General features: G+C 70.9%; 107 protein-coding genes (1 of these 107 only partly in view). 67 read left to right on the top strand and 40 right to left on the bottom strand.

Features of this window, described 5'->3' with window-relative positions; genetic code table 11:
- Positions 1-148 precede the first annotated feature (148 nt).
- On the bottom strand, positions 149-841 hold the full coding sequence (gene fomD / locus IE269_RS01315; protein ID WP_189821335.1) for a cytidylyl-2-hydroxypropylphosphonate hydrolase: 693 nt from the start codon (positions 839-841) through the stop codon (positions 149-151).
- A 132-nt stretch (positions 842-973) separates the two neighbouring features.
- Here fomD and IE269_RS01310 point away from each other — a divergent pair, with 132 nt between their 5' ends.
- The 3 genes from IE269_RS01310 to IE269_RS01300 all read left to right on the top strand — a co-directional run bounded on the left by IE269_RS01310 (position 974) and on the right by IE269_RS01300 (position 2,925).
- Complete coding sequence (locus IE269_RS01310) at positions 974-1,132, top strand: hypothetical protein (protein ID WP_189820787.1); 159 nt, start codon at positions 974-976, stop codon at positions 1,130-1,132.
- 4 nt (positions 1,133-1,136) lie between these two features.
- Entirely contained in the window at positions 1,137-2,465 is a 1,329-nt protein-coding gene (locus tag IE269_RS01305; protein WP_189820786.1) for a hypothetical protein, read from the top strand.
- Between the two features lie 109 nt (positions 2,466-2,574).
- On the top strand, positions 2,575-2,925 hold the full coding sequence (locus tag IE269_RS01300; RefSeq protein ID WP_189820785.1) for a winged helix-turn-helix transcriptional regulator: 351 nt from the start codon (positions 2,575-2,577) through the stop codon (positions 2,923-2,925).
- 75 nt (positions 2,926-3,000) lie between these two features.
- Here the strand turns inward: IE269_RS01300 and IE269_RS01295 are convergent, their stop codons facing one another.
- Both IE269_RS01295 and IE269_RS01290 read right to left on the bottom strand, forming a co-directional pair.
- The gene (locus IE269_RS01295) at positions 3,001-3,900 is read right to left on the bottom strand and encodes a trypsin-like serine peptidase (RefSeq protein ID WP_189820784.1); all 900 of its coding nucleotides are present in this window, start codon (positions 3,898-3,900) and stop codon (positions 3,001-3,003) included.
- Positions 3,901-3,916: 16 nt separating this feature from the next.
- On the bottom strand, positions 3,917-5,470 hold the full coding sequence (locus IE269_RS01290) for a ricin-type beta-trefoil lectin domain protein (protein WP_189820783.1): 1,554 nt from the start codon (positions 5,468-5,470) through the stop codon (positions 3,917-3,919).
- Between the two features lie 106 nt (positions 5,471-5,576).
- On the opposite strand from IE269_RS01290, the gene IE269_RS01285 reads away from it, so the two are divergent.
- On the top strand, positions 5,577-7,001 hold the full coding sequence (locus IE269_RS01285) for a class II fumarate hydratase (RefSeq protein ID WP_189820782.1): 1,425 nt from the start codon (positions 5,577-5,579) through the stop codon (positions 6,999-7,001).
- Between the two features lie 250 nt (positions 7,002-7,251).
- Here the strand turns inward: IE269_RS01285 and IE269_RS01280 are convergent, their stop codons facing one another.
- Entirely contained in the window at positions 7,252-8,922 is a 1,671-nt protein-coding gene (locus IE269_RS01280) for a fumarate hydratase (RefSeq protein WP_189820781.1), read from the bottom strand.
- Positions 8,923-9,097: 175 nt separating this feature from the next.
- Between IE269_RS01280 and IE269_RS01275 the strand changes: the two genes are divergently transcribed.
- Together IE269_RS01275 and IE269_RS01270 are read left to right on the top strand one after the other, a co-directional pair.
- Positions 9,098-9,793, top strand: coding sequence for a DUF1707 SHOCT-like domain-containing protein (locus IE269_RS01275; RefSeq protein WP_189820780.1), 696 nt, complete (start codon positions 9,098-9,100; stop codon positions 9,791-9,793).
- A 149-nt stretch (positions 9,794-9,942) separates the two neighbouring features.
- Positions 9,943-10,326, top strand: coding sequence for a WhiB family transcriptional regulator (locus tag IE269_RS01270; protein WP_189820779.1), 384 nt, complete (start codon positions 9,943-9,945; stop codon positions 10,324-10,326).
- 167 nt (positions 10,327-10,493) lie between these two features.
- Here IE269_RS01270 and glpX read toward each other — a convergent pair whose 3' ends face one another.
- Positions 10,494-11,525: a class II fructose-bisphosphatase gene (gene glpX, locus IE269_RS01265; RefSeq protein ID WP_189820778.1), complete on the bottom strand. Its 1,032-nt coding sequence runs from the start codon at positions 11,523-11,525 to the stop codon at positions 10,494-10,496.
- A 175-nt stretch (positions 11,526-11,700) separates the two neighbouring features.
- Here glpX and IE269_RS01260 point away from each other — a divergent pair, with 175 nt between their 5' ends.
- On the top strand, positions 11,701-12,291 hold the full coding sequence (locus IE269_RS01260) for a DUF4245 domain-containing protein (RefSeq protein WP_189820777.1): 591 nt from the start codon (positions 11,701-11,703) through the stop codon (positions 12,289-12,291).
- Between the two features lie 124 nt (positions 12,292-12,415).
- Here the strand turns inward: IE269_RS01260 and IE269_RS01255 are convergent, their stop codons facing one another.
- Entirely contained in the window at positions 12,416-13,006 is a 591-nt protein-coding gene (locus tag IE269_RS01255) for a malonic semialdehyde reductase (protein ID WP_189820776.1), read from the bottom strand.
- A 236-nt stretch (positions 13,007-13,242) separates the two neighbouring features.
- On the opposite strand from IE269_RS01255, the gene IE269_RS01250 reads away from it, so the two are divergent.
- Complete coding sequence (locus tag IE269_RS01250) at positions 13,243-14,178, top strand: GT-D fold domain-containing glycosyltransferase (RefSeq protein ID WP_189820775.1); 936 nt, start codon at positions 13,243-13,245, stop codon at positions 14,176-14,178.
- Positions 14,179-14,273: 95 nt separating this feature from the next.
- On the opposite strand, the gene IE269_RS01245 is transcribed toward IE269_RS01250, so the two are convergent.
- A complete protein-coding gene (locus IE269_RS01245; protein WP_189820774.1) occupies positions 14,274-15,188 on the bottom strand; it encodes a LysR family transcriptional regulator in 915 nt (304 codons plus the stop codon).
- 172 nt (positions 15,189-15,360) lie between these two features.
- Here IE269_RS01245 and IE269_RS01240 point away from each other — a divergent pair, with 172 nt between their 5' ends.
- Together IE269_RS01240 and IE269_RS01235 are read left to right on the top strand one after the other, a co-directional pair.
- A complete protein-coding gene (locus tag IE269_RS01240; RefSeq protein WP_189820773.1) occupies positions 15,361-17,166 on the top strand; it encodes an amidohydrolase family protein in 1,806 nt (601 codons plus the stop codon).
- 18 nt (positions 17,167-17,184) lie between these two features.
- Positions 17,185-17,877: a YczE/YyaS/YitT family protein gene (locus IE269_RS01235; RefSeq protein WP_229897383.1), complete on the top strand. Its 693-nt coding sequence runs from the start codon at positions 17,185-17,187 to the stop codon at positions 17,875-17,877.
- A gap of 67 nt (positions 17,878-17,944) precedes the next feature.
- Here IE269_RS01235 and ychF read toward each other — a convergent pair whose 3' ends face one another.
- The gene (gene ychF, locus IE269_RS01230; protein WP_189820772.1) at positions 17,945-19,033 is read right to left on the bottom strand and encodes a redox-regulated ATPase YchF; all 1,089 of its coding nucleotides are present in this window, start codon (positions 19,031-19,033) and stop codon (positions 17,945-17,947) included.
- Between the two features lie 373 nt (positions 19,034-19,406).
- On the opposite strand from ychF, the gene IE269_RS01225 reads away from it, so the two are divergent.
- On the top strand, positions 19,407-19,910 hold the full coding sequence (locus IE269_RS01225; protein WP_189820771.1) for a DUF6542 domain-containing protein: 504 nt from the start codon (positions 19,407-19,409) through the stop codon (positions 19,908-19,910).
- Positions 19,911-19,973: 63 nt separating this feature from the next.
- Here the strand turns inward: IE269_RS01225 and ppgK are convergent, their stop codons facing one another.
- Entirely contained in the window at positions 19,974-20,711 is a 738-nt protein-coding gene (gene ppgK, locus IE269_RS01220) for a polyphosphate--glucose phosphotransferase (RefSeq protein ID WP_189820770.1), read from the bottom strand.
- 54 nt (positions 20,712-20,765) lie between these two features.
- Entirely contained in the window at positions 20,766-21,755 is a 990-nt protein-coding gene (locus IE269_RS01215; protein ID WP_189820769.1) for a 4-hydroxy-3-methylbut-2-enyl diphosphate reductase, read from the bottom strand.
- Positions 21,756-21,842: 87 nt separating this feature from the next.
- On the opposite strand from IE269_RS01215, the gene IE269_RS01210 reads away from it, so the two are divergent.
- The 4 genes from IE269_RS01210 to IE269_RS01195 all read left to right on the top strand — a co-directional run bounded on the left by IE269_RS01210 (position 21,843) and on the right by IE269_RS01195 (position 27,156).
- Complete coding sequence (locus IE269_RS01210) at positions 21,843-23,282, top strand: APC family permease (protein ID WP_189821333.1); 1,440 nt, start codon at positions 21,843-21,845, stop codon at positions 23,280-23,282.
- Positions 23,283-23,310: 28 nt separating this feature from the next.
- Complete coding sequence (gene xseA, locus IE269_RS01205) at positions 23,311-24,528, top strand: exodeoxyribonuclease VII large subunit (RefSeq protein WP_189820768.1); 1,218 nt, start codon at positions 23,311-23,313, stop codon at positions 24,526-24,528.
- Positions 24,529-24,570: 42 nt separating this feature from the next.
- Positions 24,571-24,798, top strand: a complete 228-nt coding sequence (locus tag IE269_RS01200; protein ID WP_189820767.1) for an exodeoxyribonuclease VII small subunit — start codon at positions 24,571-24,573, stop codon at positions 24,796-24,798.
- 681 nt (positions 24,799-25,479) lie between these two features.
- Positions 25,480-27,156, top strand: a complete 1,677-nt coding sequence (locus IE269_RS01195) for a sigma-70 family RNA polymerase sigma factor (protein ID WP_189820766.1) — start codon at positions 25,480-25,482, stop codon at positions 27,154-27,156.
- A gap of 17 nt (positions 27,157-27,173) precedes the next feature.
- Here the strand turns inward: IE269_RS01195 and IE269_RS01190 are convergent, their stop codons facing one another.
- Positions 27,174-27,989: an isocitrate lyase/PEP mutase family protein gene (locus IE269_RS01190; RefSeq protein WP_189820765.1), complete on the bottom strand. Its 816-nt coding sequence runs from the start codon at positions 27,987-27,989 to the stop codon at positions 27,174-27,176.
- A 210-nt stretch (positions 27,990-28,199) separates the two neighbouring features.
- Between IE269_RS01190 and IE269_RS01185 the strand changes: the two genes are divergently transcribed.
- The 6 genes from IE269_RS01185 (at position 28,200) to IE269_RS01160 (ending at position 35,035) form a co-directional block, all read left to right on the top strand.
- Entirely contained in the window at positions 28,200-29,129 is a 930-nt protein-coding gene (locus IE269_RS01185) for a DUF4190 domain-containing protein (protein WP_189820764.1), read from the top strand.
- A gap of 139 nt (positions 29,130-29,268) precedes the next feature.
- A complete protein-coding gene (locus tag IE269_RS01180; RefSeq protein WP_189820763.1) occupies positions 29,269-30,021 on the top strand; it encodes a GntR family transcriptional regulator in 753 nt (250 codons plus the stop codon).
- A gap of 237 nt (positions 30,022-30,258) precedes the next feature.
- Positions 30,259-30,438, top strand: a complete 180-nt coding sequence (locus tag IE269_RS01175; protein WP_189820762.1) for an SPOR domain-containing protein — start codon at positions 30,259-30,261, stop codon at positions 30,436-30,438.
- A 169-nt stretch (positions 30,439-30,607) separates the two neighbouring features.
- Positions 30,608-31,015, top strand: a complete 408-nt coding sequence (locus tag IE269_RS01170) for a (deoxy)nucleoside triphosphate pyrophosphohydrolase (protein ID WP_189820761.1) — start codon at positions 30,608-30,610, stop codon at positions 31,013-31,015.
- A 248-nt stretch (positions 31,016-31,263) separates the two neighbouring features.
- Positions 31,264-31,701: an ATP-binding protein gene (locus IE269_RS01165; RefSeq protein ID WP_189821332.1), complete on the top strand. Its 438-nt coding sequence runs from the start codon at positions 31,264-31,266 to the stop codon at positions 31,699-31,701.
- A gap of 802 nt (positions 31,702-32,503) precedes the next feature.
- Positions 32,504-35,035, top strand: coding sequence for a SpoIIE family protein phosphatase (locus IE269_RS01160; RefSeq protein ID WP_189820760.1), 2,532 nt, complete (start codon positions 32,504-32,506; stop codon positions 35,033-35,035).
- An 18-nt stretch (positions 35,036-35,053) separates the two neighbouring features.
- Here IE269_RS01160 and IE269_RS01155 read toward each other — a convergent pair whose 3' ends face one another.
- The 8 genes from IE269_RS01155 to IE269_RS01120 all read right to left on the bottom strand — a co-directional run bounded on the left by IE269_RS01155 (position 35,054) and on the right by IE269_RS01120 (position 44,631).
- Entirely contained in the window at positions 35,054-35,764 is a 711-nt protein-coding gene (locus IE269_RS01155; RefSeq protein ID WP_189820759.1) for a PspA/IM30 family protein, read from the bottom strand.
- 78 nt (positions 35,765-35,842) lie between these two features.
- Entirely contained in the window at positions 35,843-37,990 is a 2,148-nt protein-coding gene (locus IE269_RS01150) for a TPM domain-containing protein (RefSeq protein WP_438817515.1), read from the bottom strand.
- Between the two features lie 102 nt (positions 37,991-38,092).
- Positions 38,093-39,157: a LacI family DNA-binding transcriptional regulator gene (locus IE269_RS01145; protein WP_189821330.1), complete on the bottom strand. Its 1,065-nt coding sequence runs from the start codon at positions 39,155-39,157 to the stop codon at positions 38,093-38,095.
- A gap of 105 nt (positions 39,158-39,262) precedes the next feature.
- Positions 39,263-40,153, bottom strand: coding sequence for an arylamine N-acetyltransferase family protein (locus IE269_RS01140; protein WP_189820758.1), 891 nt, complete (start codon positions 40,151-40,153; stop codon positions 39,263-39,265).
- 29 nt (positions 40,154-40,182) lie between these two features.
- Entirely contained in the window at positions 40,183-40,983 is an 801-nt protein-coding gene (locus IE269_RS01135) for a succinate dehydrogenase/fumarate reductase iron-sulfur subunit (protein WP_189820757.1), read from the bottom strand.
- A complete protein-coding gene (locus IE269_RS01130; RefSeq protein WP_189820756.1) occupies positions 40,980-42,929 on the bottom strand; it encodes a fumarate reductase/succinate dehydrogenase flavoprotein subunit in 1,950 nt (649 codons plus the stop codon). Before IE269_RS01130 ends, IE269_RS01135 begins: the two co-directional genes overlap by 4 nt.
- Positions 42,930-42,931: 2 nt before the next feature.
- Positions 42,932-43,765: a hypothetical protein gene (locus tag IE269_RS01125; RefSeq protein WP_189820755.1), complete on the bottom strand. Its 834-nt coding sequence runs from the start codon at positions 43,763-43,765 to the stop codon at positions 42,932-42,934.
- A gap of 557 nt (positions 43,766-44,322) precedes the next feature.
- Positions 44,323-44,631: a hypothetical protein gene (locus IE269_RS01120; RefSeq protein WP_189820754.1), complete on the bottom strand. Its 309-nt coding sequence runs from the start codon at positions 44,629-44,631 to the stop codon at positions 44,323-44,325.
- A 315-nt stretch (positions 44,632-44,946) separates the two neighbouring features.
- On the opposite strand from IE269_RS01120, the gene IE269_RS01115 reads away from it, so the two are divergent.
- The 23 genes from IE269_RS01115 (at position 44,947) to IE269_RS01005 (ending at position 71,984) form a co-directional block, all read left to right on the top strand.
- Positions 44,947-47,256 (top strand): ABC transporter family substrate-binding protein, encoded by a 2,310-nt coding sequence (locus IE269_RS01115; RefSeq protein WP_189820753.1) that lies wholly within the window; start codon positions 44,947-44,949, stop codon positions 47,254-47,256.
- Positions 47,257-47,581: 325 nt separating this feature from the next.
- Positions 47,582-49,486 carry a translational GTPase TypA gene (gene typA, locus IE269_RS01110; RefSeq protein WP_189820752.1) on the top strand — a complete coding sequence of 635 codons (1,905 nt, stop codon included), beginning with the start codon at positions 47,582-47,584 and terminating at the stop codon, positions 49,484-49,486.
- 458 nt (positions 49,487-49,944) lie between these two features.
- Complete coding sequence (locus IE269_RS01105) at positions 49,945-51,588, top strand: peptide ABC transporter substrate-binding protein (protein ID WP_189820751.1); 1,644 nt, start codon at positions 49,945-49,947, stop codon at positions 51,586-51,588.
- A 143-nt stretch (positions 51,589-51,731) separates the two neighbouring features.
- The gene (locus tag IE269_RS01100; RefSeq protein WP_189821329.1) at positions 51,732-52,658 is read left to right on the top strand and encodes an ABC transporter permease; all 927 of its coding nucleotides are present in this window, start codon (positions 51,732-51,734) and stop codon (positions 52,656-52,658) included.
- Positions 52,651-53,619: an ABC transporter permease gene (locus tag IE269_RS01095; RefSeq protein WP_189820750.1), complete on the top strand. Its 969-nt coding sequence runs from the start codon at positions 52,651-52,653 to the stop codon at positions 53,617-53,619. The genes IE269_RS01100 and IE269_RS01095 overlap by 8 nt, the downstream gene beginning before the upstream one ends.
- Before the next feature lie 9 nt (positions 53,620-53,628).
- Positions 53,629-54,687: an ABC transporter ATP-binding protein gene (locus IE269_RS01090; RefSeq protein WP_189820749.1), complete on the top strand. Its 1,059-nt coding sequence runs from the start codon at positions 53,629-53,631 to the stop codon at positions 54,685-54,687.
- Positions 54,680-55,828, top strand: a complete 1,149-nt coding sequence (locus IE269_RS01085; RefSeq protein WP_189820748.1) for an ABC transporter ATP-binding protein — start codon at positions 54,680-54,682, stop codon at positions 55,826-55,828. The genes IE269_RS01090 and IE269_RS01085 overlap by 8 nt, the downstream gene beginning before the upstream one ends.
- Before the next feature lie 111 nt (positions 55,829-55,939).
- Positions 55,940-56,524: a GNAT family N-acetyltransferase gene (locus IE269_RS01080; protein WP_189820747.1), complete on the top strand. Its 585-nt coding sequence runs from the start codon at positions 55,940-55,942 to the stop codon at positions 56,522-56,524.
- Positions 56,525-56,613: 89 nt separating this feature from the next.
- Positions 56,614-58,236, top strand: a complete 1,623-nt coding sequence (locus IE269_RS01075; protein ID WP_189820746.1) for a peptide ABC transporter substrate-binding protein — start codon at positions 56,614-56,616, stop codon at positions 58,234-58,236.
- A 51-nt stretch (positions 58,237-58,287) separates the two neighbouring features.
- Positions 58,288-59,211 (top strand): ABC transporter permease, encoded by a 924-nt coding sequence (locus tag IE269_RS01070; protein ID WP_189820745.1) that lies wholly within the window; start codon positions 58,288-58,290, stop codon positions 59,209-59,211.
- Complete coding sequence (locus tag IE269_RS01065) at positions 59,204-60,175, top strand: ABC transporter permease (RefSeq protein ID WP_189820744.1); 972 nt, start codon at positions 59,204-59,206, stop codon at positions 60,173-60,175. The genes IE269_RS01070 and IE269_RS01065 overlap by 8 nt, the downstream gene beginning before the upstream one ends.
- 13 nt (positions 60,176-60,188) lie before the next feature.
- Positions 60,189-61,163: an ABC transporter ATP-binding protein gene (locus IE269_RS01060; RefSeq protein ID WP_189820743.1), complete on the top strand. Its 975-nt coding sequence runs from the start codon at positions 60,189-60,191 to the stop codon at positions 61,161-61,163.
- On the top strand, positions 61,156-62,271 hold the full coding sequence (locus IE269_RS01055) for an ABC transporter ATP-binding protein (protein ID WP_229897382.1): 1,116 nt from the start codon (positions 61,156-61,158) through the stop codon (positions 62,269-62,271). Before IE269_RS01060 ends, IE269_RS01055 begins: the two co-directional genes overlap by 8 nt.
- A 206-nt stretch (positions 62,272-62,477) precedes the next feature.
- The gene (locus IE269_RS01050; RefSeq protein ID WP_189820742.1) at positions 62,478-63,551 is read left to right on the top strand and encodes a hypothetical protein; all 1,074 of its coding nucleotides are present in this window, start codon (positions 62,478-62,480) and stop codon (positions 63,549-63,551) included.
- 235 nt (positions 63,552-63,786) lie between these two features.
- Positions 63,787-63,981 (top strand): hypothetical protein, encoded by a 195-nt coding sequence (locus tag IE269_RS01045; protein ID WP_189820741.1) that lies wholly within the window; start codon positions 63,787-63,789, stop codon positions 63,979-63,981.
- A gap of 40 nt (positions 63,982-64,021) precedes the next feature.
- A complete protein-coding gene (mshB, locus tag IE269_RS01040; RefSeq protein WP_189820740.1) occupies positions 64,022-64,912 on the top strand; it encodes an N-acetyl-1-D-myo-inositol-2-amino-2-deoxy-alpha-D-glucopyranoside deacetylase in 891 nt (296 codons plus the stop codon).
- Positions 64,909-65,385 (top strand): DUF6113 family protein, encoded by a 477-nt coding sequence (locus IE269_RS01035; RefSeq protein ID WP_229897381.1) that lies wholly within the window; start codon positions 64,909-64,911, stop codon positions 65,383-65,385. The genes mshB and IE269_RS01035 overlap by 4 nt, the downstream gene beginning before the upstream one ends.
- Before the next feature lie 239 nt (positions 65,386-65,624).
- A complete protein-coding gene (locus IE269_RS01030) occupies positions 65,625-67,814 on the top strand; it encodes a hypothetical protein (protein WP_189820739.1) in 2,190 nt (729 codons plus the stop codon).
- Between the two features lie 131 nt (positions 67,815-67,945).
- Positions 67,946-68,866 carry an ABC transporter ATP-binding protein gene (locus tag IE269_RS01025; protein ID WP_189820738.1) on the top strand — a complete coding sequence of 307 codons (921 nt, stop codon included), beginning with the start codon at positions 67,946-67,948 and terminating at the stop codon, positions 68,864-68,866.
- On the top strand, positions 68,863-69,600 hold the full coding sequence (locus IE269_RS01020; protein WP_189820737.1) for an ABC transporter permease: 738 nt from the start codon (positions 68,863-68,865) through the stop codon (positions 69,598-69,600). The genes IE269_RS01025 and IE269_RS01020 overlap by 4 nt, the downstream gene beginning before the upstream one ends.
- Positions 69,597-70,781, top strand: coding sequence for a sensor histidine kinase (locus IE269_RS01015; protein WP_438817514.1), 1,185 nt, complete (start codon positions 69,597-69,599; stop codon positions 70,779-70,781). The genes IE269_RS01020 and IE269_RS01015 overlap by 4 nt, the downstream gene beginning before the upstream one ends.
- A gap of 10 nt (positions 70,782-70,791) precedes the next feature.
- Entirely contained in the window at positions 70,792-71,412 is a 621-nt protein-coding gene (locus tag IE269_RS01010; protein WP_189820736.1) for a response regulator transcription factor, read from the top strand.
- A 116-nt stretch (positions 71,413-71,528) separates the two neighbouring features.
- Positions 71,529-71,984, top strand: coding sequence for a carboxymuconolactone decarboxylase family protein (locus IE269_RS01005; protein WP_189820735.1), 456 nt, complete (start codon positions 71,529-71,531; stop codon positions 71,982-71,984).
- Between the two features lie 10 nt (positions 71,985-71,994).
- Here the strand turns inward: IE269_RS01005 and IE269_RS01000 are convergent, their stop codons facing one another.
- Entirely contained in the window at positions 71,995-72,849 is an 855-nt protein-coding gene (locus IE269_RS01000) for a transglutaminase-like and tetratricopeptide repeat-containing protein (RefSeq protein ID WP_189820734.1), read from the bottom strand.
- A 40-nt stretch (positions 72,850-72,889) separates the two neighbouring features.
- Positions 72,890-73,894, bottom strand: a complete 1,005-nt coding sequence (locus tag IE269_RS00995; protein ID WP_189820733.1) for a GNAT family N-acetyltransferase — start codon at positions 73,892-73,894, stop codon at positions 72,890-72,892.
- A gap of 144 nt (positions 73,895-74,038) precedes the next feature.
- On the opposite strand from IE269_RS00995, the gene fdxA reads away from it, so the two are divergent.
- On the top strand, positions 74,039-74,359 hold the full coding sequence (gene fdxA / locus IE269_RS00990; protein ID WP_014154250.1) for a ferredoxin: 321 nt from the start codon (positions 74,039-74,041) through the stop codon (positions 74,357-74,359).
- Positions 74,360-74,471: 112 nt separating this feature from the next.
- Positions 74,472-75,572 (top strand): succinyldiaminopimelate transaminase, encoded by a 1,101-nt coding sequence (dapC, locus tag IE269_RS00985; protein ID WP_189820732.1) that lies wholly within the window; start codon positions 74,472-74,474, stop codon positions 75,570-75,572.
- A 101-nt stretch (positions 75,573-75,673) separates the two neighbouring features.
- On the opposite strand, the gene IE269_RS00980 is transcribed toward dapC, so the two are convergent.
- Together IE269_RS00980 and IE269_RS00975 are read right to left on the bottom strand one after the other, a co-directional pair.
- On the bottom strand, positions 75,674-76,123 hold the full coding sequence (locus tag IE269_RS00980; RefSeq protein ID WP_189820731.1) for an ATP-binding protein: 450 nt from the start codon (positions 76,121-76,123) through the stop codon (positions 75,674-75,676).
- Positions 76,124-76,543: 420 nt separating this feature from the next.
- A complete protein-coding gene (locus IE269_RS00975; protein WP_229897380.1) occupies positions 76,544-77,503 on the bottom strand; it encodes a hypothetical protein in 960 nt (319 codons plus the stop codon).
- A 423-nt stretch (positions 77,504-77,926) separates the two neighbouring features.
- On the opposite strand from IE269_RS00975, the gene dapE reads away from it, so the two are divergent.
- Entirely contained in the window at positions 77,927-79,006 is a 1,080-nt protein-coding gene (gene dapE, locus IE269_RS00970) for a succinyl-diaminopimelate desuccinylase (protein ID WP_189820729.1), read from the top strand.
- Positions 79,007-79,075: 69 nt separating this feature from the next.
- On the top strand, positions 79,076-79,825 hold the full coding sequence (locus IE269_RS00965) for an LOG family protein (protein WP_189820728.1): 750 nt from the start codon (positions 79,076-79,078) through the stop codon (positions 79,823-79,825).
- A gap of 70 nt (positions 79,826-79,895) precedes the next feature.
- On the opposite strand, the gene folP is transcribed toward IE269_RS00965, so the two are convergent.
- Positions 79,896-80,756, bottom strand: coding sequence for a dihydropteroate synthase (folP, locus tag IE269_RS00960; RefSeq protein WP_189821325.1), 861 nt, complete (start codon positions 80,754-80,756; stop codon positions 79,896-79,898).
- 135 nt (positions 80,757-80,891) lie between these two features.
- On the opposite strand from folP, the gene IE269_RS43685 reads away from it, so the two are divergent.
- Both IE269_RS43685 and IE269_RS00950 read left to right on the top strand, forming a co-directional pair.
- Positions 80,892-81,455, top strand: coding sequence for a DivIVA domain-containing protein (locus IE269_RS43685; protein WP_189820727.1), 564 nt, complete (start codon positions 80,892-80,894; stop codon positions 81,453-81,455).
- On the top strand, positions 81,452-82,066 hold the full coding sequence (locus tag IE269_RS00950) for a DNA-3-methyladenine glycosylase I (RefSeq protein ID WP_189820726.1): 615 nt from the start codon (positions 81,452-81,454) through the stop codon (positions 82,064-82,066). The genes IE269_RS43685 and IE269_RS00950 overlap by 4 nt, the downstream gene beginning before the upstream one ends.
- Positions 82,067-82,091: 25 nt before the next feature.
- Here the strand turns inward: IE269_RS00950 and chcB are convergent, their stop codons facing one another.
- On the bottom strand, positions 82,092-82,892 hold the full coding sequence (chcB, locus tag IE269_RS00945; RefSeq protein WP_189820725.1) for a 2-cyclohexenylcarbonyl CoA isomerase: 801 nt from the start codon (positions 82,890-82,892) through the stop codon (positions 82,092-82,094).
- 333 nt (positions 82,893-83,225) lie between these two features.
- Between chcB and IE269_RS00940 the strand changes: the two genes are divergently transcribed.
- Positions 83,226-83,393, top strand: coding sequence for a DUF3117 domain-containing protein (locus IE269_RS00940; RefSeq protein WP_003966491.1), 168 nt, complete (start codon positions 83,226-83,228; stop codon positions 83,391-83,393).
- Between the two features lie 130 nt (positions 83,394-83,523).
- On the opposite strand, the gene IE269_RS00935 is transcribed toward IE269_RS00940, so the two are convergent.
- Positions 83,524-84,189 (bottom strand): O-methyltransferase, encoded by a 666-nt coding sequence (locus IE269_RS00935; protein WP_189820724.1) that lies wholly within the window; start codon positions 84,187-84,189, stop codon positions 83,524-83,526.
- A 152-nt stretch (positions 84,190-84,341) separates the two neighbouring features.
- On the opposite strand from IE269_RS00935, the gene sigE reads away from it, so the two are divergent.
- From sigE to IE269_RS00910, 5 genes are all read left to right on the top strand, one after another.
- Positions 84,342-85,133: an RNA polymerase sigma factor SigE gene (gene sigE / locus IE269_RS00930; RefSeq protein WP_189820723.1), complete on the top strand. Its 792-nt coding sequence runs from the start codon at positions 84,342-84,344 to the stop codon at positions 85,131-85,133.
- The gene (locus tag IE269_RS00925; RefSeq protein WP_189820722.1) at positions 85,130-86,110 is read left to right on the top strand and encodes an anti-sigma factor family protein; all 981 of its coding nucleotides are present in this window, start codon (positions 85,130-85,132) and stop codon (positions 86,108-86,110) included. The genes sigE and IE269_RS00925 overlap by 4 nt, the downstream gene beginning before the upstream one ends.
- A 120-nt stretch (positions 86,111-86,230) precedes the next feature.
- On the top strand, positions 86,231-88,207 hold the full coding sequence (locus IE269_RS00920) for a S1C family serine protease (protein ID WP_189820721.1): 1,977 nt from the start codon (positions 86,231-86,233) through the stop codon (positions 88,205-88,207).
- 149 nt (positions 88,208-88,356) lie between these two features.
- Positions 88,357-88,854, top strand: a complete 498-nt coding sequence (locus IE269_RS00915; RefSeq protein ID WP_189820720.1) for a sec-independent translocase — start codon at positions 88,357-88,359, stop codon at positions 88,852-88,854.
- A gap of 242 nt (positions 88,855-89,096) precedes the next feature.
- Positions 89,097-89,774, top strand: coding sequence for a hypothetical protein (locus tag IE269_RS00910; RefSeq protein WP_189820719.1), 678 nt, complete (start codon positions 89,097-89,099; stop codon positions 89,772-89,774).
- Positions 89,775-89,834: 60 nt separating this feature from the next.
- Here the strand turns inward: IE269_RS00910 and IE269_RS00905 are convergent, their stop codons facing one another.
- The 4 genes from IE269_RS00905 to IE269_RS00890 form a co-directional block, all read right to left on the bottom strand.
- Entirely contained in the window at positions 89,835-90,023 is a 189-nt protein-coding gene (locus IE269_RS00905) for a hypothetical protein (protein WP_189820718.1), read from the bottom strand.
- Positions 90,024-90,294: 271 nt separating this feature from the next.
- Positions 90,295-91,428, bottom strand: coding sequence for an Mrp/NBP35 family ATP-binding protein (locus IE269_RS00900; RefSeq protein ID WP_189820717.1), 1,134 nt, complete (start codon positions 91,426-91,428; stop codon positions 90,295-90,297).
- 43 nt (positions 91,429-91,471) lie between these two features.
- On the bottom strand, positions 91,472-91,996 hold the full coding sequence (locus IE269_RS00895) for a DUF1003 domain-containing protein (protein ID WP_438817523.1): 525 nt from the start codon (positions 91,994-91,996) through the stop codon (positions 91,472-91,474).
- A 76-nt stretch (positions 91,997-92,072) separates the two neighbouring features.
- Complete coding sequence (locus IE269_RS00890; protein ID WP_189821324.1) at positions 92,073-93,344, bottom strand: magnesium transporter MgtE N-terminal domain-containing protein; 1,272 nt, start codon at positions 93,342-93,344, stop codon at positions 92,073-92,075.
- A 206-nt stretch (positions 93,345-93,550) separates the two neighbouring features.
- Between IE269_RS00890 and IE269_RS00885 the strand changes: the two genes are divergently transcribed.
- The gene (locus IE269_RS00885) at positions 93,551-94,318 is read left to right on the top strand and encodes a hypothetical protein (RefSeq protein WP_189820715.1); all 768 of its coding nucleotides are present in this window, start codon (positions 93,551-93,553) and stop codon (positions 94,316-94,318) included.
- A 141-nt stretch (positions 94,319-94,459) separates the two neighbouring features.
- Here the strand turns inward: IE269_RS00885 and IE269_RS00880 are convergent, their stop codons facing one another.
- Together IE269_RS00880 and IE269_RS00875 are read right to left on the bottom strand one after the other, a co-directional pair.
- Complete coding sequence (locus IE269_RS00880) at positions 94,460-94,978, bottom strand: hypothetical protein (protein WP_189820714.1); 519 nt, start codon at positions 94,976-94,978, stop codon at positions 94,460-94,462.
- A 36-nt stretch (positions 94,979-95,014) separates the two neighbouring features.
- A complete protein-coding gene (locus tag IE269_RS00875) occupies positions 95,015-96,124 on the bottom strand; it encodes a magnesium and cobalt transport protein CorA (RefSeq protein WP_189820713.1) in 1,110 nt (369 codons plus the stop codon).
- 531 nt (positions 96,125-96,655) lie between these two features.
- Between IE269_RS00875 and IE269_RS00870 the strand changes: the two genes are divergently transcribed.
- Positions 96,656-97,240, top strand: a complete 585-nt coding sequence (locus IE269_RS00870; RefSeq protein ID WP_189820712.1) for a suppressor of fused domain protein — start codon at positions 96,656-96,658, stop codon at positions 97,238-97,240.
- A gap of 127 nt (positions 97,241-97,367) precedes the next feature.
- Here the strand turns inward: IE269_RS00870 and IE269_RS00865 are convergent, their stop codons facing one another.
- Together IE269_RS00865 and IE269_RS00860 are read right to left on the bottom strand one after the other, a co-directional pair.
- Positions 97,368-97,721: a peptidoglycan-binding domain-containing protein gene (locus IE269_RS00865; RefSeq protein ID WP_189820711.1), complete on the bottom strand. Its 354-nt coding sequence runs from the start codon at positions 97,719-97,721 to the stop codon at positions 97,368-97,370.
- Between the two features lie 219 nt (positions 97,722-97,940).
- Positions 97,941-99,188 carry an MFS transporter gene (locus IE269_RS00860; protein ID WP_189820710.1) on the bottom strand — a complete coding sequence of 416 codons (1,248 nt, stop codon included), beginning with the start codon at positions 99,186-99,188 and terminating at the stop codon, positions 97,941-97,943.
- A 191-nt stretch (positions 99,189-99,379) separates the two neighbouring features.
- On the opposite strand from IE269_RS00860, the gene IE269_RS00855 reads away from it, so the two are divergent.
- The 3 genes from IE269_RS00855 (at position 99,380) to IE269_RS00845 (ending at position 101,813) form a co-directional block, all read left to right on the top strand.
- Positions 99,380-100,024 (top strand): DUF6758 family protein, encoded by a 645-nt coding sequence (locus tag IE269_RS00855; protein WP_189820709.1) that lies wholly within the window; start codon positions 99,380-99,382, stop codon positions 100,022-100,024.
- A 103-nt stretch (positions 100,025-100,127) separates the two neighbouring features.
- Positions 100,128-100,994, top strand: a complete 867-nt coding sequence (locus IE269_RS00850) for a PHP domain-containing protein (RefSeq protein ID WP_189820708.1) — start codon at positions 100,128-100,130, stop codon at positions 100,992-100,994.
- 213 nt (positions 100,995-101,207) lie between these two features.
- Positions 101,208-101,813 carry a MarC family protein gene (locus IE269_RS00845; protein WP_189820707.1) on the top strand — a complete coding sequence of 202 codons (606 nt, stop codon included), beginning with the start codon at positions 101,208-101,210 and terminating at the stop codon, positions 101,811-101,813.
- A gap of 113 nt (positions 101,814-101,926) precedes the next feature.
- Here IE269_RS00845 and IE269_RS00840 read toward each other — a convergent pair whose 3' ends face one another.
- A complete protein-coding gene (locus IE269_RS00840; protein WP_093692475.1) occupies positions 101,927-102,079 on the bottom strand; it encodes a hypothetical protein in 153 nt (50 codons plus the stop codon).
- Between the two features lie 224 nt (positions 102,080-102,303).
- Here IE269_RS00840 and IE269_RS00835 point away from each other — a divergent pair, with 224 nt between their 5' ends.
- Together IE269_RS00835 and IE269_RS00830 are read left to right on the top strand one after the other, a co-directional pair.
- A complete protein-coding gene (locus IE269_RS00835; RefSeq protein ID WP_229897379.1) occupies positions 102,304-103,266 on the top strand; it encodes an NYN domain-containing protein in 963 nt (320 codons plus the stop codon).
- Between the two features lie 88 nt (positions 103,267-103,354).
- Positions 103,355-104,239, top strand: a complete 885-nt coding sequence (locus IE269_RS00830; RefSeq protein ID WP_189820706.1) for an alpha/beta fold hydrolase — start codon at positions 103,355-103,357, stop codon at positions 104,237-104,239.
- Between the two features lie 76 nt (positions 104,240-104,315).
- On the opposite strand, the gene IE269_RS00825 is transcribed toward IE269_RS00830, so the two are convergent.
- On the bottom strand, positions 104,316-106,502 hold the full coding sequence (locus tag IE269_RS00825; RefSeq protein ID WP_189820705.1) for a DEAD/DEAH box helicase: 2,187 nt from the start codon (positions 106,500-106,502) through the stop codon (positions 104,316-104,318).
- A gap of 295 nt (positions 106,503-106,797) precedes the next feature.
- On the opposite strand from IE269_RS00825, the gene IE269_RS00820 reads away from it, so the two are divergent.
- Positions 106,798-107,556: a ferritin-like fold-containing protein gene (locus IE269_RS00820; RefSeq protein WP_438817513.1), complete on the top strand. Its 759-nt coding sequence runs from the start codon at positions 106,798-106,800 to the stop codon at positions 107,554-107,556.
- Between the two features lie 89 nt (positions 107,557-107,645).
- Here the strand turns inward: IE269_RS00820 and IE269_RS00815 are convergent, their stop codons facing one another.
- The 4 genes from IE269_RS00815 to IE269_RS00800 form a co-directional block, all read right to left on the bottom strand.
- The gene (locus IE269_RS00815) at positions 107,646-107,915 is read right to left on the bottom strand and encodes a hypothetical protein (RefSeq protein WP_189820703.1); all 270 of its coding nucleotides are present in this window, start codon (positions 107,913-107,915) and stop codon (positions 107,646-107,648) included.
- Positions 107,916-108,140: 225 nt separating this feature from the next.
- Positions 108,141-108,368 carry a DUF3107 domain-containing protein gene (locus IE269_RS00810; RefSeq protein WP_189820702.1) on the bottom strand — a complete coding sequence of 76 codons (228 nt, stop codon included), beginning with the start codon at positions 108,366-108,368 and terminating at the stop codon, positions 108,141-108,143.
- A 133-nt stretch (positions 108,369-108,501) separates the two neighbouring features.
- Positions 108,502-109,143, bottom strand: coding sequence for a TetR/AcrR family transcriptional regulator (locus IE269_RS00805; protein ID WP_189820701.1), 642 nt, complete (start codon positions 109,141-109,143; stop codon positions 108,502-108,504).
- Positions 109,144-109,370: 227 nt separating this feature from the next.
- The gene (locus IE269_RS00800) at positions 109,371-109,592 is read right to left on the bottom strand and encodes a hypothetical protein (protein ID WP_189820700.1); all 222 of its coding nucleotides are present in this window, start codon (positions 109,590-109,592) and stop codon (positions 109,371-109,373) included.
- 211 nt (positions 109,593-109,803) lie between these two features.
- On the opposite strand from IE269_RS00800, the gene IE269_RS00795 reads away from it, so the two are divergent.
- The 3 genes from IE269_RS00795 to IE269_RS00785 all read left to right on the top strand — a co-directional run.
- A complete protein-coding gene (locus tag IE269_RS00795; protein ID WP_189820699.1) occupies positions 109,804-110,856 on the top strand; it encodes an alpha/beta fold hydrolase in 1,053 nt (350 codons plus the stop codon).
- A 155-nt stretch (positions 110,857-111,011) separates the two neighbouring features.
- Positions 111,012-112,388: a DUF3152 domain-containing protein gene (locus IE269_RS00790; RefSeq protein WP_229897378.1), complete on the top strand. Its 1,377-nt coding sequence runs from the start codon at positions 111,012-111,014 to the stop codon at positions 112,386-112,388.
- Between the two features lie 234 nt (positions 112,389-112,622).
- On the top strand, positions 112,623-113,709 hold the 5' portion of the coding sequence (locus tag IE269_RS00785; protein WP_189821322.1) for a DUF3492 domain-containing protein. Its footprint extends 689 nt past the window's final position; the window shows 1,087 of its 1,776 coding nt (coding positions 1-1,087); the start codon lies at positions 112,623-112,625; its stop codon lies beyond the right edge, outside the window.

Here is a 113,709-nt window from a genome sequence, read left to right as displayed (position 1 = left end):
TCTTCACAGATCCACCCCCCTGCGGTGACATACGGTCAGGTCCAGCTCCGCGCCCGGTAGTTACCGCATTCTGCTCTGAGTGATCACGGGGTGCGCAGCCTTCCGGAGGACGATCCTACGTTTGGACCCAGGGGGCGCATCAAGAGTCTCACGTCGTCATGTGCGCCGGGGTGCGGTCCCAGTCATCCGGCAGCTCCGGCACACCCCAGCGCGGGTCCGGACGCCAGTTCTCCCACCCGTCGGCGAACGGGGCGGCCCACGCCTCGACCTCCCGCACCGCCGCGAGCCCGGCCTCGCGGACCCGCTCCGCCTGCTCCTCGCCCAGCAGACCGACCCGGCGGGCCTCGGCGAACTCGTCCTCGTCCAGCCACTGCCAGTGCCGGTCGGGGGCCACCGCGATGTCCAGGAAGTGGTCCCGGGAGTCCACGCCGTGCTCCCAACGGGCCCTGGGCTCCTCCAGGTTCACGTACCAGTTCTTGAACCGCCAGCCGCGCTCCCAGAACAGCCACACCGACCAGGGGTCGCCCGGCCGGGCCAGCTTCAGCACGCCCGTCCCGAACCACTGCGAGGTGGTCGTCGTACGGGGCTTCGTGTACCGGGTCGCCAGGGGCTCCTGGTGCACGGAAGTCCCGTCCGCCAGCACCGGCTTGACGCACTGCGTGCCCGGGGCCATCCACACGGCGAGAAGCTCGTCCGTGTCCTGCACGACGGTGACGGGCCGGCAGATGTGGAAGCTCTCCGAGGCGTTGTCCCGATACCGCCAGAGAATGTGCTCCCCGGGCGTCCATCTGCCCCCGCGGCTCCCGTCGTCCCCGCGACTCCCACCGGCCCCATTGGTCATCTGCTCTGTCATATCCAGATTTTAGGAGTACGTTCCGGGCCGCCCCGGCGGCTTCCCCCCCCCTACGGCATTCGGGGGCACCCCCCGCGCCGCCTCACCGCCGCGCGCCACCGGGTGACCGAGTGTGGGCGGATGACCTCACGCCTGCCCTTCCTCGCCGCCGCGCTCCTCGCCGGGGCCTTCGCCCTGGCGCTCGCCCCGGCGGCGTACGTCCAGGCCGACACCCCGGGCGGCGACGGCCCCTTCACCGAGCACGAGCCGGACGAGCTCCGTGCCCCGATCTTGGGCTGACCGCATGGCGACGTCCGCTCCCCGCTGGGCCCGTGCCGCCGCCCGGGCGACGTACGCCCTGCTAGGACTGTCGCTCCTCGCCACGGCGCTCTGCGCGTACCTCTACTTCCACCGTGACCGGCCCCACCCCGGCCACACCGAGCGCTCCGGCTGGGCGCCGTTGCTCCTGGCCTGCTGCGCGACCGCGCTCTTCGCCGCCGCCGTGGTGTTCAAGCCGTATCTGCTGACCGTTCGCCGCTGTGCCCTGATGGCGACCGCGGCGACGCTGATCTTCGCCGCCGGCATCGGCGTGACCTGGCAGATCGTCACCCACGACCGCATCACGGACACCATCGTCGGCACCCCGTTGCTCACCCAGCGCGACGCGAGCGCGTTCCTGGCGAAGACCCTCCCGGGCGTCGCGCTGCGGCAGATCCCCACCGGGGTCTTCGTCCAGAGCTCGAAGTTCACCTCTCCCGAGGAGGTGGAGATCAGCGGCTACGTGTGGCAGCGGTACGGCAAGGACGTTCCCGAGTCCAGCATGGGCGTCGTCTTCCCCGAGGCCACCGAGGGGTACGACGAGGTCAAGGAGGCGTACGACACCAGGAGCACCGACGGCCGCCGGCTCAAGGGGTGGCACTTCAAGGTGACCCTGCGCCAGGACTTCAACTACAAGCACTACCCGCTCGACAAGCAGAACGTCTGGCTGCGGATGTGGTCCAGGGCCACCTTCACCAATGACGTCCTGGTGCCCGACTTCGCCGCCTACCCGCCCTGGGAGTACGGCCGCATCGGCCTCGACCAGGACACCGTGACCTCTGGCTGGAACCCGTACTACACGGGCTGGAGCTTTGGCATGCACGAGTACACGATGACGCAGGGGCTGACCGACTGGGACAAACCCTTCAAGTCCGCGCCCGAGCTGTACTTCAACGTCGGCATGGAGCGGGAGTGGGCGGGCCCGATGATGGGGCGGCTGATCCAGTCCTTCTTCATCTCCGCCGTGCTGTTCCTGGCCCTGTTCGTCTACACCAAGGACGACAGCAAGAACCCTCGCTTCGGCTTCTCGACGTGGACGGCGATCTCGTTCGCCGTGACGCTGCTGCTCGTGATCGTCGTCGACCAGCAGCAGATCCGGCAGATCGCGGGGGACACCTCGCTGACGTACCTCGAATACCTGGCGATCTCGCAGTACATCGTCATCATGGGCATCTTCGCGAACGCCATCCTGCTGGGCACGGACACCAATCGCCGCCTGCTGGAGTGGCGCGACAACATGCTGGCGACGCTGCTGTACTGGCCGGTGCTGGTGGGGCTCTTCTTCTGCTTCACGGTGGCGGTCTTCGCGGCTTGATCCGTACGAGGAGGGGGCGCGGGCGGGAAGCGGTGGTGTCGGTGGGGGAGGTCATGATGGACTCCAGGCGGGATGAAGGCATGCGGAAACGAGGGGCGGGTGTGCTGAGTTGAGGAACGTGCCGTACCAGTGCGGGCTCGACGCGGCCGTCGACGTCATCGACGGCAAGTGGAAGGTGCTGATCCTGTGGGCGCTGCACGAGCGCCCGCGCCGCTTCGGGGCGACGAGGCGGGAGCTGCCCGGGATCAGCGAGAAGGTCCTCGCGCAGCAACTGCGCGAAATGGAGGCCGACCTGATCGTGCACCGCGAGGTGTACGAGGACACGGCGGTGCCCCGCGTCGAGTACTCACTGACGGAACTGGGCCGCGAGCTGCACGACGCACTGGGCCCGCTGGGGGCATGGGGGAACCGGCGGATACGGATGCTTCAGGAGCTGGAGGAGTCCTCTCTGGCCGGGTAGGGGGGAGCGGTTCGGGACGGCTCCAGCCTCCACCCGGCGAGAGGGGCGATCAAGTACCCACTATTTGGTGGGTGGTTACTTCTCGGTCAGTGCTTCCTGGCTCTGGAACAGGCCCTTCGCGGTCCTGTTGAACACCGCCCCCCAGGCCACGTCCTTGAACGCCTCGCCCCGGGGCCGGGCGCTGGTGACCGCGACCTGGACGTCCTCGCCGCCGGGCAGCGGGGCGTACCAGGGGCCGCCGCTGGCGCCGTTGGTCATCCGGCAGGGCTTGAGCTGGGACCCGCCGGCCAGGCGGTCGTCCTTGACGGGACTGGCGTTGCCCGCGCAGAACTGGAGCGTTTTCCCGTCGTACGGCGGCATGAACGGGTAGCCGAGCGCGGTGCGCGTCCCGCCGGGCTTCGCGTCGAACACGGCCCGGCTGGAGCCGACCACGTCCTGGACGTGCCGCCCCCAGTCGTCGGTGTCCAGGGCGACGAAGGCGAAGTCGGCGGCGTGGTCCTCGCGCTCGGTCCAGGCGCGGTCCACGGCCACCGAGCGGGCCGGATAGCTGCCGTACGGGGTGGCCCCGTCGTCGTACCCGGGGACGAAGAGCAGCGACTTCATCGCGCCGCCCGCCGCCTCCAGGTGGACGCAGTGCCCGGCGGTGGCGACGACGTCGCGGTTGGCGGCGGTGACGACGGCGGCGGTGCAGGTGGCCTTCTGCCCGCCGGGCAGCACCATGAAGAGCCGCCCGATGTGCGAGACGCTCTCGGCGCTGCCCCGCCAGGGGACCCCGGCGGGCGGCCCGTCGTCGCGGGAGTCCAGGGCCCGCTCGCGGACCTCCCGGGCGTCGGTCGCGGCGACCGCCTCCCGCATCCGCTCGGCGGTCCAGTAGGCGCGTACGGCATCGGCGTCCTCTCCCATGGGGGAAGGAGAGGACGCCGGCGCCAGGGTCGCGGCGAGTGCCGCGACGGTGACGGAGAGTGCTGTGATCATGCTCCGAACGTAAGGGCTACGCGAACTGCTGGCTCGCCGAGCCGTCGCACGCCCGCAGCTTCAGCGGGTCCTTGGCCGCCGACAGGGTGACGCACAGCCCGGCCGCGGCGGCCGGACGCAGGGTGCCGCCCTGACGTACGAACTGCTGGTTGGCCGCACCCGAGCAGTTCCACAGCACGAGCCCGGCCCCCGGCTCGTACTTCGCACCGGGCACGTCCAGGCACCGGTCGTGGCTCAGCTCGGTCCGGAGGGACTTCTGCGTGGAGTCGTACCACCAGCCCTGGTTGCGGCCGCCGTGGCAGTCCCAGCCGCCGACGGCGGTCCCGTTGCGGGTGACGGACCCCGGGGCGTCCACGCACGTACCGGTCCCGCTGTTCTTGAGCGGCTTGTACGCGTCGTCCCAGGCACCCGGCGTCAGGACGGGCTTGCCGGTCGAGGCGGGATCGGCGCAACTGGCCTCCCTCAGACCGGAGTTGTAGATCTGGGTCAGGCAGGAGGCGAAGGCGCGGTGGCCCTGGATGTTCGGGTGGAAGGACTGCCGGACGGAGTTCTCGTCGGGGGTGCCCGGCTTGCTCAGGTCGATGTAGAGACCGCGCGCCCAGGTGTCCTCCGAGCAGACCTCGTGCCCGTGGAAGAGCCGGGAATTGTCGAGGTACGTGGCCCCGGTGGAGGCCGCGGCCTTGCGCATCCCGCGCTCGAAGGCGGGCACGGCGACGTTGCGCCCCCAGGCGGTGTCGGAGTCGTAGCCGAGGCCGCCGCAGGCGAGCTTGCCGGGGAAGTTCGGGTTGTCCTTGAAGTCGGGCCCGATCGGGCTCGGGTACCCCATCACCACGAGCTTGTAGTCGGAGTCGGCGTACCCGGCCCCGGTCATCGTCGTCCGCAGATCCCGGACGGTCTGTTCGACCTTCGGCACCAGCCCATCCACCCGGGCCTGCCACCCGCCCGCGTACTTCGACTCGCACGGCCCCTGAAGCGTCAGATACCTGGTCACACAGTCCGTCATGACCGGCCCGAACTGGAGGTCGTCATTGGCCCCGGCGACCAGCACCACCATCTTGATCTTCGTGTTCCGGGCCTTGATCGCCAGGCTGTCGCTCTGCACCAGCTCGTCGGCGTACTGCTTGCTGCCGCCGATCCTGATGTTTCCGGTGTAACCGCCCGAGCAGGAGACGTTGTACGTCACGTCCGCGCCGATGGAGGTCTTGTGGATCGCGGCATCCGGCGACCGGTGACACCAGTTCGTGGGCCCGTTGGTCGGGGCCTCGTACGTCCCCGTCCCTTCCCCCGAGATCTCACTGTCCCCGAGCGAGATCAGCCCGGTCTTGCGCTGCGCCATGGGCCGCTCCTCGGGCGACCCGTACAGCTTGGTCGCCTCGGCGGCGCGGATCGCCTCCAGCTCGGGCGGCAGCGGGGCGGACGCGGCGGGAGCCGCTGCCTCGGGGGCCGCTGCTTCGGGGGCCGCCGCCGATGCGGTGGCGGTCATGCCGCCGACGGTCGTCGTGAGGACGGCGGTCAGGGCGAGGGTGCTGCGCCGGAAATTGCTGCGGAATCTGTGCCTGGTGCGCGTCATTGCGCCTCCCCGGTTGGTTGTTACCCGAGGTATTTACTGGCCGGTAGCGCACTTGGGAATAGCCAGAACCAGACAACTGCTCAACTTTCACAGGAGGTACGTGACGATGACCGAGAAGACCGAGCAGACCGGCAACGACGCCCCCGAGGGCTACCGGATCGAACACGACTCGATGGGAGAGGTACGGGTCCCGGCGGACGCCAAGTGGCGCGCGCAGACGCAACGGGCCGTGGAGAACTTCCCGATCTCCGGCCAGCACCTGGAGCGCGCCCACATCGAGGCCCTCGCCCGCATCAAGGCGGCCGCCGCGAAGGTCAACGCCGAACTGGGCGTGCTGGACAAGGACATCGCGGCTGCGATCACGGCCGCCGCCGACGAGGTGGCCGACGGCGACTGGGACGCCCACTTCCCGGTCGACGTCTTCCAGACCGGCTCCGGCACGTCCTCCAACATGAACATGAACGAGGTCGTCGCGACCCTGGCCTCGGAGCGCCTCCCCGGCTCCCCGGTCCACCCGAACGACCACGTCAACGCCTCGCAATCCTCCAACGACGTCTTCCCCTCCTCGATCCACATCGCCGCGACGGCAGCCGTCACCCACGACCTGATCCCGTCCCTGGACCACCTGGCCGCCTCCCTCGACCGCAAGTCCTCCGAGTTCGCGTCCGTCGTCAAGTCGGGCCGCACCCACCTCATGGACGCGACCCCGGTCACCCTGGGCCAGGAACTCGGCGGTTACGCCGCCCAGATCCGCTACGGCGTCGAACGCCTCCGCGCGTCCCTCCCCCGCCTGGCCGAACTCCCCCTCGGCGGCACGGCGGTGGGCACGGGCATCAACACCCCGCCGGGCTTCTCCGCCGCCGTCATCGCGGAGGTCGCCCGCACGACGGGCCTCCCCCTGACCGAGGCCCGCGACCACTTCGAGGCCCAGGGCGCCCGCGACGGCCTGGTCGAGACCTCCGGCCAGCTCCGCACCATCGCGGTCTCCCTCACGAAGATCGCCAACGACCTGCGCTGGATGTCCAGCGGCCCCCGCACGGGCCTGGCCGAAATCAACCTCCCCGACCTCCAGCCGGGCTCCTCGATCATGCCGGGCAAGGTCAACCCGGTCGTCCCGGAAGCGGTGCTGATGGTCGCCGCCCAAGTCACGGGCAACGACACGACGGTCGCCGTCGCGGGCGCAGCGGGCAACTTCGAGCTGAACGTCATGCTCCCCGTCATCGCGAAAAACCTCCTCGAATCCATCCGCCTCCTCTCCACCTCCACCCGCCTCCTCGCGGACCGCACGATCGACGGCATCACGGCGAACGTCGAACGCGCCCTGGAGTACGCGGAGTCGTCCCCGTCGGTGGTAACGCCTCTGAACAAGTACATCGGCTACGAGGAGGCCGCGAAGGTCGCCAAGAAGGCCATCGCCGAACGCAAGACGGTCCGCGAGGTCGTGATCGAGGGGGGTTACGTGGACCGGGGCGACCTCACGGAGTCCCAACTGGACGCCGCGCTGGACGTCCTGAGCATGACGCGGCCGTAAGGGCGGGCAACGGTGTGGGGCGGCGCCCCGAGGGCCCTGCGGCTCCGAGTACCCGGCGCCCGAGGTGCAGGCGGGGGCGGCACCTTGGGGCCCCCGCCGCCCAAGGGGATGGCTGCGGAGAGGGGGGCACCGCCCAAGGGGGCTGCGGGAAGTGGGATGGCGGCCCCGCCGCCCGAGGTGGCTCTGCGGGAGAGGGGGGGCAGGCCCCCGGACAAGCGCGTCCCTGCCCCCGCCCCCCGGAGGGAATCCCTCAGCCCAGTCCCGGGCCCCGGACCGGAATGTTCGTGACCAGCGGCGGTGCCGCAGGAGCCGTGAAGAAGTCGTTGCCCTTGTCGTCGACGACGACGAACGCCGGGAAGTCCTCGACCTCGATCTTCCAGACCGCCTCCATCCCCAGCTCCTCGTACTCGACGACCTCGACCTTCTTGATGCAGTCCTGCGCGAGCCGGGCCGCCGGCCCACCGATGGAGCCGAGGTAGAAGCCCCCGTGTGCGGCACACGCATCCGTGACCTGCTTCGAGCGGTTGCCCTTGGCCAGCATGACCTTGGACCCGCCCGCCGCCTGGAACTGCTCCACGTAGGAGTCCATCCGCCCGGCCGTGGTCGGCCCGAAGGACCCGGACGCGTACCCCTCGGGGGTCTTGGCCGGGCCGGCGTAGTACACCGGGTGGTCCTTCAGGTACTGCGGCATCTCCTCGCCCGCGTCCAGCCGCTCCTTGATCTTCGCGTGCGCGATGTCACGGGCGACGACCAGCGGGCCCGTGAGGGAGAGGCGGGTCTTGACCGGGTACTTGGTCAGCTCGGCCAGCACCTCGTCCATCGGCCGGTTGAGGTCGATCCGTACGACGTCCTCGTCGGAGGACGAGAGGTGTTCGTCGGTCGTGTCCGGCAGGAACCGCGCCGGGTCCTTCTCCAGCTCCTCCAGGAAGACGCCCTCGGCGGTGATCTTGGCGGTGGCCTGGCGGTCGGCGGAGCAGGAGACCGCGATGGCGACCGGCAGGGATGCGCCGTGGCGAGGCAGTCGCACCACCCGCACGTCGTGGCAGAAGTACTTGCCGCCGAACTGCGCCCCGATCCCGATCTTCTGGGTCAGCTCGAAGACCTTCTGCTCCAGCTCCTGGTCGCGGAAGCCGTGGCCGGTGGGGGAGCCCTCGGACGGCAGCTCGTCCAGGTAGTGCGCGGAGGCGTACTTGGCCGTCTTCAGGGCGAACTCGGCGCTCGTACCGCCGACCACGATCGCCAGGTGGTACGGCGGGCAGGCGGCCGTGCCCAGCGAGCGGATCTTCTCCTCCAGGAACTTCATCATGGAGGCCTCGTTGAGCACCGCCTTCGTCTCCTGGAAGAGGAAGGACTTGTTCGCCGAGCCGCCGCCCTTCGCCATGAAGAGGAACTTGTACGCGCCCCCGTCCGTCGCGTACAGCTCGATCTGGGCGGGGAGGTTCGACCCGGTGTTCTTCTCGTCCCACATGTTCAGGGGGGCCATCTGCGAGTAGCGCAGGTTGAGCTTGGTGTAGGCGTCGAAGATGCCGTGCGAGAGGGCCTTCTCGTCCTCGCCGGAGGTGAGCACGTTCTGGCCGCGCTTGCCCATCACGATCGCCGTGCCCGTGTCCTGGCACATAGGCAGCACGCCCGCCGCCGCGATGTTCGCGTTCTTCAGGAGGTCCAGGGCGACGAACTTGTCGTTGCCGGACGCCTCCGGGTCGTCGATGATGCGCCGCAGCTGCGCCAGGTGCGCGGGGCGCAGGTAGTGCGAGATGTCGTGCATGGCCTCGGCGGCCAGCTTGCGCAGCGCCTCGGGCTCGACCTTGAGGAACGTACGCCCGTCGGCCTCGAAGGTGGAGACACCCTCGGCGGTCACCAGCCGGTACGGCGTGGTGTCCTCTCCCAGCGGCAGCAGATCGGAGTACGCAAACTCTGGCATTTCGGCCATTCCTCACTAGGCAGGCAGACGGCGACGCATGCCTCCATTGGCAGCGCGCCTCTCAGCGTATGACGCGACGGGACCGGCCCGCGGGTGAGGTCTGCCTCACCTGAAGCCCCGAGAGACCGCTTCCCGCCCCCTGTCGCGATCTATCGCGTTTCGGTACGGTGTCGGGGTGGACCTCGAAAAGAAGCCCCAGCAGTCGCCGCAGCCCCTCCCGTACGCGGAGCCCGCGGACGCGGCCCCCGCCCTGCGCGCCTCCGACGCCGACCGTGACCGCGTCGCGGACATCCTGCGCGAGGCGCTGGCCGAGGGGCGGCTCGACGCCGAGGAGCACGGCGAGCGCATCGATGCCGTCTACCGCGCCAAGACCGTCGCCGAACTGGAGCCGCTGGTACGGGACTTGCCCGCGCCCGGTGGCCCCGCCCCCGCCCCGGGGCCGCAGGCCGCCCCGTACGCGTACGACGCGAGCCGGTCGAGCGAGCCCACCGAGAGCCTGGTGGCCGTCCTCAGCAGCACCACCCGCAAGGGCCGCTGGCGCATCGGGGCCCGTACGAACGCCTTCGCGCTGTTCGGCAACATCGAGATCGACCTGACCGAGGCCCTCTTCTCGCAGCGCCTCACCACCATCAACGCGACCTCCGTCTTCGGCAACGTCGAGATCACCGTCCCCGAGAACATCACCCTGCGCGGCAACGGGAACGGCATCCTCGGCAATTTCGAGATCCGCACCCTGGAGGCCGCCGATCCCGAGGCGCCGGTCGTCGTCATCAACGGCATGGCGGTGCTCGGCAACATCGAGGCGAAGCCCAAGCGCGGCAAGCTCATCGCCGACCTGCACGATCGCCTGCGCAAACACCTCGGGCACTGAGCCGCGCAGGAAGCACGGGGGACACACGGAGGGACACGCCGGGGGCACGCGTACTGGACATGGTTCGAAACCCTGTGCATAGGCGTCGGCACAGCGGGTAGGGACTGCGCATCGTCGCTCGCTCGCGAAGCCGTCGTCAGGAGTAGACCGTGCTGCAACCGCCGCATCAGTCCTTGCAGGTCGCGTCCGTGCCCGCGCAACGTGTTCCGGCACCGGTCCGTGATCAGCGGGACCAGGCCGGCCCCTGGCACACGGAGGCGGTGTGCCGCCGGGACGAAGCCGGGCTGTTCTTCGCCCCGTCGAAGGAGCCGACCGCATCGAGGCTGGCCCGCGAGGAGGCCGCGAAGCGGGTCTGTGCCCGCTGTCCGGTGATGATCGCGTGCCGCGAGCACGCCCTCCTCCAGCCCGAGCCGTACGGCGTCTGGGGCGGCCTGACCGCCGCCGAGCGCCGGGTGGTGCTGGCCAGGCGCCGCCGCCGCGAGATGGAGCTGAAGTCGGCACCGGGGGCGGGGGACCACCGGATCGCGGGCTGAGAGGGCTGAACGGGCTGAGAGGGCTGAACGGGCCGGCAGGCCGGACGGGCCCGACGGGCCGCATGCGTACGCGTACGCCGCCGAAGGACTCGGCACCGTACGCCGAAGGGGCGGCCACCTTCCGCGAGGTGGCCGCCCCTTCGGCGTACGTACGAGACCCGCCGCGCCTACTTCGCGCGGTCGAAGTCGATCGCGCTGTACGCGCGCAGCTTCGACAGACGGTGGGTCGAGTCGATCTGGCGGATCGTGCCCGACTTCGAGCGCATCACGAGGGACTGCGTGGTCGCCGTCGCCGAGCGGTAGCGGACGCCGCGGAGCAGCTCGCCGTCGGTGATGCCGGTGGCGACGAAGAACACGTTCTCGCCGCTGACCAGGTCGTTCGTGTGCAGGACGCGGTCCAGGTCGTGGCCGGCGTCGATGGCGCGCTGCCGCTCGGCGTCGTCCTTGGGCCAGAGCTTGCCCTGGATGGTGCCGCCGAGGCACTTGATCGCGCAGGCGCTGATGATGCCCTCGGGGGTGCCGCCGACGCCCATCAGCAGGTCGACGCCGGTCCCTTCGCGCACCGCCATGATCGAACCGGCGACGTCGCCGTCCGAGATGAACTTGATGCGCGCGCCGGTCTCCCGGATCTCCTTGACTATCCCCTCGTGGCGGGGGCGGTCGAGGATGACGACGGTGACGTCCTCGGGGGTGGAGTTCTTGGCCTTGGCGACGCGGCGGATGTTCACCGCGACGGGGGCGTTGATGTCGACGAAGTCGGCCGCCTCCGGGCCCGTGACCAGCTTGTCCATGTAGAAGACGGCCGACGGGTCGAACATCGTCCCCCGGTCGGCCGCGGCCAGCACGGCGATGGCGTTGGGCATGCCCTTGGCGTTGAGCGTGGTGCCGTCGATCGGGTCGACGGCGATGTCGACCTCGGCGCCGGTGCCGTCGCCGATGTGCTCCCCGTTGTAGAGCATCGGGGCTTCGTCCTTCTCGCCCTCGCCGATGACGACGACGCCGTTCATCGACACGGTCGACACCAGGGTGCGCATGGCGTTGACCGCCGCGCCGTCCGCACCGTTCTTGTCGCCGCGGCCCACCCAGCGCCCGGCGGCCATGGCGGCGGCCTCCGTGACACGTACGAGCTCAAGGGCGAGGTTGCGGTCGGGAGCCTCGGCGGGGACTTCGAGCTGCGACGGAAGCTGGTGCTCGGTCATCGGTGAGCAACCCTTTCTGTTCTGCCTGTGTGGCTGCACGGGTGCGGCGGCGGTAGTGCGACTCTATCCGTACATCGACAAAATGAGCAGAGGGGGTGCACGTATGAGCGGCATATCGGTTACGTCCCCGGGCGGGACGGGGTCGCGGCCGACCCGCTGAACCCCATGGGGGACCATGGAGGGCGTGGCAGCGAAGCGTGGCAATCAGAAGATCCGGGACATGGTGCTCTCGATGGTGGTCATCGGGGCCGTGGTCGCCCTCGTGTACACCGTCATCCCGCACGACGAGGACGCGGACCCGATCAAGCCGGTCGACTACCGGGTCGAACTCAGTACGGCCCAGCGGTCCGCCCCCTACCCGGTGCTGGCCCCCGAGGGCCTGCCGAAGGAGTGGCGCGCGACCTCGGTGACGTACCGGGGGAACCAGGGCAAGGCCTGGCACCTGGGCTTCCTCGACCCCGAGAAGGAGTACGTGGCGGTCGAGCAGTCGACCAAGGACCCGGCGAAGTACGTCCCGGAGGTCACCCTCTCCGCGAAGAACTCCGGCAGGACGGAGCAGATCGGCGACGCCGCCTGGCAGGTGTGGAAGGGCGAGAAGTACGACGCCCTGGTGCGCACCGACAAGGGCGCGACGACGGTCGTCCTCGGGACGGCGAAGGACGAGCGCCTGGTGGAGATGGCGAAGGCGCTGAAGCCGAAGGCGGCGGAGCCGGCCGGCTCGCCCGCGGCTCCGTCCGCGCCTGCTTCGCCCTCCGCTCCGAAGTAACCCCCGGAGACGAGGCGATCCCCGGAGACGAAGCAGCCCCCGGAGACGAAGCAACCCCCGGACATACGGAAGGGGCCGCCGCACCTGCTCGGTGCGACGGCCCCTTCTGCTGTGTCCTTCGGACTCAGACGGTCGTGATGACCTCGTCCTGCTCCAGACGCGGGGAGCGCGGGAACCAGGCGTCCTCGCCCGGCTTGCCGATGTTGATGACCATCAGCGGGGTGTGGTCGTCGTCCAGGAACTCCTTCTGGACGGCGGCGAAGTCGAAGCCCGTCATCGGACCGGCGGCCAGACCGGCGGCGCGGACGCCGACGATGAAGTAACCGGCCTGGAGGGTGGCGTTGACCAGCGCGGCCTGCTCGCGGACCGGACGCTCCGAGAAGAACATGTCCTTGGCCTGCGGGAAGTGCGGGAGCAGCGCCGGGAGCTCGTTGTGGAACTCGTTGTCGGCGGAGAGGATCGCGACCAGCGGGGCGGTGCGGGTCTTGGCCTGGTTGCCCTCGGCCATCAGGCCGACGAGGCGCTCGCGGGCCTCCTCGGAGCGGACCAGCGTGATGCGCAGCGGCGACTGGTTGAACGCGGTCGGGCCGTACTTGACCAGGTCGTAGATCGCCTGGACCTGCTCCTCGGTCACCGGCTCGTCGGTGAACGTGTTGGCGGTGCGGGCCTCGCGGAAGAGGAGGTCCTGGGCGGCGGGGTCAAGAACGAGGGACATGCGTCGTGCCTTCCAAACGTGCGGAGGATCAAGCGATGTCGCCACCGTAGAACAGCTTTAGGTTAAGTTTCAACTAAACCGGGGTGATCGTGGCAGGGCTCACATCCTCCCACCGGGGTGAAAGGCGTGGTGCGCGAGGGTGCGGAGGGGCCGCACGGCAGGCCCGAGGGCCGTGTTCACCGCCGATGTACCGTTCATCCACCGATTCCACCCACACGTGAGTCCGAGGAACCTGTATGGCATCGATCCGCCGCTCCGTCGGAAAGGCCCGCAAGGGCATGGGGGAGCTCGTGAGGTCCGCCCGGACCTTGAACGCCACCCGCGCACGCCAAATGGAACTGATGGAGCAGACCCACAAGGAGCTGGTGTCCATCCGCCGCGAGCTCTTCTACCAGCGCGAGTACCTGAACGTACTGCGCTACGAGGCCTTCTCCCCGACGGGCCGACAGGTCAAGGCCCTCACCGACAGCGTCCAGTACGACCTGCGGCAGACGCTGGAGCTGGTGGCGGAACGCAAGCTGAGCTTCGCGCGCTTCGGGGACGGCGAGTTCCGGACCATGTTCCGGTACGACTACAACCTGGCGTTCCAGCCGAACTCGCCCGAGCTGCGGGCCGCGCTCCGCAAGGTCCTCTCCTACGACGGGTACGACGCGGAGCGGCTGCTGATCGGCCTGCCGCACCCCTACCTCCAGAACCTGCACTGGCAGTCGGTGTGGCTGGACATGTGGGAGGACTTCCGCGAGGTCGTCGACCCGGAGCAGAAGTACGGCGACGCCCACGTCACCCGCCCTGTCTTCTTCGAGCAGCTCCCCGACGACGGGGTGGACCTGTGGCGCCGGCTCTGGGACGGCAAGCGGGTCTGCGTGGTCACCGGCCGCAACTCGCGCTTCGAGCTGCTGGACGAGTTCTTCGGCAACGTACGGGACGCGGAATTCATCCACTCCGTGCCCACGAACGCGTTCGAGGACGTCCCGCGCCTGGTCGACGAGGTCAAGAAGACCGACGCCGACCTCTTCCTCATAGCCCTCGGCCCGGCCGGCACCGTGCTCGCCGCCGAGGCCAGCAACGCGGGCAAGTGGGCGGTGGACACCGGTCACCTCTCCAACAGCTGGCAGCACCAGGTGCAGAAGGCGCCGCTGCCGGAGAAGCTGCCGCGCATCATCGGTGCCTGACGGGTCTTGTCCCCCTGTTCTGTCCCGTTGTCCTGTGTCGCCCCGCCGGTCTCGTACGACTCCCGTACGACTCTCATGCGATTCCCGTACGACTCTCATGCGACCGGCGGGGCGACGACGCCCTCCAGGGTGCGCAGGACCTCTTCGGCGAAGAGCCGGCCGGCCGGGCCGTGGCCGTGCTTCTCGCGGCGGACCAGGGAGAGGATGTTGTTGCTGAACGCCCGGTCGCTCACCGGCCGGAAAGCGAGCGTTCCGCTCTGCCGCTCCTCGGCGATGTCGAATTTGCTGAGAAAGGCGATGGCGTCCCCCGAAACGGCGAGCCGCTTCATCGTCTCGATGGAATTGGTGTGAAACGCCGGTTCGACCTTGATCCCGGCCTCGACGAACGTGTCCGCGATGATTCCGTGAATCACCATCGACCGGTCCGCGAATACGAGCGGATGGGCCGCGCAATGCGCCAGCGGAATGGACTCCATGGCAGCCAGCGGATGCGCCGGCGCGAGCACCGCACCGAGCCGGGTGGCCAATTGCCAGCAGATTTCCAGCTGCATGGAGGGCGGCACGTTGAATCCCAGCCCGAGATCGGCCTCGCCGTCCAGTACGGCCCGCAGAATGTCGTGCCCCGACATCGCCCGGATCGAAATCCGTACCTCGGGATAACGGGCGTAGAAATCCGCCGTCGCGGCGGCGACGACACCACTGGCCAGACCGGTCATGGTTGCGATCACCACCTCCCCGCTCGGCTGCGCGTGCAGGTCGCGCATCGCGGCCACGGCCTCGCGGTAGTCCAGCAGGGTCCGGCGCGCATGCGCCAGCAGGACCTCACCCGCGGGCGTCAGCCGCATACCGCGCGGCATGCGCTCGAACAACGCCTCGCCCAGTTCCTTCTCCAGCAGCAGGAGTTGCCTGTTGATGGCCGACGGAGCGACGTGCAGCCGCGCCCCCGCAGCCCGGATGGACCCGCAGCGGGCCACCTCGTCGATGTAGTGCAGCACGCGTGAATGCAGCATGACGGCCTCCCCGGCGGGACCGTACCGGACCGTACGCAAAATGAGTACGGTCCGTGCGAAAACGGCTGCTTGTCAGCAACGGTCTCCTGCAATTCCATGTTCTCGACGCACCGGGCCGACGGACTCCCCCGAAACGGCAGTCGCGTCGTACGAGCGAGGGAGCGAGGAATTCATGGTCCAGGTGGAGAACCCGAGCCGCATGGGTGGAACCGGCGGAACGGACGCCGTCTCGGTGCACGACGAACACGTACGTACGATCTTCAACATCCTGCAGGGTGAGGAAACCGCCGATCTCCTGCTGCGGAATCTGCACGTTCTCGACGTCCACAGCGAGACCGTCTTCCAGGGATCGATCCTCGTCCACGGGCAGCGCATCATCGCCCTCAACCCCGACGAATCCATAGTCCGGACCCGCGAGACATTCGACGGCCAGGGCCTGTACGCGATTCCCGGACTCATCGACGCACACCTGCATTTCGACGCCCAACTGGCCCACCCCGCCGCATTCGGCGAAGCGATCGTCCCCAGCGGCACGACGACGATATTCGCCGAGACCCTCGATTTCGCGAGCGCGGCCGGCGACGAGGCTATCGAGGCGGTCCGGGCCCTCTTCAAGGACCACGAGAAACTCCCGTACCGCATCTACGCCTTCGCCCCCGGCAAGAAGACCTCGGTCGAGGTGACCGAGGCCATGCTCGCGATGGACCCGGTGATCGGCCTCGGCGAGCTGGCCCACCTCTCGTACATGACGGGCAACGACGACGACTTCCGCAGGTCCGCCCTCGGCCGCGCCAACGGCGGCTGGGTCAACAGCCATTGGGGCGTAACGGCCCTCTCCGACATGCTCCTCAACTACATGCCCGCCATCGGCGCCCACAACAACCACGACGTCTGGAACGAGGAGGACATCGAGAAGAGCGTCCGCTACGGCCTGAACACCCAGATCAAGTTCGGCGTGGGCAGCCCCGAAGTCATCCGGACCATGCTGCGCGCCATCGTCAAGCGCCGCTGGCCGGCCGAGAACTTCCAGCTCTGCGCGGACAACATCTCCGTCGACCGGGTCCTCAAGCAGGGCCACATCGACTGGGTGATCTCCCTGGCCGTCGAGATGGGCATGAACCCCATCCACGCCATCAAGATGGGCACGCTCTACGCCGCCCGGTCCTTCGGCATGGACAACGAGTTCGGCTCCCTGGCCCCCGGCCGCTTCGCCGACATCGTCCTGACCGACAGCCTCTCGCGCATCAACCCCCGCTACGTCTTCAAGGGCGGCACCCTCGTCGCCCAGGACCGCAAGCTCCTCACCTCCACCGACCTCTCCGGTCTCGACTACTCCGGCATGGCGAAGACACCTCGCCCCGGCCTGACCGACCTGACCCCCGACGAACTGGACCTCACCCCGATCGAGGTGTCCGCCGACGGCACCCGCGCCAAGGTCCTCCTCTTCGACGTGTACGGCCGTGGCCACCTCAAGTTCGCCCAGGAGGTCTGGGTCCCCTACCGGGACGGCCAGGTCGTCCCCGAACTCGACGGCACCCCCCTCAACCGCATCTCGGTCGTCCAGCGCTACACGGACGGCTCTCAGGGCCCGGACGGCTCGGGCCGTGAACGCCACGTGGTCAACGGCCTGTTCAAGGGCGTCTCCATCTCCCGCGGCGCCGTCTCGACCTTCTGGCCGGCCCCCTACCCGTACTTCGTCTCGGTCGGCTCCGACAGCACCGAGATGCACGCCAACCTGACCCTCCTGGACACCCGCGTCGGCGGCTGCCTGGTCACCGAGGACGGCCTGCCCCAGGCCGAACTCGACCTGCCCCTCTACGGAGTCATGGCCGACACGGACCTCTCCGGCCTGCTCGCCGCGACCCGCTCCATCGACGCGGCACTGGAGGAACTGGGCCACCACAACGAGGGCGAGCCGGTCGTCAACAAGCTCCTGACCCTCTTCATCTCCCTCGACCGCTTCGGCTTCATGCACTGACGAACGAGGAGCAGCCCCGTGTTGCAGAACGAAGAGGAAATCGGCGTCGTCGACACCGGAAGCCTGACGCGGCGGTGGATCACCTACGCCGTCGGCATCTACCTGCTGACGTTCGGCGTCAGCCTGGCCATCCGGGCGGGCATCGGAATCTCACCGCAGAGCAGCCTCACCCGCACCATGACCCTGGTCTTCCCGTCCATGAGCCAGGGGACGTTCAACTTCATCCTCGAACTCCTCATGCTCCTGCTGACCTACCTGGTCATGCCGAAGGCCTTCAAGCTCCGCAACTTCCTCTCCCTGATCCCCGCCCTCGCCCTGGCCTCGTTCCTGGACCTGAACCTCAAACTGACCCAGTGGATCGTCCTGGACGCCTACGCGGCCAAGTTCACGCTCCTGGTCCTCGCGGACGCGACGCTCGCCTTCGGCCTGTTCCTGATGATCCGCGCCAACCTCGTCCTCATGCCGGTCGACATGTTCGTCAACACCGTCTTCCAGCGGACGGGCTGGAAATGGGGCAACCTCAAAACGTCCTTCGACTGCACCCTGCTGGTCATCTCGGCCGCCGTCGGCCTGATCTGCCTGGGCTCACCGCACTTCATCCGCGAGGGCACGATCATCAACGGCATCCTCGTCGGCCAGTACATCCGCCTCTACTTCATCCTCTTCCACCGCTTCTCCCCGAAACCGGCCCAGGCCCCGGACCCGGCCTGACCCCACCACGCAAAAAGCCCCCGGGCCCCGTGCGTTCACCGCACGGGGCCCGGGGGCACTTCAGGAATCAGACGTTGAAGCGGAACTCCACCACGTCGCCGTCCTGCATGACGTACTCCTTGCCCTCCATGCGGGCCTTGCCCTTGGCGCGGGCCTCGGCGACGGAGCCGGTTTCGACCAGGTCGGCGAAGGAGATGATCTCGGCCTTGATGAAGCCCTTCTGGAAGTCGGTGTGGATCACACCGGCCGCCTCGGGGGCCGTGGCGCCCTTGGGGATGGTCCAGGCGCGGGTTTCCTTGGGGCCTGCGGTCAGGTAGGTCTGCAGGCCGAGGGTGTCGAAGCCGACGCGGCCCAGGGTGGCGAGGCCCGGCTCTTCCTGGCCCATGGACTGGAGGAGTTCGAGGGCCTCGTCGTCGTCGAGCTCGATGAGCTCGGACTCGATCTTGGCGTTGAGGAAGATGGCCTCGGCGGGGGCGACCAGGGCGCGCTGCTCGTTCTTGAAGTCCTCGTCGACCAGCTCGTCCTCGTCCACGTTGAAGACGTAGAGGAAGGGCTTGGTGGTGAGGAGGTGCAGCTCGTGGAGCAGGTCGCCCTGCTCGGTGCCCTTGGTGATGCCCGCGGAGAAGAGGGTCTCGCCCGATTCGAGGATCTTCTGGGCCTTCTCGACCGCCGCGAGGACGGCGACCTTCTCCTTCTGGAGGCGGGACTCCTTCGTGAGGCGGGGCACCGCCTTCTCGACGGACTGGAGGTCGGCGAGGATCAGCTCGGTGTTGATCGTCTCGATGTCGTCCTTGGGGGACACCTTGCCGTCGACGTGGACGACGTTCTCGTCCTTGAAGGCGCGGATGACCTGGCAGATCGCGTCGGACTCGCGGATGTTCGCGAGGAACTTGTTGCCCAGGCCCTCACCCTCCGAGGCACCGCGGACGATGCCCGCGATGTCCACGAAGTCGACGGTGGCGGGGAGGATCTTCTGCGAGCCGAAGATGCCCGCGAGGACGTTCAGGCGCGGGTCCGGGACGCCGACGACGCCGACGTTCGGCTCGATGGTGGCGAACGGGTAGTTGGCCGCCAGCACGTCGTTCTTGGTCAGGGCGTTGAACAGGGTCGACTTGCCGACATTCGGCAGACCGACGATTCCGATCGTGAGCGACACGTTGGCGACTTCCCGTAGCGGAGAGAGGAGAGCTGGTTGCGGCCCGGGACGGGCCGACCGATCTCCCAGTTTACGGGCGGGTGGGTGGGGGTGTCGTACGGGGAGGAGCGGGGGCGGAGGGTAGGAGCGGGGTGCCCGCCGGGTGGGCGCGGTGTGTGGATGTGTCGAACTCAGTGCCAAGGTCGGCCAAAGGGCGTGTCCAAGCCCGGAATACGCCAGTCCGGCGACCTACGTTGGTCCGGTGGAGCATCCCAGGACCCGACCCCGCCCCCCGCAGCGCAGGCCGCACGTCGCCGCGCAGGGGGTCACTGCCGAAGCCTCGGCCGTCTACCGGAGCTCCGGGGGAGGAAGGACCGCGCGGCCCGTACCGCCCGTGGTACTCGCGTTGCGGAGGCTGCCCAATCCACGGCTGACGGGGCTCGGCGGCGGGCTCTTCGCGGTGGCGGTCATGGTGGTGGTGGGGCTCGTCGACCAGTGGCTCGTGGACGGGTCGCCGGTTGTGTACGGGGTGCTGTTTCTGCCGGTCAGCCTGCTGACTGCCCTGTGGGTTCGGCCCGCGGACCTGGTGACCGCGCCGATCAGCGTGCCGATCGCCTTCGCATGCGGGCTGGTGCCCATCGCCGGGGGCACGGACGGTTTCGGGAGCCGGCTGATGGCCGTCGTCACCGCGCTCGCCGTCCACGCCGGATGGCTGTACGGAGGCACTCTCGTCGCCGGTCTGGTCGCCAGCGTCCGCAAGGTGCGCCGGATGGCGCGCAGGCAGGCCGAGCGGGCCGCCGCGGCCGCACCGCAGGCCGCCGTGGCCCCCGCCGCCGTACGACCGCAGGCACCGGCGCGGGCGGGCGGCGTACGACGGCCGCGGCCGCGGGTCGAATAGACGCGCGGGCAGACGGAGCGGGGCCGCCGCAGCCGCGGATCGAACGGGCGCGCGGGCGCGTGCTCAGCGTTTGGCGGCGGCCATGGCGGCTCCGACGATTCCCGCGTTGTTCTGGAGCTGGGCGGGGACGATCTCCGCGCGGATGCCCTCGATCAGGGGGAGGAACTTCTCGGCCTTGCGGCTGACGCCCCCGCCGATGATGAAGAGCGACGGGGAGAAGAGCATCTCGACGTGCGCGAGGTACTTCGTGACGCGCTTGGCCCAGTGCTCCCAGCTCAGGTCCTCGTCCTCCTTGGCCTTCGTGGAGGCGTTCTTCTCGGCGTCGTGGCCGTGCAGCTCCAGGTGGCCCAGCTCGGTGTTGGGGACCAGCCTGCCGTCGAGGAAGAGGGCCGAGCCGATGCCCGTACCGAAGGTGAGGAGCAGAACCGTGCCCTTGCGGCCGGCGCCCGCGCCGAAGGTCATCTCGGCGACGCCCGCCGCGTCCGCGTCGTTCAGCACGGTCACCGGCATGCCCAGGCGTTCGCCGAGCACCTTCTGCGCGTCCAGGTCCACCCAGCCCTTGTCGACGTTGGCGGCCGTGCGGGTGATGCCGTCCGTGACGACGCCGGGGAAGGTGATGCCGACCGGGCCCGACCAGCCGAAGTGGTCGACGACCTCCTTGACGCCGTCGATCACGCTGTCGGGCGTCGCCGGGTGCGGGGTCAGCACCTTGTGCCGCGGCTCGGCAAGGTCGCCCCGCTCCAGGTCCACGGGAGCGCCCTTGATGCCCGAACCGCCGATGTCCACTCCGAACACGTTCATGGACACCACGTTACGACGCAGCACTGACAGGGGCCCCGGAAAGCCCCCCGGCGCCTACTTGCTGCCCAGTGCGGCGGCCTCCGCGCGCAGGTCGCGGCGCAGCTCCTTCGGGAGCGAGAAGGTGATCGACTCGTCGGCCGTCTTCACCGTCTCGACGTCGCCGTAACCGCGCTCGGCCAGCCACTCCAGCACGCCGTCGACCAGGACGTCCGGCACGGAGGCGCCCGAGGTCAGGCCGACCGTGGTGACGCCCTGAAGCCAGGCCTCGTCGATCTCCGAGGCGAAGTCGACCAGGTGCGCGGCGGGGGCGCCGGCGTCCAGGGCGACCTCGACCATGCGGATCGAGTTCGAGGAGTTCTTGGAGCCCACGACGATGACGAGCTCGGCGTCCTCGGCAAGCTTCTTCACCGCGATCTGGCGGTTCTGGGTGGCGTAGCAGATGTCGTCGCTGGGCGGCGAGAGCAGGTTCGGGAACTTGCTCTTCAGGGCGTCGACCGTCTCCATCGTCTCGTCGACGGAGAGCGTGGTCTGGGAGAGCCAGACGACCTTCGACTCGTCGCGCACGGTGACGTTCGCGACGTCCTCGGGGCCGTCGACCAGGGTGATGTGGTCGGGGGCCTCGCCGGAGGTGCCGATGACCTCCTCGTGGCCCTCGTGGCCGATCAGGAGGATGTCGTAGTCGTCCTTGGCGTACCGGACGGCCTCCTTGTGCACCTTGGTGACCAGGGGGCAGGTGGCGTCGATCGTCGCGAGGTTGCGCTCGGCGGCCTCGGCGTGGACGGTCGGGGCGACGCCGTGCGCGGAGAACATCACGATGGAGCCCTCGGGGACCTCCGCCGTCTGCTCGACGAAGATCGCGCCCTTCTTCTCCAGGGTCTGCACGACGTACTTGTTGTGGACGATCTCGTGCCGGACGTAGATCGGCGCACCGTACTGCTCAAGGGCCTTCTCGACGGCGATGACGGCGCGGTCCACGCCCGCGCAGTAGCCACGGGGGGCGGCAAGCAGGACACGGCGGGCAGAGGAGGAAGTCATGTCTCCCATCGTAAGGCCGTGCTCAAGAGGCTAAAGATCGCGCCCGGGGCAACACTGGAGTGGTTGATCGACAGACGTACGGCGGAGCGAGGAACGATGGCGGGGAGTCCTGACGGGGCGGCAGGTACGGCAGGGGCCGAGGGTGCGGGGCTGAAAAGGAGCCTCGGGTTCCGGGACCTGGTCGTGTACGGGCTGCTGTTCATCGCGCCCATGGCCCCGGTCGGCGTCTTCGGCACCCTCGACGCCAAGTCGCACGGCTCCGTCGCCCTCGTCTACCTCGTCGCGACGGTGGCCATGGGGTTCACCGCATTCAGTTACGCGCAGATGGTGCGGGTCGTCCCCCGCGCGGGCTCCGTCTTCGCGTACGCACGTGCGGCGCTGGGGGAGGGGCCGGGGTTCGTCGCCGGGTGGATGGCGATGCTGGACTACCTGCTGATCCCGGCGGTGGCGTACCTGTTCTCCGGAATCGCGCTGCATGCCCTGGTGCCCTCGGTGTCGCAGTGGGTGTGGACGGCGCTGGCGGTCGTCGTGACGACCGCGCTCAACATGTGGGGCGTGCGCGCTGCCGCCAGGGTCGGCTTCGCGGTGCTCGCGCTGGAGATCGCCGTGCTGGTGGTGTTCGTGGTGGCCGCCGTGGTGGTGCTCGTACGGGACGGGGCGCACCGGGACTGGCTGTCGCCGCTCACCGGTGACGGGTCGATGGGCGCGTTCTCTCTCGCGGCGGTGCTGGGGGCGGTGTCGGTGGCCGTGCTGTCGTACCTGGGCTTCGACGCGATCGCCTCCTTCGCGGAGGAGGTGACGGGGGGTTCCGCGCGGGTGGCCAGGGCGGTGCTGCTGTGCCTGGCGATGGTGGGTGTGCTCTTCGTCGTACAGACGTATCTGGTGGCGCTTCTGTCACCGGTGACGGCGGCGGATTTGGCGGCCGATCCGTCGAAACAGGGGACTGCTTTCTACAGTGCTGTCGATGATTCGGTCGGGCAGTGGCTGCATGATCTGGTCGCTGTGAGCAAGGCGATCGGGGCGGCCTTCGCGGCGCTCGCCGGGCAGGCGGCGGCGGGGCGGCTGCTGTTCGCGATGGCGCGGGAGCGGCGGCTGCCGACGCTGCTGGCACGGGTGGACGAGAAGTCCGGGGTGCCGAGGGTGGCGCTGGGGCTCGCGGCCACGGTGACGCTGGTGGCGGCCGTGTGGGCGGCGTCGCGGGGCGACGGGATGGACCACCTGGTGTCGGTTGTCGACATTGGTGCTCTGACCGCGTTCGTGCTGCTGCACGCGTCGGTGGTGGGCTGGTTCGCCGTACGGAGGATGGACGGGCCGCCGGTGTGGTGGAAGCACGTGGCGGTGCCGGTGCTGGGAGCGGCCATCGCGGTGGCGGTCATCGTGGAGGCCAGCCGGACGGCGCAGGTGGTGGGCGTGGTGTGGCTGCTGGTGGGACTGGTGGTGCTGGTCGCCCAGCGGGGGCGGCGGGCGGGGGGCGGTGCTGGTGTCGTGGCCGGTGGCGATGCCGGTGGCGATGCCGGTGGCGATGCCCGTGCCTGATGTCAGTGCCGCCCGTTAGCCTCGGTCCATGGCTCTCAATACGTCAGCGGACGCGCCTTTGCCGGTCGGGCAGGTCTCCCGGTTGATCGGGGGATGGATCGACCGGCTCGGCGCCGTGTGGGTCGAGGGACAGATCACGCAGTTGTCGCGGCGGCCGGGGGCGGGGGTCGTCTTCCTGACGCTGCGCGATCCGTCGAATGACATTTCGGTGGCTGTGACCTGTTATCGGCAGGTTTTTGATGCCGTCGCGGACGTCGTGTCGGAGGGGGCGCGGGTCGTCGTCCACGCGAAGCCGGAGTGGTACGCACCGCGCGGGCAGTTGTCGCTGCGGGCGAGCGAGATCAAGCCGGTGGGCATCGGGGAACTGCTGGCCAGGCTGGAGCAGTTGAAGAAGTCGCTCGCGGCGGAGGGGCTCTTCGCGCTGGACCGGAAGCGGAGCCTGCCCTTCCTGCCGCAGCTGATCGGGCTGGTGACCGGACGGGCGAGCGCCGCCGAACGGGACGTGCTGGAGAACGCGCGGCGGCGGTGGCCGGCCGTCCGCTTCGAGGTGCGCAACGTCGCCGTGCAGGGGGTGCACGCGGTGCCGCAGGTGGTGCAGGCCGTCAAGGAGCTGGACGCGCTGCCCGAGGTGGACGTGATCATCGTGGCGCGGGGCGGGGGCAGCGTGGAGGACCTGCTGCCGTTCTCGGACGAATTGCTGGTGAGGGCGGTGGGGGAGGCGCGGACGCCGGTCGTCTCGGCCATTGGGCATGAGCCGGATTCGCCGTTGCTGGACCTGGTAGCTGACGTCAGGGCGTCGACGCCGACGGATGCGGCGAAGAAGGTCGTGCCCGACGTGGGGGAGGAACTCGACCGGGTGCAGGGACTGCGGGACCGTGCACTGCGGACCGTACGGGGACTGCTCGACCGGGAGGAGCGGGGACTGGCGCACGCGCTGGCCCGGCCGGTGATGGAGCGGCCGCAGCGGATGGTCGAGGACCGGGAGGACGAGGTCGACGCGCTCCTGGCGCGGAGCCGGCGGACGGTCCGGCACCTGCTGGACCGGGCGGACTCCGAGCTGTCGCACACCCTGGCGCGCGTGGTGTCCCTGTCGCCTGCGGCCACGCTGGAGCGGGGGTACGCGGTGCTCCAGCGGGAGGACGGGGCGGTGGTGCGGTCGGCGCAGGACGTCGGGGTGGGGGATGTGCTGCGGGCGAGGGTCGCGGAGGGGGAGTTCGGGGTGCGGGTGGACGGTGTCGAACGGTGAGCTGGGGTGGTGTTGTCGGACCTCGTACGTAGGGTGGAGCGCATGGCCAAGACGGATGAAGCTGCGGCGGCGACGGGTGCCGAGGTCGGGTACGAGCAGGCTCGGGACGAGCTGATCGAAGTGGTGCGGAGGCTGGAGGCGGGGGGGACGTCGCTGGAGGAGTCGCTGGCGTTGTGGGAGCGGGGGGAGGCGTTGGCGAAGGTGTGCAGGGGGTGGCTGGAGGGGGCTCGGGCTCGGCTCAACGCTGCGCTGGAGGCTGAGGAGGGGTAGCGCCTTCTGGGGCGGGGGGTTGGCCCGGGCGGGGCCATTTGGGGGGCCCGCACTTTGCTCTGCCGAGGTCCTTTGGTGCCGGGGCCGCCGGCTCTTCGGGCGAGTCCCCTTGGGTGGCACCCTCTTTCCGCCGAGCCCCCTTGGGTAGCGGAGCCTCCCCCTCCCCTCCCTAGCCCCTTTGGGAGGCAGGACCGCCCCACCCCTCCCTTTTCCCTCAGCCCCCTTGGGCGGCGGGGCCGCCCCCCGGGGGCGGCCCGCCCGATCCGGGCCCGCCCCGATCCCGGCCCCTGCCCGCACCTTGCACGCAGGGTGCACGCGCCCCGGGGCCCTCGGGGCGCCTCCCCGTGCCGGGCACGTGAAGCCCCGGCCCGCTGGGCCAAAGGGTCCCCAGCCCCGCCCCTTCACCTAAACCCGCGGGGCAATTGCACGGTTCCGTGCGGGTGCGTCGTGGCTGAGCGCGCAGTTCCCCGCGCCCCTGACGGGGCGCGGGCAAGCAGCCCGGTCGCGCCCGTGCAGCGGTAGGGCTCCGTGTTCGGGAGGGGGGGAAGTTGGGGGTGCGGTTTTTGTTATGGCGGGGGGTGAGGGGGGTCTCCCAGTCGTGGAGCAAGATGCGTGTGCGTGCGCCGAGCGCGCGTACGCAGGCGCGTATCGGGCAATCCGGCGGAGAAGGGGCGGGGAACCGTGAACAGGGAACACGGAGTCGCGAGGGTTCTTGCCGCGCAGAGCGGGGACCCGCAGGCGCAGGACGCCCTCGTCGCCGCCTATTTGCCGCTCGTGTACAACATCGTGGGGCGGGCCCTGCACGGGCATGCGGATGTTGATGATGTCGTGCAGGAGACCATGCTGCGGGCCCTGGACGGGCTGCATGCCCTGCGGATCCCGGAGGGCTTCCGGTCCTGGCTTGTCGCCATTGCCATGAACGAGGTGCGGCGGCATTGGCAGGGCGGGCAGGTGGAGGCCGGGCCTGTGCCGGTGGAGGTCGCTGATCCCTCGGCGGATTTCGTCGGGCTGACCCTGGTGCGGATGGGGCTGTCGGGGCAGCGGAAGGAGACGGTCGAGGCGACGCGGTGGCTCGATGCGGATGATCGGGCTCTGTTGTCGTTGTGGTGGTTGGAGGCGGCCGGGGAGCTGACCCGGGCCGAGGTCGCCACCGCGCTGGAGTTGCCGCCCGACCACACCGCCGTACGCGTGCAGCGCATGAAGGCGCAGCTGGAGACGTCCCGGGTGGTGGTGCGGGCGCTGGCCGCCGTGCCGCTGTGCGGGCAGCTGCGGGACGTGCTCGGGCCCTGGGACGGCGTGCCCTCCGCACTGTGGCGCAAGCGGATCGCCCGGCACGCCAAGGAGTGCGTGGACTGTTCCGGGCACCGGGCCGGGCTGGTGCCCGCGGAGGGGCTGCTCGCCGGGTTCGGCCTCGTTCCGGTGGGGGCGGCGCTCGCGGCGGCCGTGAGTGCCGCCGTGCAGCGCGGCGGCGGCCAGTTCGTACCCGCGGCGCACACGCTCCACGAGACACGGACAGCACAGACAGCACAGACAGCAGACCCAGCAGAGACAGCACAGGCCCCGATGTCCGGGGCGTACGCATCAGAGCAGGAGCACGACGTGCAGCACAACACCCTCCACGGACCCTCCCGGTCCCAACGGCGGCAGCAGCGTACTCGCAGGAAGCGGCAAGCGGTGGGTGCGGCTGTTCTGTTGGGGGTCATAGGCGGGGGGTTCGGCGCGTTCCGGATGTTCTCGGGCGGGGAGGAGGGCGGGGGCAGTACGAGCGTCGCCGATGCCGTGCGGACCGGCGCGCCGGTCGTGCCGAGCGACCCCGCCACGAGTCCCGCCGCGCCGACCCCCTCGCCCACCGCCTCGGCCAGTGCCACCACCAAGCCGAAGCCCACGAAGACCGCCGCCAAGCCGCCCCGGCCCAGCAAGAGCGCGTCGAAGCCCGCGCCGCCGCCGAAGCCGCCCCGTACCACCAATCCCGCCCCGCCCGCGCCGCCCGCCGGGCCCGCGCAGGAGGTCGTGCGGCTCCTCAACGAGGAGCGGGCCAAGGCCGGTTGCTCGGCGCTGACCACCAACTCCCTGCTCCGTACGGCCGCCCAGCGGCACTCCGCGGACATGGTCGCCCGCGGCTTCTTCGACCACACCAACCCTGACGGCGACGGCCCCGGCGAGCGCGTCACCGCCGCCGGGTACAAGTGGTCGACGTACGGGGAGAACATCGCGGCCGGCCAGCAGACCCCCGCCGCCGTCATGGAGGCCTGGATGAACAGCTCCGGGCACCGCGCCAACATCCTCAACTGCTCGTTCAAGGAGGTCGGCATCGGCCTCGCGAACAACCACTGGACCCAGGTGTTCGGGGCGCGGTAGGCCCGGTAGCGCGAGGATCAGCGGGGGAGCAGGCCGTTCAGGTCGCCGTAGGGGATGGCGTCGGAGACGGAGTCGTACGTTCCCTGCTCCAGCAGTTCGCGGGTCGCGCGGCGGGCCACCGCGTACGCCGCTGCCGCCACGTCCGAGCCCAGGCTGATCCGGGCCACGCCCAGCTCCGCCAGCTCGGCGACGCTCGGGGCGCCCGGGCCCACCAGGACGTTCAGCGGGGCGTCGACGGCGGCGACCAGCGCGGCGATCGTCTCCTGGTCGGTCACTCCGGGCACGAAGACGCCGGACGCGCCCGCGTCCACGTACGCCCGCATCCGCGCGATCGTCTCCTGGAGGCGGCCGGACTCCTCGCCGAGCCCGAAGAGGTACGTGTCGATGCGGGCGTTGAGGTAGAGCGGGATGCCGGCCTTGTCGGCGGCGGCCCGCGCGGCGGCGATCCGGCCGGTCTGCTCGGCGGGGGCGCGGTTGCCGTCCTCCAGGTTGATGCCGACCGCGCCCGCCTCGATCACCTTCGCGACGGTCTCGCCGACGCCCTCCGCGGTCTCGGCGAACCCGCCCTCGATGTCGGCCGTCACGGGTGCCTTCACGGCCGCCGCGACCCGGCGGACCAGCTCCAGCGCACGGTCCCGGTCGAGTACGTCGCCGTCCGGCGAGCCCAGGCTCCAGGCGACACCGGCGCTGGTGGTCGCGACGGCGGGCGAACCGGCGTCCTCGACCACCAGGGCGCTGGCGACGTCCCAGGCGTTGGCGAGCAGGAGAGGGGTGCCGGGGCGGCGGTGGAGGGACTGGAGGAGGGTGGCCTTGTCGTGCTGCGTCGTCGTCATGGGGACAGTGCATCAGGTCGGGGCGGTGGGGGCTGGCGGATTTCCGACATGGCCGTTCAGTGCCCTTGCGGCGTGACCGTCGGCGCCCGGAGCCCCTTTCCCGTCCTGTGCCCGGCTTGTCCGCGGAGTGCCGTCGCCGACCGCCCGGCACGTACGATGCGCCGGGGCACCCCCACACCCCCCGCACCCCCGACGAGGAGCACCGTACCGATGGCGATACCGCCGCCGCCCGAGCACCCCTGGAACCCGCCCCAGGAGCCGAGCCCGCAGGGTCCCCCGCCGCACCAGGCGTACGGGCAGTCCCCGTACGGGCAGGCGCCGGGACCGTACGGGCAGCCCGGGCAGTCCCCGTACGGAACCCAGCCCTACGGCGTCGGCCCCTACGGCATGCCGCCCGCGCCGCCCACCACCAACGGGCTCGCCATCGCCTCGCTGGTCACCGGCATCGTCTGCTGCCTGCCCCCGCTGGGCCTGGTCCTCGGCCTCGTCGGGCTGTCGCAGATCAAGAAGCGCGGCGACAGCGGCAAGGGGCTGGCGGTCGCGGGCATCGTGCTGTCCTCGCTCAGCGTCGTGCTCACCCTGGTGATGCTCTTCACCGGTGGCTTCAGCGCGTTCCTGCGCGGCATGGAGCGGGAGGCGAACGGAACCAGCCGCTCCGTCACCGATCTCCGGGTCGGGCAGTGCTTCGACTCCGTCGACGGCTCGCTGGAGGGCACCACGTACGACGTGGACGTCGTGGACTGCGAGGAGGAGCACGACGCCGAGGTGTTCGGCACCTTCGACCTGGCCGACTCGCGCACCTACCCCGGCGACGAGAAGATCAGCGCCATCGCCGACCGGCGCTGCACCACCGCGCAGGAGACCTACACCGGCGGCTCCGAGGTCGACACGGACTTCTACTACCTGATGCCCGATCAGCGCGGCTGGCGGCTCGGCGACCGGGGCGTCACCTGCGTCTTCGGCAACGAGTCCGGGGAGAAGCTCACCGGCTCGCTGCGCAACGGGGGAGACGGCGGGACGGGTGGGACGGGCGGTACCGGCGGGACCGGTGGTACGGCCGGGACTGGCGGCGGGGAAGGGGACACCGGGGGCACCGGGGACGGCGGGAGTGCCGGTTCGGGTGCGAAGGAAGAGGTGTAACGCCCCTCGCCCCTTACCCATGGGAACATGCCTGCGTAAAGCCAAATCATCACTTCGAGTGAAACCCTGGCCTTTGCTTGTGTTCAGCGACCCACGGTTGCCAGGCTGTAGCTGTCTGTCAACCTGATGGGAGTGGCCAGTGACATTCGGTGAGCAGCCGGCCTATCTGCGCGTGGCGAGGGACCTGCGGCAGCAGATCGCCGACGGGAAGCTGCCGCCGCACACCCGGCTCCCCTCGCAGGCCCGCATCCGCGAGGTCTACGGCGTCTCGGACACCGTCGCGCTGGAGGCGCGCAAGGTGCTGATGGCGGAGGGCCTGGTCGAGGGCAGATCCGGCTCGGGGACGTACGTCCGCGAGCGCCCGGTGCCGCGCAGCGTCGCCCGCTCCGCCTACCGGGGGACGGGTTCGACCACACCGTTCCGGCAGGAGCAGGCGGCCGAAGGCACGCGCGGCACCTGGGAGTCGCGCAGCGAGCAGGTCGAGGCGGCGGCGGGGGTGGCCGCCAGGCTGGGCGTCGAGCCGGGCGAGCGGGTGATGCGCACGAAGTACGTCTTCCGGGACGCGGGGGAGCCGATGATGCTCTCCACCTCCTACGAACCTCTGTCCATCACCGGGCGCACCCCGGTGATGCTGCCCGAGGAGGGGCCGCTCGGGGGGTGCGGGGTGGTCGAGCGGATGGCCGCCATCGACGTCGTCGTGGACAACGTGGCGGAGGAGGTGGGCGCCCGGCCCGGACTCGCCGACGAACTGGCGGAGTTGGGCGGGGTGCCGGGGCATGTGGTGCTGGTCATCGAGCGGACGTACTACGCCTCGGGGAGGGCCGTGGAGACCGCCGATCTGGTGGTCCCGGCGGACCGCTACCGGGTGTCGTACCACCTGCCGGTGCGGTAGGCGGGCGGTACGAGGGGCGGCAACTCCCCTCGTACAGCGGTAGATTGACGTACCCGAGGGGGGCGCATCCAGTCGGATGCGCCCCCTCTTCGTCTCCTGGTCGGCGTCAACTCCCCAGTCTTTCTTGGCCAGATCGGTGCCTCTTTGTGAAAACGCATATCCGGTGCGTAAAGGTCAGGCGTAAGGTCGGGCATATGCGTACTGAGGTTTCCTGGGGACCCCTGACGGAGGCGCGCGATGAATGACGGTGGCGACCGGCTTCCGTGGTTGGTGGTGCGGCAGGACGACAACGGCAACCGCTATCGCGTGGGGGCGTACGCCACGCGCGCGGAGGCCGAGCAGAAGGCCGACCAGCTCGACGCCCACGGACACAAGCAGCTCTATCTGATCGAACAGGCTGCGGCGAAGCAGCAGTGAGGGGGAGGAGCGCGGCAGACGCGCGGCGGTGAACCCGATCAATTCCCCGACGCCCGTTCCGCGCCCGTGATCCACATCCGGGACCCGTGCCCGGGACCCGTGCCCGTGACCCGGCCGGACCGTGATCCGGCCGGGTGGGCACACCCGTAACACCCGTAGGCTCCGCACCATGACCGAAACACTTGTCGTGGGCGGAGCCCTGTGCCGTGACGGGCGGCTGCTGGCGGCGCGCCGCAGCGCCCCGCCGGAGCTGGCCGGCCGCTGGGAGCTGCCCGGCGGGAAACTCGAACCGGGCGAGACGCCCGAGCAGGCCCTGGTGCGCGAGCTGCGCGAGGAACTGGGCGTCGAGGCCGAGCCCGTCGAGCGGATTCCGGGCGAGTGGCCGCTCAAGCCGGGGTACGTGCTCCAGGTGTGGACGGCCCGGCTGCTCTCCGGCGAGCCCCGCCCGCTGGAGGACCACGACGAGCTGCGCTGGCTCGGCCCCGACGAGAGCGAATCGGTGGACTGGCTCGACCAGGACCGCCCGGCGGTCGCGGAGGCGGTGCGCAGGCTGCGCGTCTCCCGCGGGGAGGGCTGACGGGGGGTCACGTCGGCCGGCTCCGCATTCGTACGACCGCGTGCGGAGCCTTTTCGTACGGGCTAACGCTGCCGGTCCGCGCGGGTCCGAACGGGGCAAGGGGACCCAGCGCACGGGCGACCTCGTACGCCGTTCGTGCCACAGTGCGCCTATTCCCGGGATAGCCGGAGTCCGATATCGGGTATGTGCTGATTAACCCCCCGAAAAAGGACGCTCCTCTTTGGGGTCCGCTGCGGCTGTTCTGGGATGTGGTCGGCGTGCTGGACATCGAAGGCGCCTGCGCCGAGTGGACCTTCCCTGCCGAGCCCAACGCGGTCCGCACCGCACGGCACGCGGTGCGTGACGCGCTGCGCGACTGGGGCCTGGAGGAGCTGAGCGACGTCAGTGTCCTGCTGGTCAGTGAGCTGGTGACCAATTCCCTGCGGTACGCGTCCGGGCCCATCGGTGTTCGGTTGGTGAGGCTCGCCACCCCCGGGCCCCTGGCCGGAACCGCCGCCGCCGCGTCCGCCGTCCTGCGGGTGGAGGTCTCCGATCCGCTTCCGGATCCGCCGCGCGAGCGGGCCGCGGGACCCGACGACGAAGGGGGGCGCGGAATCCAGCTGGTCGCGTGCTCCGCGCAGCGCTGGGGGACGCGGCGCGGAAAGAGCGGCAAGACGGTGTGGTTCGAGCTGGCTCTGCCCGGTTAGAAGTGTGAAGGGACTTTCGATCACGACGGCATCCGGAAAGCCTCGGCCGCTTGGTGCATTACGGCCGAAAAAGGGCCGGGGAAAGCCCGGGAGGACGTCGCGATCGTGAACGCCGTGCCGACTGGGGCCGCAGTGCTGAATACTGCGGGCAAGGCCGGTTCCGGTGAGGTGAGCTGGAGGGGACGGTCGTGTGAACGAGATACCAGCGAAGGCGCAGACGCCCGGCGAGGCAGCGGGCGGTACTCGCGGCGCTTCCGGTGCGGCCGGCGGCGCTGGCGGTGCCGGTGGTGCGGCCGGTGCCGGAGGAGCGGCCGGTGCCGGAGGAGCGGCCGGGGTCCCCGCACTGCCGGGCCCCGCCGACGCGGACCGGCCGGCCGGAGTGCCGGGGCTTCCCGGGACGCGGGAGGACGCGGCGGCAATGCCCGGGCCTTCCGGGGCGTGGGAGGAAGCGTCTCGGCTTCCCCGCACGCGGGAAGGCGCTGCGCGCACGGACGAGGGACCGCGCGCGGGCACATCGTCCGCATCGTCCGCGTCCGCACGCGCGGACGGGCCCCGGTCCGAGTCCGGTGCCGGTGACGGGTCCGGTGCAGGTCAGGACGTTCCGTACGGTACGAGTACGCATCCGACCGGCGCAGCCCCCGGCAGCGACACGCCCGGCACGGCGAAGGCCGCCCGTGCGGGCGGCACCGACGGGAGCGGTACGGGCCCTGGCGTCGGCGGGTCCACCCCCGACCCCACCAGCGATGCCCCCGCCCACGGCGCGTCCGGCGCGAAGGCGGCCGGAGCCGGAGCCGGGGGCCCGTTGTGGCAGTCCAGTCCGCCCGGGTCGATCTACGACTACATCAAGGTCGCGTCCTTCTCGCTCGGCGCCGACGGGCTCGTCGAGCAGTGGAGCAGGCGGGCCGAGGAGCTCTTCGGGGTGCTGGCGCGGGAGGTCGTGGGGCGGGACCCGGTCGAGGTGTTCATGCCCGAGGAGTACCGGGGGCGCGGGCACCGAGAGGTGGCCGAGATCCTCGACGGCAAGGAGTGGACGGGCCTCGTCCCGTTCCGGATGCCCGACGGTTCCGACGGCGTGGCCGGGGCGGGCGGTGCGGAGGGGGTCGCCGAGATCTATGTGATGCCCAGCGAGACGCAGGAGGGGGAGCGCGGTGCGCTCTGTCTGGTCGTCGACGTGAGGGCACTGCGGCGGATCGAAACCGACCTCGCCGCGTCACAGGCCATTTTCGGTCAATCTCCCTTCGGCTTCCTGCTGTTCGGCACGGACCTCACCGTGCAGCGCACCAACCGCCGCTTCGCCGAGGTGTTCGGCGGCGACGCCGACGCCCACCGGGGCCGTACGGTGCACGACTACCTCGCCGCCCCCGAGGCCGAGCGGGTCGCGGCCGCCCTGCGCCGGGTCCTGGACACCGGCGAGGCGATGACCGACATCCAGATCACCGGCACCGAGCCGGGCAGCGCCGAGCGCCGCCACTGGTCGGTCAACCTCTACCGGGTGCACAGCGGTTCCGGCCGCCCGGTCGGCGTCGCGGGCCTGGCCACCGACGTCACCCGCCGCCACCGGGCCGCCCGCGAGGCCGCCGACGCCCGGCGCAACCTCGCCCTCCTCAACGAGGCGGGCGCCCGGATAGGGAACTCGCTGGATCTGGAGACCACCGCCCGGGAGCTGCTCGGCGTGGCCGTCCCCGGCTTCTGCGACGTCGCCTCCGTCGACCTCTACCAGGGGCTGCTGACCGGTGACGAGGCCCCGCCCGGGGTCACCGACGGCAGTGCCGAGCTGCGCCGGGTCGCGTTCGCCTCGGCCGTCTCGGACGCGCCGCTGGCCGCGCCCGGCTGCGTGGGCCCGGGGGAGGACCCCGCCGACATCCAGGTCGGCTCGGTCCACCGCTACCCCTTCGGCACCCCGTGCGCGAAGGCGCTGCGCACCGGCCGCGCCCGGGTCGTCGCCGGTGAGGAGGGCGACCTGGTGCACTCCACGCTGGCCGTGCCGATGGTCGCCCACGACACGGTGATCGGGCTCGTCCAGTTCTCCCGTACGAAGGGCAGTGAGGCCTTCGGCGAGCGGGACCGGGCGCTGGCCACCGAGCTGGCCTCCCGGGCCGCCGTCTGCATGGACAACGCACGGCTCTACCGGAGGGAGCACGAGCGCGCGCTGATCCTCCAGCGCAGCCTGCTCCCGCCCGGCGACCCCGAGGCCGCCGGGCTCGACATCGCCTGCCGCTATCTGCCGGGCAACACGGCCACCGAGGTGGGCGGCGACTGGTTCGACGTCATCGAACTCCCCGGCCACCGCACCGCGTTGGTCGTCGGGGACGTGATGGGACGCGGGCTGCGGGCGGCCGTGGCGATGGGTGAACTCCGTACGGCGGTGCGGACCTTGGCGCTGCTCGACCTCGAACCCGCCGAAGTGCTCAGCGCACTGGACGAGATCGCCCGCGGACTCGGCACCCCCAGCGGCGCCCAGCAGGCCTCCCGCGCCGCCCACAAGTCCCGCGAGGCGGACCTCTCCGAGGTGTACCTGGCGACCTGTGTGTACGCGGTGTACGACCCGGTCACCCGCCGATGTACGTTCGCCAACGCCGGCCACCTGCCGCCCATGGTGGTCGAGCCCGGCGAGGAGCCGCTGCTGCTCGACGTACCGCCGGGAATGCCCCTCGGTGTCGGCGGCGAACCCTTCGAGGAGGTCGAGGTCGAGCTGCCCGAGGGCTCCCTGCTCGCCCTCTACACCGACGGCCTGGTCGAGTCCCGCGACCACCCCCTGGAGGAGGGCCTGCGCGACTTCCGTACGGCGCTGAGCGGGCCTGACCGCCCCCTCGAAGACGTCTGCGACCACGTCCTGAACACCCTCGACACCCGCCACGGCGAGGACGACATCGCCCTCCTCATGGCCCGCATCCAGGGCCTCCCGGCCGCCTCGGTCGGCGACTGGCGGCTGCCGCGCGAACCCCGCTCGGTGGGCCGGGCCCGCGAACTGGCCCGCGCCCAGCTCGTCTCCTGGGACCTCGAAGACCTCGTGGACACCACGGAGCTGCTGGTCAGCGAGCTGGTCACGAATGCCCTGCGGTACGGCGAGGGCGAGGTGCGCCTGCGCCTGCTCCTCGACCGCACGCTGGTGTGCGAGGTCTGGGACGCGGGCCTCGTCCAGCCGAGGCGCAGGCGCGCCCGCGACACCGACGAGGGCGGCCGCGGCCTCCAGCTCGTCGGGCTGCTCAGCGCCGCGTGGGGAGCGAGGCGCACACCGCGCGGCAAGACGGTCTGGTTCGAACTGGCCCTGCCGGACGGCGAGTCGACGGAGCCCGCCGAACTGACGGTGGATCAACTCCTCAGCATGTACTGATCCCCACTGGTTCTTGCCTCACTTGTTCTTGAGGGCGGCCAGCCTGGCTTCGATCTCCGCGTCGTCGCCCAGGCTGTCCAACTGCTCGAACTGGGCGTCCAGCGAGGAGGCGGCCAGCTCCTGCTTGCCCAGTGCCCGTGCCTCCTCGCGCCGCACCTTGTCCTCGAAGCGGCTCAGCTCGCTCGTCGGGTCGAGGACGTTGATGTTCTTGACGGCGTCCATCATGGAGTTCTGCGCCTGCGCCGACTTCGCGCGCGCCACCAACTCGTCGCGCTTGGAAGTGAGTTCGGCGAGCTTCGCCTTCATCTTCGTCAGGCCGTCCTTGAGGCCGTTCACCACCTCGGTCTGCGCGGCGATCGTCGGCTCGGCGGTCTTGGCCTCCTTCTCCGACTGGAGCTGCCGCTGCAGGGCCACCTTCGCCAGACCGTCGAACTTGTCCGCCTCCGCCGCCGAACCGCCCGCCCGCATCTCGTCCGCCTTCCTGCTGGCGGCCAGCGCCTTCCCGCCCCACTCGCGGGCGGCGTCGACGTCCTCGCGGTGGTCCTGCTCCAGCAGCCGCAGGTTGCCGATGGTGGCGGCGACGGCCTCCTCCGCCTCGGCGATGTTGCCGGTGTAGTCGCGGATCAGCTGGTCGAGCATCTTCTGCGGGTCCTCGGCCTGGTCGAGCAGGGCGTTGATGTTGGCCTTGGCGAGCTGGGTGACACGGCCGAGGATGGACTGCTTGGACATGGTCTGCTCCCTGTCGTGGATGGGGGTGTACGTGTTGCCGGTGAGCCGTTACGAGGCCGTCGCGGCCCGGGTCGGGGCCTAGAACCGCCCCCCGCCTCCCCGGCGGCCCCGGGTGTCGCCGCCGCCGAAGCTGCCGGGGCCCGCGCCGCCTCCGAAGCCGCCGCCGCCCCCTCCTCCGAAGCCGCCCCCGTAACCCCCGCCGCCACGGCTGCCGTTGAGGATTCCGCCCAGGATGATGCCGCCGAGCACGGCCCCGTTCAGGCCGCCTCCGCCGCCGCTTCCGGTGCCGGAGTACGGGCCGCCGAAGCCCCGTACGTCCTGCTCGGCCAGGCTCTGCGCCTCCCGGGCGAGGGCGTCCGCCCGCTGGGCCTCGGCGAGGGCGGCCGGGGCGTCGTCGGCCTCCAGCGCGGCCGACTGCTCCAGGTGGCGCTGGGCCTCGGCGAGGCGGGTGCGGGCTTGGCTGCCGACGGCGCCGCGGTGGGTGGTGATGTAGTCGGCGGCCGCCCCGATCGCGGCGCGGGCGGTGAGGGTGGCCTGCCCGAGGAGGTCCCGGGCCCTGCGTCCGGCGCTCTCCCGCTCGCGGGCCCCGGCGAGGGCCTCGTCGAGCGCGGCGTCCGCCTCCTCGATCCGGCGCAGGGCGTCGATCGGGTCGTACCCCCCGCCCGCCCGCATCTCCTCCCGTACGTCCCGCACGACGGCCTCCGCGCGGGCGATGCGGCCTTGCAGGTCGGCGGTGCTGGTGCCCGGCGTCGTACCGCCGAGGAGCCCGCGGGCATCGGCGAGATCGGTGTCGGTCTCGGTCAACGCCCCCTCCAACTCGCTCTCTGCGTCGGCGAGTTCACGTGCGCGCCGCTCGACGGCGTCCACGAGGGTGCCGGCCTGGTCGACGGCCCCCTCGGCGGCCCGTACGAAGACGGCGGCCTGGCTGTTGTCCCCGGCGACCAGGGCCTGGCGGGCCTGGTTGAGGTTGGTGGTGGCGAAGACGAGCCGGTCCTTGGCCTGCTCGACATGCCCGGCCACGGGGGCGGCGGCGGACGCCGCATACCGCTCGCGCATGGCCGCCAGGGCGGCCTCGGCCGTACTCGTACGACCCGTCAGGCTCCTGAACGCGGCCTCGGCGGTGTCGAGGGCGGCGGGGGCGTTGCGCTCCAGCTCGCGGAGGTGGTCGAAGGAGTCGGCCTCGGAGTCGAGCCGGCGGTTGGCCTCGTCGCAGCGGGCGAGGATCTCGTCCAGCATCCTCCGCTTCGTCGGATCGTCCTCGGGAAAAGCGTCATCGAGCTGCTGCCGCACCTTGAACGCAGCCGTCAGCTCCCCCTTCGCATACGCCAGCGCCTTTGCGAACGGCCGCGCCGCCTCCTCCCCGAACTGGGCGGTGGCGAAACCGAGTTCCTCCTCGCTCGTCCGAATCGCGTCGTCCGTCTCGACCAGGGCCTGCTTGGCGCGGCCGTCGAGCTCGGGCAGCGGGGTGAGAGCGGGGGCGGCCCTCTCGGCGGGCACCGGGGCGTGCTTCCGCTTCTTGCGGCGGCTGTAGACGTACGCGGCCAACGCGCCCGCGCCGCCGACGGCGACGACGGGAAGCACGAGGTCACCGGCGGTGCCGTCCTCGGAGCCGGGGTTGTGGACGCCGGGGGTGATGTTCGGGGTGGGCACGGGGGAGCCGGCGAGCACGGCGGCGTACCCGTCGGCGGCGCCGATGGCGGCCCCGGCCCAGTCGTTCTCGCGCAGGGCGGGCTTGATCGCGGTGCCGGAGACCTCGGCGAGCTGCGCGTCACTGAGCCGGGAGTCGTTGTCCACGGAGTACGCGAACTGCCGGTCCTTCGTCGCGACGGCCAGCAGCACGTCGTCCCGGCCGAGCCCGTTGCGGGTGGCGGTGGTGTCGGCCCAGCTCTGGGCGGAGCGGCCGGAGAAGTCACGGACGTACACGACGAAGAGCTGGAGGCGGTGGTCGGCGTACAGCCTGTTGAGAGCCTTGGCGACCTCGCCGCGCTTGGTGCCGAGGGCGCCGGCCTTGTCGGTGATCTGCCCGTCGGACGACAGCCGTACGGGATCCTCGGCGACCGCCGCTGCCGGGGGCGCGGGCTGCGGGGCTGCCGGGACTGCCGGGACTGCGGGACGCGACGCTGCGGGCTGCGGCACCGCGGCGAGGGCCCCGCCGCCCAGCCCGAGGAGGACGGCCAGCAGGGCGGCGGGCCGGGCGATCCGGGCACGACTCTCGGGAGACGTCACATTTGGGAGGCTATGTCCCCCTCGTCGCCCTCGCGACCGGGCCGGGGCGCGGGCCCCCGCAGGGATGCGGGGTGGTCCCGCATCCCCGCAGGGTCCGCGGGCTCAAGCCCCCGCAGGTCCGCACCCGCAGCTGCCCCGGCGGACCACCGTCACCGGCAGCATCAGGGAAGCGGGCTCCAGGGTGCGGTCGCCCAGGCGGCGGACCAGGAGTTCCACGGCCTCCTCCCCGAGGCGTCGCATCGGCTGGCGGACCGTGGTGAGGGACGGGCGCACCACCCGTCCCAGCGGTATCCCGTCGAAGCCGGTGACCGCGATGTCCTCCGGCACCCGCACCCCCCGCCGCTCCAGCGCGTGCAGTGCGCCCACCGCCATCTGGTCGTTGGCGAAGAGCATGGCCTCGGGGGCCGGGCCCTCCCGGTCCAGCAGGGCTTCCGCCGCCCGCGAGCCCTCCGCCTGGGTCATCGGCTCGGCCCGCAGGTCCGGTGCGGAGGGGACGGGCAGGCCGGTCTCCCGGCAGGCCTCCTGGAAGCCCCGGAAGCGGGCCCTGGCGTCCGGCGACGACTCCTGGCCGCCCACGAAGGCGAGCCGCCGCAGCCCGTGGTCCTCGACGAGGTGCCGGGTCAGCTCCCGTACGCCGTCGGCGTTGGCGACCTCGATGTGGTCGAGGTGGTCGATCTCGCGGGGCCCGGCCAGCATCACGATCGGCAGCCGCTGCGCGATGACCTCCAGGTCGGAGGTCGGCACGGTCTGGGAGAGCACGGCGAACCCGTCCACCCGCCCCGCCACCTGCGCGACCAGGCTCTCCGGGCCGCCCTCCAGGGAGGCGGCGATCAGCAGCGCGTACCCGTGCCGCCGGGCGGCCCGCTCCATGCCCCGGATGATCTGGTCGGAGTAGAGCATGACGACCGCGCCGTCGTCGTCGCCGTCGCCGTCCGGGCCCGCCCCCTCCGCGTCCACGTCCGGGTCCGCGTAGTCCGGGAAGCACAGCCCGAGCACCCCGGTCGTACGGCTGGCCAGGCCGCGTGCGTTGCCGCTCGGCACGTAGCCGAGGCTGCGCGCGGCCTCCAGGACCCGGTCGCGGGTGGGTTCCCGTACGGACTGGGGACTGCGGTAGACCCGCGAGACCGTTGCGATGGAGACGCCCGCCTTGTCCGCGACGTCGTACACCGTGGGCGCAGCACTCACCCGGAACCGTCCGATCCATCAGGCCCGCGCCCACCCATGTAAGCGCATTCAGAGCGCCGTCATAGTAGCGCGCGCCCGCCCGGCCCCTCAGACGCTCGCGCGGGACGCCTCCGCGTTGGCGGCCAGTCGCGCCACCAATAGCTCGGCCTCCTCCTCACTCTGCTGGATGCCGAAGGTCTCCGCCAGCACCTTGGGCACTTCGGCCGGTTCCAAGTCCCGTGTGAGAGGAGGCAGTTCGCCGCCGCTGTGGGTGGTCGTCCACTTCAGTTCGTCCAGGATGTGCAGTGTGCCCGGCAGGATGCGCTGCACGAACAGGCGGTGGCTGAAGGGGGAGTGCCTGCTGGTCGCCACGAAGTGGTTCGACATCCGGAAGTCGACCGGATACTGCGGGGTGAGGGTGAAGTTGTGCCGCACCATCCAGCCGTCGCCGTCCCGGTCGGTCTCCGGCCCGAACGCGGGCTGCTGCAGCTCCCAGCCGGCCGCCCCCGGGGTGATCTCGGCCCGCTCGCGCAGCCGGTAGCGCCAGCCGTCCTGCTCGACCTCGCTGCCCTCCTCGCCCGGGACCAGCTCGATCGGCTCCAGCATGGCCGCCCCGAAGCCGACGTCGCACAGCCACCGCCGTCCGTCCAGCTCCACGACCAGCAGCGCGTGCGTGGTGGGCAGGATCTTCTCGCCGCCCATCACGACCCGCCCCTGCACGGCGAAGAACTCGAAACCGAGCGCTTCGAGCACGGCCGCGAACAACGGCACGTGCTCGAAGCAGTACCCGGCCCGCCCGCCGGTCACCAGCTTGGCCTGGAGCGACTCCAGATCGAGCGGCACGTCGTGGTGGAGCATCGCGTCGATGGTGCTCCACCGCAGCCCGAGCACATGCCCCCGGTGCAGTGCGCGCAGGGTGTCCAGCGAGGGGGCGGGCTCCCCCTCGTAACCGATCTTCTTCAGATATGCGTCAAGATCAAGCGCTTCGCTGTTCCACATGTCTGATTCCAGCGCACGCCGCCCCGAAGCTATTCCGGCCGCCGCCGGATCTTGTTGCCGAGCCAGACCAGCGGATCGTACTTGCGGTCAACCGCCCTTTCCTTCAAGGGAATCAGGGCATTGTCGGTGATCTTGATGTGCTCGGGGCAGACCTCCGTGCAGCACTTGGTGATGTTGCAGTACCCGAGCCCGTGCTCCTCCTGCGCGGTCCTCTTCCGGTCGAGGCCGGACTCCGCCGCCGCGTCCAGCGGATGCATGTCCAGCTCGGCGACGCGCATCAGGAAGCGCGGCCCGGCGAAGGCGGTCTTGTTCTCCTCGTGGTCGCGCACCACATGGCACGTGTCCTGGCACAGGAAGCACTCGATGCACTTGCGGAACTCCTGCGACCGCTCCACGTCCACCTGCTGCATCCGGTACTCGCCGGGCGCGACCCCCTCCGGCGGCACGAACGCGGGCACCTCGCGTGCCTTCTGGTAGTTGAAGGACACGTCCGTCACCAGATCGCGTACGACGGGGAACGCGCGCAGCGGCGTCACGGTGATCGTGTCCGACGGGGTGAAGGTCGACATGCGGGTCATGCACATCAGCCGGGGCCGCCCGTTGACCTCCGCACTGCACGAACCGCACTTGCCCGCCTTGCAGTTCCAGCGCACAGCGAGGTCGGGGGCCTGGGTGGCCTGGAGCCGGTGGATGATGTCGAGGACGACCTCGCCCTCGTTCACCGCCACCTTGAAGTCCTCCAGCTCACCCCCCTCCGAACTCCCGCGCCACACCCGGAAGTTGGCGACGTACTTGGCAGACTGTTGCTGTCCCGCGGCGGCGTTGGTCACTCGTACAGCTCCTCTTCGGCGAGGTACTTGACCAGCTCCTCCTTCTCGAAGAGGGCGAGCAGGTCCGGGCGGATGGGCTCGGTCGTGGTGGTGACGAGTTCGATCTGACCGCGTACGGGATCGGTGGCGGCCAGCCCGCCGGTCGGGTCGGCGGGGCGGCACAGCAGGTTCACCGGCCGCCAGGCGCGGTCCATCGCGGGGAAGTCCTCCCGGGTGTGCCCGCCCCGGCTCTCGGTGCGCTCCAGGGCGGCACGCGCGATGCACTCGCTGACCAGCAGCATGTTCCGCAGGTCGAGCGCGAGGTGCCAGCCCGGATTGAACTGCCGGTGCCCCTCCACACCGGCCCGCCGCGCCCGTACCCGCAGCTCGGCCAGCTTCTCCAGCGCCTGCTCCATCTCGCCCTCCCGCCGGATGATCCCGACGAGGTCGTTCATGGTCTGCTGGAGCTCCTGGTGGAGTGTGTACGGATTCTCCGGCGGCCGCCCCGGCTCCTGGGCCCCCGGCTCGGAACCCTCCGCGCTGAACGGGCGCAGGGCCTCGGCCGCTGCCGCGTCGATCTGCGTCTCGTCGATCACCGGACGCGACACGCCCAGGTGCTCGGCGGCGTGCTGGGACGCGTGCAGCCCGGCCCGCCGCCCGAAGACCAGCAGGTCGGACAGCGAATTGCCGCCCAGCCGGTTCGACCCGTGCATGCCCCCGGCGACCTCACCGGCCGCGAACAGTCCCGGCACGCCGCGGGTGGCAGCGGTGTCGGAGTCCACGGCGATGCCGCCCATCACGTAATGACAGGTGGGCCCGACCTCCATGGCCTCGGCGGTGATGTCGACATCGGCCAGCTCCTTGAACTGGTGGTACATCGACGGCAGCCGCCGCCGGATGGTCTCGGCGGGCATGCGCGTCGACACATCCAGATACACCCCGCCGTGCGGGGAGCCGCGCCCCGCCTTCACCTCGGAGTTGATGGCGCGGGCGACCTCGTCGCGGGGGAGCAGCTCGGGCGGACGCCGGTTGTGGTCGGGGTCCTCGTACCAGCGGTCCCCCTCCTCCTCCGACTCCGCGTACTTCTCCTTGAAGACGTCGGGCACGTAGTCGAACATGAACCGCTTGCCGTCGGAATTGCGCAGTACGCCGCCGTCCCCGCGCACGGACTCCGTCACCAGAATCCCCTTCACGGACGGCGGCCAGACCATCCCCGTCGGATGGAACTGCACGAACTCCATGTTCAGCAGCGGCGCCCCCGCGAGCAGCGCCAGCGCGTGCCCGTCCCCGGTGTACTCCCACGAATTCGACGTCACCTTGAACGACTTGCCGATGCCGCCCGTGGCCAGCACCACACTCGGTGCCTCCAGCACGAAGAAGCGGCCGGACTCCCGCTCGTAGCAGAAGGTCCCGGCGACGCGCTCCCCGTCCTTCAGCACCCGTGTGACCGTGCACTCCTGAAAGACCTTCAGCCGGGACTCGTAGTCCCCCGACTGCTTGAAGTCCTCCTGCTGCAACTGCACGATCTTCTGCTGCAAGGTCCGGATCAGCTCAAGCCCCGTCCGGTCCCCGACATGCGCCAGCCTCGGATACTCGTGCCCGCCGAAGTTGCGCTGCGAGATCCGCCCGTCGGCGGTCCGGTCGAAGAGCGCGCCCCAGGTCTCCAACTCCCAGACCCGGTCCGGGGCTTCGCGCGCGTGCAGCTCCGCCATCCGCCACTGATTGAGGAATTTCCCTCCCCTCATCGTGTCGCGGAAGTGCACCTGCCAGTTGTCCCCGGAATTGACGTTCCCCATGGACGCGGCGATGCCGCCCTCGGCCATCACGGTGTGCGCCTTGCCGAACAGCGACTTGCAGATCACTGCCGTACGGGCACCCTGCTCGCGCGCCTCGATGGCGGCCCGCAGGCCCGCCCCGCCCGCGCCGACCACGACGACGTCCCACTCCTGCCGTTCCAACTGAGTCATCTTTAGAAGAACCTCGGATCCTCGAATGCGCCGGAAGCGACGAGATAGACGTAGAAGTCGGCGAGCGCCACGCTGATCAACGAGGCCCAGGCCGTAGCCATATGACGGTCATTCAGCTTCCCGACCCACCCCCACAGCCGGTACCGCACCGGGTGCTTGGAGAAGTGCTTCAGCCGGCCGCCGATGATGTGCCGGCAGGAGTGGCAGGAGAAGGTGTACGCCCAGATCAGGGCGATGTTGACGAGGAAGACCAGGGTGCCGAGCCCCATGTGTCCCCACGCGTAGTTCTCGTCCCGGAAGGACAGCACGGTGTCGTACGTCAGGATCCCGGCGACCGGGACGGCGGCGTAGAAGAAGTACCGGTGGATGTTCTGCAGGACCAGCGGGAAGCGGGTCTCGCCGGAGTACTTCTTGTGGGGCTCGGCGACGGCGCAGGCGGGGGGCGAGGCCCAGAAGCCGCGGTAGTAGGCCTTGCGGTAGTAGTAGCAGGTCAGGCGGAAGCCGAGCGGGAAGATCAGGATCAGGAGGGCGGGGGAGAGGCCCCACCAGCTCCCGAAGATCTCCCAGTTGGGGCCGCCCTTCATCGGGATGCAGTTCTCGGCGAGGCAGGGGGAGTAGAAGGGGGAGACGTAGGGGGCGGCGTAGTAGTGCGCGTTGGAGAAGGCACGCCAGGTGGAGTAGACGACGAAGGCGAGGAGGCCGGCGGCGGTGATCGCGGGGGCGAGCCACCAGCGGTCGGTGCGGAGGTGCCGTGCGGCGATCCGGGCCCGGGTCGGGGAGTGGACGCCGGTCTCTGTACCTGCGGTACGGGCTGCGGGGTCGGTGCCTGTGGCCAACGGGGGCTCCGGGGGTGTCGGGGGGAGGGGGGCTGTATTCGATGTGCGGCTCCGCCGCGCGGGCGCGCGCTTCCCGTACGGGCCGCTTGTCCGTGCCCCTTCAGGGGCGCGGGGAACTGCGCGACCAGCCACGACGCGCCTGCACGGGAACCGGTCCCCTCTTGCCCCCGCGGGTTTAGGTGAAGGGGCGGGGCTGGGGACCCCCTGGCCCAGCGGGCCGGTGCTTGACCTGCCCGGTACTGGGAGGCGCCCCGAGGGCCCTGGGGCTGCGCGCACCCGGCGTGCAAGGTGCGGGTGGGGGCCGGTACCGGGGTGGGCCCGGATCGGGCGTACCGCCCCCTTGCCCGCCCGTTCCGCCCCCCGGGGGGGGCCGCCGCCCAAGGGGGCGAGGGAGGGGGAAGGGGGCGGGCGGCCCCGCCGCCCGAGGGGGCTGGGCGGAAGGGGCGCCGCCCGAGGGGGCCAGGGGGCAGGGACCGCGCCCCGAGAGGGATCCCGCCCCGAGAGGGTCCCCGCCCCGAGAGGGTCCCCGCCCCGAGAGGGTCCCCGCCCCGAGAGGATCAGGGGGCGTGGCGGTTGCGCGCGCCGAGCCCCTCGTCGTCGGAGTCGGTCCACAGGGCACTGTCATACGGCGCATCGGGAATGGTGATGAGCTCGGCCCGGGCCGACGGCCCCCGCCCGGTGGCCCCGCCCGCCGCCGCCAGGGCACTCAGCATCGCCACACTCTCCCGAAGGTGCGCCGCATCCGTCCGCACCCGCCGCACATCCAGCGGATGACTCTCACCGATCCGCCCGGTCAGCCTCAGTACCGACCGTTCGAGCCGGTCCAGGCTTTCCTGAAGCTCCGTCAATTCCTCGTGCAGGGACATGGTTTGGCCTCGCTTCCGCCGTGCGCTCACGCAACGCCCATGCGCCTGGAGTGTCGCGCGTCACATCCCTCCTTGTGAAGGGTGCGTACGCCGGTACGCGAAGCACGCCCGCCCCGCGCGCCCCACCCGCACAGCCGATTGGGCCGCACGGGTGCCCTTCCCCGAATGCCCGACGTGTCGTCACCTCCCCCCGCGCGAGGTCCCTTTCAGTGAGCCGGTAAGGACAACAAGTGTGATCACCTCAATAAGCCCCCAAATGTGAATCTAACGGCCCATTCCGGCAGGAACGGCCGGGTCAGCCTGGAGGTACCAGCCATGTCCGACGCCGCGATCCCGCGCGCGCCCCGCACCCGGCGTGCCCTGCGCCCCGCGACCCTCCTGGTCTGCGGAGTGCTCGCGCTGCCCTCGCTGACCGGCTGCGGCGGAGCGTCGGACGAGCAGCACGGCGAGGCGGTGCCCGTCGCCGCCGACGTAGCTTCCGCCGACCGCGAGCAGGTCGCCGACGGCGGCACCCTGAACTGGGCCGTCGATTCCGTCCCCGCCACCTTCAACGCCTTCCAGGCGGACGCCGACACCACGACGGCGCGCATCGCGGGCGCGGTGCTCCCCTCCCTCTTCGTCCTCGACCAGGCGGGCAAGCCGCAGCGCAACCCCGACTACCTGGAGGACGCCTCGATCGTCGAGCGCGAGCCCAAGCAGGTCGTCCTCTACAAGATCCACCAGGAGGCCGTCTGGGGCGACGGCCGGGAGATCGGCGCCGCCGACTTCGTCGCCCAGTGGCGGGCGCTGCGCGGCAAGGAGACCGCGTACTGGACCGCCCGCAACGCCGGTTACGAGCGCATCGAGAAGATCGAGCGCGGCGCCAACGACCTCGAGGTGAAGGTCACCTTCGCCCGCCCCTATGCCGACTGGCGCTCGCTCTTCACGCCGCTGTACCCCAAGGAGGTCATGGGCACGCCCGACGCCTTCAACGACGGCGCCCGTACGAAGCTGAAGTCTACGGCGGGCCCGTTCCGCCCGATGAAGCTGGACCGCCAGGACGGCTCGGTCGTCCTGGAGCGCAATCCGCGCTGGTGGGGCAAGCCCGCCAAGCTGGACAAGGTGGTGCTGCGCGCCGTGCCGCGCGAGGAGCGGGCCGCCGCCCTGGCCGCCGGGCGCATCGACATCGCCGAGATCGACCGGCAGGCCGCCGACCGTATCGCCCTGGCCGCCAAGGACGCCGGTCAGGCCCCCGCCGCGCACGGCCCCGGCTCCACCACCAGCGCCGCCGACGCCCTGCGCTCCTGGGCGCGGGCGCACGGCGCGGTCGACGAGGAGAGCGCCGAGGCCGAGCAGGAGGCCCGCAGGAAGAGGCAGCAGGAGGCCCAGTCGTACGCGAACGAACAGCGCGCCCTGCGCGCCTTCACCGTACGGAAGTCCCTGGAGCCCGCCTACACGCAGCTCGCGCTGAACGGCACCTCGGGGCCGCTGGCCGACGAGCGGGTGCGCCGGGCGGTGGCCCGCGCCCTGAACCGCAAGGAGCTGGCCGAGTCGGTGCTCGCCCCGCTGGGCCTGCCCGCCGCCCCGCTCGGCAGCCACCTCGCGCTCGCCGGGCAGGAGGCGTACACCGACGGCAGTGACGCGCTGGGCGCCCCGGACGCGCAGGCCGCGCAGGCCCTCCTGGCGGACGCGGGCTTCACCCCGGGCGGCGCGGGCAGCCGTACCGCCGGAAGCAGCGCGGACAAGAAGGCCGACAAGAAGAAGCAGAAGCAGAAGGACGACGAGGCCTCCGACGACGGCATGTACATCGTCGGCGACGACAAGCCCGGCGACGGCGGCCCCGCCGAGTCCGGCAGCTACGTCCTGGCCCCGGCCGCCGGGCCCGCCGACCTGGTCTCCGCGCACAAGGTCCTCGCGTACAAGACGTACAAGAAGGAGCGGACCGAGTACCGCGACCACAAGGACCAGGCCGACGGCAAGACCGAGGCCAAGGAGAAGAAGAAGGGCGGCATGGCCGGGGCCTACGCCCCGCGCGGCACCGCGGCCCCCGCCGCTGCCGCCGGAGCCGCGGCGGCGGCCCCCCGGGTGGTCGGCAAGAACGGCAAGCCGCTGACCCTGCGGTTCGTGCTGCCCTCCGACCCCGGTTCGTCGGCCCTGCGCACGGTCGGCGAGCAGATCTCGCGGATGCTGGAGTCCATCGGCGTACGCACCGAGATCACCAAGGTCGCCGACGAGAGCTACTTCAAGGACCACATCGCCTCCGGCGACTACGACCTGGCGCTCTACTCGTGGCCCGGCACCGCCTACCCGGCCACCGACGACCGGCCGATCTTCGCGAAGCCGGAGCCGGCGGCGGACGGCTCGCTGTTCGTCGAGCAGAACTACACCCGGGTCGGCACCGACCACATCGACCAGCTCTTCGACCGCGCGGCGGCCGAGCTGGACGAGGAGGTGGCCCGGGAGCTGGTGAAGCAGGCCGACGAGCGGATCTGGGCGGCGGCCGGATCGATTCCGCTCTACCAGCGTCCGGAGCTGGTGGCGGTGAAGCCGGAGCTGGTGAACGCCGGTGCCTTCGGCTTCTCCGCACCCCGCTACCAGGACATCGGCTTCAAGAAGCCCGATTCGGCCAAAGATGAGCGCAAGTAACGGGAAATAAACGCTGCACCGCAGGTCAGAGGGCATCTCGGAGTCTGAGAACCCACCCCGAATAAGCCCCGATTCCTTGCCCGCCGGTCCTCCGGCGGGCAAGGTCGTTCCCGACCTCTTGACCCGGAGGCTCGCCTTCCACCCCCTGTTCGCGCAGGTCACCCCTGTCTGCCGCGCGAACCCTTGTCTGCGCTGCACCGATCGGCCCGGGAAGCCCGTCCCGCGTCCGCCCCGTACCATGGGGTAAGCCGTGGCGCGTCCGCCCGGTGGGCGTACGAGGAACGAGACGCCGCATCCCACGATCGAGAGAAGCGTTTAGCAACCCATGCCCACGCGCCACGACATCCGTAACGTAGCCATCGTCGCCCACGTCGACCACGGCAAGACGACCATCGTCGACGCCATGCTCAAGCAGGCCGGCTCCTTCGCCGCGCACGCCTCTGAGTCGCTCGACGACCGCATGATGGACTCGAATGACCTGGAGCGTGAGAAGGGCATCACGATCCTGGCCAAGAACACCGCGGTGAAGTACCACCCGAAGGATGGCGGCGACGTCATCACCATCAACATCATCGACACCCCCGGTCACGCCGACTTCGGCGGTGAGGTCGAGCGCGGCCTGTCGATGGTGGACGCGGTCGTCCTGCTGGTCGACGCCTCCGAGGGCCCGCTGCCGCAGACGCGCTTCGTGCTCCGCAAGGCCCTCCAGCAGCGCCTGCCCGTCATCCTGTGCATCAACAAGACGGACCGCCCGGACTCCCGGATCGACGAGGTCGTCAACGAGACGTACGACCTGTTCCTGGACCTGGACGCGGACGAGGACCAGATCGAGTTCCCGATCGTCTACGCCTGCGGCCGTGACGGCATCGCCTCGCTGACCAAGCCGGAGGACGGCACCGTCCCCGCGGACAGCGACAGCCTGGAGCCGTTCTTCTCCACGATCCTCCAGCACGTCCCGGCCCCCGAGTACGACGAGTCCGCCCCGCTGCAGGCGCACGTCACCAACCTCGACGCCGACAACTTCCTCGGCCGCATCGCGCTGCTCCGCGTCGAGCAGGGCGAGCTGCGCAAGGGTCAGACGGTGGCCTGGATCAAGCGCGACGGTTCGATCTCGAACGTCCGCATCTCCGAGCTGATGATGACCGAGGCGCTCACCCGCAAGCCCGCCGAGGTCGCGGGCCCCGGTGACATCTGCGCCGTGGCCGGTATCCCGGACATCATGATCGGCGAGACCCTGGCCGACCCGGAGAACCCGATCGCGCTCCCGCTGATCACGGTGGACGAGCCGGCCATCTCCATGACCATCGGCACCAACACCTCGCCGATGGTCGGCCGCGGCGGCACGGGCAAGGGCGCGGACGCCAAGTCCGCCGTCAAGGACCGCAAGGTGACGGCCCGTCAGGTCAAGGACCGTCTGGACCGCGAGCTCGTCGGCAACGTCTCGCTCCGCGTCCTGGACACCGAGCGCCCCGACGCCTGGGAGGTGCAGGGCCGCGGTGAGCTGGCGCTGGCCATCCTGGTCGAGCAGATGCGCCGCGAGGGCTTCGAGCTGACCATCGGCAAGCCGCAGGTCGTCACGCAGCTCGTCGACGGCAAGGTGCACGAGCCGGTCGAGCGCATGACGGTCGACGTCCCCGAGGAGCACATGGGCGCCGTCACGCAGCTCATGGGCGTCCGCAAGGGCCGGATGGACAACATGTCCAACCACGGCTCGGGCTGGGTCCGCATGGAGTTCGTGGTGCCCTCCCGCGGCCTCATCGGCTTCCGTACGGAGTTCCTGACGAACACCCGCGGCACCGGTATCGCCCACTCGATCCACGAGGGCCTGGAGCCGTGGTTCGGCCAGCTGGTGACCCGTAACAACGGCTCCCTGGTCGCCGACCGCGCCGGTACGGTCACGCCGTTCGCGATGATCAACCTCCAGGAGCGCGGTGTCCTGTTCACCGACCCCGGCACCGAGGTGTACGAGGGCATGATCGTCGGCGAGAACTCGCGCGCCGACGACATGGACGTGAACATCACCAAGGAGAAGAAGCTCACCAACATGCGTGCCGCTTCCGCCGACACCACCGAGAACGTGGTGCCGCCGCGCAAGCTGTCGCTGGAGCAGTCCCTGGAGTTCTGCCGCGACGACGAGTGCGTCGAGGTGACCCCGGAGGCCGTGCGCATCCGCAAGGTCGTCCTGGACGCCAAGGAGCGCGGTCGTACCGCCTCGCGCGCCAAGCGCTGACCCGGGGCCCGTCAGGGCCGGGAGCCGGAGGCCCGACACTCGTCAGAGTGTCGGGCCTCCGGGCTGTCCAGACAAGATCCGGGCAAGATCCAACTGTCCCGTACTGACCCGTCGGTCAAGTCGTTTTCGCGGGCCATGTGTCCGGATATCGATCAACACTCTCCGGAAGTTGCGTTAACAGTCCGTTTCGGGGGTGTCTGTCTGGACTCACTTTGTCCGGATTTCGGTCACTCGGTGGTAAGTGATGTTGTCAAAACGAGACCCTTTAAGTGTGGTTTACGGTCCGGACGTACTTAATAGTTGGCTCCACTGAGCTCGGGTCAATGGGTTAGGCGCTGTGGGGAGCGCCGACTCACGAGCACACTGGGGCACCAGAATCTTCTCGCCGTCAGGGGTGTCGGCGAGTGCACCTGTGCCCCCTCTTGCAGTTAACAAGTGGACTCATGAGGAGGAACCCCATGCGCGGTGCCAAGAGCGCCAAGTGGGTCGCAGGCGCGATAGTCGTGGCTCTGGCCGCTACCGCCTGCGGTGGCAACGACAAGAAGAGCGACAGCGGCATGAACGCCGGGAAGGCCGACCCGAACGGGATCCTGGTCGCCCAGCTCAGCGAGCCGCAGAACCCGCTCCAGCCGGCGAACGCCAAGGAGAGCCAGGGCAGCCGCGTCCTGCGCACCCTGTGGTCGGGCCTGGTGGACTACGAGCCCGGCACCGGCAAGCTGGTGAACGTCAACGCCGAGTCCGTCACGCCGAACGAGGACTCCAGCGTCTGGACCGTCAAGCTGAAGCCGGGCTGGAAGTTCCACGACGGCACCCCCGTCAACGCCAAGTCCTACGTGGACTCCTGGAACTGGTCGGCCAACACCAAGAACAACCAGACCAACTCCAGCTGGTTCCAGGACATCAAGGGCTACACCGATGTCCACCCGGAGAAGGGCGACCCGAAGAAGACCGAGATGGAGGGTCTGAAGGTCGTCGACGAGAACACCTTCACGATCGCCCTGACCGGTCCGGTCTCGTACTTCGCGTACAAGCTCGGCTACGACGTCTGGGCGCCGCTGCCGGAGTCCTTCTTCAAGGACCCGAAGGCCGCGGGCCAGAAGCCGGTCGGCAACGGCCCGTACAAGTTCGAGTCGTGGGACCACAACAAGGTCATCAAGGTTCGGAAGTTCGACGGTTACCAGGGCCCGAACAAGGCCAAGAACGGTGGCATCGACTTCAAGAACTACACGACCGCGGAGTCGGCCTACTCGGCGCTGCGTTCGGACCAGCTGGACTGGATCGAGCAGGTCCCGGTCACCGCGCTGAAGAACTACAAGCAGGACCTCGGCGACCGCGCGATCGACCAGGAGTACTCGGCCGTCCAGTCGATCGTCCCGGCGTTCTACACGGACCAGTTCAAGAACATCAACCCGAAGGTCATCCAGGGCCTTTCGATGGCGATCGACCGCGAGACGATCACCAAGACGGTTCTGAACGGCACCCGTGAGCCCGCGGACTCCTACGTCGCCCGCGGCGTGCTCGGCTACAAGCCCGGCGCCCTCGGCGACATCACGAAGTACGACCCGAAGAAGGCCAAGGCTCTCATCACCGAGGGTGGCGGCGTCCCGGGCAACAAGATCTCGATCCAGTTCAACGCCGACCAGCCGCACAAGGCGTGGGTCGACGCGGTCTGCAACTCGATCCGTCAGGCCACCCAGGTCGAGTGCGTCGGCGACTCGAAGCCGGACTTCGCGACCGACCTGAACGCCCGTGACGGCAAGAAGGTCAAGTCCATGTACCGCGGTGGCTGGGTGCTCGACTACCCGGTCAACTCGAACTTCATGCGCGACCTGTACGGCTCCACGGCCGCCGGTAACACCAGCGGTTACAAGAACGAGGAGTTCGACAAGCTGTCCGCCGAGGCCGACAAGGCCAAGACGCTTGACGAGACCGTGAAGATGTACCAGGACGCCGAGCAGCTCCTGGCGAAGAACATGCCGGCCATCCCGCTGTGGTTCTACAAGAACAACTCGGGCCAGTCCAAGAACGTGTTCGGCAAGATCGTGTACGGCCAGGACGGCGACCCGATCTTCACCGACGTTCAGGTCAAGGCCAAGAAGTAACTCTCAGAACCGGTCTGCCGGCGCCGCTCCCGAGGAGGGGCGGCGTCGGCAGGCAGGCGTAGGCCCGTCAACTCACCGCCCATACCCCACGGCGGAGAACAACTGCGAAGGCCATCGCCGACCCCTCACGGCATGGAGGCATGATGGGGCGCTACGTCGCTCGGCGACTGCTCCAGATGATCCCGGTGTTCCTCGGGACCACTCTGTTGATTTTCCTTATGGTTCACATCCTTCCCGGCGACCCCATCAGGGCGATGTTCGGCGACAAGGGTGCGGACCCGGCTCAGTTGGCGTCACTGCGTGAGAAGTTCGGGCTCGACCAGCCCCTCTACATGCAGTACTTCGACTACATGAAGAAGCTGTTCCAGCTGAACTTCGGCGAGACCTTCGGTGGTCGACCGGTCTGGGACGAGATGACGGCCGCCTTCCCGGTGACCATCCGCCTCACGATCGTCGCGCTCGTCATCGAGCTGCTCGTCGGCCTCTCGCTGGGCGCCTGGGCCGGTCTGAAGGTGGGCAAGGCCCCGGACACCGGCGTCCTGCTCTTCACCCTCATCGTCATCTCGGTGCCGGTGTTCATCATGGGCTACCTGGCCCGGTACGTCTTCGCGGACACCCTCGGCTGGGTGGCTCCGAACGTCGACGACTCGATGGACATCACCCAGTTGTTGTTGCCGGGATTCGTCCTGGCCATGCTCTCCATGGCGTACGTGGCACGACTGACGCGTACGACCTTCGCCGAGAACCTGCGCGCGGACTACATGCGCACCGCCCTCGCCAAGGGTCTGCCCCGACGCCGCATCGTCGGAGTGCACCTGCTGCGCAACTCCCTGATCCCCGTGGTGACCTTCATCGGCACCGACATCGGTGGCTTCATCGGCGGTGCCGTCGTCACCGAGGGCATCTTCAACGTCCAGGGTGTGGGCAACCTGCTCTTCCGGGCGCTCCAGCAGCGTGAGGGTTCCACCATCGTCGGAATCGTCACCGTGTTCGTCCTGATCATCCTGGTGATCAACCTGATCGTCGACCTGCTGTACGCGGTCCTGGACCCGAGGATCCGGTATGCCTGACGTGACCAAGTCCAAGACCGACGCCGCCGTGGACGCCATCGCGCCCCCGGCAGCGGACGCGGCCCCCGAGGCCCCCGTCGCCAAGCCGTCGACCGGCAAGCCCCGCAGCCTCTGGGGCGACGCATGGTTCGACCTGCGCCACCGTCCGATGTTCTGGACCGCGGCGGTCATGCTGTTCGTCCTGCTGGTGATCGCGGCCTTCCCCGGCCTGTTCACCAGCGCCGACCCGCGGGCCGGCGACCTGACCAACCACTACCTGACGAAGCCCGAGCTCGGGCACTTCTTCCAGGCGGACTGGTTCGGTTACGACATCCAGGGCCGGTCGATCTACGCCCGTGTCATCCACGGCACCCGCGCCTCGATCCTCGTCGGCGTCGGCGTGACCCTCGCGATCACCCTCATCGGCGGTCTGCTGGGTCTGCTCTCCGGCTACTTCGGCGGCTGGATCGACTCGATCATCTCCCGCATCACGGACATCTTCTTCGGACTGCCCTTCCTGCTCGGCACGATGGTCGTCCTGAACGCCTTCACCGAGCGCAAGGTGTACGTCGTGATCGCGGCGCTCGCCTTCCTCGGCTGGACGTCGATCTGCCGCGTGATGCGCGCCTCGGTGATCAGCGCCAAGCAGGCGGACTACGTGACCGCGGCCCGCGCCCTCGGCGCCGGCACCAGCCGGATGATCTTCCGGCACGTGCTGCCCAACGCGCTCGCGCCCACCATCGTGGTCGCCACCATCGCGCTCGGCGGCTTCATCTCCGCCGAGGCGACGCTGTCCTACCTGGGTCTGGGTCTCGCCGACCCGACCATCTCGTGGGGCATCGACATCTCGGCGGGCAGCGAGGAGATCCGCAACAACCTCCACGTGCTGATCTTCCCCGCCGGAATGCTGTTCCTTACGGTGTTCGCGTTCATCATGCTTGGTGACACGGTCCGTGACGCCCTCGACCCGAAGCTGCGCTAGGAGGGCGTCGTGACGATCATCGAAGAAACCGCAAGTGCCCCCCTCTCCGGAGCGGGCGATTCCGACAGCACCCCGCTGCTCGAAGTGCGCGACCTGCACGTCGAGTTCCACACCCGCGACGGTGTGGCCAAGGCGGTCAACGGTGTGAACTACTCCGTCGGCGCCGGCGAGACCCTCGCCGTCCTCGGCGAGTCCGGCTCCGGCAAGTCCGTGACCGCGCAGGCGATCATGGGCATCCTGGACATGCCGCCGGGCAAGATCCCGCAGGGCGAGATCCTCTACCGCGGGCAGGACATGCTCACGATGGGGTACGAGGAGCGGCGCAAGATCCGCGGCCGGAAGATCGCGATGATCTTCCAGGACGCGCTCTCGTCCCTCAACCCCGTGCTCACCGTGGGCTACCAGCTCGGCGAGATGTACCGGGTGCACCTCGGCCTCTCCAAGAAGGAGGCCAAGGCCAAGGCCATCGAGCTGATGGACAAGGTCAAGATCCCCGCCGCCGCGGCGCGGGTCAACGACTACCCCCACCAGTTCTCCGGCGGTATGCGCCAGCGCATCATGATCGCGATGGCGCTCGCCCTGGAGCCCGACCTGATCATCGCGGACGAGCCCACCACGGCTCTCGACGTGACGGTGCAGGCGCAGGTCATGGACCTCCTCGCGGAGCTCCAGCGCGAGTTCAACATGGGCCTGATCCTGATCACCCACGACCTCGGCGTCGTTGCCGACGTCGCGGACAAGATCGCGGTGATGTACGCGGGCCGGATCGTCGAGACCGCCCCGGTCCACGAGATCTACGCCCGCCCCGCGCACCCGTACACCAAGGGACTCCTCGAATCGATCCCGCGCCTGGACCAGAAGGGCCAGGAGCTGTACGCGATCAAGGGTCTGCCGCCGAACCTGCTCAAGATCCCTTCGGGCTGCGCCTTCAACCCGCGCTGCCCGATGGCGCAGGACATCTGCCGCTCGGAGATCCCGCCGCTGGTGCAGGTCACCGAGCAGGGCGGCGCCGAACTGCCCGGCCGCGGTAGCGCGTGCCACTTCTGGAAGGAGACGATCCATGGCTGAGCTTCACAAGTCCGATGAGGCCGTGGACGCGACCCCCAACGTCACCGAGGTCGAGACGGTGGACGCCGCCTCGGTCGAGGAGGCCGTCGCCGCCATCGAGGCGCCGGTGGAGCGCGGGGAGCCGATCCTCCAGGTCCGCAACCTGGTCAAGCACTTCCCGCTGACCCAGGGCATCCTCTTCAAGCGCCAGGTCGGCGCGGTCAAGGCCGTGGACGGGGTCTCCTTCGACCTCTACCAGGGCGAGACGCTGGGCATCGTGGGCGAGTCCGGCTGTGGCAAGTCCACGGTCGCCCGTCTGCTGATGACGCTGGAGACGGCGACCGCGGGCGAGGTCTTCTACAAGGGCCAGGACATCACCAAGCTGTCCGGGCGCGCGCTGAAGGCGGTCCGCCGCAACATCCAGATGGTCTTCCAGGACCCGTACACCTCGCTGAACCCGCGCATGACGGTCGGCGACATCATCGGGGAGCCCTTCGAGATCCACCCCGAGGTGGCTCCCAAGGGCGACCGGCGCCGCAAGGTCCAGGACCTCCTGGACGTCGTGGGCCTCAACCCCGAGTACATCAACCGCTACCCGCACCAGTTCTCCGGCGGTCAGCGTCAGCGCATCGGCATCGCCCGCGGCCTCGCGCTCAACCCGGAGATCATCATCTGCGACGAGCCCGTCTCGGCCCTGGACGTGTCCGTCCAGGCGCAGGTGATCAACCTGATGGAGAAGCTCCAGGACGAGTTCAACCTGTCCTACGTCTTCATCGCGCACGACCTCTCCATCGTCCGGCACATCTCCGACCGCGTCGGCGTGATGTACCTGGGCAAGATGGCGGAGATCGGTTCGGACGCCGAGATCTACGAGCACCCGACGCACCCGTACACCCAGGCGCTCCTGTCGGCCGTCCCGGTCCCGGACCCGTCCGCCCGCGACCACCGCGAGCGGATCGTGCTCACCGGTGACGTGCCCTCGCCGGCCAACCCGCCGTCGGGCTGCCGGTTCCGCACCCGCTGCTGGAAGGCCGAGGAGAAGTGCGCGCAGGAGGAGCCGCTGCTGGCGATCCCGACGCGCTTCGTCGGTACGGACACTCCGGCGGCCCACGAGTCGGCGTGCCACTTCGCCGAGGTCAAGGACGTGGTGGGCGCGGCCTGACCCTCCGCACCCGGGACACCGTGCCCTTGTCGACCGCCCCCGTTCCGAGCCTCCTCGGGACGGGGGCGGTGTCGTTTTCCGTACGTACGCACCCTTGAAGGAGAGCAGCGCATGACCCTGACCTTCACCGAGCTCACCGGATTCGGGCTGCGGCTGACGGCCTGGCCCGAGTCGGCCGTGCCGCAGCTCGTGGCGGGGATGAACGACCCCGAGTTCCTGCGCTGGGACGGAATGAACGGCAGCTCCACCGACGAGGCGGCCGCCCTGCGGATCATCCGCTCCCGGGCCGAGGGCTGGCGGAGCGGGGGCTTCGCCCAGTTCTGCATCACCGACCGCGCGACGGGCGAGATCCTCGGCAACGTCGGCCTGCACCAGATCGAGCACCAGCGCCGGGTCGCGGGCATCGGCTACTGGCTGCTGGCCGGGGCGCGGGGCAGGGGAGTGGCCACCCGGGCGGTGGAGCTGTGCACCCGCTGGGGCTTCGAGGAGGTCGGCCTGCACCGCCTCGAACTCGGGCACGCCGTGGGGAACGAGCCGTCCTGCAAGGTGGCGCGGCGTGCGGGTTACGCGGTGGAGGGGGTGGCCCGGGGCGCTCTGCCCGCGCCGGAGTCCGGGGTGGGAGCGGGGACCGGCGGCCGCGTCGACATGCACGCCCACGCCCGGCTGGCCACCGACCCGTACCCCGACACGGCCTGACCGCATATGGCGGACGTGAAGATGCGACCTCGTACCAAATGGGGTGATATGGGTCCCTAAGTCATCTTCGGGACTCCAGGAGGCACCCCATGCGCGGAGCCAGGCACGCCAAGTGGGCCGCAGCCGCGGCCGCCGTCGCTCTCGCCGCGACCGCCTGCGGCGGCGGAGGCAGCGGCGGCAGCAGCGGAGAAGGCGTGCTCAGCGCCTGGTGGGGCGACCCGCAGAACCCCCTGGAGCCCGCGAACACCACCGAGGTGCAGGGCGGCAAGGTCCTCGACATGGTGATGCGCGGCCTCAAGCGGTACAACCCGAAGACGGGCGCCGCCGAGGATGCCGTCGCCGAGAAGATCGAGACGACGGACGCCCAGAATTTCACGGTCAAGCTCAAGGACTGGAAGTTCTCCAACGGCGAGCAGGTCACCGCCGAGTCCTTCGTCAACGCGTGGAACTACGCGGCCAACGTCAAGAACAAGCAGAAGGGCGCCCCCTTCTTCGGCTACATCGAGGGCTACGACAAGGTCCACCCGGAGAAGGGCGACCCCACCGCCGAGACCATGTCCGGCCTCAAGGTCGTCGACCCGAAGACCTTCACGGTCAAGCTCAACCAGAAGTTCTCCACCTGGCCCGAGACCCTCGGCTACAACGCCTTCGCCCCGCTGCCCAAGGCCTTCTTCGACGACCGCGACGCGTGGCTGTCCAAGCCGGTCGGCAACGGCCCCTACACGGTGGACAACTACGCCAAGGGCTCGGCGATGAACCTCAAGAAGTGGGAGGAGTACCCGGGCGCGGACAAGGCGCAGAACAACGGCGTGGACCTGCGCGTCTACACCGAGAACACCGCCGCCTACAACGACCTCGTCGCCGGAAACCTCGACCTCCTCGACGACGTCCCCGCCGCCCAGATCCAGAACGTCAAGAACGATGTCAACGGCCGGTACGCCAGCCCCGCCGCCGGCATCATCCAGACCCTCGCCTTCCCCTTCTACAAGCCGGAGTGGAAGACCGAGGGCGCCGCCAAGGTCCGCAAGGGCATCTCCCGGGCGATCAACCGCAAGCAGATCACCGAGTCGATCTTCCACAACACCCGCACCCCCGCCACCGACTGGACTTCCCCGGTCCTGAAGGAGGAGGGCGGCTACAAGGCCGGACTGTGCGGCGCGGACTGCGAGTACGACGCGGCCGAGGCGAAGAAGCTCATCACCGAGGGCGGCGGCATCCCCGGCGGCCAGCTGAAGATCTCGTACAACGCCGACGGCGGCTCCCACAAGGACTGGGTCGACGCCGTCTGCAACAGCATCAACAACGCGCTGGGCGACAACAAGGCCTGCGTCGGCAACCCCATCGGCACCTTCGCGGACTTCCGCAGCAAGGTCACCAAGGGCGAGATGGACGGCCCCTTCCGGGCCGGCTGGCAGATGGACTACCCGCTGATCCAGAACTTCCTGGAGCCGCTGTACTACACGGGCTCCTCGTCCAACGACGGCCAGTGGTCCAACAAGGACTTCGACAAGCTCATGAACGAGGCCAACGCCGAGGTCGACACCAAGAAGGCCGTCGAGACCTACCAGAAGGCCGAGAAGGTCGTCGCCGACGACATGGCCGCCATCCCGCTCTGGTACCAGAACGGCTCCGTGGCCTACTCCGACCGCGTCTCCAACGTGGCGCTGAACCCCTTCAGCATCCCGGTCTACGGCGAGATCAAGGTCAACTGACGTCCACCGCTGACGAGTTCACCGTAACGACGACCACGGGAGCCCCCAGTCATGGGACGTTATGTGATCCGGCGTCTGCTCCAGATGATCCCGGTCTTCTTCGGCGCCACGCTGCTGATCTTCCTGATGGTCAACGTCATGGGCGACCCCGTCGCGGGCCTGTGCGGCGACCGCAAGTGCGACCCCGCGGTCGCCGCGCAGCTCAAGAAGGACTTCGGGCTCGACCAGCCGGTCTGGCAGCAGTACCTGACCTACCTCGGCAACCTCTTCACCGGTGACTTCGGCCGCGCCTTCAACGGCCAGAAGGTCACCGAACTGATGAGCACCGCCTTCCCGGTGACCTTCCGGCTGACCCTGGTGGCGATCGTCTTCGAGATCGTCATCGGCATCAGCCTCGGCGTCCTCACCGGTCTGCGCAGGGGACGGCCCATCGACACCGGGTTCCTCCTGCTCACCCTGATCGTCATCTCGGTCCCCACCTTCGTCACCGGTCTGCTGCTCCAACTGCTGCTCGGCGTGAAGTGGGGCTGGGTGAAACCGGCCGTCTCCCCGGCGGCCACCTTCGACGAACTCCTGCTGCCGGGACTGGTGCTGGCGTCCGTCTCCCTGGCGTACGTCACCCGCCTGACCCGCACCTCCGTCGCGGAGAACGCCCGCGCCGACTACGTCCGCACCGCCGTCGCCAAGGGCCTGCCACGCCGCCGGGTCATCTCCCGGCACCTGCTGCGCAACTCCCTGATCCCGGTGGTCACCTTCATCGGCACCGACGTCGGCGCCCTGATGGGCGGCGCGATCGTCACCGAGCGCATCTTCAACATCCACGGCGTCGGATACCAGCTCTACCAGGGCATCGTCCGCCAGAGCTCACAGACCGTCGTCGGCTTCGTGACCATCCTGGTCCTCGTCTATCTGGTGGCGAACCTGATCGTCGACCTCTTGTACGCCGTTCTCGACCCGAGGATCCGGTATGCCTGAGCCCACTTCCCCCAAGGACGACCTCGCCGTCTCCGGTGCCGGAGCCGGCGGCGCGATGGACCTCGCCGTCGCCGAGGGCACCAGCCTGGAGCAGCCGCCGGGGTCCGGGAAAAGCGACAAGGCGCGCAGCCTGTGGTCCGACGCCTGGCACGACCTGCGCCGCAACCCCGTCTTCATCGTCTCCGGGCTGATCATCGCCTTCCTGGTGTTCATCTCGCTGTGGCCCTCGGCCATCGCGTCCGGCGACCCGCTCGCCTGCGACCTGGCCAAGGCCCAGCAGGGCTCCCAGCCGGGCCACCCCTTCGGCTTCAACGGACAGGGCTGCGACGTCTACACCCGTACCGTCTACGGCGCCCGGGCGTCGGTGACGGTCGGCGTCTGCGCCACCCTCGGCGTCGCCCTGCTGGGCAGCCTGCTCGGCGGTCTCGCGGGCTTCTTCGGCGGCTGGTTCGACTCGCTGCTCTCGCGCATCACGGACGTCTTCTTCGCCATCCCCGTCGTCCTCGGCGGCCTGGTCTTCCTCTCGGTCGTCCCCGGCACCACGGTCTGGCCGGTGATCGCCTTCATCGTGCTGCTCGGCTGGCCGCAGATCGCCCGCATCGCGCGCGGCTCGGTCATCACCGCCAAGCAGAACGACTACGTGCAGGCCGCCCGCGCGCTCGGCGCGGGCAACTCCCGGATGCTGCTGCGGCACATCAGTCCCAACGCGATCGCGCCGGTCATCGTCGTCGCGACCATCGCGCTGGGCACGTACATCGCGCTGGAGGCCACGCTCTCCTACCTCGGCGTCGGTCTGCGGCCGCCCACCGTGTCCTGGGGCATCGACATCTCGTCCGCCTCGGCGTACGTCCGCAACGCGCCCCACATGCTGCTGTGGCCGGCCGGCGCGCTCGCGATCACGGTCCTCGCGTTCATCATGCTCGGCGACGCGGTGCGCGACGCCCTCGACCCCAAGCTGCGATAGAGGGTGCGCTGACATGCTGCTTGAAGTACGCGATCTGCACGTGGAGTTCAAGACCCGCGACGGCGTCGCCAAGGCCGTCAACGGGGTCAACTACAGCGTCGACGAGGGCGAGACCCTCGCCGTCCTCGGCGAGTCCGGCTCCGGCAAGTCGGTGACCGCACAGGCCGTCATGGGCATCCTCGACATGCCGCCAGGGCGCATCCCCCAGGGCGAGATCTTCTTCCAGGGCAAGGACCTGCTGAAGCTCAAGGAGGACCAGCGCAGGAAGATCCGCGGTGCCGAGATGGCCATGATCTTCCAGGACGCGCTGTCCTCCCTGAACCCGGTCCTGTCGGTGGGGGAGCAGCTCGGCGAGATGTTCGTCGTCCACCGCGGGATGTCGAAGAAGGACTCCCGGGCCAAGGCCGTCGAGCTGATGGACCGGGTGCGCATCCCGGCCGCGAAGGAGCGGGTCGGCCAGTACCCGCACCAGTTCTCCGGCGGCATGCGCCAGCGCATCATGATCGCGATGGCGCTCGCCCTGGAGCCCAAGCTGATCATCGCGGACGAGCCGACGACGGCCCTCGACGTGACCGTGCAGGCCCAGGTCATGGACCTGCTCGCGGAGCTCCAGCGCGAGCTCAACATGGGCCTCATCCTCATCACCCACGACCTGGGTGTCGTCGCCGACGTCGCCGACAAGATCGCGGTGATGTACGCGGGCCGGATCGTCGAGACCGCCCCGGTCAAGGAGATCTACGCGAACCCGGCCCACCCGTACACCAAGGGACTCCTCGAATCGATCCCGCGCCTGGACCAGAAGGGCCAGGAGCTGTACGCGATCAAGGGCCTGCCGCCGAACCTGCTCAACATCCCGCCGGGCTGCGCCTTCAACCCCCGCTGCCCGATGGCCCAGGACATCTGCCGCAGCAAGGTGCCGCCGCTGTTCGACGTGGCCGAGGGCCGCCAGAGCGCCTGCCACTTCTGGAAGGAGACGCTCGATGCCTGAGTTGGGCAAGGACACGTCCGGCACGACCTCCGGTGCGACCGAGGCGAGCTCCTGGGTGGGTCCCTCGACCCGCAGCGTCTCCCGGGGCGAGTCGATCCTCGAAGTACGGGACCTGGTCAAGCACTATCCGCTCACCCAGGGCATCATCCGCAAGAAGCAGGTCGGCGCGGTCAAGGCCGTCGACGGCGTCTCCTTCGACCTCGGCCGGGGCGAGACGCTCGGCATCGTCGGCGAGTCCGGCTGCGGCAAGTCGACCGTCGCCAAGATGCTCGTGCAGCTGGAGAAGCCCACGTCGGGCGCGATCCGCTACAAGGGCGAGGACATCACCGAGCTGTCGGGCCGCGCGCTCAAGGCCGTACGCCGCAACATCCAGATGGTCTTCCAGGACCCGTACACCTCGCTCAACCCCCGCATGACCGTCGGCGACATCATCGGCGAGCCGTACGAGATCCACCCCGAGGTGGCTCCCAAGGGCGACCGGCGCCGCAAGGTGCAGGAGCTGCTCGACGTCGTGGGCCTCAACCCCGAGTACATCAACCGCTACCCGCACCAGTTCTCCGGCGGCCAGCGCCAGCGCATCGGCATCGCCCGCGGCCTCGCCCTCAATCCGGAGATCATCGTCGCGGACGAGCCGGTCTCGGCCCTCGACGTCTCCGTGCAGGCGCAGGTCATCAACCTCCTGGAGAAGCTCCAGCAGGAGTTCAACCTCTCCTACCTCTTCATCGCCCACGACCTCTCGATCGTCCGGCACATCTCCGACCGGGTCGGCGTGATGTACCTGGGCCGGGTCGTCGAGATCGGCACCGACGCCGAGATCTACGAGCACCCCACCCACCCGTACACCCAGGCGCTGCTCTCCGCCGTGCCCGTGCCCGACCCCACCGCCCGCGACCACCGCGAGCGGATCATCCTCAGCGGCGACGTGCCCTCGCCCGCCAACCCGCCGTCCGGCTGCCGCTTCCGCACCCGCTGCTGGAAGGCGCAGGAGCGGTGCGCGCAGGAGGTGCCGCTGCTGGCGGTCCCGGCGGTCTTCCGCGACGCCGACTCGCCGGCCGCGCACGACTCGGCGTGCCACTTCGCGGAGGAGCGGGTGGTCGTGCCCCGCTGACGGCCGGTGCTTGTAACCGGCGGGCAACGCGCGCGACACGCGTCTGCGGGAGTCTGAGGGACGTACGGCCGTGCGGGTGCCGTTGACCGGCCGGGGTGCGCCATGTCGCCCCGGCCGGTCGCCCTTCCCGCGGCCCGCCCGGTCGCGTTGCGGATGCGAACACCGGCCCCTTGTTCAACTCCCTTACCAGGGTGGACCATTCACCCATGGGAGCGACGGGGCAGCCTCAGTCACTGGTACGCGGCGCACGGTTCACCGGCAGCGGGGTCTGTCTGCTCCTGGCCCTCCTGACGGGCGTCTGGATCGTCCGCGACCTGCGCCTCGTCGAGGACCCGGCCCGGCTCTGGTGGGCCTGGGCGGGCAGCGGCCCCGACCGCTTCCTCACCGCCAGCACCCTCTACGACCTGAGCCTGCTGCTCGTGTACGTCGTCGTGGCGGTCCTCGTGCCGCGCTCACCGGTGGCCGCCTCGGCCCTCGCCACGACCGCCCTGGCCACCCTCGCCGTGCGGGCCCCGGCGCTGTGGGTGGACGGCTTCGCGGAGGTGTATCCGCACGGGCTGCGGATGCGGGCCATGATCTCCACCTTCCTCGCGCTGGGGCTCGCGGCGATCCTGTTGATCACGGTCGCGGCGGGGCGCAGGCCGGTGCGATCCGGCCAGGGAGCGCCGGGGTCGTACGGGCGTACGGACGGGGCCCTCTTCCAGGGGGCCCGTATTCCGACGCGCCCGGGGCGGGCGGCCCGCCTCGCGGGAGCTGTGCTGCTGATGGCGGTGGGACTGGTGGCAGTCGCCTGGGAGGTGTACGGATTCGTCCAAAATCCGGGGTCTTTCACCCGTTATGCGGAACGCTTCACCGGCAGCGGCGGCGGACTCCAACTGCTCGGCATTCCGGCGGGCTGGGCCTGTCTGGTTCTCGTCGCCGGCTCCCTCACGGCCGCGGTCGGAGCGGCCCTGGGCGCGGTGTACTCGCGGCCCCTCGGGCTGGTCGTCGCGGGGCTGGTGGGCATCAGTGGGGCGGCCGGGGTGTCGTTGGCGGTACGGGCCGACCTCTTCGCCGGATTCGGGGCGCTCGGCGGGGTCGAACAGCTCACCGTGGTGGGCTGGGTCTTCCACCTGCTGGCCGGAACGGCCCTGGTCCTGCTGCTCGGCCGCCGGGGCGTGCCGGGCGACCCGCCGCCCCGGCTCGCCGCCAACGTCTACGACGGGTACGGGCCCTCGCCGCTCCCCGGCGGCGGCGCCTTCGGACCGCCTCCGCCGAGCTCGCGCCCACCGGGCTGGTAGGCCGGCACCGACGCCGCCGGGCCCTCAACTCGCGCTGCCGCAGCGGCGATTTCCGGCCACGCTCCCCAACTGCCCGCCCCCCGTGCGCCCCTCGTGCTGCCGTGCACCGATCAATGCGTGGATGCGGATAGTTATGATCCGTAGCGCTAGGTGGGTATAGACCTGCTGGCACCTGTCGTGCTGCCGTTGATCCGTTTCCGTCGTCCCGACCGAACTCAAGTGGAGGTGAACCGCCGTGGCACTCTCGATTTCACTGGTGGTGCTGCTGGCGATCGTCGTCTTCCTGCTGGTCCGGAAATCCGGACTGAAGGCCGGACACGCGGTGGTCTGCATGCTGCTCGGTTTCTACCTGGCCAGCTCGTCCATCGCGCCCACGGTCAAAGACGTCACCACGAACATCGCCGGGGTCCTGGGGAACTTCCACTTCTGACCCCCGGCACCCTTTTGCAGCCACCTCGTAGGCTGTCCCCATGACCGAGCTCCCCACCCGTCGTCTGCTCCTGGTGCACGCCCACCCCGACGACGAGTCGATCAACAACGGCGCCACCATGGCCAAGTACGCGGCCGAGGGCGCCCAGGTCACCCTCGTGACCTGCACCCAGGGCGAGGAGGGCGAGATCATCCCGCCCTCCCTCGCCCACCTCGCCGCCGACCGGGACGACGCGCTCGGCCCCTACCGGGCCGTCGAGCTGGCCGACGCGATGAAGGAACTGGGCGTCACCGACCACCGCTTCCTCGCGGGCGCCGGCCACTTCCGCGACTCCGGGATGATGAACACCCCGCAGAACCACCGCGAGAACGCCTTCTGGCACGCCGACGTGAACGCCGCCGCCTCGTACCTCGTGCAGGTGATCCGCGAGGTCCGCCCGCAGGTCCTGGTGACGTACGACCCGGACGGCGGCTACGGCCACCCCGACCACATCCAGGCCCACCGCGTCGCCATGCGCGCCACCGAACTCGCCGCCGAACCCACCTACCGCCCCGACTTCGGCGTCCCGCACGCCGTCGAAAAGGTGTACTGGAACCGCGTCCCGCGCCCCGTCGCCGAGGACGCCTTCGCCCGGCTGCGCGCCGAGGACCCCGGCTTCCCCGGCATCGCCCCCGTCGACGACGTGCCCGGTGTGGTCGACGAGGAGCACATCACCACCGCGATCGACGGCACCGCGTACACGGCCGCCAAGACGGCCGCGATGCGCGCGCACGCCACCCAGATCACCGTGCACGAGCCCTGGTTCCTGCTCTCCAACGAGCTGGCCCAGCCCGTCTTCACCACCGAGTACTACGAGCGCATCGTCCCCGCCCGCGACCCCGAGGGCGACGAGCCCGTCGAGACCGACCTCTTCGCGGGGGTCGACGCGTGAGCAAGGACGCCAAGCCCTCCGGCCCGGCGCCCGGCAGGCGCAGCGTCGCCAGGACGACCGGCACCCCGAGTGCCGCCGCCCCCTCGCTGCTGCTGACCCAGCCGGTGAACCCCCGCCGCATCCCCCTCTACCTGGGCCTCTTCGTCCTCGGCGCCCTCACCGGGATCGCCGGGGGCCTGGTCTCCGGGGCGCTGATGCCGCTCGGGCTGCTGCTCTCGCTGCTCGGCGCGGGCGGCCTCTTCTACGGGGGTACGTACGCACTGGGCACCCGGCTCGGGGCGGCCGTCCCGGGACTGGGCTGGCTGCTCGCCGTCCTGGTGACCACCTCGGGCCGCACCGAGGGCGACGTCCTGATCGGCGGCGGCACCGGTGCGAGCATCTTCCTCATCGGCGGCATCGTCCTCGCTGTGATCTGCGCCACGATGCCCCGGCTGCCCGTGACCGCCAAGGGCACCGCCCGGCCTGGGAACTGACGCACCCCTTCCTTCCCCCTTCCTTCTGTTTCCCTCCACTTTTCCCTTCGCTTTTCCCGCCCGATTCACGCGTCCGCTCCCGCTTCGCAGCCCCCGCTCCCGCTGTTGCAGGGGAAGCGCCCGTATCCACGGCCGCGGGGCTCGGGTCGGCGGCGGCCAGTATGGTGGTGCGCGCCGCCGAGCCGCCCGCAGCACATGGTCAAGAGAACGAGCGGTGGAGCCAACCGGGAGAACCTGCCTTGAGTCGTGAAACTGACAGTTCGTCCTCCGGCGCGCAGGGGCGCGGCGGAACCGCGTACCCCTCGGGTACGACGCCGTACGGACAGAGCCCGTACCCCTCGCTCCACCAGGACGGCCCGGGTGCCGGTGCAGGCGACGAGCCCGCCGAGGCTCCGGAGCCGGACGAGCCCAGGACCGAGACGACCCTGACCACCCGCATCCGCATCAACATCCCCGGATCGCGCCCCATCCCGCCCGTCGTCATGCGCAAGCCCATGGCCGACAGCGAGGGTGACGGGGCGTCGGCGGACGGTTCCGCGGACGCCGGGAGCACCGGCGAGACCGTGTGGCCGCCGTCCGAGCCGCTGTCCGCCGCACCCTCCGCCGCCGACGCCTCGGCCACCGGCTCGGGCCAGCCTCCGCTGCCCACCCGCGTGCAGGGCGCCACCGTCCGCGACAAGGGCGCCGAAGGCCAGGGGGCGGGTTCCGCTTCCGGCGAGGAGAAGCCCACCAGCGACTGGTTCGCGCCGCGCAAGGCCCCGGTGACGCCGCAGCCTTCGCCGGACCGCCCGGCACCGGCCCCCGCCCAGGGCGGCGGCCTGCCCTACTTCACCGACGGCACCGGCCTCCCCGAGTCCAACGCCGCCTCGGCGACCCCCACGGGCCCCACCACGGGCCCGGCCAACGGCAGCAGCCCCCTGGCCCCCAAGGCCCCCTCCGGCGGCCGTGGCTTCGGCCCCGAGACCACCGGCCAGCACTACATGCCGGGCGCGGAGACGACCGGCCAGCACCAGATGCCGGGCATGGACACCACGGGCCAGCACCGGTTGCCGGGCATGGAGACGACCGGTCAGCACCAGATGCCCGGTTCGGGTTCCGCTTCCGGTCCCTGGCCCGAGGCCCGTCCCGGTCAGGCGCCGGGCGCGTCCTCCCCGTACGGCACGAACCCGCTGACCGGGATGAACGGCGCCGGCGGCCTGGGCGACGACACCGCCCTCCTCACCCCGCAGACCGACCCCCGCGACGACCGGCCGGCCGGCCCCGGCCCCATGACGCCCCCCGGGTACGTCTCCGGCGACACCCTCACCAGCGGTGTCCCCGTGGTGCAGCCCGACGGGCCGCGCCCGCAGTTCCCCTCGGGCCCCAACCTCACCCCCCGGCTGCCGGACCCGCCGGGCGCGTCCGGTCCCGGCCGGGGCGGACCCGTACGCAGTGAACCGGCTCCGCCGCCGCCCGCGCCCAAGCCCGCAGCGCCCGCCAAGAAGGGCCGCTCCAAGGTGGTCCTGCTGGCGGTCGGCGTGGTCGTGATCGCCGGTGGTGTGTACGGCGCGGGCCTGCTGCTCAACCACTCCGACGTGCCCAAGGGCACCACCGTCCTCGGCGTGGACATCGGCGGCGGCACCAAGGACGAGGCCGTCGTCAAGCTCGACGCGGCGCTCGGCAAGCGGGCCGCGCTGCCGCTCCAGCTCGTCGTCGACGGCAAGAAGACCGAACTGGCCCCCGGCAACGCGGGCCTGTCCCTGGACAGCCAGGAGACGGTGCGCGGCGCGTCCGGCACCGACTACAACCCGGTGTCGGTGGTCGGCTCCCTCTTCGGCGGCGAGCGCGTCGCCGAGCCGGTGGTCCCGGTCGACGAGGAGAAGCTGACGGTCGCCCTGACCTCGCTGGCCGGCACCTCCGGCACCGCCTCCGACGGCTCGATCGACTTCTCCAGCGGCAAGGCCGTCGCCAAGCCGGGCAAGCCCGGCAAGGCGCTCGACGCCAAGGCGTCCATGGCCAAGGTCCGCGACGCCTACCTCGCGCAGGTGCGCAGCGGGAAGCAGGTGCCGGTCGAACTGCCCGTGGTGGCCAAGCAGCCGACCATCACGCAGGCCGAACTCGACCGTGCGATGAAGGAGTTCGCCGAGCCCGCCATGTCGGGACTCGTGCGCATCAACGCGGGCACGACCGGCAAGGGCATCGACTTCGGCCCGGGCAAGTCACTGCCGAAGATCCTCTCGATGAAGGCGATCAACGGGAAGCTGATCGAGGTCTACGACCTGAAGGCGATGAAGGAGCTGTGCGGCAGCACCTTCGACGGCGTGATGGTCAACAGCGCCACGGGCAAGCGCCCGCTGGCGATGGAGGACGTCCGCAACGCGATGCGCAAGGCCCTGGTCGGCAAGACCAAGACCGAACGCACCCAGACCATCGACCTGAACCCGACGTAAGGGTCGTCTCCGGAACCCCCTGCACCGAGACGTGCGGGGGGTTCCGCGCGTCCGGGCCCATGACATCTGTCATGCCGAACACCGGACGCCCGTCTCTGCCGCCCACCAGGGGAAATCGCCACCCTTGAAGCATGCAGACGACACCCGTCCAGTTCACCGGAGTGACGAAGGCGTACGGCCCCGTCAAGGCCGTCGCCGACCTCACCCTCACCCTCCGCCCCGGCGAGACCGTCGCCCTCCTCGGCCCCAACGGCGCCGGGAAGTCCACCACCCTCGACCTCCTCCTCGGCCTGCGCCCCGCCGACACCGGCACGGTCAGCCTCTTCGGCACCACCCCGCAGCAGGCCATCGCCCAGGGCCGGGTCGGCGCGATGCTCCAGAGCGGCGGCCTGATGGAGGAGGTGCGGGTCCGCGAGATCGTCGGCCTCGCCTGCGACCTGCACCCCAAGCCGTACCCCGTACAAGAGGTCCTCGACCGGGCGGGCGTCGCGCAGATCGCCGACCGCATGGTCAACAAGCTCTCCGGCGGCCAGGAACAGCGCGTCCGCTTCGCGCTGGCCACCGCCGGGGCCAACGACCTCATCGTCCTCGACGAGCCCACCACCGGCATGGACGTCACCTCCCGCCAGGCCTTCTGGGCCACCATGCGCGCCCAGGCCGACCAGGGCCGAACCGTCCTGTTCGCCACCCACTACCTGGAGGAGGCCGACGCCATCGCCGACCGCGTCCTGGTCCTGCACAAGGGCCGCCTGCTGGCCGACGGCACCGCCGCCGAGATCAAGGCGAAGGCCGGCGCCCGCCGGATCGCCTTCGACCTGGAGGGCGCGATCGACGAGAGCGCGCTGGGCGCACTGCCGTTCCTGACCGCCCTCAAGGTCTCCGGCCGCACCGTGCGCATGCAGTCGCACGACGCCGACGCGACCGTCCACGCGCTGTACGGGCTCGGCCTCTACCCGCGCAACCTCGAAGTCGCCGGACTCGGCCTGGAACAGGCCTTCGTCGCGATCACCGAAGCAGAAGAGAACAACTCGCAGGGAGCGCTGTCCGCATGAAGACCCTCATCGCCCTCGAAATCCGCCGCACCCTGCGGAACAAGAAGTTCATGTTCTTCTCGGTGATCTACCCCTCCGCCCTCTTCCTGATGATCGCGGGCACCCAGGGCAACGCGAAGGTCCCGGGCTCCGACCTGACCATGCCCCTCTTCGTCATGGTCGCCATGGCCTCCTTCGGCGCCCTGACCTCCGTCCTGATGGGCAACAGCGAACGCATCGCCAAGGAGCGCGAGAAGGGCTGGGTCCGCCAGCTCCGCCTGACCCGCCTCCCCGGCCGCGGCTACGTCCTCGCGAAGATCGCGGGCTCGGCGGTCGTCACCCTGCCCGCCATCGTGATCGTGTTCGTCGTGGCCGCGGCCGCCAAGGGCGTACGGCTGGACGCCTGGCAGTGGATCGCGCTGACCGCCGTCATCTGGGCCGGAAGCGTCGTCTTCGCCGCGCTCGGGGTCGCCCTCGGCTACATCGCCAGCGGCGACGCCGTCCGCCCCGTCACGATGATCGTGTACTTCGGACTGTCCATCCTGGGCGGCCTGTGGATGCCGGCCACCCTCTACCCTCAGTGGCTGCAGAACATCGCCGAGTGGCTCCCCACGCACGCGTACGCCGCCCTCGGCCAGGCCATCGAGCTGGGCGGCGCCCCGCACGCCAAGGACGTCGCCGTCCTCGCCGTGTACTTCCTGCTCTTCGCGGGCGGCGCGGCCTGGCTGTACCGGAAGGACACGTTGAAGGCGTGAACGAGGAACCCCCAGGCACCGCCGTGCGGTCCGCCCCGATCGGCCAGAGGCCCCGGAACATCCCGACCAAGGTCGTGGCGATTGCCGTCTGGCTGGTCTTCCTGGGCGACCCGCTCGGCGACCTCCTCAGCGCCGCGCACCAGCCCCTGGTCACCGCCCTCGGTGCCCTGGGGCTGCTGGCCTTCGTCGCCGTGTACGTCACCCTCTTCGCCAAACTGGTCTTCGGCCAGGGCTTCCGCACCCTGCCCCCGCGCATCGCCTGGGCCGCGCTCGGCGCCCAGTTCGCCCTCGCCTGCCTACTGAGCCTCACCCTCGGCGACCGCTGGCTGGCCCTGTTCGTGTACGTCGCCGTGTCGGCCGGAGCGACCCTGCCCGTCCGGCAGGCCCGCTGGAGCATCCCCGGCGTCACCCTGGTCCTGGTCCTCATCGGTGTCGCCCGCAGCGACTGGCACGAGCTGAAGGCGGTCGCCCTGCTGCCCCTGATGATCGGCGGCGCGATGGTCGGCGTACGCCAACTGGTCCGTACGACACAGGAGTTGAGGGAGGCGCGGGCCACCGTCGCCCAGCTCGCCGCCAACGAGGAACGCCTGCGCCTCGCCCGCGACCTGCACGACCTCCTCGGCCACTCCCTCTCCCTGATCACCCTCAAGAGCGAGCTCGCCGGGAAGATGCTCCCCGGCCACCCCGAACAGGCCGCCCAGCAGGTCGCCGACATCGAGAAGGTCAGCCGCCAGGCACTCGTCGACGTCCGCGAGGCGGTCACCGGCTACCGCCGCGCCACCCTCAGCGCCGAACTCGCGGGCGCCCGCACCGCGCTGGCCGCCGCCGGCATCGAGTCCGACGTCCCCGTCGAGACCCCGGGCGAGCTCGCCGACGTACCCCCGGAGCAGGAGGAGGCCCTCGCCTGGGCGCTGCGGGAGGCCGTCACCAATGTCGTACGCCACAGCGGTGCCCGGCACTGCACCGTGCGCCTGTGCCGCAGCCAGACCCTCGACGGCGCCTTCCTGGAGCTGACGGTCACCGACGACGGCCGGGGCGCCGAGGGCCCCCAGCGCCGGGGCAACGGCCTCACCGGCATGGGCGAACGCCTCGCCGAGGTCGGCGGCACGGCAGCACCCGACCCCACCGGCCCCGGCTTCACCCTGCGGGCCCGGGTCCCCCTGCCGGCGGACGGAACCTAGGATCACCCTCATGACCAGCACCGACAGCATCCGGGTCCTGCTCGCCGAGGACCAGTCGATGGTCCGCGAGGCACTGGCCGCACTCCTGGGCCTGGAGCCCGACATCGAGGTCGTCACCCAGGTGGCCCGCGGCGACGAGGTGCTGGCCGCCGCCCGCGCCACCCCCGTCGACGTGGCCCTCCTGGACATCGAGATGCCCGGCATGACCGGCATCGAGGCCGCCGGGCAGCTCACCGCCGAACTGCCCGGGGTGAAGGTCGTCGTGCTCACCACCTTCGGCCGCCCCGGCTATCTGCGCACCGCCATGGAGGCGGGCGCGGTCGCCTTCCTGGTGAAGGACGCCCCGGCCGCCCAGCTCGCCGAGGCCATCCGCAAGGTCCTCGCGGGGGAGCGGGTCATCGACCCCACCCTGGCGGCCGCTGCGTTGGCGGGCGGGGCCAACCCGCTCACCGACCGCGAACGCGAAGTCCTGCGGGTGGCCGCCGACGGCTCCACCAACGCCGAGATCGCCGCCGCCCTGCACCTCTCCCAGGGCACCGTCCGCAACTATCTCTCCACCGCCATCCAGAAGCTCGCCACCCGCAACCGCGCCGAAGCGGTCGGCGTGGCCCGCGAAAAGGGCTGGCTCTAGAAGCTCCAGAAACCCGGGAAAAGTTTTTCCGCGACCGGTCACACTTCCCGCGCGGGCTCCGTCATAAGGGTGTGGGCGCGACCAAGCGCCCTGAACACCTAGTTGAGGAGCCTGCCATGGAAGCCCGTATCGCCAACCCCGCCACGATCCTCCCCGACGCCCTGCCCGCCATCCTCTCCGTCGCCAAGGCGGCCCGGAAGGGCGGCGTCCCGGAGTCCACCCTGGAGCTGATCCACCTGCGGATCAGCCAGATCAACGGATGCAGCGTCTGCGTCGTCGGCGGCGCGGCCAGCGCCCGCAAGGCGGGGGAGAGCGACGAGCGCATCGACTCCGTGTCCGTCTGGCGCGAGGCCCCGTACTTCACCGACGCCGAGCGCGCCGCCCTCGACCTCGCCGAGTCCGCCACCCGCCTCGCCGACCGCCCCAACCCGGTGACCGACGAGGTCTGGGAGGAGGCCGCCAAGCACTACGACGAGAAGCAGCTCGCCGCGATCACCCTGTGGATCGGCGTCAGCAACCTCTTCAACCGGCTCAACGCCACCACCCGCCAGATCGCCGGAGCCAAGTGGTAGTCACCGAGGATTAGTTGAGGCGGGCCCTGGCAGCCCTGGCCCGCCCCCTGATCGCCTCCGCCGATGCCGGCTCCACCGCCTCCACCACGTCCGCGTACGCCTCCAGCTCCCGTGCCCCGCCCAGGAAGTCCCCGCGCTGCACCATCAGTTGGGCCTTCTCGTAGCGCAGCCGCGCCGGATGCGCGGGCAGCAGCAGCGCCAGCTCCACCGCCCACAGCTGTACGTCGCTGCGCTCGGGCCGGGCGGAGGCCCACGCCCGGATGTTGTTCAGCACCCGCATCACGATGTCCAGCGGATCGGCCGCCCGCAGCATCGACGCATCCAGCGGCTCACCCGTCGCCCCCGCGACCAGCAGCTCCGCATCCGCCCCGGTCAGCAGCCTGCCCCCGTTGAACGGATCGGCCAGCACCTGCGCCCCCGGCTCCCCGAACGCCACCACGAAGTGCCCCGGCAGCGCCACCCCGTACACCGGGGCCCCGGCCCGCCGGGCCACCTCCATCCACACCACCGACAGCAGGATCGGCAGCCCCCGCCGCCGCTTCAGCACCGCCGGAAGCAGCGAGGAGTCCAGCCGCCGGTAGTCCCCGGGTGTGCCCTCGAACCCGCAGCGCGCGCCCAGCAGTTCGGCGAGCGCCGTCGCCCAGGAGCGCGGCCCGGCAGGACGGAACGGCAACAGCCCCGCCAGCCGGTCCAGTTCGATCTGCGCGCCGTCGATCCCGTCCTGCCCGAGGTCCGGGTCGCCGACCGCGCCGATCAGCAGGCACAGCGTCGCCAGATCGGGGTGCTCGGCCCGCGCCTCCTCGGCGAACTGCGCCCGCCAGTCGTCCCGTTCGCCCTCGGCCGTGCCGTCTGCTGCCTCGTCCATGAAACCCTCGTACCCGTTCCGTGAAACCGTCGTACCCGGGCTATGCCACCCGGTAGTGGTGGTAACTGTGGTGGGTGGCGAATCCCATCCCCTCGTACAGCGCACGCGCCCCTTCGTTGTCGGCCTCCACCTGGAGCCACGCGGCCGACGCCCCCTCGTCGAGCGCCTTGCGCGCCAGTACGGCCATGACCGCCGTCGCGAGTCCCCGCCGCCGGTGTGCCGGATCGACCTCGACGGCCGCGAACCCGGCCCACCGCCCGTCCACCACGCACCGCCCGATCGCCGCCGCCTTCCCCGGCTCCTCGCCGGGCACGGTCGCGAACCACACCGAGGGCCCGCTGTGCAGCACCTTCTCGACCTCGGGGCCGGGCTTCTCGAAGCGCTGGTAGCGCGTCATCCACGCGGCGTCCGCCGCCCGCGTCAGCGCCACGTCCGCCTCCGCCGGACCCGCGTCCAGGTCGCCGACGGGTGCCAGCGCCGCGATCCGCACCAGCGCCGTTACGTCCAACTCCCAGCCGTGCTCGGCCAGTTCCGCCCCCAGGACCTCCTGGGTCCCCTCGGCGCCGGTCGACACCTGGACGTACGCCGGAAGCCCCCGCTCCGCGTACCACCGCCGTACGTACGCCAGCGCCTCGCCCGTCGGGACCCCCGGATCGCCCAGCGGCAGCACGGAGTTCGCGCGCCGGGTGAAACCGTTCGCCGCCCGCAGGGTCCACTCGCCGAGCTGCTCGCTCTCCAGCGGCTGCCACGCCCGCGCGGTCACCGTCGCCAGCTCCGTGAAGGTCGCCGAGGGGCCGCGCCGTCGGGCCGGGGCGGCGGGCACGAGCTTGCCCGCGACCATCGCGGAGGCGTCGACCCGTACCGTCTCACCATTCTTTCGTGTGATCGACAGCACACCGCCGTGCCAGGAAGTGAGCACGCCCACGACGTCCGCGAAGCGGGCACCCGCCGCAGAGTCCCCGGTCAGACGCCGGACTGATACCCGTTTGCCCACGTCATCCGGGCTCAGCCGGACCTCAAGTTGTCCGCCGGCAGTGAATTCCACGGCTCTGCCCACCCCTCCTGTTCGGATCCTGCTCGTGAGCGGAGATACTAGGTGCGGGCATCGCACGACGCCGCGCTCCCGCGCGCCCGTGGACGGAGCCGGAGAAGCTCGGCCCGCCGCGCCCTATCGAGGAGGAACGACAGCGTGACCTACGTCATCGCGCAGCCTTGTGTCGACGTCAAGGACAAGGCGTGCATCGAGGAGTGCCCGGTCGACTGCATCTACGAGGGCTCCCGGTCCTTGTACATCCACCCGGACGAATGCGTCGACTGTGGTGCCTGTGAGCCGGTCTGCCCGGTCGAGGCGATCTTCTACGAGGACGACACTCCGGAGGAGTGGAAGGACTACTACAAGGCGAACGTCGAGTTCTTCGACGACCTCGGCTCGCCGGGTGGTGCCTCCAAGCTGGGCCTGATCGAGCGCGACCACGCGTTCATCGCCGCGCTGCCGCCGCAGAACCAGTAGGCGGTACGCGCCACCGAGTGTCGACCCCGGTCCCGTACGGCCTTCGCTGCCGTACGGGACCGGGGCGTTTGCGCACCTCTCCTTGCACCCGTACGAGAAAGCGACCCGCACCGTGTCCACAGTCACCGACCGCCTCCCCACCTTCCCCTGGGACAAGCTGGAGCCGTACAAGAAGACGGCCGCGGCCCACCCGGACGGCATCGTGGACCTTTCCGTCGGCACCCCCGTCGACCCGGTCCCCGAGCTGATCCAGAAGGCATTGGTCGCCGCCGCGGACTCGCCCGGCTATCCGACGGTGTGGGGCACGGTCGCGCTGCGCGACGCGCTGGTGCAGTGGGTCGAGCGGCGGCTCGGCGCCCGCGAGGTGCAGCACACCAACGTCCTGCCGGTGGTCGGCTCCAAGGAGCTGGTGGCCTGGCTGCCGACCCAGCTCGGGCTCGGCCCCGGCGACCAGGTCGCCTACCCGCGGCTCGCCTACCCGACGTACGAGGTCGGCGCCCGTCTGGCCCGCGCCGAGCACGTCGTCTACGACGATCCGACCACCGACCTCGACCCCTCCCGGGTCAAGCTCCTGTGGCTCAACTCGCCGTCCAACCCGACCGGCAAGGTCATCGCCAAGGACGAGCTGATCCGGATCGTCGCCTGGGCCCGCGAGCACGCGATCCTGCTGGTCGCCGACGAGTGCTACCTGGAGCTGGGCTGGGAGGCCGACCCGGTCTCCGTCCTGCACGAGGACGTCTGTAGCGGCTCCCTCGACGGGATCGTCGCCGTCCACTCCCTCTCCAAGCGCTCCAACCTGGCCGGATACCGGGCCGCGTTCATCGCCGGTGACGCGGCCGTCCTCGGCGACCTGCTCCAGATCCGCAAGCACGGCGGCATGATGACCGCCGCCCCGGTGCAGGCCGCCACGGTCGCAGCGCTCGGCGACGACGCGCACGTGGCCGAGCAGCGCGAGCGGTACGCGGCCCGCCGCACGGCCCTGCGCGAGGCGCTGGTCGCGCACGGCTTCCGGGTCGAGCACAGCGAGGCCAGCCTCTACCTGTGGGTCACCCGCGACGAGGACTGCTGGCAGACCGTCGCCCACCTCGCGTCGCTGGGCATCCTGGTGGCGCCGGGCGACTTCTACGGGGAGGCGGGCGGACGCTTCGTGCGCGTCGCCTTCACGGCCACGGACGAGCGTGTCGCTGCGGCGGTGGCCCGGCTGGCGGTCTGAGACTGCTCCGTACGTACCTCTGTCGTACGCACAGGAAGGGGCCCCGGGAGATTCGCCCTCCCGGGGCCCCTTCGTGCTGCGCAGGCTGCTCGGCGTGCTGCTTAGCCGAGCGGCAGGCCCTTGAGGGGCAGGGTGTCGGCGCCGGGCAGGCCGCCGCCGGTCGGCAGGCCACCGGTGGGCAGGCCGCCGTCCGTGGCGGTCTTGGCGGTCTCGCCGAGCACCTCACCGGCGCTGCCGGCGACGTCACCGGCGGCCTTCTGGGCGGCCGGGGTGGCGGTCTTGCCGGCCTTGCCGACGGTCTTGCCGGCGGCCGGGACGGCCTTCTTGACGGCAGCGCTGCTGGTGTCGCCCGCCACGTTGGACGCCTTCTGCGACGCGCCGTCGACGGTGTCGCCGAGACCGGCGCCGTCCAGCGCGGTCAGGCCACCGAGGTTCGGGGCAGCCGGGAGGTCGACCGCGCTGGCGGAGCCGGTCGCACCGATCACGGAAGCAGCGCCTGCGGCACTGATGAGAGCGGCGCGGGCGATCCGACGAGCCAGGGGGAGGGACATGGTGCTCCTTAGCGGGAGAAGACGTTGTGGACGCTTGTGAGGCGCTGTCTGTCCGGCGATCGGACGCCATGACAACCGCTCGGAGGGCGGGGGAGGTTGCGGTGCGCCGAGGTAAAGAGTTCGCAATGCGGCGCATGGTCCGGTGCGGATAAAAACGGGCAAAGGCGAAGCGTCCGGCGGTCGCGAAAAGTGCTCGCTCCCCTTGATTCGCAAGGGAATTGGCGGACGGAGCCCGAGGCGGGACGGGGTGTCGGCGCGCCCGCTCGCGGGACGGCCCGGACGCCTCCCTTCGGGTGACGCGTGGGACGGGTGATCGCCCGGTGTTCGGACGGTGACCGGGTCTTGACCCGGGAGTGATCTGCCCGTTATCGGTTGTTTGTCCGGTGGGGGCCGGGGTGCGGGTGAACGGGTTCTCCGTTCTTACGGGGAGGTGGTGATCCGGATCTGGCCCGCACCGGCTCGGCCCGCCGGAACCTTCTGCCAGCCCTTCCCGGCCTCCGTGGTGCGCCACTCGCGGTCCCCGTACGCGATGCGGGTGACGCGCAGTTCGGCGGAGTGCGCCATCGCCCAGTGGGCCAGCGCCCAGCCGCGCTGCTGCGGGGAAGCGGTGACGCCGGTGACGCCCCGGGCGGTCCCGGTCTCCTGCGGGACGGGGACGGTCACGGTGCGGGCGTCGGGGGCACCGGCCGGGGCGGCGGCCTTCCGGTCGCGGGGGAGGACCCCGGCGCCGAAGTCCCGGACCAGGCGCTCCCGTACCTTCGCGGGATCGCCCGGCGTGCTGTCGTCTCCCCGGCGGGACTCGCAGGACAGCGAGGCGGGGGTGCGGCCGGTGAGGGCGGAGGCCAGCAGGGCGGCGTCCGGCTCGTGCTTGGCGTACGCCTGCGGGAAGCCGCTCTTCTGGACGCGCTGGGCGGCCACGGTCAGCGGCAGCCGCGAGTAGCCGGGGACCTCGGTGAGGTGCTGATAGAAGCGGCCCGCCGAGTACGCGGGGTCGAGGATCTGCTCCTCCGTGCCCCACCCCTGCGAGGGGCGCTGCTGGAACAGGCCCAGCGAGTCCCGGTCGCCGTGCCGGATGTTGCGCAGGGCGGACTCCTGGAGGGCGGTGGCCAGCGCGATGGTCACGGCGCGCTCGGGCATGCCGCGCGAAGTGCCCACGGAGGAGATGGTCGCCGCGTTGACGGCCTGCTCGGCGGTCAGCTCGTAGCGGGCGCCGCTCTCCGCGCCCTCCGGGCCCCCGCGCACGAAGCAGCGGGTGTCTCCCTGGCCACCGGCGAAGAACTGCACCGCCGCGTACCCGGCGAGGGCCACCAGCACGGCGACACCGGCGCCGATCCGGACGGCACGGCTGCGGAGGGGAGAGGAAGCGGAAACCTGAGCCACAGGCCCAAGGTACTGGAGCACTTGGGGGCCTCCGGTCCTCCCGGCCTCGGGCCAAGGAGCCCACCCCCTCCCACTTCCGCCTCGTCCCCTTCGCCGGCGGGGCCGCCCCTCCCTCCTCTTCCCTCGTCCCCTTGGGCGGCGGGGCCGCCCCCCGGGGGCGGCCCCTCCCGATCCGGGCCCGCCCCGGTCCCGGCCCCTGCCCGCACCTTGCACCCCGGACGCGCGCAGCCGCAGGGCCCTCGGGGCGCCTCCCGGTGCCGGAGGCGTGAAGCACCGGCCCGCCGGGCCAGGGGGTCCCCAGCCCCGCCCCTTCACCTAAACCCGCGGGGGCATGGGAGGGTTCCGTGCGGGTGAGTGGGGGCTGGTCGCGCAGTTCCCCGCGCCCCTGAAGGCGCACGATCGTCCCCGGCTAGGCTCGGCCGTATGTCCGAGACCCCCCTTGACCTCACCCGTGACGCCGCCCACGTCACCGCCCAGCTCGTCGACTTCCGTTCCGAGAGCGGCAGCGAGAAGCCCCTCGCCGACGCCATCGAGCAGACCCTGCGGACCCTCCCGCACCTCACCGTCGACCGCCACGGCAACAACGTCGTCGCCCGCACGAACCTCGGCCGCCCCGAGCGCGTCGTGCTCGCCGGGCACATCGACACCGTTCCGATCGCGGACAACGTCCCGTCCCGGCTGGATGCGGACGGGGTGCTCTGGGGGTGCGGGACGAGCGACATGAAGGCGGGGGTCGCGCTTCAACTCCGTATCGCCGCCACCGTCCCCGAGCCCAACCGCGACCTCACCTTCGTCTTCTACGACAACGAAGAGGTCGCCGCCCATCTCAACGGCCTCGGCCACGTCGCCGACGCCCACCCCGACTGGCTGGCCGCCGACTTCGCCGTCCTGCTGGAGCCGTCGTACGGCGAGGTCGAGGGCGGCTGCCAGGGCACCCTGCGCGTCATCCTGCACACCACCGGCGAGCGCGCCCACTCCGCGCGCAGCTGGATGGGCGCCAACGCCATCCACAAGATCGCGCCGATCCTGGCGAAGCTGGAGGCGTACGAGCCGCGCCGCCCGGTGATCGACGGCCTGGAGTACCGCGAGGGGCTGAACGCCGTCCGCGTCGAGGGCGGCGTCGCCAACAACGTCATCCCCGACGCCTGCTCGGTGACCGTCAACTACCGCTACGCGCCCGACCTTTCGCAGGAGCAGGCCCTCGCCCACGTCCGCGAGGTCTTCGCCGACTGCGACATCGCGGAGTTCGTCGTCGACGACCACTCCCCGGCCGCCCTCCCGGGTCTGTCCCACCCCGCCGCCCAGGCCTTCATGGCGGCGGTCGGCGGCAGGGCCAACCCCAAGTTCGGCTGGACCGACGTCGCCCGCTTCAGCGCGCTCGGCGTACCGGCCGTGAACTACGGCCCCGGCGACCCGCTGCTCGCCCACAAGCGCGACGAGCGGGTGGAAGTCGCCAAGGTCCTTCAGGGCGAGGAACGACTCCACGCCTGGCTGACGGCCTGAATTTCATCATTCGTCACATCCGTGGACCTACCCTGACCGGACAACGTACGGCAGCGAAGGGAGCACGGCATGACGCATCCTGAAGAGGGACGGACGCCCGAGGAGCAACGGCTCGGTCCGGTCCTGCGCCGCCGGGAACAGGTCCAGCCCGGCACCACGGACCAGCGTCTCCTCGACACCGAGGGCGACTCGGAGTGGGTGCACACCGACCCGTGGCGGGTCATGCGCATCCAGTCCGAGTTCGTGGAGGGTTTCGGCGCGCTCGCCGAACTCCCCAGCGCCATCAGCGTCTTCGGCTCGGCGCGCACCCCCGCCGACTCCCCGGAGTACGACGCGGGCGTGCGCCTGGGACGGGCCCTGGTCGAGGCGGGCTTCGCGGTGATCACGGGCGGCGGCCCCGGCGCGATGGAGGCGGCCAACAAGGGCGCCCGCGAGGCGAACGGCGTCTCCGTCGGCCTCGGCATCGAGCTGCCCTTCGAGCAAGGGCTCAACGAGCACGTCGACATCGGGGTCAACTTCCGTTACTTCTTCGTCAGAAAGACGATGTTCGTGAAGTATGCGGAGGGCTTCGTCGTCCTTCCGGGCGGTTTCGGAACGCTCGACGAGCTCTTCGAGGCCCTGACCCTGGTCCAGACCCAGAAGGTCACCCGCTTCCCGATCGTCCTGTTCGGGACGGAGTACTGGGGCGGGCTGGTCGACTGGCTGCAGAACACGGTGATCGCCGAGGGCAAGGCCTCCGCGAAGGACCTGCTCCTCTTCCACGTCACGGACGACGTGGACGAGGCGGTCGCGCTGGTGTCCAAGGAGACCGGCAAGTAGGTCCGTTCCCGGGGTCCGCCACTGGCCGACACGCCGATACAGGGCGGGCCCCGCCTCGTACGACAGGTGCTTACGCCAGGCCCCGGCGGGCGACCGCCGGCGGCCGGTGGCCCGCGATGGACGCCACCATGTCCAGCACCTGCTTGGTCTCCGCGACCTCGTGCACCCGGTACACCTGCGCCCCCAGCCACGCCGACACCGCCGTCGTCGCCAGCGTCCCGATCACCCGCTCCTTGACCGGCCGGTCCAGCGTCTCCCCGACGAAGTCCTTGTTCGACAGCGATACGAGCACGGGCCAGCCCGTGTCCGCCATCTCGCCGAGCCGCCGCGTCGCCTCCAGGCTGTGCCGGGTGTTCTTCCCGAAGTCGTGCCCCGGATCGATCATGATCGCGTCGCGCCGCACGCCCAGCGCCGCCGCCCGCTCGGCCAGCCCCACCGTGACGTCCAGGATGTCGGCCATCACGTCCTCGTACGTCACCCGGTGCGGCCGGGTGCGGGGCTCGGCCCCGCCCGCGTGCGTGCACACCAGGCCCACGTCGTACCGCGCCGCGACCTCGGCCAGCTTGGGGTCGACGCCGCCCCACGCGTCGTTCAGCAGGTCCGCGCCCGCCTCGCAGACCGCCTCGCCGACCTCGTGCCGCCAGGTGTCGACACTGATCACGACGTCCGGGTGCCGGCGCCGCACCTCGGCGACGAAGCCGACGGTCCGCCGTGCCTCCTCCTCGGCGCTCACCTCCTCGCCGGGGCCCGCCTTGACCCCGCCGATGTCGATGATGGCGGCCCCCTCCGACACCGCCTGCTCCACCCGGGCGAGCGCGGGCTCGTCGCGGAAGGTCGCGCCCTGGTCGTAGAAGGAGTCCGGGGTGCGGTTCACGATCGCCATGATCACCGGCTCGTGGTCCTCGAAAACACGCCGTCCCAGCCGCAGCATCTTCAGCTTCCTCCTCGTCACGGACCTCCGACGGCCCAGGTGAGGCCGTCTGCGACCTTAACTGTCACACCCGCATGGCACGATCGGGGCCGGAAGATTTCCGCACCGTCCTAGTCCGTGCCCGGGGAGCCGCTCGTGTTCGTGTTCTTGCTCTTGGCGATGGTGGTGGTCGTCGCCGCCGTGACGCTCGCCGTCGTCGGCACCGGCGGCGAGCAGGGGCCGCTGCCCGAGGCCGCCCCCGACCACCTGGTGGACCCGCTGCCGCTGACCCGCCCGATCGGCCGCGCGGACATCGAGGCGCTGCGCCTGCCGCTTGCCGTACGGGGCTACCGGATGGCGGACGTGGACGACGTCCTGGGCCGGGTCGGCGCGGAACTGGCCGAACGGGACTCCCGTATCGCCGAACTGGAAGCGGCCCTCGCGGGCGCCCAGGCCACCGCCCCGGGCAACCCCGACCTCTTCACCAAGCACCACACCCCCGCCGGGCCGGAGCACCCCTGGACACCCCCCGCCGCAGCCCCAGCAGCGCAGGCCGCAGCCCCGCCGGACTCCGCCGCCCCGTCCGGGCCCGAAGCCGCTGCACCGGCACCTGCTGCCGAGGCCGCCGTCCCCGAAGCCCCCGAGCCCGAAGCGGCACCCGCCCCGGAAGCCCCCGAGCCCCAGGACGCACCCCCCGCCCCCGAGGAGCCCAAGCCGTGACCGCAGCAGCACCCGGCCCCGACGGCGCGCTGCGCTGCCCCTGGGGGCTCTCCACGGAGGACTACACGGCGTACCACGACACGGAGTGGGGCCGCCCGGTCCACGGCGACGACGCGCTGTACGAGCGGCTGTGCCTGGAGGCCTTCCAGTCGGGCCTGTCCTGGCTGACGATCCTGCGCCGCCGCGAGGGCTTCCGCACCGCCTTCGCCGGCTTCGAGATCGCGAAGGTCGCCCGCTTCACGGACGACGACGCGGCCCGTCTGCTCGCCGACCCCGGCATCATCCGCAACCGCGCCAAGATCGAGGCCACCCTCGCCAACGCGCGCGTCCTCGCCGAGTGGCCCGAGGGCGACCTCGACCGGCTGATCTGGTCGCACGCCCCCGACCCGGCCGGCCGCCCCGCACCCCGCACGCTCGCTGACGTACCCGCCGTCACCCCCGAGTCGACGGCGCTCGCCAAGGACCTCAAGAAACGCGGCATCCGCTTCGTCGGCCCGACCACGGCCTACGCCCTGATGCAGGCGTGCGGCCTGGTCGACGACCACCTCGCCGACTGCGTCGCCCGGGGCGGCGGCAAGGCCGCGAAGAAGCGGCGCACCAAGGCGGGCTGACCAGAACTCAGGCCCCCGGCCCGGCTCAGCGGCCCAGGTACTTCGGCTTCGCCTTGTCGACGAAGGCCTGGACCGCGATGGCGTGGTCCTCCGAGGCGCCCGCCAGCGACTGGAGTTCGTCCTCCTTCTCCAGCGTGTCGCTCAGGCCGTGCTCCGAGCCGTACGCGAGAGACGCCTTCAGCGCGGCGTACGCGACCGTCGGACCCTCCGCGAGCGCCCGCGCCATGGCCGTCGCCTCGGCGGCCAGCGCGGCGGCCGGCACCACCCGGTTCACCAGACCCAGCTCCAGGGCCTCCTGCGCCTTGATCGAGCGCGGGAAGAGCAGCAGGTCGGAGGCCCGGCCGTAGCCGATCAGCCGCGGCAGCGTCCAGGACACGCCCGAGTCCGCGGTCAGCGCGACCCCGGCGAAAGAGGTGTTGAACGCGGACGTGTCGGCGGCGATCCGGTAGTCGGCGGCCAGCGCGAAGCCCAGCCCCGCACCGGCGGCGACCCCGTTGATCCCCGCGACGACCGGCTTCGGCATGTCGACGAGGGCCCGGAGGATCGGGTTGTAGTGCTCGCGCACGGTGCTCATCGTGTTGCCGGTGCCCGCCTCGCGGTCGGCGGTCAGCGAGGAGATGTGCTCCTTGAGGTCCTGACCGACGCAGAACGCCCGCCCGGTCGCCGTCAGCAGGACCGCCCGTACCGCCGTGTCCTCGGCGGCGGCCAGCACCGCCTCCCGCAGGGCGACCTTGGCCTCGGTGTTCATCGCGTTCATGGCGTCGGGACGGTTGATCGTGATCGTCCCGAGTCCGTCGGTCACCTCGTAGAGCACGGTGTCGGCCATGGTCGGTCCCCTCCTGAAGGCCTCCGGGAGCGCTGAGAGGCTCCCGGGAGCGGAAAAATGGGCATGCACAGGCCAGCATGGCGGAGATCTCGGAAGCTGCACATGTGACCTGCGTCAAACAAAAAGACGTCCGGGGACGGTACGAAGCGGCGAAGTATCGCAGCCGGATCGCCGAATTGAGTGGTTTTGCGGCTGCGCGTTGCGCAAGCGATGCGAACCGATGTTGGTCATTGGGTCCTGCGATGCGGGATAATGGCCTGGAAGCAATGTGTTCGATGCCGGTGACACCTGGGTTGTCGGCTGCGTGAGCTGGTTTCAGGAAGGGGAACGAGCATGGCGGCCATGAAGCCGCGGACGGGCGACGGCCCGCTCGAGGTGACCAAGGAGGGGCGGGGCATCGTCATGCGCGTTCCGCTCGAAGGCGGCGGTCGACTTGTCGTCGAGCTGACTCCGGACGAGGCCGATGCACTCGGCGACGCCCTGAAGAAGGTCGTCGGCTAACGCCTGAAGGCGGAAAGCGCTCTACATCTCTCCACTGCCCCGGCCGCGCGCGAGCGCGTCACCGGGGCAGTGGTGTGTCCGGGGGCAGTGGTGAGTCCGGGGACGGGCAGGACGGGCCTCAGGACGGGCCTCAGCCCCTGCGCACCGCGCACAGCAGCCCGTCGCCCACCGGCAGCAGCGAGGACACCAGCTCCGTCGACTCGCGCACCGTGCGCAGCAGCTCCCGCAGGCGCAGCACCTCGGCGGGCTGGGCGGCGGAGTCCACCGTGCGGCCGTCCGCGAAGACGCCCTCGAAGCACACCAGACCGCCAGGTCGCAGCAGCCGCAACGATTCAGCGAGATAGTCCAGCGACTCCAGTCGGTCGCCGTCGCAGAAGACGAGGTCGTACCCGCCGTCCGCCAGACGCGGCAGTACGTCCAGGGCGCGGCCCGGAATGAAGCGCGCCCGGTTCCCGGCGAAGCCCGCCGAGCGGAACGCCTGCTTGGCGAAGCCCTGCCGCTCGGGCTCCAGGTCGACGGTGGTCAGCACGCCGTCGGGGCGCATCCCGTGCAGCAGATAGATGCCGGACACGCCCGTGCCCGTACCGATCTCGGCGACGGCCTTGGCGTCCGCGGTCCCGGCCAGCAGCCGCAGCGCGGCGCCGGTGCCCGGGGACACCGAGGGGACGCCCGCGTCCCGGGCCCGGTCCCGGGCCCAGCGCAGAGTGTCGTCCTCGGCGACGTAGGCGTCGGCGAACGCCCAGCTCGTCTGCCGGTTGGCGGTAATGACCCTCTCCTGTCCCCGTAGTTGGCGCAACGGTGACTGTATCCGCTGGAGTCGGGAACTCGCAGATGGGACCGGTCGTTAGGAGAGGGCAGGGGGCACAGATGGATCACGGAGAGCGGGACCGGCAAGGGTCCCAAAATTCACGCAAAGACTCTTATCCGGAGCTAACGGGCGAGGTGGTTATGGTAGGGGCTCCACTGGACACCACCAGAGCCGACAGGGGAGGTGCGGCTGCGGCCGGTGATCGGGGAGGAGTGTTCTCACGCTTCTTCAGGTCTGCGGGCGAGCCGAAATCCGTGACCGACACCGCTGACCGTTCGACCTCCACCCCCGTGGCCACCACGGCGACCTTCGCCGACTTCTCGGACGCGGAGGAGACGTGGACGCCTCCCACCTGGGAGGAGATCGTCAGCACGCACAGCACCCGCGTCTACCGCCTGGCCTACCGCCTGACGGGCAATCAGCACGACGCGGAGGACCTGACCCAGGAAGTCTTCGTCCGGGTCTTCCGCTCGCTGTCGACGTACACGCCCGGCACCTTCGAGGGCTGGCTGCACCGGATCACGACCAACCTCTTCCTGGACATGGTGCGCCGCAAGCAGCGCATCCGCTTCGACTCGCTCGGCGACGACGCGGCCGAGCGGCTGCCCAGCCGCGACCCGTCGCCCCAGCAGGCCTTCCAGGACACCCACTTCGACGCCGACGTGCAGCAGGCGCTGGACACCCTCGCGCCCGAGTTCCGCGCCGCCGTCGTCCTCTGCGACATCGAAGGACTGTCGTACGAGGAGATCGCCGCGACCCTCGGCGTCAAGCTCGGCACGGTCCGCAGCCGCATCCACCGCGGCCGCTCCCACCTGCGCAAGGCGCTCAAGCACCGTTCCCCGCAGGCCCGCGCCGAGCAGCGCGCGATGGCCGCCGTGGGCGCGGGTGTGCCGTTCGTGCCCTCTCCGGCCGGAGAGGGGGGTCTCGGGTGAGCGGATCCCGGCCCACCCCGGCGGAACAGCACCTCGGGGACCGGCTCGCCGCCCTGGTGGACGGCGAACTCGGGCACGACTCGCGCGAGCGGGTCCTGGCCCATCTGGCGACCTGCGCCAAGTGCAAGGCCGAGGCCGACGCGCAGCGCAGGCTGAAGGACGTCTTCGCGCAGAGCGCACCCCCCGCCCCCTCCGCGGGCTTCCTGGCCCGGCTCCAGGGCCTGCCCGGCGGCTCGGACGACGAAGAGGGCCCGGGCGGTGACGGACCGCCGGGCCGCAGAAGATTCGGCGAGGGCACGGCCTTCGGGGTCTACGCCTCCGAGAGTCCGCTGGGCTTCGGCAGCCGGATCGGTTACGAACCTCAGGACGGCCACCCGGGCGTCCTGCCCGGCGCCTCCCGTGACCGGGGATTCCGCATCCACGAGGTCGGCAGGACCGAGACCGAGCGGACGGGCGGGCGCAGGCCGCGCCGGTTCGCGTTCGCCGCGGCGAGCGCGGTGTCGCTGGCCGCGATCGCGCTCGGCGGCGCACTCCCCGCCGAGACCCCCAACAACCCCACCGCCAGGGGCGAGCGGGCGGGCGGCCTCGTCCCCACCCGGGCCGCGACCCCGGCCGGCGGCACGGACAGCAGCCGCCGCCAGGGCGGGGCGACCAGCGTCGGTTCGGGAAGTGCGACGCTCCTGTCGGCCACCTCGGGCAACCGCGCTGGCACCGCCGCCGCGCCCCCCGTTCCGTACGGGGCGGGACTGACGACGCGACCGCTCGGCGCCCAGCAGGGGCCGCCGCAGGGGCTGTTGCGCGGTCAGGGCCGGTGGGACCGGGGGCTGCGGGTGTACCCCGTCTCCGTCCCCCTCACGGACACCTCGTACACACTGCCGCTGCTCGGCCGGGGCCCGGCCCCCACGACGACGCCTGCGCCGCCCGGTCAACTGGCCGCACCGGCCACGCCCGAGCTCTCCGTTTCCCGCAGTCGCTGACCCGCACTCTGCGCACGCAATCGCAAACCTGGTTGAATCCAGGGAAGGGGTGCCCGCCACGGGCGCGGAGACCGGTTCCCGCCGCGGTCGGCGGGGGCCAAGGGCAGTTGCGGGGAGAGCATGGACGAGGGCAAGCCCGCCGGACCACGGGCGAAGTGGTGGAGCCGCCCCGCGCAGGGGAGGCCCACCCCGGACACGGCGGGGTCGGGGGATCGGGACACGGTCCCTCCGGTGCCGGAGCAGGCTCCTGACGTACGACCGGACACCGCGCCTCCCGCACCGGAAGCGGCACGGCCCGGCTCGGACCCGACGCCTCCCGCGACGGACCCGACGCCGCCCGCGCCGGACACCGCGCCGCCCGTGCCGGAGCACGCTCCCGGTCCGGACGCGGCCGCGCACCCGGAGCCGGCCACCGCTTCCCGCGAGCCCGCACCCCCGGCGGACGAGCCCCGGGACGCGATACCGCCGCGGCAGGAGGCGGACCCGACGGGTGCGGCCGAGGCCCCCGAGAGCGCGCCGGTCGGTGGTTTCGGCGCGGGGCGGGCGAAGCCCCTGCACGATCCCGATCCGTACGGCACGCCGCCCTACGGCGAGCCTGGTCCCTGGGCGCCCGCGCCTCCGGTGCAGCGGCCGACCCCGGCCGAGGGCACGCTCGTACCGCCTGCGCAGTACGGCGGCGGCCCGGCACCGGAGCAGCCCCGGACCCCGGCCGCGCCGAGCCCGCACACCTCCGCCCCCGGCCCGCATGCGCCGTCCGCGCACCCCGTGACGCCGCCCGCGCACCCCTCCGTTCCGCCGCAGCCCGCCGTCCCGGCGTACCCGCAGGCATCGAACGACCCGCAGCATGCCGCCGCGCACCAGCAGCCCCCGCAGTCCGAGCACCCGCACGCCCCGCACGCCTACCCGGCGTCGCAGTGGCTCCAGTACGACCCGTGGAGTGCGGCGCCGGCGCAGGCGTTGACGTACGCCGGGGAGCCGCCCAGGAAGCGGCGGCGCGGTGGGCTGTTCGTCGGGGCGCTGGTGCTCGCGCTGGTCGCGGGCGGCATCGGCGGCGGGGTGGGGGCGTACATCGAGCGCAACGACGGCTTCGGCGGCAGTTCCGTACGGCTGCCGCAGACCGGCAAGGGGTCCACCGACCGTGCTCCCGACACCGTCGCGGGCATCGCCGCCAGCGCCCTGCCGAGTGTGGTCACCTTCCACGTCAGCGGCAGCAGCGGCAAGGGCACCGGCACCGGCTTCGTCCTCGACAACAAGGGCCACATCCTCACCAACAACCACGTCGTGGAACCGGCCGGCAAGACCGGCGTCATCTCCCTCACCTTCAGCAGCGGCGAGAGTGCCCGCGCCAAGCTCGTCGGCAAGGACAGTGGTTACGACCTCGCCGTCGTGAAGGTCACCGGCGTCTCCGGGATGAAGCCGCTGCCGCTCGGGAACTCCGACAACGTCCGCGTCGGCGACCCCGTGGTCGCCATCGGCGCGCCCTTCGACCTCCAGAACACCGTCACCGCCGGCATCATCAGCGCCAAGCAGCGCCCGATCACCGCCGGCGGCGAGAAGGGCGACGGGAGCGATGTGAGTTACGTCGACGCGCTCCAGACCGACGCCCCGATCAACCCCGGCAACTCCGGCGGCCCGCTGGTCGACTCCCAGGCCCGGGTGATCGGCGTCAACAGCGCCATCCGCGGCCCCGACAACGGCGGCCTCGACAGCGGCCAGGCGGGCAGCATCGGCCTCGGCTTCGCGATCCCGATCAACCAGGCCAAGCGGGTCGCCGAGGAATTGATAAGCACCGGCAAGGCCACCCACCCGGTGATCGGCGTCTCCCTCGACATGAAGTTCACCGGCGACGGCGCCAAGGTCGGCGCGAAGGGCGCCGACGACTCACCGGCGGTCACCCCGGGCGGCCCCGGCGCGCAGGCGGGCATCAAGCCTGGCGACATCATCACCAAGATCGACGGGCAGCGGGTGCACAGCGGTGAGGAGCTGATCGTCAAAATCCGGTCAAGGCGTCCGGGGGAACGGATGGGCCTGACGCTGGAGCGCGACGGCAAGGCGCAGGACGTCACCCTGGTGCTCGGATCGGCCGGGGATTCCTGACCCGGGCGGCCCCGGCGCGCTCCGCCGCGCCGGGGGCGGGCGACGTCGGACGGCCCTGTGGGCGACAGATGGGTGCCACCTGAAGGTACCGTCCGGACAGCTGGGGCGGGTACCGTGGAACGCGCCCGGAGAATCCAAGGAGCTGCAAGGTGTTCAGTGACATAGGCGGACTGGAGCTGTTGACGCTCGCGGTCCTCGCCGTGCTCATCTTCGGCCCGGACAAGCTGCCGAAGCTGATCCAGGACGTCACGCGGACCATCCGCAAGATCCGGGAGTTCTCGGACAGCGCGAAGCAGGACATCCGCAGCGAGCTGGGTCCTGAGTTCAAGGACTTCGAGTTCGAGGACCTCAACCCCAAGAACTTCGTGCGCAAGCAGCTGGCCGAGCACGGCGGGGACGACCTCGGTCTCAAGGAGATCCGGGAGAGCTTCGACCTGCGCGGGGAGCTGCAGGAGGTCACGGACGTGGTGAACGGGAAGGCGCGGCCGACGGCCCGGACGCCTTCCGACGAGCCGGTGGCCGAGGCGCCCAAGGCGGACCTGACGAAGAAGCCGGAGACGGCTCAGGCTCAGGCTACGGCTCCGGCTCCGGCTCCGGCGAACCTCCGCAAGGAGGAACGCCCGGTGTTCGACCCCGACACGACCTGAGGGGTACGGGGCTCCTGGGGCCGGCGCTGCGGCGCTCGGCCCCTTTTTGCTGGCCGGGGGCGGTGCCGGGGCGGGCCCGGATCGGGCGTACCGCCCCCCTGCCCGCCCGTTCCGCCCCCGGGGGCGGCCCCGTCGCCCAAGGGGGCTGGGGAGGGTTGGCTATTCTCCATCTGGTCCGGTGTCAGGACGCCCGAGGGGGGCGGGCCGCACCGGAGTCGAGAAACGAGGAGGCGGCCGGGCAGATGGAGACGACGAGTCGGGCAGGGGCGCAGGAGAATTCCGGTGCGCCCGGTGGATCCACCACGGAAGGGGTTCCGGCAGCCCGGCGTACGGTCGACGGCTATCTGCGCGCCCCCTTCCCCTGGTACGGGCTGGACGAGGCCTTCACCGGGCCCCGCTGGCTGATGCAGGTCGGCACGGCCGCCGACGGCACCGTGCAGCACGGCGCGATGGGCCACGGCGACGAGCCGACCATAAAGACCTCCGGCGAGGAGGGCCCCGACAAGGAGCGCTTCGCGGTCGTGGTGACCGTGGTCGCCTCCCCGGTGCGCCGCAGCGGCGACGGCACGGGCACGCTGGAGGCCACCTCGGTGTCCTCCGCCGCCTGGCTGGCCGGGTCCGGGCTGCTCTCGCAGACCTGGCCCGCGCAGCTCGACCACTCGATGCGGGACAACTGGCTGGACCAGCAGACCGAGGTCTCCTTCGAGCTGGCCGACGACCTGGAGGGCCCCGACTGGTCGGCGCTCTCGCTGCCGGTCGACGGGGTGCCGACGCCGTTCCACTACCGCGAGTCCGAGTACGGCTGGGTGCTCGCCGGGTCCACGCAGTCGGGCGTCCACATCGGGGCGTACGGGCGCGGCATGAGCGCGTACGGGCTGGGCTTCTCGGTCGTGAAGGACGTCACGACGTACGACGGCTGAGCAGGCAACACGTAAGGGGCTGCGTCCAGGACGCAGCCCCTTACACATGCACAACCGGCACTACGTGCAGGCCACGTCCTTCGGCCAGGCCGCGCAGATGCCCCGCCGCTCGAAGGCGATCTCCCTGGCGAGCTGCGCGTCGCTGGTGCCGGGCGCGCGGTTGGCCCGGGCGGTCTGCTCCAGCTCGCGGGTAGTACGGGCCCACCGACGCCGCCGCGTGCGGCTGGAGCGTGTTGTCGCTGTGCACATGGCCGCCGCGCATCGGTGGCGAACTGACGTGCCGCCTTCGCCGCGAGACCGGTGTTCTCCGCCCGGTCCACGGCCTGCGCCTGGTTGCCCGGCAGGGTCTCCTTGCCGAGGCGGGCACGTCGGGCGGATCGTTGGACGGACGCACTCTTCCGACGTGCGGATTCGTCCGACGGGCAGCAAAGAACCCCGCCGGTCGCACGGAATGCGTACGTCCGACGGGGTCCCCTCGAGCCCGTACGAGAACCAAGCCCGTACGAGAAGCAAGCCCGTACTAGAACTTGTTGCGCGGCGTGATCCCCAGCGACATCCCGGAGAGCCCGCGCGCCCGGCCGCCCAGCTTGCCCGCGATGGCCCGCAGCGCGGAACCGGCGGGGGAGTCCGGGTCGCTCAGCACGACCGGACGGCCGTCGTCGCCGCCCTCGCGCAGGCGTACGTCGATCGGGATGGAGCCGAGGACCGGCACGTTGGCGCCGGTGGTCTTGGTGAGGCCCTCGGCGACCTTCTGGCCGCCGCCCGTGCCGAAGACGTCCACGATCTCGTCGCAGTGCGGGCAGGGCATGCCCGACATGTTCTCCACGACGCCGACGATCTTCTGGTGCGTCTGCACGGCGATGGACCCGGCCCGCTCGGCGACCTCGGCGGCGGCCTGCTGCGGGGTGGTGACGACCAGGATCTCGGCGTTCGGGACGAGCTGCGCGACGGAGATCGCGATGTCGCCGGTGCCCGGCGGGAGGTCCAGCAGCAGGACGTCCAGGTCGCCCCAGTACACGTCCGCCAGGAACTGCTGGAGCGCGCGGTGCAGCATCGGGCCGCGCCACACGACCGGGGCGTTGCCCGGGGTGAACATGCCGATGGAGATGACCTTCACGCCGTTCGCCGACGGCGGCATGATCATGTTCTCGACCTGGGTGGGGCGGCCGTCCACGCCCAGCATGCGGGGCACGCTGTGGCCGTAGATGTCCGCGTCGACGACGCCGACCTTGAGCCCGTCGGCGGCCATCGCCGCCGCCAGGTTGACCGTCACCGAGGACTTGCCGACGCCGCCCTTGCCGGAGGCCACCGCGTACACCCGGGTCAGCGAGCCGGGCTGGGCGAAGGGGACTTCGCGCTCGGCGGTGCCGCCGCGCAGCGCGCCCGCGAGCTCCTTGCGCTGCTCGTCGCTCATCACGTCGAGCTCGACGGTGACGGCGGTGACGCCCTCGACCCGCTCGACGGCCTCGCGGACGTTGCTGGTGATGGTCTCGCGCATCGGGCAGCCGGAGACGGTCAGATAGACCGCGACGGCGACCGTCCCGTCCGCCCCGATCTCGACCGATTTGACCATGCCGAGTTCAGTGATGGGCCGGTGGATCTCGGGGTCGTTCACCGTCGCCAGTGCTTCGCGCACCGCGTCTTCCGTAACCATGACTCGATACTACGGCGGCACGGTGGGAGACCGGGTAGCCCGGTCAACGGTCGCCTTCGTCACTCCGGTTCGTCGGCTCCGGCGGGAATACGGTCCGCCGCTCCTCCAACTCCTTGACCAGGTCCTGGAGTTCGGAGCGGATCCAGTCGCGGGTCGCGACCTCGCCAAGGCCCATCCGCAGCGCGGCGATCTCGCGTGTGAGGTATTCGGTGTCGGCGATGGAACGCTCGTTCTGCTTGCGGTCCTGCTCGTGCGTGACCCGGTCGCGGTCGTCCTGGCGGTTCTGCGCGAGGAGGATCAGCGGGGCCGCGTACGAGGCCTGGAGGGAGAGCGCCAGCGTCAGGAAGATGAAGGGGAACTCGTCGAAGCGCAGCTCCTTGGGCGCGAAGACGTTCCACAGCACCCAGACGATGATCACCGCGGTCATCCAGACGATGAACCGACCCGTTCCGAGGAATCGCGCGATTCTCTCCGAAAACCGTCCGAAAGCCTCCGGATCCCACTCGGGCAGCAGCCGGGTACGCGGCGCTTTCGGCTGATCCAGACGCACACGGGAGGCGCGCGTCACCGCGCTCGCGCCGGTCTGGGACCGCGCGCGCTCCTTGGGCTCACCACCCCGGGACTCACCCCCCGGCCTGTTCGGCTTAGTGGCCACCGACGACACCCCCCGGGTTGAACTCGGTCTCCCGCCAGTCGTCCGGCAGCAGGTGGTCCAGTACGTCGTCGACCGTCACCGCGCCCAGCAGCGACCCGCCCTCGTCCACGACGGGCGCGGCCACCATGTTGTACGCGGCGAGATAGCTGGTCACGGCGGGCAGCGGGGTGTCCGGCGACAGCGGCGGAAGGTCGGACTCCACCACCGAGGACACCAGCGTCCCCGGCGGCTCCCGCAGCAGCCGCTGGAAGTGCACCGTGCCCAGGTACTTGCCGGTCGGCGTCTCGTCCGGCGGCCGGCACACGTACACCTGCGCCGCCAGCGCGGGGGAGAGGTCCTGCTGCCGTACGCGGGCCAGCGCGTCGGCCACCGTCGCGTCGGGCCGCAGCACGATCGGCTCGGTCGTCATCAGACCGCCGGCCGTCCGCTCCTCGTACGACAGGAGCCTGCGCACATCGGCGGCGTCGTCCGGCTGCATGAGCGTCAGCAGGCGCTCCTTGTCCTCCTCGGGCAGCTCGGAGAGCAGGTCGGCGGCGTCGTCCGGGTCCATCGCCTCCAGGACGTCGGCGGCGCGCTCCTCCTTGAGCTTGCCGAGGATCTCGATCGAGTCGTCCTCGGGCAGCTCTTCGAGTACGTCGGCCAGCCGGTCGTCGTCGAGCGCGGAGGCGACCTCGGCGCGGCGCTTGGGGGTGAGGTGGTGCAGGGCGTTGGCCAGGTCGGTGGGGCGGAGCTGCTCGTACGCGGCGATCAGGTTCTCGGCGCCCTGCCCGTGCTCCTCCAGCGAGAAGCCGGTGACCGCCGACCACTCGACGGTCAGCGTCTCGCCCTTCCTCCGCAGCGCGCCGATCTTCCCTTTTCGTACGAAGACCTTGTCGATCTCCCAGTCCCGGCGGGCCGGAAGCTGCGCGATAGCCACGTCGAGGACGGTGACCTCCTCGTCGCCCTCCACCAGCCGCACCCGGCGGTCAAGGAGCTCGCCCAGCACCAGGCGCTCGGTGGGCCGCTGCTCGAAGCGCCGCATGTTGACGACACCGGTGGTGATGACCTGGCCGGACTCGACGCCGGTCACCCGGGTCATCGGCAGGAAGATCCTGCGGCGGCTCACCACCTCCACCACCAGCCCCAGCAGCCTCGGGGGCCTGCGGCCCACCCGCAGCATGGCCACCAGGTCGCGCACGCGGCCCACCTGATCGCCGTTGGGGTCGAAGACCGGCACTCCGGCCAGGTGCGAGACGAAGACGCGGGGCGCCCCTGCTGCCATGCCGACCGCCTCCTCGTCTCTTCTTTCACTCACGCGCGCATTTGTCTGCAAATACGCCGGACACCGGCTTCAGGCTAGCCCGTGACGATCACCGACGCTCCGCCGGGCAGCCGTACGGCTGCCTGCCTGCGGCCCGGGACGACCCGGGTACGCTGCCCTCTGCCAAACCGGACCACCGGACCCCTTGAGGAGAGGCAGTGCCGACCGTGACCGCATTCCCCCCGGCAGCCCGCGCACGCAGGGCCGTACTCGCCGGTGCGGTGTGCGCCGGTCTCGCGGCGGGTCTCGCGGGGTGCGGCGAGGACCCCGACGAGGGGACGAACGGGGTGGGCAAGCTGAGCGCCGCCGAGATCGAGGGCAAGGCCCGCGCGACGGCGAAGGCGGCCACCGCGGTCCGGCTCACCGGCACCTTCGTCACCCGTGGTGGCACGTACAAACTCAACATGCGGCTGAAGAACACCGGCGGCACGGGCTCCGTCACCACCAAGGACTCCACCTTCGAGCTGCTGCGCGTCGAGGACGAGCTGTTCATGAAGGCGGGCGCCGACTTCTGGCGGCACGACGCCACCAAGCCGGGCGCGGAGTTCAAGAAGGAGGACGAGGAGGCGGCGGACAAGCTGGAGGACAAGTACGTCAAGGTGCCCAAGGGCGACCCGGCGTACGACCAGTTCCGCGGCTTCACCGACAAGTCGGTCCTCCTCGACGGCCTCCTCGGTCTCAACGGCACCCTCAACAAGGGCGACCGCGAGACGATCACCGGCATGCGCACCATCAAGGTCGTCGGCGGCGAGGACGGCCAGGGCGGCGCCCTCGACGTCTCCCTGGAGAAGAAGCCCTACCCCCTGCGCATGGCCCGTGCGGGCGGCGCGGGCGTGGTCCAGCTCGCCGACTGGGACAAGGACTTCCCCCTGACCCCGCCCCCCAAGGACCTGACGGTCGACTACGGCCGCCAGCTCCCGAAGGCGCGCGGCTGAGGCTTCCGCTCCGGCAGGCGGCCAACCTGACGCTTCCGCTCCGGCAGGCGGCCAACCTGACGCTTCCGCTCCGGCGGGCGGCCAACCTGACGCTTCCGCACCGGCAGGCGGCCAACCTGACGCTTCCGCTCCGGCAGGCGGCTAGCCCTTCCGCTTCTTCTTCAGCAGCAGCTTCGGCAGCCCCGCCGGGATCGGCTTGCGGGTCGTCGCGGAGGACGGCAGGGGTACGGCGGCCAGGTCGCCGTCCGGCAGCGGCTCGGTCCCGCCCTGCGGGGTGAGGCGCAGGACGCGGCACTCGCGGGCCCAGCGCTCGGTCATCTGCTCGGCGTCGGGGGCGTTCAGCCGCTTGCCCTTCAGCTCCGCGACGGCCGCGTCCCACTCCTGCGTACCGGCCGTCAGCTCCTTGACGACGGCGGTCCAGGCGACGAGCCGGCCGCCCTTGTCCTTGCTGCGTACGGTCACGTGGGCGACGGAGCCGTCGTCGAGGCCCGGGAAGGGCTGCTCGCCCGGGCCGTCGCCGACGAGGTGCAGGGCCCCGTCGAGCCAGACGTGCCACAGGGCCCGTGCGGGGCCCGATCCCCGGACCCAGACGAGCCCGGACTTCTTGGTGGCCTCTTCGACGAGGGCCTGGTCGAGGAGCGGGGTCTGCGACGGCGACATGAGGGGCAGCTTAGTTGGCCCCCGGCCGCCCGCCGCCTACAGCCAGCCGTTGCGCTTGAGCGCCCGGTGGATGCCCAGGCACACCACGGCGATGCCGCCCAGCACCATCGCGTACCCGTACTTCCAGTGCAGCTCCGGCATGTGGTCGAAGTTCATGCCGTAGACGCCGCAGATCATCGTGGGCACGGCGACGATCGCCGCCCAGGAGGTGATCTTGCGCATGTCCTCGTTCTGGGCGACCGTCGCCTGCGCGAGGTTGGCCTGGAGGATGGAGTTGAGGAGCTCGTCGAAGCCGACGACCTGCTCGTGGACGCGGGCCAGGTGGTCGGCCACGTCGCGGAAGTACTTCTGGATGTCGGGGTCGACCAGCCGCATCGGCCGCTCGCTGAGCTGCTGCATGGGCCGCAGCAGCGGAGCCACGGCCCGCTTGAACTCCAGCACCTCGCGCTTCAGCTGGTAGATCCGGCCCGCGTCCGCACCCCGCGAGCTGCCCTTCGCCGGGGCGGAGAACACGTCGATCTCCACCTCGTCGATGTCGTCCTGGACGGCCGAGGCGACCGCGATGTACCCGTCGACCACGTGGTCCGCGATGGAGTGCAGGACGGCCGAGGGGCCCTTGGCGAGCAGCTCCGGGTCGTCCTGGAGGCGGTGGCGCAGCGCCCGCAGCGAGCCCTTGCCGCCGTGCCGGACGGTGATCACGAAGTCCCGGCCGGTGAAGCACATCACCTCGCCGGTCTCCACGACCTGGCTGGTGGCGGTCAGTTCGGTGTGCTCGACGTAGTGGATGGTCTTGAAGACGGTGAAGAGGGTGTCGTCGTACCGCTCCAGCTTCGGCCGCTGGTGCGCGTGCACCGCGTCCTCCACGGCCAGCGGGTGCAGCCCGAACTCGGCCGCGATGCCCGCGAACTCCGCCTCGGTCGGCTCGTGCAGGCCGATCCAGGCGAAGCCGCCGGACTCCCGGACGCGGATCATCGCCTCGTGCGGGGTGGCGCACTCCTTCAGGCGGCGGCCGTCGCGGTAGACGGCGCAGTCGACGACGGCACTGCTCGCGGAGTGGTCGCGGGTGGCGTCGTAGTTGGTGTAGACGGTGGGGCTCTTGCGCAAGGACGGGCGTACCACTGCGCGCAGGTCACGGATCATCGACATGGCGGGCTCCTTCACGGAGAAGCCGTCGGCGGGTGCGTGGCACTGCCCGGAATGGAGACGTGCGGCGCCACGGCGCTGTGGCAGGTGCGTGCACGTCGGCAAAGCGGGCGGCACCGCGAGGTCGCGGTGACGGCGTTCGCTCAGACACGGATCAGGCAAAACAGGTGAGGGTGAAGTGCTCTTCCGTCGTGCCCGTCGGACGCGAAACCTGAGTGAATCCCGTGGGAACACAGGTGTTTCCGTGCTCGAAGAGCCGGGTACGAAGCCTCGGACCGCGTGCGTCGGACGTCTGTCAGACGTGCGTCAGAGGAGGTACGGAAGAGCGGTTGGTACTACCGGGTCGACTTCGGTCCACCGCAGTCCCACCTCCTCCGGCCGGTCCCCCGTGAGGGACGACTGTCCTCGGGGCTGGAAAGCAACGCTTCTGCGTGCTGCCCCGATTCAGCGGCCCAGGTTACCAGCCGTCCCCGGTGTCAAGCCCCGCCGCGGTGCGCCTTTGCCCGTTCCATACGCGGCCTATGCTCGCGGACCATGGGAGATGTTCTTGCGCTGGTAGAAGCCCGACTGCGGACGACCTTGGGCGAACCGGACGCGCGCGCGGCCGTCACGTTCCTCGGCACGGACCGGATCGAGGTGCTGCGCTTCCCGGACGGCGACCTCGTCCGCTACGCCACCCTCGGCATGTCCGCCGCCCCGATGACCGACCCGACCGCCGCCCTCGCCGACCCCGTCAAGGGCCCGCGCGCCGAGCTGGTCCTCTCCGTACGGGCCGGGCTCGCCGACACCGACAAGGTGCTCCGCCCGCTTGCCGTCCTGGCGGCGTCCCCGCAGGTGGAGGGCCTGATCGTGGCGCCGGGTGCCTCTCTCGACGTGGGGGAGCCGCTGTGGCCCGGGGCGCCCTTCAGCTCCGTACTCGTGGCGGAGAGCGGCGGTCTGGTGGAGGACCTGGAGCTGGACGATCCGATGGACCCGGTCCGCTTCCTGCCGCTGCTGCCCATGACGCAGAACGAGGCCGCGTGGAAGCGCGTGAAGGGCGCCCAGGAGCTCCAGGAGCGCTGGCTCTCCCAGGGCACCGACCTCCGCGACCCGCTGCGCGCGGGCGTCCCGCTGGACTGAGTCCCGGCCCCCGCGAATGGCCTGAATTCGCTGTTGGGTTCGACTCCGGTACGGGGCGGGGCGCGCCGCGCGAAGGGGCCCGGCCGGGTGGTCCTGCCCGGTCGGGCCCCGCTGCGTACGATCCCTGCTAACTCCGCAGCGCCGCCCAGGTGTTCGCGCCCACCTTGCCGTCGACGGCGAGTCCGCCGTACCAGTGCTGGAACGCGCGCACCGCGCCCTCGGTGTTCGCCCCGAAGACACCGTCGACGCCCTGCGGGCCGACCTCGAAGCCCCAGGAGCGCAGCAGGCACTGGACCTCGCGGACCCGGTCGCCGGTGTGGCCGCGGACGGTGAGTGCGGTGCCGTAGTACCAGCCGCAGTCGCGGGCGACGGCCTGTGCGGGTGCGGCCGGTGCGGCGGCCGCATCGGCGGTGGAGACGCCGAGCCCTCCAAGGCTGGAGACCAGGACGGTCGCGGCCAGTGCGGTGAACAGCTTCTTCATGCGCTTCCCCTTCGTACGAGTGGTGCGTTACGACGGTGGGGTGCGCCCGGCACCGCGGGCCAGACCCCCGCTGTCGCCTCCCGGAACGGGAAACGGGCAACGCCGGAGGGAAACACCGGCCGCGCCCGGCGGCGTACGGCAGCGGACACGTGGAAGCCCCGCCGCACGGCCGGGAGGGGGCTGCCGTGGGGCGGGGCGGTTCAGGGGGGCCTTGCTCGGTCAGTTGGCGAAGACGGTGACGCTGTCCTCGGTGGCGTGCACCGGCTGGAGTTCCTCGGCCTCGTGGGTGAGGGCCTTGCGGCGGATCAGGACGACGCCCGCGCCGAGCACCGCCGTGATCGCGGCGACGACGAACGGGATGTGGATGTTGCTCCACTCCTCGATCTTCGGGGCGAGGAAGGGGGCAGCGGCGGCGGCGAACCAGCGGACGAAGTTGTAGCCGGCGCTGGCCACCGGCCGGGGGGCGTTTGAGACGCCGAGCGCCAGCTCCGTGTAGACGGTGTTGTTCACGCCGATGAAGGCACCGGAGACGATCGTGCCGACGATGGCGGTGGTGTGGTTGCCGAAGCCCAGGACCAGCAGGTCGACGGCGAGCAGGACCAGCGAGGCGCCCAGCACCTTCAGCGAGCCGAACCGCTTCTGCATGCGGGGGGCGACCAGCACCGAGAAGACCGCGAGCAGCAGGCCCCAGGCGAAGAAGACCGCGCCCGACTTGTACGGCGTCATGTTCAGGACGAACGGGGTGAAGGCCAGGATGGTGAAGAACGCGTAGTTGTAGAAGAACGCGGAGGCGGCGACCGAGGCCAGTCCGCCGTGGCCGAGGGCCTTGATCGGGTCCAGCAAGGACGTCTTGCGGGCGGGCTTCGGCTGTTCCTTCAGGAACGCGATGATGCAGAGGAAGCCGATGGCCATCAGGGCTGCGGTGCCGAAGAACGGGTAGCGCCAGCTCGCGTTGCCGAGGGCCGCGCCGAGCAGCGGGCCGCAGGCCATGCCGAGGCCGAGCGCCGACTCGTACAGCAGGATGGCGGCCGCGCTGCCGCCGGCGGCGGCACCGACGATCACGGCGAGCGACGTCGAGACGAAGAGCGCGTTGCCCAGGCCCCAGCCGGCCCGGAAGCCGACCAGCTCGCCGACCGAGCCCGAGGTGCCGGAGAGCGCGGCGAAGACGATGACCAGCGCGAGTCCGGCGAGCAGGGTCTTGCGGCCGCCGATCCGGCTGGAGACGAAGCCGGTGACCAGCATCGCGACGGCGGTGATCAGGAAGTACGAGGTGAAGAGCAGCGAGACCTGGCTGGGGGAGGCGCTGAGCCCCTTGGCTATGGACGGCAGGATCGGGTCCACGAGCCCGATGCCCATGAAGGCGACGACGGACGCTCCGGCTGTCGCCCACACCGCCTTCGGCTGCTTGAGGATGCTGCCCGCGCCCTCGTCGAAGGGATCTTCTCCCTTGCCCTCACCGTGCTGCATGGCTTCTTCTCGCTCTCCGCTAGATCGTTGCGATATACAAACAATAAGTTAGAGCGGCTAATGAATGCAAGTTACATCTAGTTTTGGCCGGTGGGAGGGCGGGGGAGAGTTCCCGCAGCGTCGGAAACGGCGCGCGCCGGACGGGTGATCGTCCTTGACGCGGCGTCGAGCGGGGAGGACTGTTGGGCGCTATGAGGGGCGAACCCAGTTGCCCGAAGTGCGGAGGCCGGGTCAGGGCGCCCGGTCTCTTCGCCGACACCTGGCAGTGCGGCGACCACGGGGCGGTGCATCCGCTCCAGCCGGTGCTGCCGCCCAGCGTCGAAGCGCTCTCGGTCGCGGTGAACCGTGCACAAGTGCCCGTGTGGATGCCGTGGCCGCTGCCGGTCGGCTGGCTGTTCAGCGGCATCGCGTACGCGGGCGACGACCGCAGCGGCGGACGGGCCACGGCGATGGCCTGCTCGGGGCCGGGGCCGCTCGGCGGATTCGGTGAACTCCTGCTGGTGGCCGAGGAGTTGGGGGTCGGGCTCGGCGCGAGGTTCGCGGGCATCGACGGCCCCGACCCCGGCGCGCACATCTCCATGGAGAAGCCCCCGCAGACCAAGCTCCTCGCGGCCGGCCGCCCCACCCCGCTCTGGCACGTCTCCGGTACGCCGACGGACCGCGCGGTGTTCGCGGGAGAGGCGCGGGGGCTGTGGCTGTGGGCGATCGTCTGGCCGGAGCAGTCGGGGCTCCTGATGTACGACGAGCTGGTGCTGACCGATCTGCGGGACGCGGGGGCAGAGGTGGAGCTGCTGCCGTGCGGGGCGTTGTCGCCGAGGTTCTTGCTGCAGAGGTGACCGAAGTGACCTGGGGGGCTTTGGGGAAGTGACCTGGGGGTGTTCGAATCCCAGTTACCCTTGAACGTCCCCTCTGTCCGTCCTGCCCCCTGGAGCCAAGCGCGTGCGTATCGACCTGCACACCCACTCCACGGCATCCGACGGCACGGACACCCCCGCCGAACTCGTCCGCAACGCGGCGGCCGCCGGACTCGACGTCGTCGCCCTCACGGACCACGACTCGGTACGCGGCCACGCCGAAGCCGTTGCGGCGCTTCCCGAGGGCCTCACCCTCGTCACCGGCGCCGAACTCTCCTGCCGCCTCGACGGCACCGGCATGCACATGCTGGCCTACCTCTTCGACCCCGAGGAGCCCGAGTTCGCCCGCGAGCGCGAGCTGGTCCGGGACGACCGGGTGCCGCGCGCGCAGGGCATGGTCGCCAAGCTCCAGGACCTCGGCGTGCCGATCACCTGGGAGCAGGTCGCCCGGATCGCCGGTGACGCCTCGCTGGGCCGCCCGCACATCGCGGAAGCCCTCGTCGAGCTGGGTGTCGTCGAGGACGTCTCGGCCGCCTTCACCTCCGAGTGGCTGGCCAACGACGGCCGCGCGTACGTCGACAAGCACGAGCTCGACCCCTTCACCGCCATCCGCCTGGTCAAGGCGGCCGGCGGCGTCACCGTCTTCGCGCACCCCGGCGCCGCCAAGCGCGGCGACACGGTGCCGCTGACTGCGATCGCCGAGCTGGCCGCCGCCGGTCTCGACGGCATCGAGGTCGACCACATGGACCACGACGAGTCCGACCGGGCCCGCCTGCGTGCGTTCGCCGCCGACCACGACCTCCTGGTCACCGGCTCCAGCGACTACCACGGCTCCCGCAAGACCGTCCGGCTCGGGGACTACACCACCCACCCCGACGTCTACGGCGAGATCACCCGCCGTGCCACCGGCGCCTTCCCGGTGCCGGGCGCGGGCGGACGCCCGCGCGCGTAAGGCGCGGCCGGCGCGCGATCCGCGCCGCTTGCGTTCCGGCACCTCTCGCGTGCCGTGACGTTCCGGGGCACCCGTTCGCCCCGAGCGCGCCTCACGACACCGGGCTCCCCGGTGTCGTACGACAAACACCTCACCCCCCTCATGTTCCGCACGGAGCTGTGCCCGCGTGCGCCCGCACCCGCCTGGCACAGCCCTGACCTGCAAGGCTCTCCTGTGTTCGACTTCGCCGTCTTCGGCTCGCTCTTCGTCACCCTCTTCGTGATCATGGACCCCCCGGGCATCACCCCGATCTTCCTCGGGCTGACCTCCGGCCGCCCCGCCAAGGTGCAGCGCAAGATGGCCTGGCAGGCGGTGGCCGTCGCGTTCGGCGTGATCACCGTCTTCGGCCTCGTCGGCCAGCAGGTCCTCGACTATCTGCACATCAGCGTGCCGGCGCTGCGCATCGCGGGCGGTCTGCTCCTGCTGCTCATCGCGCTCTCCCTGCTCACCGGCAAGAACGAGGAGCCGACGCAGACCAAGGACGTCAACATCGCCCTCGTACCGCTGGGCATGCCGCTGCTCGCCGGGCCCGGCGCGATCGTCTCGGTGATCCTCGCCGTGCAGAACCACCCCACCGTCAGCGGTCAGATCTCCGTCTGGACGGCCATCGTGGCGATGCACGTGGTGCTGTGGCTGGCGATGCGCTTCTCGCTGGTGATCATCCGTGTGATCAAGGAGGGCGGTGTGGTGCTGGTGACGCGGCTCGCGGGCATGATGCTGTCCGCCCTGGCGGTGCAGCAGATCATCAACGGCGTCACCGAGGTGATCAAGGCGGGCTGAGGTCCGTACCCGCCGATCCGTACCTACGGATACGGAAAGCGCCCCCGTGCAGGTCATGCACGGGGGCGCTTTCTCGCATCAAACCACTACGTCGTCTTGTGTCGTCTTACGCGTTACGAGGCCGAGGAGTCGGCCGGGCGGATGTAGATGCGCTGGCCGATTGCGGCGGCCTGCTGCACGATCCGGTTGACGGAGGCGGCGTCCACGACGGTGCTGTCGACGGCGGTGCCGTCCACATCGTCCAGGCGCATGATTTCGAAGCGCATGCGCTTCTCCCTTCGTCTGATCCTCCTGCTGGAGAACTGGGGGTGAATGTAAGGGGCACGCGTGAGCGGGGTTGCCGTTGCGTTCCAAGGGGTACAACGAGCCTCCCCCCGGAAAGATTCCCTACACTAAGGAAAATTTTCGTGAGGCTAACTACTCATTGGTAGAGGGGGCCGGGGGACACCGGTTGTGCGGGGGTCTCGAGGGCCCGGACAATGGGACCCGTATGGACGACGCACAGCCTTCGGGCTTCCCAGACCTCACCGATCCCGCTCATCCCGGGTATCCCGCGGACCCCACCGACCTCGCCAGGATCTCCGCCCGCCTGGACCGCACCAACGAGCTGCTCACGCGCGTGCTCGCCGAGGTCTCCAAGACGCCCTCCACCCACGCGATCTTCGTGGACGCGGGCTACGTCTACGCGGCGGCGGGCCTGCTGGTCACCGGCACCGAGGACCGCCGCTCCTTCGACCTGGACGCCGAGGGCCTGATCGAGGCCTTCATCGACAAGGCGCGCACGATCTTCGCCGACAGCCGACTGCTGCGCGTGTACTGGTACGACGGCGCCCGGCGCCGCATCCACACCACCGAGCAGCAGTCCATCGCCGAACTCCCCGATGTCAAGGTCCGCCTCGGCAACCTCAACGCCAACAACCAGCAGAAGGGCGTCGACTCCCTGATCCGTACGGATCTGGAATCCCTCGCCCGGCACCGCGCGATCAGCGACGCGGCCCTGGTCGGCGGCGACGAGGACCTCGTCTCGGCGGTCGAGGCGGCACAGGGGTACGGGGCGCGCGTGCACCTGTGGGGCATCGAGGCCGGTGACGGCCGCAACCAGGCGGAGCCGCTGCTCTGGGAGGTCGACAGTCAGCGCACCTTCGACCTCGACTTCTGCAAGCCGTACGTCACCCGCCGCCCGGTGACGACGTACGAGCAGGAGAACGGCCCGCCGCCCAAGCGCGAGGAGGTCCGCTTCCTGGGTGCGCAGATCGCCGCGAAGTGGCTGGCCGAGCGCGGCCGGCAGGAGCTGGGGGAGCTGCTGCCGGGGCGGCCGTACCTCCCGGGGCCGGTGGACCAGGAGCTGCTGGTCGAGGCGGAACGGATGCTCCAGCGGTCGCTGCGGGGGCACTCGGACCTGCGGCGGTCGCTGCGGGACGGGTTCTGGCAGCGCTTGCAGGCGCAGTACTAGGCGGGGCCAGTAGGTGGGGCCATGAGGCAGGGTCGGAGGGACGTCAGGCGGCCCCTCCGGACGCGAACCCACCGGTAACCTCGACCGCATGAGCAGGCCGCCCACCTTCACCCCGCCCCCCGGCGTCCGCGCCGTCCCCCTCCGCACGGGCCGCGGCACCTTCGCCGCGCTCGAAGCGGGGCCCGCCGGAACGCCGCGCGGCACCGCCCTCCTCCTCCCCGGGTTCACCGGCAGCAAGGAGGACTTCATCGCCAACCTCCGCCCGCTCGCCGACGCCGGATACCGGGCCGTCGCCGTGGACGGCCGCGGACAGTACGAGTCCCAGGGGCCGAAGGACGACCAATCCCCCTACGCCCAGCGGGAGTTGGCGCTCGACGTCCTCGCGCAGGCGCAGGAGGTGGGTGGCGGCCCGGGACCGCTCCACCTCCTCGGCCACTCCCTCGGCGGCCAGATCGCCCGCGCCGCCGCGATCCTCGACCCGGCCCCCTTCCGCACCCTCACCCTCATGTCGTCGGGGCCCGCCGAGATCGACCCCGTCCAGCAGGAGAAGGCCACGCTGCTCGGTCAGGCCCTCGGGTTCATGACCATGAGCGAGGTCTGGGACGCGATGCAGGCCATGGAGACCCCCGCGCCGGAGGAGACCAAGGAAGCCGCGCGGGAGGCGCAGGACCCGGCCCTGGAGACCGCCCTGCGGCACCGCTGGCTGCTGCACAGCCCCGCCCAGCTGATCGCGACGGGCCGCGCCCTCACGGTCGAACCGGACCGGGTCGCGGAGGTCCTGGCCACCGGGCTGCCGGTGCACGTGATCTCCGGGACGGTGGACGACACCTGGCCGGTGCCGCTCCTGGACGACATGGCGGTACGGCTCGGGGCGCACCGCACCGTCGTCAAGGGCGCGGGCCACTCGCCCAACACGGACAGCCCCCGGGAAACGGCGGAAGCCCTCGCGGCCTTCTGGGACCGGCACGGGTAGGACCCTCCTGAGATGCCGATGGCCCCGCCCCCTTCGTACAGGGGGCGGGGCCATCGGCATCATGCGTGCGGCAGGATCAGCTCTCCTGCTGGGCCGCCGGCTTGCGGGTCGTGCGGCGGCGGCGCGGCTTGGCCTCGCCCTCCGCGGCCGGCTCGGTCGCCTTCGGCTGCTCCGCCTTCTGCGTCCTCGGCTTCGCGGACGCAGCGCGCGTCGACGTACGGCGGCGGGGCTGCGTCGGCTCCGGCTCCGGCATCGGGGCCATCTGGAAGTCGACCTCCGGCTCCGCCGAGACCCGCGCACGCACCGGGCGCTTCAGCCTCGGACGTACCGGAGCCTCCACCACCTGGGTCGCCTCGACGACCGGCGCCGCCTTGGCCCGGGGGGCCCGCGCACGGGTGGGCCGCTTCGCCGGGAGCTCCTCGGCGTCCGGCGCCGGGGCGGTGACCTTCACGGTCCGCTTCCGGACGGTCTTCTTGGCCGGCGCGGCCTCCTCGACCGGGGCCTCGGTCACCGTGGCGACGGCGGCCTGGGCGGTCTCGACCGGCTCGGCGGTCTTCCGGGTGCGCGTACGGGTACGGGGCGCCTTCGGGGCCTCCTCGACGGCCTCGGCGACGGGAGTCACCGGTGCCACCGGGGCCTCGGCCACCGCGGTGGTCCGCGTCGTCCGACGGCGGCGACGCGGCGTGCGCGGCTCCGACGCGTCCGGGGCCTCGACAGCGGCAGGGGCCTCGGCGGCAGGGGTCTCCGGAGTCACGGGAGCCGCGACCGTCTCCGAGCCACCACGCGTACGGCGACGCTGACGCGGCGTACGGGTGCGCGCCGGGCGCTCCTCGACCACGGCGGCGGCGGGAGCCGACTTGCGGCCGCGGCCGCCCGTCTCGCCCAGGTCCTCGACCTCTTCCGCGCGCAGACCCGCACGGGTCCGCTCGGCCCGGGGCAGTATGCCCTTCGTGCCCGCGGGGATGGAGAGGATCTCGTACAGGTGCGGGGAGGTCGAGTACGTCTCCTCCGGCTCGTCGAAGGGCAGGTCCAGCGCCTTGTTGATGAGCTTCCAGCGCGGGATGTCGTCCCAGTCGACCAGCGTGACGGCGATGCCCTTGGCGCCCGCGCGGCCGGTGCGGCCCACGCGGTGCAGGTAGGTCTTCTCGTCCTCGGGCGTCTGGTAGTTGATGACGTGCGTCACGCCCTCGACGTCGATGCCGCGGGCGGCGACGTCGGTGCAGACCAGCACGTCGACCTTGCCGTTGCGGAAGGCGCGCAGGGCCTGCTCGCGGGCGCCCTGGCCGAGGTCGCCGTGCACGGCGCCGGACGCGAAACCGCGCTTCTCCAGCTGCTCGGCGATGTCGGCGGCGGTGCGCTTGGTACGGCAGAAGATCATCGCGAGGCCGCGGCCGTCGGCCTGGAGGATGCGGGAGACGAGCTCCGGCTTGTCCATGTTGTGGGCGCGGAAGACGTGCTGCGCGATGTTCGCGACGGTCGCGCCCTCGTCGTCCGGCGCGGTGGCGCGGATGTGCGTGGGCTGCGACATGTAGCGACGGGCCAGGCCGATGACGGCGCCGGGCATCGTCGCGGAGAAGAGCATGGTCTGGCGCTTGGCCGGGAGCATGTTCATGATGCGCTCGACGTCCGGCAGGAAGCCGAGGTCCAGCATCTCGTCGGCCTCGTCGAGGACCAGGGCGCGGATGTGGGACAGGTCGAGCTTGCGCTGACCGGCGAGGTCCAGCAGACGGCCCGGGGTGCCGACGATGATGTCGACGCCCTTCTTGAGGGCCTCGACCTGCGGCTCGTACGCACGGCCGCCGTAGATCGCGAGGACCCGCACGTTGCGCGCCTTGCCGGCGGTCAGCAGGTCGTTGGTGACCTGCTGGCACAGCTCACGGGTGGGTACGACGACGAGCGCCTGCGGGGCGTCGGTGAGCTGCTCGGGCTTGGCCCGGCCCGCCTCGACGTCCGCGGGGACGGTGACGCGCTCCAGGAGCGGCAGACCGAAACCGAGGGTCTTGCCCGTACCGGTCTTGGCCTGGCCGATGACGTCGCTGCCCGAGAGCGCGACGGGGAGCGTCATCTCCTGGATGGGGAAGGGGGACGTGATGCCGACTGCCTCAAGGGCTTCGGCCGTCTCGGAGAGAATGCCGAGGTCACGGAACGTAGTCAGGGTGCTGCCTCTTCTGTGAGACGCGACTCGAGGCGAACAACGGGGGTCGTACCGTGCCTGGGTCTCATCCGGCCTTGGGAGGGCCGGGTGGCGCGGGACCACTGCCATTGCTCTAGCGCTCGTGTCGCTGAGGGTTCCCTCGTCTGCGGAAGTGCTTGTGCACCGCGCGCACGGAGGGCTGTCGGGTCGGAGCCGATCGGGCCACCGACCGGGCATCCTCATTCGGATGGCCTGCACAGAGCGCGCGCACCAGGGTGCGTACGCGGGGAATGCTCAGCAGGCGCATTACCACTGTACCCCGGATTCGCGCATGTGTGTTGGGTGAATTCGTAGGAATGATGAGGCGGTGGTGCACACCTGCTCGCCTGACCAGGCCCTTACGCCCCCCTGCGCGCGGGCTATTGTGCGGTTTATGGAGACGCCTGACACCCCCGCCGAACCCGCCGCCCCCGAAGCCCCCGCACCCACCGGAATCGCCGCCCAGGACTGGGCCACGGCCTCCGTCGAGCCGACCTACCGCGACGCGGTGATCGACCTCCTCGGCGCCCTCGCGTACGGCGAGCTGGCGGCCTTCGAGCGGCTCGCCGAGGACGCGAAGCTGGCGCCGACGCTGGGCGACAAGGCGGAACTGGCGAAGATGGCCTCCGCCGAGTTCCACCACTTCGAGCGCCTGCGCGACCGCCTCTCGGCCATCGACACCGAGCCGACCGCCGCCATGGAGCCCTTCGCCAAGGCCCTCGACGACTTCCACCGTCTGACCGCCCCGTCCGACTGGCTGGAGGGCCTGGTCAAGGCGTACGTCGGCGACTCGATCGCCAGTGACTTCTACCGCGAGGTCGCCGCCCGCCTGGACACCGACACCCGCTCCCTCGTGCTCGCCGTCCTCGACGACACCGGGCACGGCAACTTCGCCGTCGAGAAGGTGCGTGCCGCCATCGAGGCCGACCCGCGCGTCGGCGGCCGGCTCGCGCTGTGGGCGCGTCGTCTGATGGGTGAGGCGCTGTCGCAGGCGCAGCGCGTGGTCGCCGAGCGCGACTCGCTCTCGACCATGCTGGTCGGGGGTGTCGCGGACGGTTTCGACCTCGCGGAGGTCGGCCGGATGTTCTCCCGCATCACCGAGGCGCACACCAAGCGGATGGCGGCGCTGGGGCTGGCTGCCTGACCTGCGGGTTTCTCGTACGTAGCGTGAGGTGCCGGCGCCGGCGGCGCAGCGGTACGGGGCCCGTCCAGCCGGACGGGCCCCGACGTCTGCTACGCCGCGGCCGATCGGCGGCGGATCCGTCCGGCGGGGCGCAGCAGCAGCGAGAGCGACACCGCTCCCACCGTGGCCGCCCCGACGAGGGTCGCGAAGGGGTGCCCGGGGCCGACGGCCGCGTGAGTGAGCCAGGCGCCGAACAATGCGCCGAAGATGCCTGCGGTGAGGACCAGCGGGCGGGACGGCAGGCGTTCGGGCAGCCGTGAGACGGCGGCCCAGGCGAGGGCGAGGCCAAGGATGACGGAGCCGAGAGCTTCCAAGATCAACGCGGTTCCCTCCTGTGCACTGCAACGTGGGCAAATGGGTCGTAGCCCGTCTTACCCGGAGGGTGCGGAATGCAACCCTCCTCCACGGTCCGGGACCACGAACGGCCCCTCGGTGAGGCAGCTTTCAGAAGTGCAGACGTGCGCAGGGCCCGGCGGGTTGATCCCGCCGGGCCCTGCACAGGTGCTGCTGGTGTGACGCGTACTGCTGGTGCTGTGTGACGCGTACTAGAGGGCGCCGAAGCCCACGCGACGCTGCGCCTGCTCGCCGATCTCCACGTAGGCGATGCGGTCCGCCGGCACCAGGACCTTGCGGCCCTTGTCGTCGTTCAGGCTGAGCAGCTGTGCCTTGCCGGCCAGCGCGTCGGCCACGGCGCGCTCGACCTCCTCGGCAGACTGCCCGCTCTCCAGAACGATCTCCCGGGGTGCGTGCTGCACGCCGATCTTGACCTCCACGGCTATGTCCCTCCGACGATCTGGGTCAGCGCGGTCCACCGCGCCGTACGTTCAGACACATTAGCCCGGAGAGAGCACGTCATCCGCTTTCCGGGCCACGCCGGGAGCGAACACGCACCTGCGTCAGTGCTGCTCAGTGCTGCTCGGAGCCGTGCAGCGGGAAGCCCGCGATGCCGCGCCAGGCCAGCGAGGTCAGGAGCTGCACCGCCTGGTCGCGCGGGATGGTGCTGCCGCTGGACAGCCAGTAGCGGGCCACCACCTGCGAGACCCCGCCCAGGCCCACGGCCAGCAGCATCGACTCGTCCTTGGAGAGGCCAGTGTCCTCGGCGATGACCTCGCTGATGGCCTCCGCGCACTGGAGCGAGACCCGGTCCACGCGCTCGCGCACGGCGGGCTCGTTCGTCAGGTCCGACTCGAAGACCAGCCGGAAGGCGCCGCCCTCGTCCTGGACGTACGCGAAGTAGGCGTCCATGGTCGCCGCGACGCGCAGCTTGTTGTCGGTGGTCGAGGCGAGAGCGGTGCGCACCGCCTGGAGCAGCGACTCGCAGTGCTGGTCGAGGAGCGCCAGGTAGAGGTCGAGCTTGCCGGGGAAGTGCTGGTAGAGCACCGGCTTGCTGACTCCGGCGCGCTCGGCGATGTCGTCCATCGCGGCCGCGTGGTAGCCCTGCGCCACGAACACTTCCTGGGCGGCGCCCAGGAGCTGGTTGCGTCGGGCTCGGCGTGGCAGGCGGGTGCCCCGCGGACGTGCCGCCTCTGTCTGCTCGGTGGCTGTCACGCCGCCTCCCATGTCTTTCAGGTTCACGGACTTCTCACCGCACGGCTGTTCCGTGTGATGTGCGCCGCGCCGCCATCGTACTTTTGGGTAACCCCCCTGTGCGCGGTGCGGACGCAGAATTTCACGGAGCGGACACTGCGGGAAGGGTGATCAGTGGGCCGAAATGCGGAGAAGTGGGTCCGCTCAGCGGGAGTCGTCCCTTGCCTCAGCGAGGGTCATCCCTCGCCTCAGCGGTAGTCGTCCTCGTCGAGGGCCACCACGCGTGCCTGTTCTGCGACGTCCGCCGGGTTCGCGGAGCCGGCGTCGGTGGCCGGAAGCGGGTCGTCCGTCTCCTGCCGTACGTCGGTGTGCTGCTCGGCGGCGTCCGCCTCGGGCGTCTCGGGGTCGAGGGCGGCCGCCTCGTCGGCGCCCGTGGGGAAGTCGTCCGGTTCGGTGGGGTCCACAGTCATGGTGTTCCGCCTTTCCGGCGCGCGGCCCGTCATGTGCGGGCGCACGTCCTCTTTCGAGCGTAGGAGCGCGCGGGGGCGCGCGCCATGCGGTCCGGGGGCGCACGACGGGGAGCCCTCCGGGGGCGCACGTGGTGAGGCCGGGGGCGTACGCGGTGAGCCTGTGACCGCGAACACACGAGCCCCTGCGTGATCGTCTCGTAACATTGGCGCCATGTCTTCGACCGATCTGCCGGAATCCAGCACCGCGGCCGCTCCGTTGCCGCTGGTCAGTGCCGTCAGGGTCGCCGAGGGGGAGCAACTGCGGACCGTCTCCCTGCCCGGGCTGACGCTGAACGTGCGCTCCAGGCCCCCGGCGCAGCAGGGCCTGCCGCCCGCCCTGTACGTCCACGGCCTCGGCGGCTCCTCGCAGAACTGGTCGGCGCTGATGCCGCTGCTCGACGGCGTCGTCGACAGCGAGGCCCTCGACCTGCCGGGCTTCGGCGACTCCCCGCCGCCCGACGACGGCAACTACTCGGTCACCGGGCACGCGCGCGCCGTCATCCGCCACCTCGACGCCGCCGGCCGGGGCCCCGTCCACCTCTTCGGCAACTCTCTCGGCGGCGCGGTCTCCACACGCGTCGCCGCCGTCCGCCCGGACCTGGTGCGCACGCTGACACTGGTGTCGCCCGCGCTGCCGGAGCTGCGGGTGCAGAAGACCGCCATCCCCACCGGGCTGCTCGCGATCCCCGGCGTCGCCTCGCTCTTCGCGAAGCTCAGCCGCGACTGGACGGCCGAACAGCGCACGCGCGGTGTGACGGGCCTCTGTTACGGCGATCCCGGCCGGGTTTCGGAAGAGGGTTTCCGTGCCGCTGTCGAGGAGATGGAGCGGCGGCTGGAGCTGCCGTACTTCTGGGACGCGATGACCCGTTCCGCGCGGGGCATCGTGGACGCGTACACCCTCGGTGGCCAGCACGGACTGTGGAAGCAGGCGGAGCGGGTGCTCGCGCCGACCCTGCTGGTGTACGGCGGGCGCGACCAGCTGGTGTCCTTCCGCATGGCGCGCAAGGCTTCGGCTGCGTTCCGTGATTCCCGGCTCCTGGCTCTTCCGGATGCCGGGCATGTGGCGATGATGGAGTACCCCGAGGAGGTCGCCGAGGCATTCCTGGGGCTCGTACAGACGCATGCACCCCTGTCGGCGCACCCGCCTGCGCAGGCGGCCTCGCCCGCGGAGGCGACGGCGCACGCGGACCCGCACACCGAAACGCACACGGAAACGAGGAGCTGATCCGCCGCGTGGGACGTCACAGTCGCCGAGGTGCCGCACCGAAGGGTGCCGACGAGACCCCTGGCATACCCGGCGGCGGCGCCGCCTCCAGAGGTGTCGCAGGTGCGCCCGCCGCACCCGGCACCGGGCGACGTCGCCGCGGTGACACAGGAGCGATGCCGCGCGTCCAGGACACCGGCGCGACGGCGCGCTATCAGGACACCGGCGCGGTGCCGCGTTCTGACACCGGTACGGTGCCTCGTTTTCAGCCACGCCACCTCGCAGGGGGGCCGCAGGCGCAAGTGCGCGGCGGACACCCCGAACAGCGCGAGCCGGGCGGGGGGTGGGGTGACACCGGTGCTGGGCGCTACGGGGTCACCGACACTGGTGCCGGGCGCTATGGCGTCACCGACACCGGCAGCGGGCGTTACGGCGACTGGGTCGGGGCGTCGCGGGACACCGCCGCTTTCGCGCCGCCGCAGCAGCCGCAGGCCCCCCGTCCCCGGCCGCAACAGCCGCAGCCGCCCACCGGCCTCGGTGTCGGTGCGCGCATCCCCGTGCAGCGGCGCGGTCCCGGGCCGCGCCCGGACTTCGTGGAGGCCTTCGAGGAGCCGCGGCCGAGCACCAGGGGTGCGGGGCCCCGCGACCCGTACGACGCCGTCACCGACTGGGACGACGCCGAGGCGCTGCGGGCGCACGCCGACGATTCCGACGGCACGGCCCCCCGCTCCGGGCGCTGGCTGGCCCGTACCGTCATCGGCGTCTCCGCGGCGGCGGTGACCGCCGCCCTCGCGGTCATGGTGACCGGCACGGGGTCGTCGTCGGGGCAGAAGGACGAGGCGGCCGGGCCCGGCGTCGCCGACCGCGACAGCGCCGACGGCCCCTCGCGCGACCAGGACCGCACCGCGCCGCAGGGGAGCGAGCTGAAGCAGGCTCCGGCCACGTCGCTGCCGTACGAGAAGCGCATGGCGCTGAAGCTGCCGATGGCCGCGGACCAGAGCGGCCCGAACGCCTTCGACACCGTGCCCGGCGAGGCCGCCGCGCCGCGCCAGGGGGCCAAGCACTGGCGCTACCGCGTGGACGTGGAGAAGAACCTAGGGCTCGACGGGAAGTTCTTCGCCGACGCCGTGCAGCGGACGCTCAACGACAAGCGCAGCTGGGCCGGGGACGGCCGGATGTCGTTCGAGCGGGTTTCCGAGGGGAAGGCCGACTTCGTGGTGACGCTCGCGTCCCCGGTCACCACCAACATCTGGTGCGAGAAGTCGGACCTGGAGACACTCTCGCGCAACGTCTCCTGCGACTCCGCCCGCACCGAGCGGGTGATGATCAACGCCTTCCGGTGGGCCGGCGGTTCGGAGACCTTCGGCGACGCGCTGCTCTTCCCGTACCGGCAGATGCTCATCAACCACGAGGTCGGTCACCGGCTCGGGCACAACCACGAGTTCTGCGCCAAGGACGGCGCGCTCGCACCGGTGATGATGCAGCAGACGAAGACGCTGGAGACCGGCGACAAGAAGTGCCGCCCCAACGCGTGGGTGCATCCCGAGAGCTGACGCCGGGACGGGTGATGCGCGCGGTCCGGAGCGTCCCGGAGTTCACGCGCGTGCACACACCTCTCTAGCGCGACTAAACGCGACCCGCGCAGGAAAGTTACGACTCTTCACCCCTTCCGGTGGTGCGATGGACAACCGTCCGTCGCGCCACCGGCATGTCCGCATACGGTCGGTCCCGCTGCGAGTCGCCGGATCAACGGCGGCTTCCCACAAGGGAGATCGGGGGTGTACCACGTGCGGATCGGACTGCTTACGGAGGGTGGTTACCCGTATGCGACAGGTGAGTCCAGGTTCTGGTGCGACCGGCTTGTGCGCGGGCTCGCGCGGCATGAATTCGACCTCTACGCCCTGAGCCGCAGCGCGGACCAGGAGGAGCAGGGGTGGCTGGAACTGCCGCCGCAGGTGCAGCGGGTGCGCACCGCCCCGCTGTGGGCCCCGCAGGCCGACTTCGGGACCACGCACGGGCGCCTGGGCGCGCGGGCCTACGGGCGGCGTGAACGGCGGCGTTTCGACGAGCACTTCGGGGAGCTGGTCTCGGCGGTCTGTGCGGGGGAGACCGCCGGGGAGGGCGCGACGGTGGCGGAGCGTTTCTCCACAGGGCTGTACGGGCTGGCCGAACTCGCCCGCGAGAAAGGCGGGTTGCACACCGCGCTGCGCTCCGAACGCGCGGTGCGTGCGCTGGAGCGCGCCTGTCGCGCGCCGGGCGCACCCCGGGTCGTGCAGACCGCGAAAGTCCCCGACTACCTGGCCTTCGCCGACTTCCTGGAGCGCGCCCTGCGCCCGCTGTCGCTCGACTGGTACGACGCGGGGGAGGGCGGTCTGGGAGCCGTCGACCTCTGCCACGCCGCCTCGGGCGGCACGGCGGCGCTGCCGGGACTGCTGGCCAAGCGCTTCTTCGGGGTGCCGCTGCTGGTGACCGAGTACGGAGTGCAGCTGCGGGCGCACTACCTGGCCGCGCACGAAGACGGGTTGAGCGCCTCTGTACGGACGCTGCTCGCCGCCTTCCAGGGGCTGCTGGCCGCCGAGGTGTACGCCCAGGCGGCCGTGATCACCCCCGGCAACGCGCACGCCCGGCGCTGGCAGGAGCGCTGCGGCGCGGACCGCGCCAAGCTGCGCACGGTGTACCCCGGGATGGAGTCCGAGCGGTTCGCGACCGTGGGGGAGGCCCTGGACGAGGGCTGCACGGGTCCGGACGGCACGCTGGTGTGGGTGGGCCGGGTGGAGCCCGCCAAGGACCTGGTGGCGCTGCTGCACGCCTTCGCGGCGGTGCGCAGGGCCGAGCCGGACGCCCGGCTGCGGATCATCGCCGCCCCGATCGCCG

Source organism: Streptomyces spiroverticillatus (genome assembly GCA_014650415.1).
Classification (GTDB): domain Bacteria; phylum Actinomycetota; class Actinomycetes; order Streptomycetales; family Streptomycetaceae; genus Streptomyces; species Streptomyces spiroverticillatus.
This window is presented reverse-complemented; position numbering and strand designations above follow the sequence as displayed.

Coding starts and splice junctions, on each gene's coding strand:
- fomD (WP_189821335.1), bottom strand. CDS start 841: ATGACCAATGGGGCCGGTGGGAGTCGCGGGGACGACGGGAGCCGCGGG.
- IE269_RS01310 (WP_189820787.1), top strand. CDS start 974: ATGACCTCACGCCTGCCCTTCCTCGCCGCCGCGCTCCTCGCCGGGGCC.
- IE269_RS01305 (WP_189820786.1), top strand. CDS start 1,137: ATGGCGACGTCCGCTCCCCGCTGGGCCCGTGCCGCCGCCCGGGCGACG.
- IE269_RS01295 (WP_189820784.1), bottom strand. CDS start 3,900: ATGATCACAGCACTCTCCGTCACCGTCGCGGCACTCGCCGCGACCCTG.
- IE269_RS01290 (WP_189820783.1), bottom strand. CDS start 5,470: ATGACGCGCACCAGGCACAGATTCCGCAGCAATTTCCGGCGCAGCACC.
- IE269_RS01285 (WP_189820782.1), top strand. CDS start 5,577: ATGACCGAGAAGACCGAGCAGACCGGCAACGACGCCCCCGAGGGCTAC.
- IE269_RS01280 (WP_189820781.1), bottom strand. CDS start 8,922: ATGCCAGAGTTTGCGTACTCCGATCTGCTGCCGCTGGGAGAGGACACC.
- glpX (WP_189820778.1), bottom strand. CDS start 11,525: ATGACCGAGCACCAGCTTCCGTCGCAGCTCGAAGTCCCCGCCGAGGCT.
- IE269_RS01260 (WP_189820777.1), top strand. CDS start 11,701: ATGGAGGGCGTGGCAGCGAAGCGTGGCAATCAGAAGATCCGGGACATG.
- IE269_RS01255 (WP_189820776.1), bottom strand. CDS start 13,006: ATGTCCCTCGTTCTTGACCCCGCCGCCCAGGACCTCCTCTTCCGCGAG.
- IE269_RS01250 (WP_189820775.1), top strand. CDS start 13,243: ATGGCATCGATCCGCCGCTCCGTCGGAAAGGCCCGCAAGGGCATGGGG.
- IE269_RS01245 (WP_189820774.1), bottom strand. CDS start 15,188: ATGCTGCATTCACGCGTGCTGCACTACATCGACGAGGTGGCCCGCTGC.
- IE269_RS01240 (WP_189820773.1), top strand. CDS start 15,361: ATGGTCCAGGTGGAGAACCCGAGCCGCATGGGTGGAACCGGCGGAACG.
- ppgK (WP_189820770.1), bottom strand. CDS start 20,711: ATGAACGTGTTCGGAGTGGACATCGGCGGTTCGGGCATCAAGGGCGCT.
- IE269_RS01215 (WP_189820769.1), bottom strand. CDS start 21,755: ATGGGAGACATGACTTCCTCCTCTGCCCGCCGTGTCCTGCTTGCCGCC.
- IE269_RS01210 (WP_189821333.1), top strand. CDS start 21,843: ATGGCGGGGAGTCCTGACGGGGCGGCAGGTACGGCAGGGGCCGAGGGT.
- xseA (WP_189820768.1), top strand. CDS start 23,311: ATGGCTCTCAATACGTCAGCGGACGCGCCTTTGCCGGTCGGGCAGGTC.
- IE269_RS01200 (WP_189820767.1), top strand. CDS start 24,571: ATGGCCAAGACGGATGAAGCTGCGGCGGCGACGGGTGCCGAGGTCGGG.
- IE269_RS01190 (WP_189820765.1), bottom strand. CDS start 27,989: ATGACGACGACGCAGCACGACAAGGCCACCCTCCTCCAGTCCCTCCAC.
- IE269_RS01185 (WP_189820764.1), top strand. CDS start 28,200: ATGGCGATACCGCCGCCGCCCGAGCACCCCTGGAACCCGCCCCAGGAG.
- IE269_RS01175 (WP_189820762.1), top strand. CDS start 30,259: ATGAATGACGGTGGCGACCGGCTTCCGTGGTTGGTGGTGCGGCAGGAC.
- IE269_RS01170 (WP_189820761.1), top strand. CDS start 30,608: ATGACCGAAACACTTGTCGTGGGCGGAGCCCTGTGCCGTGACGGGCGG.
- IE269_RS01155 (WP_189820759.1), bottom strand. CDS start 35,764: ATGTCCAAGCAGTCCATCCTCGGCCGTGTCACCCAGCTCGCCAAGGCC.
- IE269_RS01140 (WP_189820758.1), bottom strand. CDS start 40,153: ATGTGGAACAGCGAAGCGCTTGATCTTGACGCATATCTGAAGAAGATC.
- IE269_RS01130 (WP_189820756.1), bottom strand. CDS start 42,929: ATGACTCAGTTGGAACGGCAGGAGTGGGACGTCGTCGTGGTCGGCGCG.
- IE269_RS01120 (WP_189820754.1), bottom strand. CDS start 44,631: ATGTCCCTGCACGAGGAATTGACGGAGCTTCAGGAAAGCCTGGACCGG.
- IE269_RS01115 (WP_189820753.1), top strand. CDS start 44,947: ATGTCCGACGCCGCGATCCCGCGCGCGCCCCGCACCCGGCGTGCCCTG.
- typA (WP_189820752.1), top strand. CDS start 47,582: ATGCCCACGCGCCACGACATCCGTAACGTAGCCATCGTCGCCCACGTC.
- IE269_RS01105 (WP_189820751.1), top strand. CDS start 49,945: ATGCGCGGTGCCAAGAGCGCCAAGTGGGTCGCAGGCGCGATAGTCGTG.
- IE269_RS01100 (WP_189821329.1), top strand. CDS start 51,732: ATGGGGCGCTACGTCGCTCGGCGACTGCTCCAGATGATCCCGGTGTTC.
- IE269_RS01095 (WP_189820750.1), top strand. CDS start 52,651: ATGCCTGACGTGACCAAGTCCAAGACCGACGCCGCCGTGGACGCCATC.
- IE269_RS01085 (WP_189820748.1), top strand. CDS start 54,680: ATGGCTGAGCTTCACAAGTCCGATGAGGCCGTGGACGCGACCCCCAAC.
- IE269_RS01080 (WP_189820747.1), top strand. CDS start 55,940: ATGACCCTGACCTTCACCGAGCTCACCGGATTCGGGCTGCGGCTGACG.
- IE269_RS01075 (WP_189820746.1), top strand. CDS start 56,614: ATGCGCGGAGCCAGGCACGCCAAGTGGGCCGCAGCCGCGGCCGCCGTC.
- IE269_RS01070 (WP_189820745.1), top strand. CDS start 58,288: ATGGGACGTTATGTGATCCGGCGTCTGCTCCAGATGATCCCGGTCTTC.
- IE269_RS01065 (WP_189820744.1), top strand. CDS start 59,204: ATGCCTGAGCCCACTTCCCCCAAGGACGACCTCGCCGTCTCCGGTGCC.
- IE269_RS01060 (WP_189820743.1), top strand. CDS start 60,189: ATGCTGCTTGAAGTACGCGATCTGCACGTGGAGTTCAAGACCCGCGAC.
- IE269_RS01055 (WP_229897382.1), top strand. CDS start 61,156: ATGCCTGAGTTGGGCAAGGACACGTCCGGCACGACCTCCGGTGCGACC.
- IE269_RS01050 (WP_189820742.1), top strand. CDS start 62,478: ATGGGAGCGACGGGGCAGCCTCAGTCACTGGTACGCGGCGCACGGTTC.
- mshB (WP_189820740.1), top strand. CDS start 64,022: ATGACCGAGCTCCCCACCCGTCGTCTGCTCCTGGTGCACGCCCACCCC.
- IE269_RS01025 (WP_189820738.1), top strand. CDS start 67,946: ATGCAGACGACACCCGTCCAGTTCACCGGAGTGACGAAGGCGTACGGC.
- IE269_RS01020 (WP_189820737.1), top strand. CDS start 68,863: ATGAAGACCCTCATCGCCCTCGAAATCCGCCGCACCCTGCGGAACAAG.
- IE269_RS01010 (WP_189820736.1), top strand. CDS start 70,792: ATGACCAGCACCGACAGCATCCGGGTCCTGCTCGCCGAGGACCAGTCG.
- IE269_RS01005 (WP_189820735.1), top strand. CDS start 71,529: ATGGAAGCCCGTATCGCCAACCCCGCCACGATCCTCCCCGACGCCCTG.
- IE269_RS01000 (WP_189820734.1), bottom strand. CDS start 72,849: ATGGACGAGGCAGCAGACGGCACGGCCGAGGGCGAACGGGACGACTGG.
- IE269_RS00980 (WP_189820731.1), bottom strand. CDS start 76,123: ATGTCCCTCCCCCTGGCTCGTCGGATCGCCCGCGCCGCTCTCATCAGT.
- dapE (WP_189820729.1), top strand. CDS start 77,927: ATGTCCGAGACCCCCCTTGACCTCACCCGTGACGCCGCCCACGTCACC.
- IE269_RS00965 (WP_189820728.1), top strand. CDS start 79,076: ATGACGCATCCTGAAGAGGGACGGACGCCCGAGGAGCAACGGCTCGGT.
- folP (WP_189821325.1), bottom strand. CDS start 80,756: ATGCTGCGGCTGGGACGGCGTGTTTTCGAGGACCACGAGCCGGTGATC.
- chcB (WP_189820725.1), bottom strand. CDS start 82,892: ATGGCCGACACCGTGCTCTACGAGGTGACCGACGGACTCGGGACGATC.
- IE269_RS00940 (WP_003966491.1), top strand. CDS start 83,226: ATGGCGGCCATGAAGCCGCGGACGGGCGACGGCCCGCTCGAGGTGACC.
- sigE (WP_189820723.1), top strand. CDS start 84,342: ATGGTAGGGGCTCCACTGGACACCACCAGAGCCGACAGGGGAGGTGCG.
- IE269_RS00920 (WP_189820721.1), top strand. CDS start 86,231: ATGGACGAGGGCAAGCCCGCCGGACCACGGGCGAAGTGGTGGAGCCGC.
- IE269_RS00910 (WP_189820719.1), top strand. CDS start 89,097: ATGGAGACGACGAGTCGGGCAGGGGCGCAGGAGAATTCCGGTGCGCCC.
- IE269_RS00905 (WP_189820718.1), bottom strand. CDS start 90,023: ATGTGCACAGCGACAACACGCTCCAGCCGCACGCGGCGGCGTCGGTGG.
- IE269_RS00900 (WP_189820717.1), bottom strand. CDS start 91,428: ATGGTTACGGAAGACGCGGTGCGCGAAGCACTGGCGACGGTGAACGAC.
- IE269_RS00890 (WP_189821324.1), bottom strand. CDS start 93,344: ATGGCAGCAGGGGCGCCCCGCGTCTTCGTCTCGCACCTGGCCGGAGTG.
- IE269_RS00880 (WP_189820714.1), bottom strand. CDS start 94,978: ATGTCGCCGTCGCAGACCCCGCTCCTCGACCAGGCCCTCGTCGAAGAG.
- IE269_RS00875 (WP_189820713.1), bottom strand. CDS start 96,124: ATGTCGATGATCCGTGACCTGCGCGCAGTGGTACGCCCGTCCTTGCGC.
- IE269_RS00870 (WP_189820712.1), top strand. CDS start 96,656: ATGGGAGATGTTCTTGCGCTGGTAGAAGCCCGACTGCGGACGACCTTG.
- IE269_RS00865 (WP_189820711.1), bottom strand. CDS start 97,721: ATGAAGAAGCTGTTCACCGCACTGGCCGCGACCGTCCTGGTCTCCAGC.
- IE269_RS00860 (WP_189820710.1), bottom strand. CDS start 99,188: ATGCAGCACGGTGAGGGCAAGGGAGAAGATCCCTTCGACGAGGGCGCG.
- IE269_RS00855 (WP_189820709.1), top strand. CDS start 99,380: ATGAGGGGCGAACCCAGTTGCCCGAAGTGCGGAGGCCGGGTCAGGGCG.
- IE269_RS00840 (WP_093692475.1), bottom strand. CDS start 102,079: ATGCGCTTCGAAATCATGCGCCTGGACGATGTGGACGGCACCGCCGTC.
- IE269_RS00835 (WP_229897379.1), top strand. CDS start 102,304: ATGGACGACGCACAGCCTTCGGGCTTCCCAGACCTCACCGATCCCGCT.
- IE269_RS00830 (WP_189820706.1), top strand. CDS start 103,355: ATGAGCAGGCCGCCCACCTTCACCCCGCCCCCCGGCGTCCGCGCCGTC.
- IE269_RS00825 (WP_189820705.1), bottom strand. CDS start 106,502: ATGGCAGTGGTCCCGCGCCACCCGGCCCTCCCAAGGCCGGATGAGACC.
- IE269_RS00800 (WP_189820700.1), bottom strand. CDS start 109,592: ATGACTGTGGACCCCACCGAACCGGACGACTTCCCCACGGGCGCCGAC.
- IE269_RS00795 (WP_189820699.1), top strand. CDS start 109,804: ATGTCTTCGACCGATCTGCCGGAATCCAGCACCGCGGCCGCTCCGTTG.
- IE269_RS00790 (WP_229897378.1), top strand. CDS start 111,012: ATGCCGCGCGTCCAGGACACCGGCGCGACGGCGCGCTATCAGGACACC.